Origin of the sequence: Silvibacterium dinghuense (genome assembly GCF_004123295.1) — a bacterium.
In the GTDB taxonomy this organism is placed as follows: Bacteria; Acidobacteriota; Terriglobia; order Terriglobales; family Acidobacteriaceae; genus Silvibacterium; species Silvibacterium dinghuense.
In genome coordinates this window covers 1,958,981-2,074,323 of the sequence record NZ_SDMK01000001.1, presented here as the reverse complement: position 1 = coordinate 2,074,323, position 115,343 = coordinate 1,958,981, and the positions used below count along the sequence as shown (strand labels likewise).

96 protein-coding genes and 1 tRNA gene (1 of these 97 cut by a window edge) are annotated in these 115,343 nt (G+C 62.0%); 42 read left to right on the top strand and 55 right to left on the bottom strand.

Translation table 11 applies throughout. The annotated features are described in order from the left end of the window. Together ESZ00_RS08125 and ESZ00_RS08120 are read right to left on the bottom strand one after the other, a co-directional pair. On the bottom strand, positions 1-1,557 hold the 5' portion of the coding sequence (locus ESZ00_RS08125) for an ABC transporter permease (RefSeq protein ID WP_129207594.1). 1,164 nt of this gene lie to the left of the window's left edge; only the first 1,557 of its 2,721 coding nucleotides appear in the window; the start codon lies at positions 1,555-1,557; its stop codon lies beyond the left edge, outside the window. A gap of 12 nt (positions 1,558-1,569) precedes the next feature. Continuing rightward, positions 1,570-1,914 (bottom strand): PadR family transcriptional regulator, encoded by a 345-nt coding sequence (locus ESZ00_RS08120; RefSeq protein WP_129207593.1) that lies wholly within the window; start codon positions 1,912-1,914, stop codon positions 1,570-1,572. Positions 1,915-2,080: 166 nt separating this feature from the next. On the opposite strand from ESZ00_RS08120, the gene ESZ00_RS08115 reads away from it, so the two are divergent. Next, positions 2,081-3,748 carry a M1 family metallopeptidase gene (locus tag ESZ00_RS08115; protein WP_129207592.1) on the top strand — a complete coding sequence of 556 codons (1,668 nt, stop codon included), beginning with the start codon at positions 2,081-2,083 and terminating at the stop codon, positions 3,746-3,748. A gap of 44 nt (positions 3,749-3,792) precedes the next feature. Here the strand turns inward: ESZ00_RS08115 and ESZ00_RS08110 are convergent, their stop codons facing one another. From ESZ00_RS08110 to ESZ00_RS08100, 3 genes are all read right to left on the bottom strand, one after another. After that, the gene (locus tag ESZ00_RS08110) at positions 3,793-4,794 is read right to left on the bottom strand and encodes an aldo/keto reductase (protein WP_129207591.1); all 1,002 of its coding nucleotides are present in this window, start codon (positions 4,792-4,794) and stop codon (positions 3,793-3,795) included. Next, on the bottom strand, positions 4,791-5,576 hold the full coding sequence (locus ESZ00_RS08105) for an SDR family NAD(P)-dependent oxidoreductase (RefSeq protein WP_129207590.1): 786 nt from the start codon (positions 5,574-5,576) through the stop codon (positions 4,791-4,793). The genes ESZ00_RS08110 and ESZ00_RS08105 overlap by 4 nt, the downstream gene beginning before the upstream one ends. Positions 5,577-5,725: 149 nt before the next feature. Next, complete coding sequence (locus ESZ00_RS08100) at positions 5,726-8,185, bottom strand: ABC transporter permease (protein WP_229741039.1); 2,460 nt, start codon at positions 8,183-8,185, stop codon at positions 5,726-5,728. A 243-nt stretch (positions 8,186-8,428) separates the two neighbouring features. Between ESZ00_RS08100 and ESZ00_RS08095 the strand changes: the two genes are divergently transcribed. Together ESZ00_RS08095 and ESZ00_RS08090 are read left to right on the top strand one after the other, a co-directional pair. Continuing rightward, on the top strand, positions 8,429-8,884 hold the full coding sequence (locus tag ESZ00_RS08095; protein WP_129207589.1) for an antitoxin Xre/MbcA/ParS toxin-binding domain-containing protein: 456 nt from the start codon (positions 8,429-8,431) through the stop codon (positions 8,882-8,884). Beyond that, positions 8,884-9,618 (top strand): RES family NAD+ phosphorylase, encoded by a 735-nt coding sequence (locus tag ESZ00_RS08090; protein WP_129207588.1) that lies wholly within the window; start codon positions 8,884-8,886, stop codon positions 9,616-9,618. The genes ESZ00_RS08095 and ESZ00_RS08090 overlap by 1 nt, the downstream gene beginning before the upstream one ends. A gap of 3 nt (positions 9,619-9,621) precedes the next feature. Here the strand turns inward: ESZ00_RS08090 and ESZ00_RS08085 are convergent, their stop codons facing one another. After that, on the bottom strand, positions 9,622-10,056 hold the full coding sequence (locus ESZ00_RS08085) for a DUF3455 domain-containing protein (protein WP_229741038.1): 435 nt from the start codon (positions 10,054-10,056) through the stop codon (positions 9,622-9,624). A 155-nt stretch (positions 10,057-10,211) separates the two neighbouring features. Here ESZ00_RS08085 and ESZ00_RS08080 point away from each other — a divergent pair, with 155 nt between their 5' ends. Then, the gene (locus ESZ00_RS08080; RefSeq protein ID WP_129207586.1) at positions 10,212-10,991 is read left to right on the top strand and encodes a DUF2461 domain-containing protein; all 780 of its coding nucleotides are present in this window, start codon (positions 10,212-10,214) and stop codon (positions 10,989-10,991) included. Between the two features lie 357 nt (positions 10,992-11,348). Then, complete coding sequence (locus ESZ00_RS08075) at positions 11,349-11,645, top strand: HU family DNA-binding protein (RefSeq protein ID WP_129207585.1); 297 nt, start codon at positions 11,349-11,351, stop codon at positions 11,643-11,645. 97 nt (positions 11,646-11,742) lie between these two features. Here ESZ00_RS08075 and ESZ00_RS08070 read toward each other — a convergent pair whose 3' ends face one another. The 4 genes from ESZ00_RS08070 to ESZ00_RS08055 form a co-directional block, all read right to left on the bottom strand. Further along, positions 11,743-12,462 carry a methyltransferase family protein gene (locus ESZ00_RS08070; protein ID WP_129207584.1) on the bottom strand — a complete coding sequence of 240 codons (720 nt, stop codon included), beginning with the start codon at positions 12,460-12,462 and terminating at the stop codon, positions 11,743-11,745. Continuing rightward, complete coding sequence (locus tag ESZ00_RS08065) at positions 12,459-13,757, bottom strand: metal-dependent hydrolase family protein (RefSeq protein WP_129207583.1); 1,299 nt, start codon at positions 13,755-13,757, stop codon at positions 12,459-12,461. Before ESZ00_RS08065 ends, ESZ00_RS08070 begins: the two co-directional genes overlap by 4 nt. Positions 13,758-13,839: 82 nt before the next feature. After that, the gene (locus ESZ00_RS08060) at positions 13,840-15,504 is read right to left on the bottom strand and encodes a metallopeptidase TldD-related protein (protein ID WP_129207582.1); all 1,665 of its coding nucleotides are present in this window, start codon (positions 15,502-15,504) and stop codon (positions 13,840-13,842) included. Continuing rightward, positions 15,501-17,249 carry a metallopeptidase TldD-related protein gene (locus ESZ00_RS08055; RefSeq protein WP_129207581.1) on the bottom strand — a complete coding sequence of 583 codons (1,749 nt, stop codon included), beginning with the start codon at positions 17,247-17,249 and terminating at the stop codon, positions 15,501-15,503. Before ESZ00_RS08055 ends, ESZ00_RS08060 begins: the two co-directional genes overlap by 4 nt. Before the next feature lie 81 nt (positions 17,250-17,330). Here ESZ00_RS08055 and ESZ00_RS08050 point away from each other — a divergent pair, with 81 nt between their 5' ends. Next, positions 17,331-18,593, top strand: coding sequence for a M48 family metallopeptidase (locus ESZ00_RS08050; protein WP_164981400.1), 1,263 nt, complete (start codon positions 17,331-17,333; stop codon positions 18,591-18,593). A gap of 53 nt (positions 18,594-18,646) precedes the next feature. Beyond that, positions 18,647-18,985 (top strand): histidine triad nucleotide-binding protein, encoded by a 339-nt coding sequence (locus tag ESZ00_RS08045; protein ID WP_129207579.1) that lies wholly within the window; start codon positions 18,647-18,649, stop codon positions 18,983-18,985. Between the two features lie 2 nt (positions 18,986-18,987). Here ESZ00_RS08045 and ESZ00_RS08040 read toward each other — a convergent pair whose 3' ends face one another. Continuing rightward, positions 18,988-20,265: an EAL and HDOD domain-containing protein gene (locus ESZ00_RS08040; protein ID WP_164981399.1), complete on the bottom strand. Its 1,278-nt coding sequence runs from the start codon at positions 20,263-20,265 to the stop codon at positions 18,988-18,990. Positions 20,266-20,527: 262 nt separating this feature from the next. On the opposite strand from ESZ00_RS08040, the gene ESZ00_RS08035 reads away from it, so the two are divergent. Continuing rightward, positions 20,528-21,295 (top strand): ABC transporter ATP-binding protein, encoded by a 768-nt coding sequence (locus tag ESZ00_RS08035; RefSeq protein ID WP_129207577.1) that lies wholly within the window; start codon positions 20,528-20,530, stop codon positions 21,293-21,295. Beyond that, entirely contained in the window at positions 21,285-22,973 is a 1,689-nt protein-coding gene (locus tag ESZ00_RS08030) for a hypothetical protein (protein ID WP_129207576.1), read from the top strand. The genes ESZ00_RS08035 and ESZ00_RS08030 overlap by 11 nt, the downstream gene beginning before the upstream one ends. Positions 22,974-23,023: 50 nt before the next feature. On the opposite strand, the gene ESZ00_RS08025 is transcribed toward ESZ00_RS08030, so the two are convergent. From ESZ00_RS08025 to ESZ00_RS08015, 3 genes are all read right to left on the bottom strand, one after another. After that, positions 23,024-24,847, bottom strand: a complete 1,824-nt coding sequence (locus ESZ00_RS08025) for a coagulation factor 5/8 type domain-containing protein (RefSeq protein ID WP_129207575.1) — start codon at positions 24,845-24,847, stop codon at positions 23,024-23,026. Between the two features lie 82 nt (positions 24,848-24,929). Next, positions 24,930-25,655 carry a polysaccharide deacetylase family protein gene (locus ESZ00_RS08020; protein WP_129207574.1) on the bottom strand — a complete coding sequence of 242 codons (726 nt, stop codon included), beginning with the start codon at positions 25,653-25,655 and terminating at the stop codon, positions 24,930-24,932. After that, positions 25,652-26,200, bottom strand: a complete 549-nt coding sequence (locus tag ESZ00_RS08015) for a GNAT family N-acetyltransferase (RefSeq protein WP_129207573.1) — start codon at positions 26,198-26,200, stop codon at positions 25,652-25,654. The genes ESZ00_RS08020 and ESZ00_RS08015 overlap by 4 nt, the downstream gene beginning before the upstream one ends. A 97-nt stretch (positions 26,201-26,297) precedes the next feature. Between ESZ00_RS08015 and ESZ00_RS08010 the strand changes: the two genes are divergently transcribed. Continuing rightward, a complete protein-coding gene (locus ESZ00_RS08010) occupies positions 26,298-26,987 on the top strand; it encodes a deoxynucleoside kinase (protein WP_229741037.1) in 690 nt (229 codons plus the stop codon). A 178-nt stretch (positions 26,988-27,165) separates the two neighbouring features. Here ESZ00_RS08010 and ESZ00_RS08005 read toward each other — a convergent pair whose 3' ends face one another. Further along, positions 27,166-28,167, bottom strand: a complete 1,002-nt coding sequence (locus tag ESZ00_RS08005) for an energy transducer TonB (RefSeq protein WP_164981398.1) — start codon at positions 28,165-28,167, stop codon at positions 27,166-27,168. Further along, entirely contained in the window at positions 28,164-28,676 is a 513-nt protein-coding gene (locus tag ESZ00_RS08000) for an RNA polymerase sigma factor (protein WP_268235281.1), read from the bottom strand. The genes ESZ00_RS08005 and ESZ00_RS08000 overlap by 4 nt, the downstream gene beginning before the upstream one ends. 168 nt (positions 28,677-28,844) lie before the next feature. Here ESZ00_RS08000 and ESZ00_RS07995 point away from each other — a divergent pair, with 168 nt between their 5' ends. The 3 genes from ESZ00_RS07995 to ESZ00_RS07985 all read left to right on the top strand — a co-directional run bounded on the left by ESZ00_RS07995 (position 28,845) and on the right by ESZ00_RS07985 (position 34,212). Beyond that, entirely contained in the window at positions 28,845-29,174 is a 330-nt protein-coding gene (locus tag ESZ00_RS07995) for a PadR family transcriptional regulator (RefSeq protein ID WP_129207570.1), read from the top strand. A 74-nt stretch (positions 29,175-29,248) separates the two neighbouring features. Then, the gene (locus ESZ00_RS07990; RefSeq protein WP_129207569.1) at positions 29,249-31,864 is read left to right on the top strand and encodes an ABC transporter permease; all 2,616 of its coding nucleotides are present in this window, start codon (positions 29,249-29,251) and stop codon (positions 31,862-31,864) included. Between the two features lie 476 nt (positions 31,865-32,340). Beyond that, on the top strand, positions 32,341-34,212 hold the full coding sequence (locus ESZ00_RS07985) for a 30S ribosomal protein S1 (protein ID WP_129207568.1): 1,872 nt from the start codon (positions 32,341-32,343) through the stop codon (positions 34,210-34,212). 252 nt (positions 34,213-34,464) lie between these two features. Here the strand turns inward: ESZ00_RS07985 and ESZ00_RS07980 are convergent, their stop codons facing one another. Then, positions 34,465-34,815 (bottom strand): carboxypeptidase-like regulatory domain-containing protein, encoded by a 351-nt coding sequence (locus ESZ00_RS07980; protein WP_129207567.1) that lies wholly within the window; start codon positions 34,813-34,815, stop codon positions 34,465-34,467. Next, the gene (locus tag ESZ00_RS07975; RefSeq protein ID WP_129207566.1) at positions 34,815-35,012 is read right to left on the bottom strand and encodes a hypothetical protein; all 198 of its coding nucleotides are present in this window, start codon (positions 35,010-35,012) and stop codon (positions 34,815-34,817) included. The genes ESZ00_RS07980 and ESZ00_RS07975 overlap by 1 nt, the downstream gene beginning before the upstream one ends. 265 nt (positions 35,013-35,277) lie before the next feature. On the opposite strand from ESZ00_RS07975, the gene ESZ00_RS07970 reads away from it, so the two are divergent. The 4 genes from ESZ00_RS07970 to ESZ00_RS07955 all read left to right on the top strand — a co-directional run bounded on the left by ESZ00_RS07970 (position 35,278) and on the right by ESZ00_RS07955 (position 39,796). Next, on the top strand, positions 35,278-36,726 hold the full coding sequence (locus ESZ00_RS07970) for a M20/M25/M40 family metallo-hydrolase (protein ID WP_129207565.1): 1,449 nt from the start codon (positions 35,278-35,280) through the stop codon (positions 36,724-36,726). A 181-nt stretch (positions 36,727-36,907) separates the two neighbouring features. Further along, the gene (locus tag ESZ00_RS07965; RefSeq protein ID WP_129207564.1) at positions 36,908-37,930 is read left to right on the top strand and encodes a VTT domain-containing protein; all 1,023 of its coding nucleotides are present in this window, start codon (positions 36,908-36,910) and stop codon (positions 37,928-37,930) included. Positions 37,931-38,052: 122 nt separating this feature from the next. Next, positions 38,053-38,865, top strand: coding sequence for a rhomboid family intramembrane serine protease (locus tag ESZ00_RS07960; RefSeq protein WP_129207563.1), 813 nt, complete (start codon positions 38,053-38,055; stop codon positions 38,863-38,865). A gap of 271 nt (positions 38,866-39,136) precedes the next feature. Further along, positions 39,137-39,796: a hypothetical protein gene (locus tag ESZ00_RS07955; RefSeq protein ID WP_129207562.1), complete on the top strand. Its 660-nt coding sequence runs from the start codon at positions 39,137-39,139 to the stop codon at positions 39,794-39,796. A 367-nt stretch (positions 39,797-40,163) separates the two neighbouring features. Here the strand turns inward: ESZ00_RS07955 and aspS are convergent, their stop codons facing one another. The 3 genes from aspS to ESZ00_RS07940 all read right to left on the bottom strand — a co-directional run bounded on the left by aspS (position 40,164) and on the right by ESZ00_RS07940 (position 43,426). Continuing rightward, on the bottom strand, positions 40,164-42,035 hold the full coding sequence (gene aspS / locus ESZ00_RS07950) for an aspartate--tRNA ligase (protein WP_229741035.1): 1,872 nt from the start codon (positions 42,033-42,035) through the stop codon (positions 40,164-40,166). A 168-nt stretch (positions 42,036-42,203) separates the two neighbouring features. Continuing rightward, positions 42,204-42,785 carry a thioredoxin family protein gene (locus tag ESZ00_RS07945; RefSeq protein ID WP_129207560.1) on the bottom strand — a complete coding sequence of 194 codons (582 nt, stop codon included), beginning with the start codon at positions 42,783-42,785 and terminating at the stop codon, positions 42,204-42,206. Between the two features lie 110 nt (positions 42,786-42,895). Further along, positions 42,896-43,426 carry a GNAT family N-acetyltransferase gene (locus ESZ00_RS07940; RefSeq protein WP_164981397.1) on the bottom strand — a complete coding sequence of 177 codons (531 nt, stop codon included), beginning with the start codon at positions 43,424-43,426 and terminating at the stop codon, positions 42,896-42,898. A gap of 328 nt (positions 43,427-43,754) precedes the next feature. Here ESZ00_RS07940 and tilS point away from each other — a divergent pair, with 328 nt between their 5' ends. From tilS to ESZ00_RS07915, 5 genes are all read left to right on the top strand, one after another. Beyond that, positions 43,755-44,825: a tRNA lysidine(34) synthetase TilS gene (gene tilS, locus ESZ00_RS07935; RefSeq protein WP_229741034.1), complete on the top strand. Its 1,071-nt coding sequence runs from the start codon at positions 43,755-43,757 to the stop codon at positions 44,823-44,825. Between the two features lie 335 nt (positions 44,826-45,160). Continuing rightward, positions 45,161-45,757, top strand: coding sequence for an RNA polymerase sigma factor (locus ESZ00_RS07930; RefSeq protein WP_229741033.1), 597 nt, complete (start codon positions 45,161-45,163; stop codon positions 45,755-45,757). After that, positions 45,754-46,233, top strand: coding sequence for a hypothetical protein (locus ESZ00_RS07925; RefSeq protein WP_129207557.1), 480 nt, complete (start codon positions 45,754-45,756; stop codon positions 46,231-46,233). The genes ESZ00_RS07930 and ESZ00_RS07925 overlap by 4 nt, the downstream gene beginning before the upstream one ends. Beyond that, a complete protein-coding gene (locus ESZ00_RS07920) occupies positions 46,220-46,852 on the top strand; it encodes a Spy/CpxP family protein refolding chaperone (RefSeq protein ID WP_129207556.1) in 633 nt (210 codons plus the stop codon). The genes ESZ00_RS07925 and ESZ00_RS07920 overlap by 14 nt, the downstream gene beginning before the upstream one ends. Positions 46,853-47,241: 389 nt before the next feature. Next, positions 47,242-49,101 (top strand): beta-L-arabinofuranosidase domain-containing protein, encoded by a 1,860-nt coding sequence (locus ESZ00_RS07915; protein WP_229741032.1) that lies wholly within the window; start codon positions 47,242-47,244, stop codon positions 49,099-49,101. A gap of 146 nt (positions 49,102-49,247) precedes the next feature. Here ESZ00_RS07915 and ruvA read toward each other — a convergent pair whose 3' ends face one another. Continuing rightward, the gene (gene ruvA / locus ESZ00_RS07910) at positions 49,248-49,838 is read right to left on the bottom strand and encodes a Holliday junction branch migration protein RuvA (protein WP_129207554.1); all 591 of its coding nucleotides are present in this window, start codon (positions 49,836-49,838) and stop codon (positions 49,248-49,250) included. A 284-nt stretch (positions 49,839-50,122) separates the two neighbouring features. On the opposite strand from ruvA, the gene ESZ00_RS07905 reads away from it, so the two are divergent. Beyond that, positions 50,123-51,646, top strand: coding sequence for a S10 family peptidase (locus ESZ00_RS07905; protein WP_229741031.1), 1,524 nt, complete (start codon positions 50,123-50,125; stop codon positions 51,644-51,646). Between the two features lie 391 nt (positions 51,647-52,037). On the opposite strand, the gene ESZ00_RS07900 is transcribed toward ESZ00_RS07905, so the two are convergent. Continuing rightward, complete coding sequence (locus ESZ00_RS07900; RefSeq protein WP_129207552.1) at positions 52,038-52,787, bottom strand: hypothetical protein; 750 nt, start codon at positions 52,785-52,787, stop codon at positions 52,038-52,040. Positions 52,788-52,897: 110 nt separating this feature from the next. Here ESZ00_RS07900 and ESZ00_RS07895 point away from each other — a divergent pair, with 110 nt between their 5' ends. From ESZ00_RS07895 to ESZ00_RS07875, 5 genes are all read left to right on the top strand, one after another. Next, on the top strand, positions 52,898-53,206 hold the full coding sequence (locus ESZ00_RS07895) for a hypothetical protein (RefSeq protein ID WP_129207551.1): 309 nt from the start codon (positions 52,898-52,900) through the stop codon (positions 53,204-53,206). Between the two features lie 5 nt (positions 53,207-53,211). Then, on the top strand, positions 53,212-54,135 hold the full coding sequence (locus ESZ00_RS07890; protein ID WP_129207550.1) for a Kdo hydroxylase family protein: 924 nt from the start codon (positions 53,212-53,214) through the stop codon (positions 54,133-54,135). 265 nt (positions 54,136-54,400) lie between these two features. Further along, complete coding sequence (locus ESZ00_RS07885) at positions 54,401-56,062, top strand: phospholipase C (RefSeq protein ID WP_129207549.1); 1,662 nt, start codon at positions 54,401-54,403, stop codon at positions 56,060-56,062. 467 nt (positions 56,063-56,529) lie between these two features. Beyond that, complete coding sequence (locus ESZ00_RS07880; RefSeq protein WP_229741030.1) at positions 56,530-58,131, top strand: multicopper oxidase family protein; 1,602 nt, start codon at positions 56,530-56,532, stop codon at positions 58,129-58,131. Positions 58,132-58,481: 350 nt separating this feature from the next. After that, on the top strand, positions 58,482-60,260 hold the full coding sequence (locus ESZ00_RS07875) for a M20/M25/M40 family metallo-hydrolase (RefSeq protein WP_129207548.1): 1,779 nt from the start codon (positions 58,482-58,484) through the stop codon (positions 60,258-60,260). 290 nt (positions 60,261-60,550) lie between these two features. On the opposite strand, the gene ESZ00_RS07870 is transcribed toward ESZ00_RS07875, so the two are convergent. Beyond that, the gene (locus ESZ00_RS07870) at positions 60,551-61,063 is read right to left on the bottom strand and encodes a TspO/MBR family protein (RefSeq protein WP_164981396.1); all 513 of its coding nucleotides are present in this window, start codon (positions 61,061-61,063) and stop codon (positions 60,551-60,553) included. Between the two features lie 236 nt (positions 61,064-61,299). Between ESZ00_RS07870 and thrS the strand changes: the two genes are divergently transcribed. From thrS to ESZ00_RS07855, 3 genes are all read left to right on the top strand, one after another. Further along, a complete protein-coding gene (gene thrS / locus ESZ00_RS07865; protein WP_129207546.1) occupies positions 61,300-63,357 on the top strand; it encodes a threonine--tRNA ligase in 2,058 nt (685 codons plus the stop codon). Positions 63,358-63,654: 297 nt separating this feature from the next. Further along, positions 63,655-63,936: a hypothetical protein gene (locus ESZ00_RS07860; RefSeq protein WP_129207545.1), complete on the top strand. Its 282-nt coding sequence runs from the start codon at positions 63,655-63,657 to the stop codon at positions 63,934-63,936. Positions 63,937-63,985: 49 nt separating this feature from the next. Further along, complete coding sequence (locus tag ESZ00_RS07855; RefSeq protein ID WP_129207544.1) at positions 63,986-65,674, top strand: trehalase family glycosidase; 1,689 nt, start codon at positions 63,986-63,988, stop codon at positions 65,672-65,674. 27 nt (positions 65,675-65,701) lie between these two features. Here the strand turns inward: ESZ00_RS07855 and ESZ00_RS07850 are convergent, their stop codons facing one another. After that, complete coding sequence (locus ESZ00_RS07850; RefSeq protein ID WP_164981395.1) at positions 65,702-67,366, bottom strand: tetratricopeptide repeat protein; 1,665 nt, start codon at positions 67,364-67,366, stop codon at positions 65,702-65,704. A gap of 191 nt (positions 67,367-67,557) precedes the next feature. Here ESZ00_RS07850 and ESZ00_RS07845 point away from each other — a divergent pair, with 191 nt between their 5' ends. After that, positions 67,558-68,541: a glycosyltransferase family 2 protein gene (locus ESZ00_RS07845; protein ID WP_129207542.1), complete on the top strand. Its 984-nt coding sequence runs from the start codon at positions 67,558-67,560 to the stop codon at positions 68,539-68,541. A gap of 31 nt (positions 68,542-68,572) precedes the next feature. Here ESZ00_RS07845 and mnmE read toward each other — a convergent pair whose 3' ends face one another. The 6 genes from mnmE to rpmH form a co-directional block, all read right to left on the bottom strand. After that, complete coding sequence (gene mnmE, locus ESZ00_RS07840; RefSeq protein WP_229741029.1) at positions 68,573-69,961, bottom strand: tRNA uridine-5-carboxymethylaminomethyl(34) synthesis GTPase MnmE; 1,389 nt, start codon at positions 69,959-69,961, stop codon at positions 68,573-68,575. Positions 69,962-69,982: 21 nt separating this feature from the next. Further along, positions 69,983-70,564, bottom strand: a complete 582-nt coding sequence (locus ESZ00_RS07835) for a Jag family protein (protein WP_129207541.1) — start codon at positions 70,562-70,564, stop codon at positions 69,983-69,985. A 94-nt stretch (positions 70,565-70,658) separates the two neighbouring features. Further along, a complete protein-coding gene (yidC, locus tag ESZ00_RS07830; protein WP_129207540.1) occupies positions 70,659-72,437 on the bottom strand; it encodes a membrane protein insertase YidC in 1,779 nt (592 codons plus the stop codon). Between the two features lie 47 nt (positions 72,438-72,484). Beyond that, positions 72,485-72,838 carry a membrane protein insertion efficiency factor YidD gene (gene yidD, locus ESZ00_RS07825; RefSeq protein ID WP_129207539.1) on the bottom strand — a complete coding sequence of 118 codons (354 nt, stop codon included), beginning with the start codon at positions 72,836-72,838 and terminating at the stop codon, positions 72,485-72,487. After that, positions 72,835-73,245 (bottom strand): ribonuclease P protein component, encoded by a 411-nt coding sequence (rnpA, locus tag ESZ00_RS07820; RefSeq protein WP_129207538.1) that lies wholly within the window; start codon positions 73,243-73,245, stop codon positions 72,835-72,837. The genes yidD and rnpA overlap by 4 nt, the downstream gene beginning before the upstream one ends. Before the next feature lie 132 nt (positions 73,246-73,377). Continuing rightward, positions 73,378-73,533: a 50S ribosomal protein L34 gene (gene rpmH / locus ESZ00_RS07815; protein ID WP_129207537.1), complete on the bottom strand. Its 156-nt coding sequence runs from the start codon at positions 73,531-73,533 to the stop codon at positions 73,378-73,380. A 250-nt stretch (positions 73,534-73,783) separates the two neighbouring features. On the opposite strand from rpmH, the gene ESZ00_RS07810 reads away from it, so the two are divergent. Next, on the top strand, positions 73,784-74,656 hold the full coding sequence (locus ESZ00_RS07810; RefSeq protein ID WP_164981394.1) for a tetratricopeptide repeat protein: 873 nt from the start codon (positions 73,784-73,786) through the stop codon (positions 74,654-74,656). Between the two features lie 145 nt (positions 74,657-74,801). Here the strand turns inward: ESZ00_RS07810 and ESZ00_RS07805 are convergent, their stop codons facing one another. From ESZ00_RS07805 to ESZ00_RS07730, 16 genes are all read right to left on the bottom strand, one after another. After that, positions 74,802-75,821, bottom strand: a complete 1,020-nt coding sequence (locus ESZ00_RS07805) for an LLM class flavin-dependent oxidoreductase (protein WP_129207535.1) — start codon at positions 75,819-75,821, stop codon at positions 74,802-74,804. After that, complete coding sequence (locus ESZ00_RS07800; protein WP_129207534.1) at positions 75,821-76,822, bottom strand: ATP-grasp domain-containing protein; 1,002 nt, start codon at positions 76,820-76,822, stop codon at positions 75,821-75,823. The genes ESZ00_RS07805 and ESZ00_RS07800 overlap by 1 nt, the downstream gene beginning before the upstream one ends. A 60-nt stretch (positions 76,823-76,882) precedes the next feature. Then, positions 76,883-79,201: a hypothetical protein gene (locus ESZ00_RS07795; RefSeq protein WP_129207533.1), complete on the bottom strand. Its 2,319-nt coding sequence runs from the start codon at positions 79,199-79,201 to the stop codon at positions 76,883-76,885. Between the two features lie 12 nt (positions 79,202-79,213). After that, on the bottom strand, positions 79,214-80,188 hold the full coding sequence (locus tag ESZ00_RS07790) for a hypothetical protein (RefSeq protein WP_129207532.1): 975 nt from the start codon (positions 80,186-80,188) through the stop codon (positions 79,214-79,216). Next, positions 80,185-80,673: a hypothetical protein gene (locus tag ESZ00_RS07785; RefSeq protein WP_129207531.1), complete on the bottom strand. Its 489-nt coding sequence runs from the start codon at positions 80,671-80,673 to the stop codon at positions 80,185-80,187. The genes ESZ00_RS07790 and ESZ00_RS07785 overlap by 4 nt, the downstream gene beginning before the upstream one ends. A gap of 14 nt (positions 80,674-80,687) precedes the next feature. Further along, positions 80,688-81,137 (bottom strand): hypothetical protein, encoded by a 450-nt coding sequence (locus tag ESZ00_RS07780; protein ID WP_129207530.1) that lies wholly within the window; start codon positions 81,135-81,137, stop codon positions 80,688-80,690. Positions 81,138-81,151: 14 nt separating this feature from the next. After that, positions 81,152-81,775 (bottom strand): hypothetical protein, encoded by a 624-nt coding sequence (locus tag ESZ00_RS07775; protein WP_129207529.1) that lies wholly within the window; start codon positions 81,773-81,775, stop codon positions 81,152-81,154. Positions 81,776-81,878: 103 nt separating this feature from the next. Further along, positions 81,879-82,847, bottom strand: a complete 969-nt coding sequence (locus ESZ00_RS07770) for a hypothetical protein (RefSeq protein ID WP_129207528.1) — start codon at positions 82,845-82,847, stop codon at positions 81,879-81,881. 89 nt (positions 82,848-82,936) lie between these two features. After that, positions 82,937-83,329, bottom strand: a complete 393-nt coding sequence (locus tag ESZ00_RS07765) for a hypothetical protein (protein ID WP_229741028.1) — start codon at positions 83,327-83,329, stop codon at positions 82,937-82,939. A gap of 23 nt (positions 83,330-83,352) precedes the next feature. Beyond that, positions 83,353-83,949 carry a hypothetical protein gene (locus ESZ00_RS07760; protein ID WP_188590838.1) on the bottom strand — a complete coding sequence of 199 codons (597 nt, stop codon included), beginning with the start codon at positions 83,947-83,949 and terminating at the stop codon, positions 83,353-83,355. 39 nt (positions 83,950-83,988) lie between these two features. Continuing rightward, positions 83,989-85,302: a phage portal protein gene (locus tag ESZ00_RS07755; protein WP_229741027.1), complete on the bottom strand. Its 1,314-nt coding sequence runs from the start codon at positions 85,300-85,302 to the stop codon at positions 83,989-83,991. A 290-nt stretch (positions 85,303-85,592) separates the two neighbouring features. After that, positions 85,593-86,408: a DUF3037 domain-containing protein gene (locus ESZ00_RS07750; RefSeq protein ID WP_129207526.1), complete on the bottom strand. Its 816-nt coding sequence runs from the start codon at positions 86,406-86,408 to the stop codon at positions 85,593-85,595. A gap of 52 nt (positions 86,409-86,460) precedes the next feature. Then, complete coding sequence (locus ESZ00_RS07745; protein ID WP_164981393.1) at positions 86,461-87,336, bottom strand: HipA domain-containing protein; 876 nt, start codon at positions 87,334-87,336, stop codon at positions 86,461-86,463. A 174-nt stretch (positions 87,337-87,510) separates the two neighbouring features. Beyond that, entirely contained in the window at positions 87,511-89,025 is a 1,515-nt protein-coding gene (locus ESZ00_RS07740) for a terminase large subunit (protein WP_129207525.1), read from the bottom strand. Between the two features lie 314 nt (positions 89,026-89,339). After that, entirely contained in the window at positions 89,340-93,863 is a 4,524-nt protein-coding gene (locus ESZ00_RS07735) for a glycosyl hydrolase family 28-related protein (RefSeq protein ID WP_164981392.1), read from the bottom strand. 167 nt (positions 93,864-94,030) lie between these two features. Then, positions 94,031-94,555 carry a hypothetical protein gene (locus ESZ00_RS07730; protein ID WP_129207523.1) on the bottom strand — a complete coding sequence of 175 codons (525 nt, stop codon included), beginning with the start codon at positions 94,553-94,555 and terminating at the stop codon, positions 94,031-94,033. 672 nt (positions 94,556-95,227) lie between these two features. Between ESZ00_RS07730 and ESZ00_RS07725 the strand changes: the two genes are divergently transcribed. From ESZ00_RS07725 to ESZ00_RS07715, 3 genes are all read left to right on the top strand, one after another. After that, the gene (locus ESZ00_RS07725) at positions 95,228-95,926 is read left to right on the top strand and encodes a hypothetical protein (RefSeq protein ID WP_129207522.1); all 699 of its coding nucleotides are present in this window, start codon (positions 95,228-95,230) and stop codon (positions 95,924-95,926) included. 400 nt (positions 95,927-96,326) lie between these two features. Then, positions 96,327-96,548, top strand: a complete 222-nt coding sequence (locus ESZ00_RS07720; RefSeq protein ID WP_129207521.1) for a hypothetical protein — start codon at positions 96,327-96,329, stop codon at positions 96,546-96,548. A gap of 5 nt (positions 96,549-96,553) precedes the next feature. Further along, complete coding sequence (locus ESZ00_RS07715) at positions 96,554-97,636, top strand: Gfo/Idh/MocA family protein (protein WP_229741026.1); 1,083 nt, start codon at positions 96,554-96,556, stop codon at positions 97,634-97,636. A 171-nt stretch (positions 97,637-97,807) separates the two neighbouring features. Here the strand turns inward: ESZ00_RS07715 and ESZ00_RS07710 are convergent, their stop codons facing one another. After that, positions 97,808-98,695 carry a LolA family protein gene (locus ESZ00_RS07710; RefSeq protein ID WP_129207520.1) on the bottom strand — a complete coding sequence of 296 codons (888 nt, stop codon included), beginning with the start codon at positions 98,693-98,695 and terminating at the stop codon, positions 97,808-97,810. Then, entirely contained in the window at positions 98,695-99,690 is a 996-nt protein-coding gene (mltG, locus tag ESZ00_RS07705; protein ID WP_129207519.1) for an endolytic transglycosylase MltG, read from the bottom strand. The genes ESZ00_RS07710 and mltG overlap by 1 nt, the downstream gene beginning before the upstream one ends. Positions 99,691-99,930: 240 nt before the next feature. Here mltG and ESZ00_RS07700 point away from each other — a divergent pair, with 240 nt between their 5' ends. The 4 genes from ESZ00_RS07700 (at position 99,931) to ESZ00_RS07685 (ending at position 101,843) form a co-directional block, all read left to right on the top strand. Beyond that, complete coding sequence (locus ESZ00_RS07700) at positions 99,931-100,404, top strand: GreA/GreB family elongation factor (protein ID WP_129207518.1); 474 nt, start codon at positions 99,931-99,933, stop codon at positions 100,402-100,404. Positions 100,405-100,517: 113 nt separating this feature from the next. Beyond that, positions 100,518-101,177 carry a CDP-alcohol phosphatidyltransferase family protein gene (locus ESZ00_RS07695; protein WP_129208000.1) on the top strand — a complete coding sequence of 220 codons (660 nt, stop codon included), beginning with the start codon at positions 100,518-100,520 and terminating at the stop codon, positions 101,175-101,177. A 273-nt stretch (positions 101,178-101,450) separates the two neighbouring features. Next, complete coding sequence (locus tag ESZ00_RS07690) at positions 101,451-101,723, top strand: oxidative damage protection protein (RefSeq protein WP_129207517.1); 273 nt, start codon at positions 101,451-101,453, stop codon at positions 101,721-101,723. A gap of 43 nt (positions 101,724-101,766) precedes the next feature. Continuing rightward, positions 101,767-101,843: transfer RNA gene (locus ESZ00_RS07685), tRNA-Pro, on the top strand. Positions 101,844-102,238: 395 nt separating this feature from the next. Here the strand turns inward: ESZ00_RS07685 and ESZ00_RS07680 are convergent. Together ESZ00_RS07680 and ESZ00_RS20050 are read right to left on the bottom strand one after the other, a co-directional pair. Next, the gene (locus ESZ00_RS07680; protein WP_129207516.1) at positions 102,239-103,747 is read right to left on the bottom strand and encodes a glycoside hydrolase family 27 protein; all 1,509 of its coding nucleotides are present in this window, start codon (positions 103,745-103,747) and stop codon (positions 102,239-102,241) included. 52 nt (positions 103,748-103,799) lie between these two features. Continuing rightward, positions 103,800-105,365 carry a tetratricopeptide repeat protein gene (locus ESZ00_RS20050; protein WP_164981391.1) on the bottom strand — a complete coding sequence of 522 codons (1,566 nt, stop codon included), beginning with the start codon at positions 105,363-105,365 and terminating at the stop codon, positions 103,800-103,802. Positions 105,366-105,458: 93 nt separating this feature from the next. Between ESZ00_RS20050 and ESZ00_RS20045 the strand changes: the two genes are divergently transcribed. Continuing rightward, a complete protein-coding gene (locus ESZ00_RS20045; protein ID WP_164981390.1) occupies positions 105,459-106,451 on the top strand; it encodes a tetratricopeptide repeat protein in 993 nt (330 codons plus the stop codon). Positions 106,452-106,532: 81 nt separating this feature from the next. On the opposite strand, the gene ESZ00_RS07670 is transcribed toward ESZ00_RS20045, so the two are convergent. The 3 genes from ESZ00_RS07670 to ESZ00_RS07660 all read right to left on the bottom strand — a co-directional run bounded on the left by ESZ00_RS07670 (position 106,533) and on the right by ESZ00_RS07660 (position 112,703). Beyond that, complete coding sequence (locus ESZ00_RS07670) at positions 106,533-110,156, bottom strand: carboxypeptidase-like regulatory domain-containing protein (RefSeq protein WP_129207514.1); 3,624 nt, start codon at positions 110,154-110,156, stop codon at positions 106,533-106,535. 439 nt (positions 110,157-110,595) lie between these two features. Then, positions 110,596-112,074 (bottom strand): YXWGXW repeat-containing protein, encoded by a 1,479-nt coding sequence (locus tag ESZ00_RS07665; protein WP_229741024.1) that lies wholly within the window; start codon positions 112,072-112,074, stop codon positions 110,596-110,598. A 407-nt stretch (positions 112,075-112,481) separates the two neighbouring features. Further along, entirely contained in the window at positions 112,482-112,703 is a 222-nt protein-coding gene (locus ESZ00_RS07660; protein WP_129207512.1) for a hypothetical protein, read from the bottom strand. Between the two features lie 227 nt (positions 112,704-112,930). Here ESZ00_RS07660 and ada point away from each other — a divergent pair, with 227 nt between their 5' ends. Further along, a complete protein-coding gene (gene ada, locus ESZ00_RS07655) occupies positions 112,931-114,088 on the top strand; it encodes a bifunctional DNA-binding transcriptional regulator/O6-methylguanine-DNA methyltransferase Ada (RefSeq protein WP_229741023.1) in 1,158 nt (385 codons plus the stop codon). An 85-nt stretch (positions 114,089-114,173) separates the two neighbouring features. Here ada and ESZ00_RS07650 read toward each other — a convergent pair whose 3' ends face one another. After that, entirely contained in the window at positions 114,174-115,088 is a 915-nt protein-coding gene (locus tag ESZ00_RS07650; RefSeq protein ID WP_129207511.1) for an alpha/beta hydrolase family protein, read from the bottom strand. Positions 115,089-115,343: the final 255 nt, after the last annotated feature.

The following is a 115,343-nucleotide window of genomic DNA, read 5'->3' as shown; positions in this document are numbered from 1 at the left end:
CATCAGCAGCCGCGGCAGCAAAGCGCGCCGCGTATAGCTGCGCGAAGCATGCTGGCCTTCCTTCAGGTGCTCGCTCACGCTTCCGCCGGTAGCCATTAGTGCGGGCAGTAACCCGATTAGCAGGGTTAACACCGCCACTAACAGCACGGCGAAGCCGAAGACCCGCACATCGAGCGACGTATCGAGGTGCGGGGCGGCGATGGAGTTGTTTGCTAACAGAACGGCAGACAGCGACTGACTGACCAGTGGCGCAAAGACAAGGCCGATTGCCGCGCCCGCCGCACCCAACATGAAACTCTCGAGCAGCATCTGCTGCACCAGCCTGGCCCGCGCTGCGCCCAGAGCCAGCCGCGTCGCCAGTTCCCGCTCCCGGGAAGCTCCCCGCGCCAGCAGCAGACTGGTCAGGTTCAGACAGGCCAGCAGCAGGATGCCGCCGCACATCGCAAAGACCACGTAAAGCGGCTTCGAGAATGTCAGCCGCATATACGTAAAGCCGCGTCCGCCCGCCTCCGCGTCGAAGCGGAAATGATCCTTTAGCGAATGCGCGATCCAATTCGCGTCCGGTACACCCTCGCGCAGAATCGGTTCGGTTGCCGTTGCCAGTGCGGCGCTGGCCTGCGGCAGGGTCACACCCGCCTGGCGGCGACCCATCACGGAAAGCCACCAGCCGTGGTAGCCCGCCTTGGTGATGCTGTTTTCCGGATTGATCAGCGGCTCGGTCGCCAGCGGAATGAAAAAGTCCGGACGTTCTGTCGGGTCAGCGCCGTAAAAACCCTTCGGCATTACGCCCACAATGGTGAACATCACCTTGCTGACTTCGAGTGTCTGGCCCAGTACGGCGGGATTGCTGTCGAAACGATGCTTCCATGTGTCGTAGCTCAGCACCAGCGACTGTACCGGTGCGCCCGGCCGGTCATCCTGCGGCGTGAGTGTGCGGCCCAGGATCGGCCAGATTTGGAGTCCGGAAAAATAATCCCCACTCACCATCTCGCCCGGCATCGCTTCGATGCCGCCACGCATGCGCACGTTGAACGGGTAGCGACTGAAGGCAAAGACCTGCGAGAAGACGTCATGCCGCCGCTCTAGGCTGCGGAAGAATGGCGATGCCATGCTGTATTGGATCTGCGGACCGTAATTGATGCGGATCACCGCCAGCTCATCGCTGTGCGGTACCGGCAGCGGACGCAGGAGCAGCGCGTTGATCATGGAGAAGATGGCCATGTTCGCGCCGATGCCGAGTGCCAGTGTCAGAACGGCCACGGAGGTAAAGACAGGCGACTTCTTCAGCAGTCGCATCGAGAAGACCACATCGCGCTTGAGCTGCTCGAGGCTCCGGAACTGCCACAGCTCGCGGAGCCGCTCATGCCAGCGCGCCTCGCTGCCGAAGTCACGCCGCATCGCGGTTTCAGCCTCGCCCGGGGATGCGCCCTCGCGCAGCATTTTCTCGCGCATCATCGCCTGGTGAAAGGCCAGCTCTTCAGCCATATCCCGATCCATACGCCGTTTATGGAAGAGTGCCTTGATCCGTAGCCGGAATCCGTGTGTGCCGTAAGACATGGAGAGATCTCCTTAAGAAGCCTGCATCACAAATGCGACAGCTGCGGAAAGCCTTGCCCAGCGCTGCGATTCCGCTTCCAGCCGCTTTTTCCCCTCGGCAGTCAGCTGGTAGAACTTGGCCCGCCGGTTGTTCTCGGACATACCCCATTTCGCCGCGAGCAGCCCACGCAGCTCCAGCCGATGCAAGGCCGGATACAGCGCGCCTTCTTCCACCCGCAGCACCTGCTGGGAAGTGTTATGAATCCACTCCGCAACGGCATAGCCATGCTGCGGACCGCGTGTCAGCGCTCGCAAAATCAGCATCTCGAGCGTTCCCTGGATGAGTTGGCCTGCGTCGGCGTCTTTTTCCCTAAACATATTAGGGGTGAGAGTAGGGCGGAAATCGCTCCTTGTCAATACACTTCCGGAGAGCCGTCAGCATGGGCTTGCAGGACGGTTGCAGCCAGGCTCGTTTACGCTTAATGGCATGTTCTCGTCTGTCCTGCCTTCGCGTGTCCTGCTTGCCTCACTCCTTGCGTTTGGAATGCCCGCTTTCGCTGCGGTTCAACCACTGGGCCAGAACGCCGCTCCGCCGACGGGCGCTGCCGCGCCGGCTCCCATGCCGCCGGCAAAGCCCCGCAAGAGCGAAGGCCCGGCAGCTCCGGTGACCCGCGCCGACATTCTGCGGGGCATGTATGGTCCTTACCGCGCAAACAACGATCTGATCGGCTATCACCTCGATATCCGCGTCGATCCGGACAAGGAGACCATCAGCGGCAAGAACACCATCACCTTCCGCATGCTTTCGGATGGCAACCGCATCCAGCTCGATCTGCACCAGGCGCTGAACATCGACAAGATCCTGCTCGGCACCACCGAGCTCAAATACGAGCGCGACTCCGGTGCCGTCTTCATCGATTTCCCCGAGACGCTTCATCAGGGCGCAACCTACTCCATCGATTTCTACTACTCGGGCCATCCGCTCAAGACCGGCCGCTTCGGCGGCTTCGTCTTCGACAAGGACCCTACCGGCAAGCCGTGGATCTATACCTCCTGTGAAGACGAAGGCGCCAGCCTTTGGTGGCCAAATAAGGACCAGTGGCGTGATGAAGTCGAGAACATGGAGATCAGCGTCGCGATCCCCAATAACCTCGTCGATATCTCAAACGGACGCCTGCTCGGCCACAAGGATCTCGGCGATGGCTATACCCGCTGGGACTGGCTCGTCCACTATCCGATCAACAACTACGATGTGGCCCTGAACATCGGAAACTACCAGCACTTCGGTGAGCGCATCGGCGGCCTCACGCTCGACTTCTACGCGCTCACGGGCGATGTCGACAAGGCGCAGAAGCAGTTCGCGCAGGCGGGTGAGATGATCAACGCCTTTCAGCACTACTTCGGCCCCTATCCGTTTATCGAAGATGGGTACAAGCTCATTGAGGTGCCTTACGCGGGCATGGAGCATCAGAGTGCTGTGGCCTACGGCAATCACTTCGAGAACGGTTATCTCGGGAAAGACTGGACCGGTGTTGGCATCAGTCCGAAATTCGACTTCATCATCATTCACGAGAGCGGCCACGAGTGGTTCGGCAACGCGGTGTCAGCAGCCGATCGCTCCGATATGTGGATTCACGAGGGCTGGACGACGTATCTTGAAGCGCTCTACGTCGAGTATCGCTGGGGCCACGACGATGCTATCCGCTACATCAACGGCATGAAGCCGAAGATTTTCAACGAGCGTCCCATCATCACCGAGCGCGGCGTCAACGGCAATCCTACCGAAGACCAGTACTTCAAGGGCGCGCTCATGCTGAACACGCTGCGCTCCGTCATCAACAATGACGACAAGTGGTGGCCACTGCTCTACAACTTCTTCCAGGAGTTCAAGTACCACAACATCATGACCGAAGACGTGATGACCTACTTCAATCACGAGACCGGCATGAACCTCACGCCTATCTTCAACCAGTATCTGCGTCACGCCGACATTCCCACGCTGGAGCTGTTCTTTGACCCGTTGCAGGGCACAGTCAGCTACAAGTGGCGTGTCGATGAGCCCGACTTCGCCATGCCTATCCTCGTCGGTGAAAAGGACCACTGGCAGCGCATCACGCCTACCGAGCAGTGGCAGACGATGAAAACCTCGCTGACGAAGGATCAGTTCGATGTCGCAACCGATCTCTTCTATGTAAATGTGGCCAAGTATTAAGCCGATACGCACCAAGGGCCGTCTTTGCGACGGCCCTTTTGTCTTTACCAGCTGCGAGCCCAGCTATGGCGTTCGAGGATCGCCAGCTGCTCCTTCGTCAGTGGCGGCAGGCTGCCGATTGCGCAGTTGCGCTCGGCATGGCGCGGCGAGCGCATGCCCGGAATTGTTGCCGTGACTGCCGGATGCGCGAGTACATACTGCAGCGCTATGCGCGGAAGATCGGCGAGTGTGATGCTTTCATCGGTCTCGCGCAGATCGGCCACGACCGCCGCGCATCGCTCGGCGACCTCGCGTTTGCGCTCGCCCTGGAAGTAGCCCGCGCGGAAATCGCCTTCCGGAAAGACGGTCTCAGCCGTAATCGTTCCGGTCAGTCCGCCCTCATCGAGCGGCACCCGCGCCAGCACGCCGATGTTGCGCTCGATGCACAGCGGGAAGAGTCGCGCCGCCGCCCGCTGGTCGAAGAGGTTATAGATCACCTGCACCGCGTCCACCAGTCCGCTCTCGATCAGCGCTACGCCATTCTCCGGATTGCTCCGCAGGATGGAGATACCGAAGGCGCGGACCTTTCCCTGCTTGCGCAGCCGCGCTATCGCCTCGAAGAGCGCATCGCGCTCTGTTGTGCTTGCAAGCCAGCTGTCATGCCACAGGTGCAGCTGTTGCAGTTCCAATGTCTCGCGGCGCAGATTGCGCAGGCTCTCCTCGGTCATCGCAATCACGTGCTCCGGTGGAAAGGCATCGGACAGCGGTGTCTCCGGCGAGCGCGCATTCTGAAAGCCGTTCTTCGGAGGAATCTTCGAGGCGACCATCACCTCGGTATCCGGCCGCTCCGCCAGCGCCGCGCCGATCAGCCGCTCGCTATGCCCTTCACCGTAAGAGAGCGCCGTGTCGATGAAGTTCAGTCCCAGGTCCAGTGCACGATGGATGGCCGCCGTGCTCGTTGCATCGTCCGTGCCATGCCAGCCAGTCACCGCGCCGCCCATGCCCCACGTGCCCAGCCCGATTTCAGAGATGCGCATGCCCGTGTGCCCCAGTGTGCGCAGCTTCATCGCGAGCCTTCCGCAGCAGTGTCGCCGCGTTTGCTCAGCCGCAGACGCTCCCAGCTCGCATCGGCTGTCCAGCCGCCGTCTACCACCAACGTGTGCCCATTCACGAAGCCGCTTCTGCGGCCATCGGCCAGGAACGCAATCGCCTGCGCAATATCTTCGGGGATAGCGAAGCGGCCCATCGGCACGCGCCGGGTGATGTCTTCGTCCGCATAGCTGCCGCCGGCCTGATCGGCCTCGTCCATTTCTGTCTTTACCCAGCCAGGACACACTGCGTTTACGCGTACCCCGCGCCCGCCCCACTCGGCGGCGAGCGTGCGTGTCAGCCCGATCAGTCCATGCTTCGAGGCGTTATAGGCGGCGCGGTCTCCCACACCGGCGGTGCCGGCAATCGAGGCCACGTTCACGATCGATCCGCTGCCCGCATCGAGCATCTGCCGACCGAATACCTTCGCCAGCAGAAACGGCGCTACAAGGTTCACTTCGAGCACACGCCGATAGTCTGCTGCAGAGATCGTCTCCGCGGGCGCGATGTGGCTGATGCCGGCATTGTTTACCAGAACGTCGACTTGTCCATAGCGGGCGAAGACCGCGTCCGCAAACTCTGCGACCGAGGTCTCCTGCGTAATGTCGCCGAGGTGCAGAAACACGTTGTCGGCAAAGGCGTGCGCGGGCTCATGCAGGTCGATGACCGCCATACGATAGCCCTCGGAAGCCAGCAGGTCGGCAGTGCGGCGGCCAATGCCCTGCGCAGCCCCGGTGATCACAGCAACAGGTTCGCTCATGCCACGATGCTAGAGCATTTCCCCTGATACGGTGCGGTCACCAAGGGGCGTGCCATGCCATTTTCCTTGAGAAAAAACGGCTCTGGCGATCTCTCCTCACTCTACCCTTTCGGGGGAAATGCTCTATCGCGGCCACATGACATTGCGTCTCACTCCACCCGCAGGGCCTGCATCGGGTCCAGCCGGGAAGCGCGCGTCGCCGGCATCCACACAGCGGCCAGCGCTACCAGCGTCAGGATCACCGGCACCGCGACAAAGACCGTCGGATCGTAGACCTTGACTCCGAAGAGAAAGCTGGCCAGCAGCCGCGTAAGGCCGAAGGCCGCGCCTACGCCGATCACCACACCGGCCAGCGCCAGCCGCATGCCGTGCCACACCACCAGGTTGCGGATGCGCGCGCGGTCCGCACCCAGTGCCATGCGGATGCCCATCTCCTGCGTGCGCTGCTGCACCGAGTACGCCATCAGTCCATAGATGCCGATCGCCGCCAGCAGCAGCGCCGAAGCCCCGAAGATGGTCAGCAGCAGCATGTTGAAGTCCTCGCGCGCCGTCGACCGCACCACCACCTCATCCATCGTCCTCACGCGTGCTACCGGGAAGCCGCCGCTTGCCTGGCGAAGCTGCTCGACAATGGCCGAGGAGAGCTGGTGCGGATCGGCATGCGTGCGCACCACCCACACCACCGGTCCAATCGTGGCATTCAGCGCCGTGATGCCATCGGTCACCTGCGCCTGCGGAATGATCATCAGCGGGCGCGGATTGCGATTCAGGCCGCCATCATGAATATCGCCGACGATGCCGATGATCTGCCGTGCCGGCTCGTCGAACTGCGGCCCCACGCCCTTGCCGATGATGATCTGCTGGCCGACCGGGTTGTCTTTCGGCCAGAACTGCTTCGCCATCGTCTGGTTGATGAGCACGACGCCTGGAGCTCCCGCCGTGTCCTGATCGGTAAAGTCGCGTCCTCGCAGAATCGGGATCTTGAAGGTTGAGAAATAGCCGGGCGAGGCATTCATCCAGCCGGCTCCGCCGGTCTGCTGCTCCTTGCCGAGTGGCCGCCCCACCACGATGAATGGCAGCCCGAAGCCGCCTTCAAGCGGCAGGCAGCAGGTCGAGGCCGATTCCTCCACGCCCGGGATCGCATTCACCCGCTCGCGTCCATTGCGCACCAGCTGTGCGACTGCCGCGGTCTTCGAAAAGTGGTCTCCCACCACGGACATCTCCATGGTCAGCACATGGTGCGTGTCGAAGCCGGGCTGTACCGCGCGCAACGCCATGTAGGTTCGGATCAGCAGCGCAGCGCCGATCAGCAGCACCAGCGCCAGCGAGACCTCGCTCACCACCAGCAGCGAACGAGCCATGCCCTGCCGAAAGCCTGTCCCCGAGCGGTTGCTGCTCTCCTTGAGCGTGGTGTTCAGGTCCGGCCGCGCTGCGCCAAGCGCCGGAAACAGTCCGAAGAGAATGCCGGTCAGCAGCGAAACGCCCAGCGTGAACAGCAGTACCCGCCAGTCCAGACCGAGATCCGCGCCGCCTTCGCCCACACGAGGAATATCCGCAGGACTGACTGCCAGCAGCGCCCGCACGCCTACGTAGCCAAGAATCAGTCCCAGCACGCCGCCGGTTACCGAGAGCAGCACGCTTTCGGTCAGCAGCTGTCGCACAATCCGCGCTCGTCCTGCACCCATGGCCGCGCGGATCGCGAACTCCCGCCTGCGTCCCGTTGCCCGCACCAGCAGCAGATTGGCGACATTCGCGCAGGCAATCAGCAGCACAAAGCCCACCGCGCCCAGCAGCACGAACAGCGAGGAGCGGATATCGCTCACGATCAGATCGCGCAGCGGCTCGGCGCTGAAACCCTCGTGAACATCCATGCCACCCGGATAGCGGCGGCGGAACTGGTCGGCGACGATCTTCAACTGGGCGTTTGCCTGAGCCAGCGTCACGCCCGGCTTCAGCCGCGCCGAGGCCTGGAAGTAGTGGCCCTGGTTGGTGCTCTCCGGATCGAGCTGGAAGGGCACAAAGAGCTCCGCCTCCGGGTCAGAGCGGAAGCTCTGACCGAGCACGCCTACCACGGTGTAAGGTTCGTTGCTGAGCGAGATGGACCGGCCCACCATGTGCGGGTCGCCGCCATAGCGCCGCTGCCAGAGCCCGTAGCTCAGCACCACCACGTTGCCGCCGTTCGGGGAGTCCTCCTGCGGCGTGAACGTCCGCCCCAGCATCACCGGCGCGCCAAAGAGCCGGAAAAAAGCCTCGCTTGCATGGATACCGTGCACCTGCTCCGGATGGTCGCCCGTAAGGTTGAAGCCTGGGCCGCCAAAATCGTAAGCCGTGACATCCTGCAGCACGGAGCCGGTCTCGGTGCGCCACAGGTTGTATTTCGTCGGCGAAGTCACCGGCCCGCTGCCGTCCGGATAGGTGAGCATCAGGTGGACGATGCGGTCCGGGTCCGGATAGGTGAGCGGCTTGAGCAGAACCGCATTCACCACGCTGAAGATGGCCGTATTCGCCCCGATGCCGAGGGCCAGCGCGCCGACTGCGGCCAGCGTAAACCCCGGGTTTTTCAGGAACATACGAAGAGCGTGGCGGAGATCGCTCCAGAAAGTGCCCACAGGATTCACCTCGTCGAAGACGATACAAGCAGATTGGCCGGGGTCGCAGGATGACCTTTGTCCATGCGCCAGAGAAGAATACGCCGCGCGAGCCACCCGCGTTCCGTCAGACGGAGATACCTTGGAGACGGTGAGCACCGTGTCTGGAAAAGAACCAAAAACGGGCGGCGTTCATAAAAAACGTGCATTGTATGAACTCATCAAATATGATGCACATGTAACTCATTTTTGGAGAGTGACGGTATGGCAGCATCCCTGGCTCTGCCGAATGTTCCCGGTTATCGCAGTGAAGTGGCGGCGGATTTGTCCGATCCGGCCGTGCGCCGCAGGCTCAGCCCTGCAGCTGTAAAAGGCTTCCTGACGATCGTCGACAAGTGGGGTCTTAAAGATCCCGAGTCCCGCGCCCTGCTCGGCGGCATCTCGTCGGGCTCTTACTATGCGTGGAAGAAGGACGCCCGGGGCCGCACGCTCGACCGCGCTCTCGATCAGGACATGCTCACGCGCATCTCGATTCTGCTCGGTATCTTCAAGGCGCTCAATATCCTCTACAGCCGCAAGCTGGCCGATGCGTGGATCACGCTGCCGAACACGAACCCCATGTTCCGCGGCGCGCCGCCGCTGGCTTACATCATCCAGCGCGGCCAGCCCGGCATGCTCCACGTGCGGCAGCTCCTCGATGCGCGGCGCGGCGGCCAATAATGGCAGAGCCCTTTCCCCCACCTCTGCCTCCGGTAAGCACGGTACGACTGCGCAACGCCCATCGCCTCATCCCCGCGAAGTTCAGCGAGAGCGGTTCCGTTCTCTCGCGCCTCAGCGACAACGAATCGGAGGTCGCCGATCTCCTCGAGCTCGACAGCGCGACCAATGACCGCCTGCTCGGCGAGGAAGGCCTGCTGCCCGGCATCAGCGTGCTCGAGCTGGTCTACGGCGTCGATTACGCGCACATCGTCAACGCTGCCTTTACCCACGCTTCGCCCGATGGCGGCCGCTTCAACGGTCCGGATCGCGGCGCCTGGTATGCCGGCCTGACGCGCGAGACCTCCCTTGCCGAAGTCGCTTTCCATAAGCTCCGCCAGCTCGAAGAAGTGAACTGGCCCGAGCCTGAAGTCTCCACCTTCGACGACTATCTCGCAGACTTCTCCATGCCCGTGCATGACCTCACCGGCGGCGAGCCTGAGATGGAAAAGTATCTCGAGAAGGAGCCGATCCCGGAGTGCTATCGCGAGCCGCAGCGGCTGGCGGACACGCTGCTCGCGCAGGGCAGCAATGGCATCCTCTATCCCAGTGCGCGTCTCGCACGCGGGACATGCCTTGTCTGCTTCCGTCCGGCGCTGGTGTACCACGTGCGCCGCGGAGCGCGTCTCGAGCTTACCCTGCGGGCCGGAGAACGCTTCTCACTCCGGCAGGCGCGGGAGATCGAGCTCGAAGAGTAAGCTCTACCGCGTGTAGAAGCTGTACGTGGCGGTGTAGGCAACGGGCAGCTTCGCCCCGGGGCCGGGACAGACCACGGCCGGAGCCTTGCCGCCCTGCGTATTGGTGCGGGTAATCCATGCCACGGAGGCGAACTGCCCGCTGCCCGAATTCGGCACCGCTTCGAGCAGCAGCCACGGCACCGCTTTGGAATCCGGAGAAGCCTGCGTAGCCAGGACCTTGCCTTTTACCTGGCTGCCGTCGTTGAGGAGCCATGTAGGCCCGGCAAAGTGCGTGCCGATCTGTGTCCCCTGCGCGTTGAACAGCTTGGCATCCGGAGCCTGCAGAACCCACTGCCGGTCCGTGCAGATGTATATCTGCAAGCCCTGGCCCTGCGCGGTCATCAGCAGATGCGCGCCTGCTGGTGGGTCGACCGGAGAAGCTCCGGAAGACTGGGCCATGCCTGCGCTCGCGCATAACAGCGAAGAGCATGCGAGCAAAAGCCAATGCAAAGTACGAGGTGCGGTCATCGATGAGCTCCTGAATGGAAATGCCGGCAGACAGGCCCGCAGGCCTGAGGAAATTCCCATCTCATTCTCAGCATAGAATGACCGGCATGCAGGCTAAAGCAGCAAAAAAAGCTGTAGCGAAGAAGAAGACTTCAACTGCGAAGAGCCATCCGACCGCAGTCCCTTACTTCCGCGAAGCAGGATTGAAGTTTCTCCGCGACCTCAAGCGCAACAACCGGCGCGAATGGTTCGAAGCGCGTCGCGAGGTCTATGAGCAGGAGCTGAAGCAGCCCATGCTGGCCCTCATCGAACGCCTGACCGCCGGCATGATGGATTACGCTCCCGGCCACATTCGTCCCGCGCACAAGAGCCTCTTCCGCATCTATCGCGACACGCGTTTCTCCGCCGACAAGACGCCGTATAAGACGCATATCGCCGCATGGTGGACACATGCCGGCCTGGAGAAGACCTCGGGAAGCGGCTACTATCTGCAGATCGCACCCGAAGGCGTGCTCATTGCTGCCGGCGTCTACATGCCGCCCAAGGAGCAGCTCTTCGCCATCCGCACGCATCTGCTCGCGCATCACGAACGCTTCCGCGCGCTCGTGGAGGACAAGAAGCTTCGCCGGGTCATGAATCTGCATGAGCCGATGGCGCTCACGCGCCCGCCGAAGGGCTTTCCGGCCGAGCATCCGGCGCTGGAGTGGGTTCGCTGGCGACAGTGGGGAGTGCTGGCTGAGCTGCCTGCCGCAACCGCTCTCAGGCCCGATCTTTCTATCACGATCGAGAAATATTTTCGTCTGTCCACGCCGCTGGTCGGCTTTCTGAATGAGCCGCTGCTCGCCGCTGCACAGCCGAAACGCAAGCCGCTTTTCGGGCTCTCTTAAGCGATCGCGTCGCTGTGGCGCGGCGTGAAATCGCTGCATGCGCCGCAACCTCCACAGGGAGGCGCGTGTCCGTATGGAAAGCTGTTTTTCTCAATTACGAGGACAAAAAGTGCCCGATTTCGGGCAAAAGCAGCCAAAAAACACAGAAATACCGATAAAAACCTGTGGAAACCGGGGTTTTGCTGTTGACAACGCCACCGGAAAAGCCGCAAGGTAAACGGCGGTAGGTCTCTCAGACCCGCATAAACAAAGGACGAAAGCAGTTCCGGCGAGCGGCGAAGAAGACTGGCAAGGCGGTTGGAGAGGTTGCGCAGAATTTCTCCATTCGCGAACAAACGAAATCTGAGGAGGAAACACATGGCAGCAGCTCTTACCAAAACCGCACTGGTCCGCCTTCTGGCGGAGAAGCTCGAACTGACCAACAAGCAGGCCGCGGCCTTCCTTGACCTGCTCGCGGAAACCGCGATCAAGGAAACCAAGAAGAACGGCGTATTCGTGATCCCTGGCCTGGGCCGTCTGGTCAAGGCAGAGCGCAAGGCGCGCATCGGCCGCAACCCGCAGACCGGTGAGCAGATCAAGATCAAGGCCAAGACCGTGGTCAAGTTCCGCGTGGCCAAGGCCGCGAAGGATACCATCGCTCCGCCGAAGAAGTAGTCATGGCATTGCAGGCAGCCGCCGCCTGAAAAGAACCATAACGCGGCAATCACTTATTAGGGAGAGGGAGACGGATCTGAGGCCCGTCTCCCTTTTTTCATGCCTTGCGCACGAACAGCGCTCGCACCACCAGTGACAGCCCGAAGCACACCAGCAGTGCCTGCGTCAGCAGCTGCGCGTTATAGCGCCACGCCAGCACGGCAAATGCGATCAGCATGGTCAGGTAGAAGCTCTCTGCCACCATGGCCTGTGCCCACGCGGGATGCAGAGAGGATGCTGCCAGCTTCGGTTTTGCGCTGGGCACAAATCGCGGTACTCGCGCGCAGTAGTCGAGATACGCCTGCCCTTGCTGCCCGGTGAGATATGGCTCTTCTCGCAGGATCAGCCGCAGGACCTGCACAAAGCTCAGCACGATGAACACCAGGGCTCCCGTCACCGGCATCAGGATCGAGATACCCACGCCGAACAGCCATGCGCCGAAGTAGAGTGGGTTGCGTACGTGCCGATACGGCCCGGCTGCGACCACTCCCTGTGCATGCATCGTCGCCGACTGCACGATCGAGCCGCCGAGATAGGCTGTGCCCCACACGCGAAATGCAGCGCCGGCTGCGATGCATGCCAGCGCTGCCAGCGTGATCGTGAGAGAAGCCGTCTCGAGCGGCATGACGCGTCCCAGCTCGCCCGAAAGCTCGAGCCATGTCGTTGTTACCCGAGCCGCGCCAGCGCCATAGCGTAGCCATGGCGTCCAGAAGCCCAGCACATAAATCAGGAACCCGATCCAGATGCGAAAGCGAAACTCAAAGCCCGTTGCCTTCATGCGTGTGGTATCTCGCTCTTATAGACGGTGCCAGACTTCATCACGAACGGCACATGCTGAAGAATGCGCACATCCTTCAGCGGATCGCCCTCGACCGCGATGATGTCGGCCCATTTGCCCGCGTCGAGGGAACCGATCTTGTCGCTCCATCCCATCAGGTCCGCTGCGTTGAGCGTTCCCGTCTGGATCGCGGCCAGCGGCGTCATGCCGAACTGATTCACATACACATCCAGCTCATGCGCGTTCAGTCCATGCGGATAGACTGCTGCATCCGTGCCTAGCGCAACCTTCAGCCCCGCGGCAATGGCTCGCTTGGCATTCGCTTTCTCCACCGCGCTCACATCCTTCATCTTTTGGGCATAGAACGGAGGAAGCTTTCCGCTCTGCTGCATCCAGTCGATGAGGTACGCCGTTGGCACAAAGTAGGTACCGTGCGCCTTCATCGCCGCAATATCCTCGTCGTTCATGTATGAGCCGTGCTCGATGGAGTCAACCCCGGCCTCTGTCGCCCACAGGATGCCCTGCGATCCATGCGCATGCGCTGCCACCTTGCGCCCCAGCCGGTGCGCATCGGCGACGATGGCCTTCATCTCCTCGAGCGTGTACTGCGATGCCTGCGGGTCGTCGCCCTTTGAGAGCACGCCGCCCGTCGCGCAGATCTTGATTACATCCGCGCCGTATTTGATCGTCTCGCGAACCTTGTGCTGCACCGCTTCCACGCCGTCGGCCACACCGCCTGCCTGCACGTGGTAGCCGATCGGCAGCAGGTTCTCATCGCAGTGGCCGCCGGTGATGCCCAGCGGTGGCCCGCTCACCTGCATGTGTGGCCCCTCCACCAATCCTTCGTTGATGGCATCCCGCAGATCCACATCCGCATAACCCTCGGCGCCTACGTTGCGTACCGTCGTGAATCCGGCTTCGAGCGTTACCTTCGCATTGCGTGCGCCGATCAGCGCGCTCTTCGCGACCGAGGTTGCCAGTTCTGTGTAGGGATCGAAGTCGGTGGCGCTTGTGAGATGCGTGTGCACGTCGATCAGCCCCGGCATGACGGTCATTCCGCGCAGGTCGATCTCCGTGTCTCCGGCCTGCTTCGGCGTGGAGGCTGTGGGCGCGATCGCCGTGATGCGGTCGCCGGTTACGATGATCGTCTGGTCGGAGGGCTCCGAGCCGTCATGCACGTTCAGCACGTGTCCGGCGCGGATCAGTGTGCGTGCGGGTGTCTGCGCGAAGACTGGCAGCGCAATAAGGGCGGCGGTGAGAGCGGCGGGAACCACAAGACAGCGAAGCACGTGCATCGACGAACCTCAAGCTCTGGTATGGAAGTCCCGCCAGTGTAGCAGGGCCGCCGCAGGCATGACTGCGACGGTGCAATCACCGCTATTGTGGCGGAGGATAGTAGGGCAGCTTGTCGTTCCTCTGCTCTGCCTTCTTCACCGTCACATCGTCAAAGAGCAGCGGCGGCGCAATCACGGTGCTCGGAATGTCGCCGAAGGTATTGGCGACATATGGATTGTTGCCCACCGCCAGGATTCCCGAGCGCAGCAGCCGAAGGTCGACATCGCCCAGCTGTGCTCCGCGCACCATCTCGCGCGAGCCATCCGACACCTTGATGCGGAACAGCGTGCGTGGACGCTCCGTCCCGCTCAGCGTATCCACCAGGTACACCGAGTCGAGGCCCTGGTCCTTGCCCATGGCCACCAGTTTCTTCTCAAGCTCGTCAGGCGAGATGGTCTCCGAAGACTCGATGTGCAGTACGCCCACGCGCGGTGTTGCCGCGCCAGCTGTTGCCGCTCGCGCGTGGCCGTTCGATGCAGGAAAATCGCGGATCGGTTCTCGTCCGGTGAGATAGCTCAGCAGTCGCCCATTGTCGACCGCTGTAACCGCCTGCGCCGGCACCCCTTCGTCATCGATCGTGTACGCGCCCAGCACCGGCTTGCCGTCGAAGGTAGTGAGCGAAGGATCGTCGATCACTTTCATGAAGTCCGGCAGCACACGCGTGTGATAGCTCGAAGCGAACGGCCCAACCGTGCGTGCCGACGATCCCAGCTCCGGCCGGTGTGCCGCCAGCGCCCGTGCGAACAGCTCGTCGAAGACGTGTGCCGATGCGCCGCCCGAAAACAATACCGGTCCGTGATATTCGTCGGCCATCACAGGAGCCAGCCGCAGATTGTTTAACCCGGTAAGCATCCGGAGAATGCCATTGTGGAAGTGTTCTGCGCTGCCCAGGTCTGCATTGGTTACGCCGCTCACGCTGTAGGAGCGTTCAAGGCGCATGCCGTCTGCTGCCTGCGCTTCGGCCTGCACCTCGGCGCGATAGGTTACACCGCTCTTGCGCACGATAGTTCCCTCGGTGTTCACCAGGTATTCGGTGCGCAACCGCGACTCGAGCGTGCCTTCGCTTGTCTGAATCTCTGCGGCAAAGTCTTTCGTGGCCGCATCGCTGCGGTAGGTTCCCGTCGCCTCTACCAGGCGTTGCATCCACGCCGCGCGGTCAAGATCGGGGTGCGCCACCGGCGCAATCGACACCACCGCCTTCTCGTGCGAAAAATCATCGGCCTGTGGCGGAGTCTGCACCGACTTGAGCGCTGCCTGCTTCGCCGTCAGGTTGTTGAGTGCATTCTTGTAGGCTGCGTCCGTCGCCGCCCACAGCGCGTAGCGCAACGCCATCGCGTCATTGTCGATGGACGTGACTTCAAGCGAAGCATCGCCGCGCTCGCCCGAGGAGTCGAGCTTGTAATCTCCCACCCGCACCACTACGCGTGCAATGCGCCGATGCGTCTCGTGCTCGCCAACCAGAGCGCCATACCCTGCTGATGCTTCGTACTGCGTCACATCGTCGATGCGGTACTCGATGTAATATGGCTTCTCGAAATTTTGTAACTGTAGCTGGGACTGATTCCGATGCAGCTCCGTCAACATCGCCGTCAGAACCGGATCTTTCTCCGCGTCTGCTGTATTGGAAGAAGCTTGCGTCTGTGCTGCGGCGGAAATCGGCAGTACCAGCGCAGCGCCCAGCAGCCCGTATGTCAGTGTACGGATCATTCATGCACCTCCGGAGCTGCCGTGGAGACGGCCGTCGGCGGTGGCAGAATCGGCGGCCGCGCCGTACCCTGCTCCTGGCGTTGCGTCTCGATCTCGCTGACCAGCATCGCCGGCGCAATGGCCGAGACTGGAATGCTCCCCGACTCGGCCCCGCATTCTCCGTTGAATATCTCCGGATGATTGCCCGTCGCTACGATGCGCGTCAGCGCCGCCTGAGGCGTGCCTACGATGCTCACCCCGCGCACCAGCTCATCCGGCCGGCCGTCGGTATAGACGCGATAGACCACCAGAGGAATCACCTGGAAAGCCTGCGGTGCCGCGCGATTCGTCACCGCGAAGCCCGACGAGATGTCGTCGAAGTAGAGCCCGTAGGGCTTGTTCTGCTTCTTGGCCTCGTCGATCAGCATCTGCCGCAGCTCCTTATCCGGCACTGTTTTCGTTGAGCTCACGATCAGGTTCCCTTGCCGGCCCGTCGGCATCAGCCCGATCTGCGCGCGTCCATGCCCATTCGAGCTGGCGAAGCTCGCGATGGGCAGCCGCGACATGAGAAACGTCTTCAGCACGCCATCCTGGATCAGCGCCACCCGTTCCGCACGCTGCCCTTCATCGTCATAGCTGTAATAGCCGCTCAGGTATGTGCCGTCGAAGGTCGCCATCGTCGGATCGTCGGCCACCGAGAGGAACGGCGGCAGAATCGCCTTGCCGATGTCCTTTGTAAAGGTCTGCCCTTCCTGGTCGCCACGCTGCCGCTGGCCTTCCAGCCGATGTCCCAGCACTTCGTGGAAGAACACCGCTGCTGCGCGGCCCGAGAGCAGCGCCGGTCCATCGTAGGGCTGTGTCACAGGCGCCTTGCGCAGGTCCTCGAGGCTCGCGCCCAGCTTGTGCATTGCTGCTTCCATCTCTTTTTGCGAAGGCAGCTCGGCCGCAGTTCTGGCTTCGAAGGTCTGCGCGCGGAAGAGGTCCATCCCGTCATCGGCGCGCGTGCTCGCAAATACCACGACGCGCGCCAGCTGGTGTGGCGTCACCACCTTCGCGCCTTCAGAGGAGACGAAGTATCCGGTCTCACTCTGTGCCGTCATCATCACGAAGTTCGTGTACACGTGCGGATACTCACGAAAGACTGCCGACAGCGCTCGCAGCCGCTCGCCCCATGCCGCGCGGTTCACGGAGAGGGAAGGTGCTGGAGCCTGCAATGCCGTCTGCGCCGTGTCTTTCGAGAAGTCCGGCGATTTATCTTCCTCGTCTGCGCGCACGCCCGTCTCGGTCTTTACCTGCAGATAGGTTTGCAGCGCCTTGCCGTAGCCCGCATTCGTCGCATACCACAGCGACCGCGCCAACGCCTCCTGGTCATCGGCCAGCGGCAGCGGCACAGTCGTAATCGCGGAGGCGCGATGCTGCCCATGCGTGTTGTCCAGCGCCGGGCTGCCTACGCGGATCACGACATCCACCACGCGGTTGTTCGCCGCGTCATCTCCCAGCAGCGCGCCCTGCTGCGCGGTGATGGACACCGTCGAGAGGTCGTGCGCGTCGTAGCTCACAAAGTAGGGAGCCGGCTGCGAGTCGTCATCCGCTTTGCCTGCGGATGGCGCGCCCAGGCTCGTTACCGCACGATGCAGTTCTGTGCTCATTGCGTTGAGAAGTGGCGAATCGGGCTGGGAGCCAGGCGCAGCCAGCAGCGGCAGTGCAAAAAAAGTCGTGGAGGCGAGAACGACAGAGGAAAGAAGACGGCGCGAACGATGCAACATGCGGAAAGACGCTCGGTACAGGCCGGGTCAGAGGTAGGCCTGAGTGTCGCCAGTGTACTTGCCTGCCCGTTACGAGGCAATGTGAATCGCGCCTGCCCAAACATCCGCGTCCGGCTCTATGCTGGCTCTATGACGAGCTTCCCCACCGTCTACACGCTGCCACCGGACAAGCTGCTCAAGGCGCAGGCACTCAGCCACGCCCGCACCCTCGCGCATTTTGGCGGTACTGCCTGGACGCTGCTTGTTCTCTGGCTCCTCGTGCAATCCGGTCTCGGTGCCCGCATCGCCGGCTGGGCTGCGCGATGCACCCCGCGCAAATGGCTTCAGGGCCTCCTCGTTGCGCCGCCGTGGCTGCTGCTGCTCACTGCGATCGATCTGCCTGCCTCGCTCTATCTCCATCATCAGTACCGTCTCTATGGCATCTCGGTGGAAAGCTGGCAGCTCTGGCTCAGTGACTTCGCCAAGTCTGTGGTGCTGACGCTTCTCTTCGGCTCTATCGCGTTCGGTGTGCTCTATGCACTGCTGCGCAAATCGCCGCGCCGCTGGTGGCTCTGGTTCTGGATCCTCGCCATTCCCTGCGAAGTCGCTGCTGTCTTCATCGTTCCCATCGTGATCGATCCGCTCTTCGATCATTTCTCCCCGCTCGCACAGCGTGACCCCGCGCTCGTCCAGTCCCTCGAGCGTGTCGTGCAGCGTGGCGGCCTCGCCATCCCGCCCTCGCGCATGTTCGTCATGGACGCGAGTCGCAAGGTGGCTGCTCCCAACGCCTATGTCACCGGCTTCGGCGCCTCCAAGCGCATCGTCGTCTGGGATACTTCGCTCACCATGGAATCCTCCGACGAAATTCTTGCCATGTACGCGCATGAGCAGGGCCACTACGTGCTGCACCATATCTATCTCGGCATGCTCTACTCCTTTGTTGTCATGCTTGTCTTCTTCTGGATCGCCGCACGCCTCCTTGTCTGGGCCGTCGCCTGCCGTGGCCAGCGCTGGCGTATTCCTTCGCTCGACGATTGGTCTTCGCTCGGTCTGCTGCTGCTCGCCATGTCGCTGCTCGGATTTGTAGCCGATCCGGTTGCAAATGTCTTCAGCCGCTGGGAAGAGCACGCGGCCGATGTCTATGGCCAGGAAGCACTGCATGGCATAGTCGCCAATCCCCAGGCTCTTTGCGCCGGAAACTTCCAGCATCTCGGCGAGCTGTGGCTCGAAGACCCTGCCCCCAATGCCTTGGTCGAGTGGTGGACCAGTAGCCATCCTTCGATTGCTGAGCGGGTGCGCTTTGCCGCGCAGTACGATCCCTGGGGCCCAGGCAAGCGCCCGCGCTACTTCCCGCCTGCGCCCTGATTTTGCCGGCGCATGTTCGCCTCGGAATGCATCCCCGTGGCATGCTGGAGGGCATGGACTGCATCTTCTGCAAAATTGCGGCGGGAGAGATTCCGTCGAAGCAGCTCTACTCCGATGAAACGGTGTACGCCTTCGCGGATATTGACCCCAAGGCGCCCTTCCATGCGCTCATTATTCCGCGTGAGCACATCGGCTCGTTGGCCGAGGCCGCCGGGCATCACAAGGCTGTCCTCGGGCACATGCACGTCACAGCTGCCGGGCTGGCCCGTGAGCATGGCCTCGACAATGGCTATCGCGTCGTCATCAATACTGGCCCGGACGGTGGCCAGACCGTCTCGCACCTGCACCTGCACCTGCTCGGCGGCCGGCCTATGGCCTGGCCTCCGGGGTAACCTCAACTCGCTGCGTATGCCGGAGGAGGCTCAAGCGAAGCAGCCTTCTCCGCCCACAGCAGCGACTGGCGATAAAGGTCGGAGAGCTTATCTTCCGTGATGTGCAGATTTGCGCATGCATGCAGGCAATAGAACCAGTCGGCGTCGCGATAGTGCTCGTAGAGCTTCAGCGCTGTACCCGCGTTGCCGGTGTCGCCGCATAGCGCGGTGCGAATCTCCCGCCGCAGCGGCAGCTCCAGCAGCAGGTCTTCCACGGGTTGATCCAACAGCACATCCATCAGCGAGAGCAGGCCCAGCAGGTACTGCTCACTGGCGTCCTCGTGCGTCCATCCGGACATCAGCTCGAGGAAGCGGGCGCGGTGCAGCACCTGAACCAGCAGCTCGGAACAACGGTTGCGGCAGGTCTCCGTGGCAATGGCGTTGATCAGCAGCTTGCGGAACTGGTCTTCGCCGGCCAGCATCAGCGCATCTTCGAGCGAGCGCACCTCGTGGTTGACTCCATAGCCTGCGGAGTTCACCAGCCGCAGCAATTGATAGCTCAGTGCTGCCTCTGAACGCAGCAGTAATGCAACGCGCGAAATGTGAAAATCACCCTGGCACAGCGCGGACAGCAGGTAGAGATAGTTCGCACCGTTCGCCGGCATCCGCCGCTTGGAAAAGACCGTTGGATGGCAGAAGAAATATCCCTGAAAGAGCGTGAAGCCTTCGTCGATTGCGGCCGCCAGCTCCGCTTCGGTCTCGATCTTCTCCGCCAGCAGGATCACGTCGCGTCCGCGCAACGCATCGCGGATCTGCCGCCGCTCACGCGCATCGGAGAGGGTGAAGTCGATTTTGATGTAGTCCGCCAGCGGGATCAGGTCGCGCGTGCCCTCATGCATGCGGAAGTCGTCGAGGGCCAGCTTGTAGCCCATCGCCTTATAGCGCATGCAGGCTTCGAGTACCTCGCTGTTGCCCTCTACTGTCTCGAGAATCTCGAGCACGGTCGAACGGGGCAGCAGTGTCACCAATCCATTCACCAGTGACTCATGCGTGCAGTTCACGAACGCCGGCGCGCCATGTGTCAGGTCGTGGAAGCCATAGAGTGCGCCATCGGCGATCATCTTTCGTGTCGCGTCGTTCAAGTCGCCGGAGAAGGAGTTTTCCCACCCGGAGCGGAATAGCAACTCGTAGCCAAAGACTTTTCGCTGCCGGTCGAAGATCGCCTGGCGTGCTACAAAGCGTCGGGCGACGGACTCAGCCAGGGCAAGTGTGGAGCGCGCAGGCAATACTTCTGTCGCCATTTCCTCCCGGTCATGATGCCTGCGCCAGATCGAGCTGAGGATCCCTAGTTGCATATCACTCTGCGTTTCCAAGCCTGCGACTCCTGCAGCAGAACTGCTCAGTGGGTGTATCGGCAGAGGAAAACAATGTCTTCGTGTGCGCCATGACTCCCGGTGTCGTGAATAAAGGCAGCAGAACTGCGGAGTGCAGCGGGGAGTGTGCGGAATCAAGACAGAAATCGGACTTGACAATGCTGATAGCAGTAAACTACATAGGGTAGCCATGCTCGAATTGCGCCATCTCGCGAAGCGCTATGGTGGGATCACCGCGGTCGAAGATGCGACCTTCTGCGCTCGTGCCGGGGAGGTGACCGGCTACCTCGGTGCCAATGGCTCCGGCAAGTCGACCACCATGAAGATCATCACCGGCCTGTTGCCGGCGAGTGGCGGCCAGGTACTCTTTGCCGGCGAGCCTGTCGATAAAGATTTCCGCGCCTGGCGCTCACGCTTTGGCTACGTGCCGGAGGAGCCGCACCTCTACACGCATCTGAGCGGGCTCGAATATCTGGTGATGGTGGCGCAGCTTCGCGGTCTCTTTGGCCGCACGGGAGCCAAGCGCATCGATGGCCTGCTGCATCTGCTCAACCTGCACGGCGACCGCCACGTCACCCTCTCTTCCTATTCGAAGGGCATGCGCCAGAAGATCCTGCTCGCCGCCGCGCTCCTGCACAACCCAGAGTTGGTTCTGCTCGATGAGCCATTTTCCGGCCTCGATATCGGCTCCGCATTGATCCTCCGGCATCTCATTGCCGAGCTCGCCGCGCGCGGCAAAACTGTGCTCTTCAGCTCGCATGAGCTCGACACCGTCGAGCGCCTCGCTACGCAGGTCGTCATCCTGCACCGCGGACGTATCGTTGCCGACGACTCCATCGCAAATCTGCGCTCGCTCATGCAGCGCTCGTCGTTGGAGGAGATCTTTTCCCAGCTTGCCGTCGAGCAGGATACCGTCGCAGTCGCGCGGCAGATCGTGGAGCTCATCGATGCCCGATAAACCGGTCCACGCATCACCGTTCCGCGTGCTCTACCGCGTCTTCTATGAGCGCTCGATCGCCGTCGAATCGCTCTCCGCCTCCGGCGATCCGCAGCGGCTAATGGGCCAGCTCGCCGGCATCCTGCTCACGCTCAGCATGCTGCTCACTGTCGAGATCATGTTCGTGCCTCGCGCCCCGGCGCCACTCTTTCTTTGGAAGACCCAGCACATGCTGCTCTCGCTCAACCTTCTCGTTGCCGGGCTGCTCGCTGTCTTCCAGTGGGAAGCGGCTCTGCCCGATCGCCGCGACCTGCTTGTCCTCATGCCTTTGCCTGTTTCCATGCGCATCCTCTACGAAGCGCGGCTGGCCTCGCTCGCCACCATTGCCGGCGTCGCCTGCTTCATGCTGAACATGCTCACCGGCCTCAGCTGGCCTTTTCTCTTCGCGCCGTCTGGCCTTATCGATATTCCTCGCGCCTTCGCCGCCTATTGGATCAGCATGGTTGCCGTCGCGCTCTTTCCTCTCTGCGCGGTCATCGCGGTGCAAGGGCTCGCTTCACTGCTGCTGCCGTGGCAGCTCTTCCTGCGTGCCTCTTCGCTGTTGCAGAGCGCTGCTTTCATGCTCGTGGTTGGCTCATTCCTCTTTGAGCCTTCGCTCTCCGACCCCGCACACCAGCCTTCGCTTCTCTGGCTTCCGTCCTACTGGTTCCTCGGCTTCTATCAGGAGCTCAACGGGAGCGCGCAGCCCTGGTCAGGCGCATTGGCGCTTCGCGCTGTTCTTGCGCTTGCCCTCGCTATTCTGCTCGCCGTCCTGGCGTTGGTGATGTCGTATCTCCGAACGTCGCGTCGCACCCTCGAGCAGCCCGATCTGCTCCCGCTGCGCTGGATCGCGTGGTTCAACGCAGGTCCGCGCCCTGTCGCCAGTGCTTTGCTGCGCGGTGGACTTGCGGCTGCACTCACACGCTTTACCCTTCGCAGCTTGTTACGCAGCCGGCAGCGTCGCATCCTACTCAGCGCCTGCGTCGGGATCGGCCTTGCTGCGATGGCAGGCATGGTCTTCAATCCCTTTGCGCCTCACGGACTCTCGCTGCTCCAGGCCGCATCCAGTCTGGCTCTGCCAATTCTTGCCGTCGGTATCCTGTTTGTTGCGCTCGTTGCCGTCGGTGTGCGCGTCGTCTCATCGCTGCCCATCAGCCTGCGCGCCAACTGGCTCTTCCGTGTCGCGGAAACACAGCGCAACGGTGCCTACCGCCGGGCTCTGCGCGTAGCCATGCTCTTCGTAGGAGTGCTCCCACCCTTGCTGCTGCTGGCTGCGCTCTTCCTTGCACGCACGCCATCCTGGAAGGCCGCGGGCTATCTACTGTTGCTCGCCGCCGAAGGTGCGCTGGTTGTCGAGTTGAGCCTCGCCGCACGGCTCAAGATTCCCTTTACCTGTGCATGGCGTCCGGGCAAGGCGCAGGTCGCCTTCACGGCCTGGGCCGTCATCATGTTTTCTTTGGTTCTTGCCATGTGGATGGCGACGTGGATAGTGCAGGCGCTCCAGACTATTCCGCGCTTCCTCGCGGCCGTCGGCTTCGCCACGCTCGCATGGATCGTCATCAACCGCATATCCGCTCTGGTCCGCCCATCCGCGGAAGAGCTTGCCTTCACGGACGAAGAGCCTGAGTGGATGGTTTCCCTTCGCCTTAGCGGCTCTTAGGCGTTATCGCAAAATTCGCTGGCAGCAAGGCAGCGCCGCAGGCGCAGCAGCTATGGATAGTCGGTCACCTTCGGCGTCACCCGCGGATGAATCGACGTCGCGCCGCCTTTGTCGTTGATCACATCTTCGATCTTCCCCTGGTCGCCAAGCGCCACCGTGATCATGTGGTGAAACCGCACACCCGGCTTCTGCGGCACCTCGATCGCGCGCGCCAGGTTCACGTCTGGACGGCGGAAGACACTATAGATACCCAGTCCCCAGGCCTCATGCGTCGTGACGCCGCTCGCGACTTTGTAGGAAGCCCATCCCGCAACGCCATCCGCGCTCTCCCACAGGTACTGGTGTGGCGGATCGTAGGGAATCTCCGACTGGTAGAAGTAAGTGCGTCCGCGATCCCCGTTCCATAGCACCTGGTATTCCTGGTGGTGCTCGACAAACAGCCCGTAGGCCGTTACGTCGTCGCCATTCACCACCAGGCCGTTCGCGCTCACGTTGCTCATCCAGCCTACGTTCTTGCCGTGATCCGCGCGCCAGATCCAGGTGTGGTCGATGATCGTGTCGTTGCTGTTGATCTCCAGGTTGCCGTCCGTGCGGCCCACGCCCGCGCCGCCGTCACGGAAAAAGACATCCGATACTTCGATCGGATTCTGCACATGGCGCGCCAGAATTCTCTTCGGCTCGGGCTTCTTCTGCGCAGGTGGCGTATTCAGCGGTCCAAACAGAGGCTGTTTGGCATGCTCTCCAGCCGGTGCCGGGCCAATTTGTAACAGATCCGGTGACTTATCTGGCCCGGCGTCGAAGAGAATCCCCGCAATGCTGATCCCGTCCACGTCCGACGTAGTCATCGCTGCGGTACCTTTCACCGGCTGCAGCGTGGCAAAGCCCAGCCCCAGAACCACGGTGTCCGGCCGCATGATGTTGATCGGCGCATCCAGTGCGTAACTTCCCGGCGTCAGCAGCAGGTTCTTGCCAGCTTTCAACGCCGCGTTGATCGTCTCTGCACTGTCTTTGCCGGCATGCGCAATGTAGAAGCGGCTCAGCGGAATCAGCCGTCCCGCCTCACCCGCGTGTTTCCAGCTGATGCCCGTGCTGTTCCGGCGCAGCGATGGCACGCGCACTGCCCATGCGCCCGTGCGCTCCACTTCGAGATAAGGCTTCTCCCGCACCACCGGCGTCGTCGCGACTTTCGTATAAGGAGGCTCGGGCCACTCGCCTGCCGGAGCCTGCGGCACGCCTACAAACACCATGTTCCAGTTCGAGCCCGTCCACTGGTGCCACTCGCTGTTGCGCGCGATCCACTGCTGTTGTGTCCCCGAGGCCACCGTACCGTCCACCAGCGTGTCTGACATCCATCCGCCCGAGGCCCAGCCGTTGTGCTGGTTCAGCACCATGTTGCCGCACACGTGCATGCGCCGGAAGGGCACGGCCTGCGACACTGCCCACTGCATCGTGCCCCCCGTCGGCGTTACCGAGAAGTTTTCCGCCGCGCGCCAGAAGGTCGTCGTTGCGTTATTGTTCGGCGCGCTCGCATCGGCGTGCACGTTGCCCGTGATCGAAACATCATCGGGCGACCCGCCCAGCCCCTCGACCTCGGTGTAGAAGCCCACCGGCACATCCACGTGATAGTTGCCGGGCAGAAAGAGCAGTGCATAGCGGCCCTCACCGAACTCGCTCAGCTGCTGCTGGCGATAGATCGCGTCGATCTGCGCCTGAATCTCCGCCGCGGGCATCGCGGGCGAAAACACCTTCACATTCGGCCCCAGATCGGGGGCATGGTTCGCAATCTGCGCCGGTTTATGCGATTGGGCAAGGCCGCCCAACGGGCAGAGGGAGGCAAGCAGTGCGGAGAGAAGCAGTCGGGAACGGTGCGTCATCGGGATCCTTCAAGAACTCCGCCAATCATCCTACCGGCGAAGGCAATCACTAGACAAACGATGGTCTTAAGCCATGGCAGGGCTACGCCTGCCAGGCATCCACGGTCACAAAGCGAACCCGTCCCCGCTCGCGCTCGAGCAGCATCTCGGTCGCACGCACCGTCGCCATGCGATCCTGCCCGATCGAAGCCTGTCCGCCGTCATGCAGCAGCAGGTTCGATCCGCGTCCACGCCGCCGGTTGCGCACAATGCTGCGGTCTAAATTCGCCAGGATCGTTTCGCCCGTGGTGGGCTTCCAGTCGTAGCCCATCGCATTCCACAGCACCGGCGTCAGTCCCAGCTCGCGCGCTGCGCGCAGCACGTCGGGCCGTCGCGCCCCATGCGGTGGACGGAAGTGCGTTACCCGCTCGCCCAGCGCATCCTCGAGCGCCGCATTCGTCCGGGCGAGCTCTTCGCGCACCTTCGCCGGCTTCTCAAAGAGCAGCACCGGATGCGTGAAGGTGTGGTTTGCCACCAGGTGGCCGGCCTCTCGCACTCGCCGTACCAGAGCCCCACGCTCGCGCACAAAACGCCCGATCATGAAGAAGGTCGCCCGCGTTTGATACCGCGCCAGGATCTCCAGCAACGCTTCGGTGCAGCGATCGTTCGGCCCGTCGTCGTAGGTCAGCGCATACTCCGCCGGATCGCGGCCCGCCAGCACCGCGCGCCCGAAGAGCTGCGAGGTCGGCCACATGCCGGCATAAAAATATCCGCCCACGCCGAGGCCGGCGGCGGCCAGGGCAGAGCCCGCAATCAGGGGAAGACTCATAGCTCCAGTGTATGGGGCGAGCCGCCGTAGCTGCTCTCCTCGATCGGATCCACGCCTTCCAGCGTGTGATACATCACCAGCGCATCCACGTAACCGTGCCGGGGGTGATGGAATGCTCCGGGCAGTCGCGCGATCATGGAGAACCCCAGGCTGCTCCACAGATGCACTGCGGCCTCGTTCGTGCTCACCACAAAGTTGAACTGCATTGCGCGGTATCCGCGCTGCCGGGCCAGCCCAAGCGAGTATCGGCACATGGCACGGGCCACGCCGCGCCCGCCTGCCCATGGCGCCGTCACGTATCCGCAATTTGCAATGTGCGAACCCGGCCCGGGTTGAATCGGGCGGAGATAGAACGTTCCCGCAATACGGCCATCGATTTCAGCCGCAAAGACCGAGTGCGAGGCGGAAAACCAATATGCCAGTGCTTCGTCGCGGGTCATATCGCGCGGCAGGGCATAGGTTTCTCCTCCGCGCAGCATCGGTTCAAGGATCGCCCATACAGCATCGCTGTCGTTCGGAGTAGCAGGCCGGATCGATAGGTCCATAGTTTTATCGGGGTTTCTATCTGGCAGTGTACGGGGTATCGGATGTGGTTCCTTTATTCGTTTTTTATTCGCCCTAGAGCCTGCTCTCCGGGATAGCATGGGCGACATGACGGGTAACGGCTCATTGGCGTCCTCCATGGGTTTGTGGACGGACTGGCGGTTTCTCGCAGTGGAAGGCCCGCTGCGGGTTGGCAAGTCAACACTGGCGCATATGCTCGCGGCAGTGTTCGGTGCCCGGCATGTCGCCGAGCCGGAGAACAATCCCTTTCTCGACCGCTTCTATCGCGCCCAGCCGGGTACGGCCTTCGCTGCGCAGATGTGGTTCCTCCGCGCTCGCCAGGAGCAGATGCGCAGCGTTCTGACCAGCGAGGATCGGGTCATCGCCGACTACGTCTTCGAGAAGGACAAGCTCTTCGCCTATGTGAACCTCGGCGACGCCGAGCTGGAACTCTACAACCGCTACTACCAGGAGGCGCGCGCCGAAGCCCCGTCGCCGCAGCTCGTCATCTACCTCCAGGCCACGCCCGAAGTTCTCAAGCAGCGTCTCAAGCGCAAGGGTCTGCCTGGTGAACGCGACATCAGCGATGCCTATATCGAGCAGATCGCCGCCGCCTACGAGCATTTCTTTTTTCACTACACCGCCAGCAACCTGCTGGTCGTCGATACCACCGAAATCGACTTCGTCCGCAATCCCGAGGATTTTGCATTGCTGCGCAAGCGCCTCGAAGAGCCCGTGCAGGGCACCGAATACTTCCATCCGGTCAGCTGCTACGCGCAGGGCGGTTAGCCTTCGGGGACTGGCCGTCCCGGCCTTACGCCTTCGGCCTCCGCTCCCGTTGGTCACGAGCTGGAGTGTTGCGGGGCGAAACAGAACCGCAGGTCCCTCCGCTGCGCGAGACAAAACCGTCCTGCTCCGGTCGACATGACACTTTGCGTAATGGCTACAGGTGGATACGACCTCGCTGCTACATAATCCGGAAGTTCACCACCACGCGCATCATGACCGCCACCGGGTGCCCGTGATACAGCGCAGGCTTCCAGCGATATTGCTCCACGGCCTCGATCGCCTTCTCTTCGAGGCCCATGCCCAGGTGTTGTTCCACCGTGATGTGCGTCGGCATGCCGTTGGCGTCGACGATCACATCCACGATGCAGATGCCCGGGAACTTTTCCTTCCGCGCCTCGTCGGAGAATTCGGGATCGACGGAATGGATCAGCTGCGGTGCGATCACGCCCGGTCCCGGTCCCATGACCGTACCCCCTCCGTAGCCGCCATTCTCGCCCGGTCCCACGCCTGGGCCGGAGCCCGGCCCCATGCCTCCATGGCTTCCTGAGCCGAAGCCCGAGCCGCTGCCCGGCCCCTGCGAGGCCAGCGCCACCTGCGGCGACTGCGGCATGCCCACATTCGGCAGGTTTGCATCGGGCAGCTGGATGGGCGGCATCACCACGGTTGCCTCTACAGGCAATTTCGGTGTCTCGTTGCGGATGATCTGCGGAGGCACCTTCTGCGTGTCGGAGAACTTCGGCAGGTGCCCGCGTGAGGCTTCCACGGCATCGTGGGCGCCTCCTCCACCACCACCGCCTGCCGTGCCGCTGTTCCGTGCTACGAGCGGGAGAAATGGCCGTACCTCCACCGGCGTCACGGCGAGTTTTGTCTGCTTCACCACCGTTCTGCCTCCGGCAAAGACCACCAGTGCCACCAGGGCAATCGCTGCCGCATGCGCTCCCGCCGACCAGAATGTCGTCCAGCCGCTGCGAACCCCGGTAGCCAGCGACTCAAAGCTCGGTACAGAGGTGGTTGTCTTTGCTGCCTGCTTCTCCCATAGCCGGCGTTCCACGTCCGCCATCAGCCCAGCCGGAGCGGCCTCCCGGACCAGTGCTGTTCTCAGCATCCGTTCCAGTTCGGCCTCGCATGGTGTCACGTCCTGCTTGTTCATCTTCGGCCTCGCATGGTGCGGATTCGTCATTGGGCCTGCCTTTCCAGTGGCCCGACCCATGGTTTTTGCCGCGGGGCGCTCCGCGCTGCTTTCTCGCGAAGCAGTCGCAGGCTGCGCTGCAAATGGCTTTTTACCGTGGCGACCGGCATCTGGAGCGCCGCGGCAATCTGCTCGGGGCTCATCTCTTCCTGATAGCGAAGCACCACCACGCTTCGCGGTATCGCCGGCAGGGAAGCGACCAGCTGCTGCAGCCGGCTGCTGAGACCCTCATCGTCTTCTGCCGCAGAGGTGTCCGGAATCTCCGGCAGCTCGTTCCAGTCCATCGGTGTCTCCGGCCGGCTCTTCCGCCGCCGCAGTGCATCGATCGACCGATGCGTGGTCACCCGCCGCAGCCAGAACAGCACGTGCTCCGGCGATTCCAGCTCCGGCAGCTGCGCATGCAGCTCGAGGAAGACGTCCTGCGCCACCTCTTCGGCCACTCCGCGATCCGTTACCACCCGGAGCGCAATGCTGAACACCATCGACTGGTGCTCCAGCATCATGAGACGAAACGACTGCGGATCCACTCTCAAACGGTGCGCATGGGAAGCGGTTGGCTTGCCCCTCCATTCGCTTATACGGAGCGAAATCCAAAAGGAATGCAGAATGTTTGGCCGCCGCCCGGAATACCTTGACTATCTACAATACGAAGTGTAGATAGTCATAGTATGGGTAAACCAAGCGACCTCGTGCAGGGCACGCTCGACCTGCTGATTCTGCGCACGCTGGCCATCGAGGCGCGCCACGGCTGGGCCATCGCCAAACGCATCCAGCAGATTTCGGGCGAAGTGCTGCAGGTGCAGCAGGGCTCGCTCTATCCTGCGCTCCATCGCCTCGAGCAGCAGGGCTGGATCACGGCCAACTGGGCCGAGAGCGAGACCGGCCGTCGGGCCAAGTTCTACGAGCTGACGGCGGCCGGCCGGGAGCAGCTCGAAAAAGAGACAGAAATCTGGAAGCGGCTCTCCGGGGCCATCAACCTGGTGGTGCAAGAAGGCTGAGGAGGGGCGGTACGATGCCGGAAACGCCGATGTCTGGAGCGCGCATTTTAGGTCTTCTGAAGTTGCGGTGGCAGATGCTGTGGCGGAGAAAGCAGGCTGGTGAAGAGCTCGACGCAGAGCTGGCCTTCCACCTCGAGCAGCAGATCGCGGAGAACCGTGCCGCCGGCATGGATGAGCGCGAAGCCCGCGAGGCTGCTCTGCGTCTCTTCGGCAATCCTGCCGCTTTGCGCGATCAGGTGCGCGACACGTGGACCTGGAGTGCATGGGAGGAGTTCTGGCGCGATGTGCGGCAGAGCCTGCGGGCACTGCGGCGGACGCCGGGCTTTGCGGTGGTCTCCATCCTGGTGCTGGCGCTCGGTATCGGGGCAAACGTGGCGCTGTTTGCGCTGGTGCGCGGCGTGCTGCTCAAGCCGTATCCCTTTCCCGAGGCCAACCGGCTGGTGCGTATCTACGAGGCAGATGCGCAGGGGCGCTTTCAGGACAACGTGGTGGCCGGCGGCGACTTCGCCGACTGGAAGGCGCAGGCAAAGAGCTTCAGCGGGCTGGCCGCGAAGAAGCCCGTGCGCTATGGGCTTTCGGGGACCCAGGGGCAGCTGCCGGAGGTGGTCGACGCGCAGCAGGCCTCGTGGAATCTCTTCCCGCTGCTTGGCGTGAAGCCCGCGGTCGGACGGCTCTTCACCGCCTCCGACGACCGTCGCGACGCCGAGGCGACCGTGATTCTGACCTGGGGCCTATGGAAGCGGCGGTTCGGTGGAAACCCGGCGGTGATCGGTTCGACGGTGCTGCTGGAGGCGCGGCCTTACACGGTCATCGGCGTGCTGCCGGCATGGTTCACCTACCCGAATCCTCAGACACAGCTCTGGACAGCCATCTATCACGAGCGCTCCCCCGAGGTGATGAGCCTGCACGATGCTCATAACCTGAACGTCGTGGGACGCTTGTTTCCGAGTGCGACTCTGGGGCAGGCGCAGAGTGAAATTGCCGGCATTCAGGCCGGTATCCGGCGGCAATATCCGGCCGGGGCGGTGATGGACTCTGCGAATATCCGTCCTCTCGTCGACTCGGAAACACACACCGTGAAAGTCGGCCTTTACACGCTCTTCGCCGCTACGGGCTGTCTGCTGCTGATCGCCTGCCTGAACATTGCGAATTTGCTGGTCGCGCGCGCGGCCACCCGGCAGAAGGAGGCGGCGATCCGCGCAGCGCTGGGCGGCTCGCGCTGGCGGCTGGTGCGTGGACAGCTGATCGAAAGCCTGCTGCTGGCGGTGGCCGGCGGCGCGCTGGGTTTGATTCTGGCCTGGGCCGCACTCAAGTGGCTCGCTATGGCGAGGCCCGATGTGCCCCGGCTCGAAACGGTGCATCTGGACGCCTGGGCGTGGCTCTTCGCGCTGGGAGCGGTGGCTGTCTGCGGCGGAATGGCCGGATTGATAGCCGCTTCCTCGTCTGGCGACGCGAGAATTCTCGAGACGCTGCAGGAGTCCGCACGGTCGCAGGGCGGTTCGCGCGGCAAGGTGCGCCTGCGCCGCGTGCTGCTGGCACTCGAGGTCGGCCTGACGGTGGTGCTGCTCATCGGCGCGGGCCTGCTGCTCGAAACTTACCAGCACCTGCGCTCGATCCCTCTCGGATACGACGCAAACAGGCTGCTCACCATGACCATCCGGCTGCCCAGGGGCAGCTATCATGATGCGTCGAGCATTGTGAACTTCGATGATGCCCTTCTCATGCGGGTGAGGCAGTTGCCTGGCGTCCGCGGCGCCGGCCTGACCAATACGCTGCCCGGCCACGGACGCGACGAAGACGATGACTACGTCGTCAAGGAGCATCCGCCGCTGCCCCAGGGACAGACGCTTGATTCCTCCACCATCTTTGTCGATCCCGGCTATTTCGCGGCCATGAAGATCCCCCTTCTGCAGGGCGAGATCTTCAGCGACGCAAATCGTCTCGATCACGCCAACGACATCCTGATCTCGCAGCAACTGGCGCGAGATGTCTTCCCGAATGAAGACCCGATCGGCAAGCATATCGTCACGCCATACGTGTTCGGTGCGGACCGTCCGATGCGAATCGTCGGCGTGGTCGGCGATATTTACCTTTCTCCGATCGAGCCGCTCTATCCCGCGATCTACTATCCGCTGCTCAGCGGCGATCAGCGCGACGCGAGTCTGGTGGTGCGCACCGCGGGCGATCCGGCGATGCTCGCGACCAGCGTCGAAAAGGCCGTCTCCGGCATCGATCGCAGCCTTCCCGTCGCCGACGTGCTGACCATGGACCAGGTGCTGGACGGCGCGCTGTCCGAGCAGAGCCTGAATACGCTGCTGCTCTCGGGCTTCGGGGCGCTTTCGCTGCTGCTGGCCGCGGTGGGACTCTTTGGCGTCCTGAGCTACGTGGTGGCGCAGCGGACCACCGAGATCGGCATCCGCATGGCGCTGGGCGCGCAGCGTGGGCAGCTGGTGCGCCAGTTTCTGGCCGACGGCCTGCGTCCGGCCATCTGGGGCCTGATCCTGGGATTGGCGGCGAGCGCGGGCGTGACGCAACTGATGAGCACCATGCTCTACGGCACCCGTCCGCTCGAGCCGGGAGTTTATCTGCTGGTGGCGCTGGGGCTGATCGCGGTAGCGGCCGGGGCCTGCCTGGCGCCCGCATGGCGGGCGTCGCAGCTGGACCCGATCGAGGCTCTGCGCCGCGAATAGAAAGAGCATCGTGCTCCGGGGCTGGAACTAATTTCCGGCCCCTGGGACGGGGCGGATCCTTGTAAAAGTTCGTTAACAGATGGTGGAGATTGGCCTTATCCCCTATGGGTGCGATTGACATCATGAAACTGCGAGTCCTATAGTGAAAGCGTAGGTTCCTGCCCTGGATTCATGCGGGGACCAACGATCGCCGCTCCTCAATCCTTCCAGTCCGACGGCAGCTCCATCTGGGAGATCGACGCTTACCGGCCATGTTGCTCGGCCGCATACAGCGCCTCCCGGACAGACCTCCGCCGAAAAGCGGGAAGACAGGACTACGATCCCCGAATCTTCGCGGATCAGCCGGGAATCTAAGCTACCAGCGAAGAAATCTGCAGCGTTCTGATGCTGACCGGACCCCATCCAGCCAGTCGACAGCGCCTCCTGCAGGACGGTCAGTCGGGAACCGTCGACCAAGAATCCCGGAGCTGGCAGTGATGGCAGACGTCCTTAATTCTGAACAAATCGAGAGCACTCCTCTGAACACCGAATTAGAAACCCCAACGCTAGAAGCCGCGGCGGATCACACCGATTCGTCGATCGAAACCACCCCTAACCCGGAAACTCCCTCCTCGGTGCATGTTGAAGCCGCTGCCGAGCCGGCTGAGTCGAACGAAGATCTCGACTTTGCCAGCATGGAAGATTTTGCGGCCGCGCTCGAGTCCTTTGACCGCGAGCAGGCTGCCGAGGCCGCAGCGCAGGCCTTCGACGACACGAACATCGTGACCGGTACCGTCATCAAGCTCACCGACAAGCACGTGGTCGTCGACGTAGGCATGAAGTCCGAAGGACTCATCGCCATCGAGCAGGTGCTGGACCACACGGGTCAGCCGAAGCTCAAGGCCGGCGATACCGTCGAGGTGGTGATCGAGCGGGAAGAGGCAGAAGGCGGTTACGTCCTCAGCTATGAGAAGGCGCTCCGTCACCGCGTGTGGGATTCGATCGAAAAGGCTGCCAACGAGAAGACCCCGGTCACCGGCACGGTCCTCGGCCGCGTCAAGGGTGGTCTTACCGTCGACATCGGCATCAAGGCGTTCCTGCCCGGCTCGCAGCTGGAGATTCGTCCGGTCCGCAACCTGGATGCCTACATCGGTCAGCCGATCGAAGTCCGTGTCATCAAGCTGAACAAGAAGCGCGGCAACGTGGTCGTCTCCCGCAAGGAGATCCTTGAGGAAGAGCAGACCGCCCGCCGCTCGACCACGCTTGAGCACCTGGAAGAGGGCAGCATCCTCACCGGCACTGTCAAGAACCTGACCGACTACGGCGCATTCGTCGACCTCGGCGGCATCGACGGCCTGCTGCACATCACCGACATGTCGTGGGGCCGCCTGACGCACCCCCGCGATCTGGTCAACGTCGGCGACGAGATCCAGGTCAAGGTCCTCAAGTTCGACAAAGACAAGCAGCGCGTATCGCTCGGCTTCAAGCAGCTCACGCCTGACCCGTGGCTCGATGCCGTCGAGCGTTACCCCATCGGCGCCCGCGTCCGTGGCCGCGTTCTCTCGGTCACCGACTACGGTTCCTTCGTCGAGCTCGAGCAGGGCATCGAAGGCCTGGTGCACGTCTCCGAAATGACCTGGTCGAAGCGGATGAAGCATCCGTCGAAGCTGGTCAAGCCGGGTGACGAAGTCGAGACGGTTGTCCTCAGCGTCAACCCCTCCGACCGCCGCATCTCGCTGGGCATGAAGCAGCTGCAGGAGAACCCCTGGGAGCACCTCTCGGCCCGTTATCCGATGGGCACCAATGTCGAAGGTCGCGTTCGCAACCTCACCGACTTCGGCGCCTTCATCGAGATCGAGGACGGCATCGACGGCCTGGTCCACGTTTCGAACCTGAGCTGGACCAAGCGCGTGAAGCATCCTTCGGAAGTCCTGAAGAAGGGCGAGAAGGTCAAGGCTGTCGTTCTGGGTGTTGAGCCCGAAAACCGCCGCCTGTCGCTCGGCATCAAGCAGCTGCAGCCCGATGTGTGGGATACCTTCTTCGAGCAGCATCGCGTTGGCGATGTGGTGCACGGCAAGGTTCTGCGCACCGCCCAGTTCGGCGCTTTCGTTGAGATCGCCGAGGGTGTCGAGGGTCTTTGCCACATCTCCGAAGCCGCTGACGGCGACGGCCAGGCAATGAAGCTCGAGCAGGGTCAGGAGCACGACTTCAAGATCATCAAGATGAGCCCCGAGGAGAAGAAGGTCGGCCTCAGCATCCGCGCCGTAGGCGAGGAAGCCAGCCGTGCCGACGTCGAAGCCTACAAGGCTCCGGTCTCCAGCTCGACGACCACCCTGGGCGACCTGATGAACTGGAAGCGCGAGCAGTAAGGCTCTTCAAGCAGACAGTAGTCAGCAGTCAGTCACAAGAACGGCCAGCAGAGGCACTCCCTCTGCTGGCCGTTCTCTTTTGGAAAGCGATTCCCCGGCCCATACAAGCCCGCTGTTGGCTTGTGCGGGGAAGCACCGTGCCGCAACCAGTGCTTGCCCGCAAAAGAAAAACAGCCAGCAGGAGCAAAGCTCCCACCGGCCGTTTTTCTATTAACCGTTTTATGACTGACTGCTCGCCGCGAAGCGGCTCGCCTACTTATCCGCCTTGATGTGGAAGTCGTAGTTCAGCGTCTTCTTGGAGTCGAACGAGCTGATATTCCGCGTATTGCTCTTCACGCCCTTGTACTGTGCCCACGCGGTGTAGTCGATATCCGTCGAAATCTGGCCAAAGCGATAGCTGCCATCCGTCGTAGCGATGAAGGTGCGGATGCTGTTGTCCTTCGAAGACTGCAGATACACGATAGCGCCGGACAACGGCTGGCTCGAGCTGCCATACACCTTGCCCTCAAGAACCTTGGTCGCAGTACCCTGGGCCCATGCCGGGGCAGCCAGGAGGAATACCAGCAGCGCGGCCAGTCCGGCAGCGGCAAAGAGTTTCTTCATTACTCTTCTTCCTCTTCTTCTTCGACTTCTTCTTCGTCGTCCTCGTCGTAGTCTTCCTCGACCTTGGTCAGCTCCAGCGGTTCCGTGCCGACCACTTCGAATTCCGTACCGCACTCGTCGCAAACGATGACGTCGCCTTCGTCCACATCTTCTTCTTCGAAGTCGAGCGCGCTCTCACATTCCGGGCAAATCGCCATATTTCATCTCCAGGGAGTGGTGTTTCAGGATAGCGTTCCTGCGTTGACTTGGTTAGTTTTGAGTAGAACCGTTCAGCGCGTCAAGCGGACCAGCCGCAAATTCGCATACTTCTTGCAAACCGGAGCTACTGCCCTGAGCTACAGCAAAAACAGCCGCTTTCGCACCGTCCCAGCCCGCTGCGCCGTGGACATCGCCTTGTTCGGCTGCATCTTCGCGCTGCACACAGCAGCTGCAGCTCGCCATGTTTTCTCTGACGATGGAAACATGCTTTCGGATGCAAAGGATGATGCAGGTGCCCCGCTTGTGGTGCACCCCCCGGTCTCCACGCCTCCTCCTGCCCCACAAGACGCGAAGATTGCAGCCGCGCTCGGTCACATTACCCCCGCTGAGATCGAAGCCAACATCGCGAAGCTGGTCACCTTCCGCAATCGCAACACCCTTTCCAGCATGGAGACCGATCTGCCGCCCGGCACCGGCGTCACCGCCGCGGCCGCCTGGATCGAGTCTCAGCTTCAGGCTTATTCGGCCGAATGCGGTGGCTGTCTCGAAGTGAAGCACGACACCTTCACCGAGCCTGCCCAATCCGGTGCCCGCGCCCGTATCACCCGGCCCACGACGATCACCAACGTTTACGCCATCCTGCCCGGCAGCGATCCCGCCCAGGCCGCGCGCAGGATTCTCGTCACCGGTCACTATGACTCGCGCGCCACCGACGTGATGGATACCCATGGCCTCGCTCCGGGTGCCAACGATGACGCCAGCGGCGTCGCCGTCAGCCTCGCCTGCGCCCATGCCTTGTCCCATGCCTATGCTTCCGGGCTGAAGCTGCCGGCCACGCTGGTCTTTGCCGCCGTCGCCGGTGAGGAGCAGGGCCTCAACGGCAGCGCGCACCTGGCCAGGCTCGCAAAGAGCGAGGGTTGGCAGCTCGAGGCCGTCCTCAACAACGACATTGTCGGCGGTAACACCACTCCCGGTGACACTCTGCAGGACAAATCCGCCGTCCGCGTCTTCTCCGAAAGCATTCCGCTTAACGCCACGCCCGAAGAGACCAAGACGCTGCTGCGTCTCGGCTACGAAAGCGATTCCCCCTCGCGCGAGCTCTCCCGCGCCATCGCCGATATTGCCCGGACCTACCAGCACGCCTTCGGCCCGGTGAGGGAGACGGCGAAGCCCGACTTCCATCCCGTGCAGGAGTTCCGCCTCGACCGCTTCCTGCGCGGTGGCGATCACTCGTCGTTCAATCTTGAAGGCTTCCCCGCCGTCCGCTTTACCGAGTGGCGTGAGGATTTCAATCACCAGCACCAGAACGTCCGCACGGAGAATGGTGTCGAGTATGGCGACCTGCTCAAGTTCGTCGATCTCGCCTATGTCGCGCGCGTCGCGCGGCTGAACGCGGCAACCATGGCCACACTGGCCGCGGCCCCGCCGGCTCCGGTCTCCGCGCAGGTCGTCGTCAAGGACCTCGACAACAACAGCACCCTCCAGTGGAAGCCGGGTGACGGCGCCCCCGCAGGCACGCAGTACGAGATTGTCTGGCGCCCCCTCGCCGCTCCGGATTGGACAAACGCCCAGCCCGTCCCCCCGGCGGACGATCACGATGGCCAGTGGTCGATCACCCTGCCCATCTCGAAGGACAACGTCCTCTTCGGCATCCGCGCCGTCGACGCCGCCGGTCACCGCAGCCCAGCCGTGGTGCCGTTTCCCGCGCGCTGAGCGGGTTCAGAAGCGAAAGCTGACTCATTCAAGCCTGTTGTGGGCTTGCATGGGGAAGCAAGGCCGGGTATATCCCGGGTGCCCCACGTCTCGCATTGGAGGCGTGGGATGAATCTGCAGCGAGGGCAGTGAAAAATCTGCGTCAAACAAAACGCATGGCCGATCATAGGGAAAGCCGGCCATGAATTATTACCTGCTCCACACCACCTATCCGATGGTGCTTCTTTCGGTCTTCGCCCGGCAGCTGAGCCTGCCCGTGCCGGCTATTCTCTTCCTGCTCTCCGGAGGAGCCCTCGCCGGAGCCGGCCGTCTCAGTCTGCCTGGCCTGCTGCTGGTCTCTGTGCTCGGCTGCGTGCTCGGCGACCTGGCCTGGTTCGAGGCCGGCCGTCTGCGCGGCAAACGCATCCTGCGCCTGCTCTGCGCGCTGGCTTCCGATCCCAGCCTCTGCATCCGCCGTTCCCGGACCACCTTTGCCGCCCGCGGCCTGCCTATCCTGCTGGTGGCCAAGTTCATCCCCGGCCTGGACGGTATTACTCCTCCGCTGGCCGGTATTGCCGGTACCCCGCGCTACCGCTTCATCCTCTTTGACGCCGGAGGCTCCGCGCTCTGGTCCCTGGCCTACATCGGCACCGGATTCCTCTTTGCCGCCAGCCTCGACCGCGCCGCTCACCTCATTTCTGTTGTCGCCGATACGCTGGTCATCGTCTTCGGCATCCCGCTGGTTGTCTTCTTTCTGTGGAAGCTTCTGCGTCTCATCCGCATGTTCCAGCTTTTGCAGCCACTGAGCATCACCCCGGAAGAGCTGCGCCGCCGCATCGACTCCGGCGCCCGCACCGGCATCCTCGACCTCCTCCGTTTCGAGGACGATCCGGAAAACATCCCCGGCATTCCCGGCGCCATCCGCGTGCGCCCTGCCGAGCTGCGCCGCCGGCGCCAGTTTCTCATCCCCGACGACGTCCTGCTTGTCCTCTACTGCAACCGCAAGAACCGTTTCGTCAGCACCCGGGTGGCAGCGGTCATGTGGAAGCGCAGGATCAGAAACATCCGCGTGCTCTCCGGCGGCCTGCAGGCCTGGGAAGCGAGCGGCTATCCGGTCAGTCACGACTTTGCCTCCCCGGATGAGGAAATGGCGCGCCTCGGCGTGTCTCTCTATCCGCCCATCAGCCCTTCCGCTGTTTCCCCACCGCGCCCGTCTGTGCGTTGAATCCGTCCCGCACCGGAATTTTCGCTGCCCGAAGAGGTCACGAAAGAGACCCCGCCTGATGAGGCCGTGCGCTCCGTTCGTGGTGAATCCACACCGGACCTGCGACAATATGCGCAGTGACTATGCGACGTTCGGCTGGAATGCTCGCCTTTCCTGACTTCCGCGGGTTCACGCGCAGTCTTGTGCTCTGGAACCTCGGTGTCTACTTCGCGCTGCTGGTTCTTGGCGTGGCCTCGGCTCCCTTTGCCGGCCGGCTCATGGGCTGGTTGGCGCTTTCGCCGCCCGCTGTGCTCCACGGAGCCATCTGGCAGCTGGTCACCTACAGCTTTGTCCACATCGGGCTGCTCAATACGCTCTTTGAGCTGATGTCGCTCTGGTTCCTGGGCAGCTTCCTTGAGAGCAATCACGGCTCCCGCTGGCTGGCCGAGATCTACTTCGTCTCTGTTCTGGGAGCGGGACTTGCCGCCATCGGGCTGTATTTCGCCATGCCCGCCAGCGCCGTCCCGCTCGTCGGCGCCTACGGGGGACTCTTCGGCCTGCTCATCGCCTTCGGCGTTCTTTACGCCGACATGCAGTTCATGATGTTCCCGCTCCCGATCGGGATCAAGGCCAAGTACCTGGTCGCGGTCTACATGCTGATTTCCATCGCCATGCTCTTCTCGAGCGAGCGCGCTTTCGCCTTTTCGCAGCTGGGCGGAGCGCTGGCCGGCTTTCTGTATATCCGCCTGGCCCCGCGCCGCGGCTTTGCCCAGGCCTCGAGCGAGCGCTATTTCGGCCTCCGCAATTCCTGGTACCGCTGGAAACGCCGCCGCGCCGCCCGCAAGTTCGAGGTCTACATGCGCAAGCAGAACCGCGAGGTCCGCTTCGACAAGGACGGCCGCTACATCGACCCCGACGAAAATCGCGATCCTAACGACCGCCGCTGGATGAACTGAGCGGAAACGGGGAAGAAGCCGTCAGTCCCGCGCTCTGCGCCGATAGCAGCCAGTCACAAAACCGGCCAGTGGGTAACCCCACTGGCCGGTTTTCTACTGGCCGTATTTTGACTGGCCGCTGGCATCGGCGCGCAGTGCCGTGCCTACGCACGCGGCAAAGCCGCACGGGTTGCGCTCTCCACTGCTGCCCCGGCGCGTCCAATCATGTATCGTTGATCTTTGGTGGTCTCTTTGCCGCCGACCGCTTCATTGTGTGAGGTATAGGATTCGCGTGAAAGCCGTTGTCCGTTCGATCTTGGCCGTTCTTCCGCTGCTTGCCATAGTGTCTTTTTCTTCTTCCGCGCGCGGGCAGGTGACGGCCACGGCGCCGGTCGGTGAGAACCCCGCGTATATGAACCGCTGGGATGTCGACGGCGGCTTCCAGTATTCGCACTTCAACCCCAGCCCGGGGCGGAATATCTCGGCGAATAACCTGGTGGGCTGGAATGTGGGCACGACCGCATGGATGCGGCCAGTGTGGGGTATCGAGGCCAATATGCGTGGCCTCTACGGCGATATGGACCTGCCGAGCAACTCCTACGGTGTGCCGACGAACGCGAAGATGTCCGAGTATCTGTGGCTCTTCGGACCCACCTTCCGCCTGATTCGGCGTGACAGCTATGCCGCCGGCATGCACGTCCTCATCGGCGCCGCCTATGGCTCCTTTGACAGCGACTTCCCCGCGGGCATTCAGCCGAACGCGCTGAATATCTACAACAACAAGCTGGCCTTCGGTTCGGCGGTGGGCGCCTGGTACGATCACAACCTCTCGCCAAGGCTCGCCGCACGCATCACCGCCGACTGGCAGCCGACCCGGTATGGATACACCATGCAGAACGAGTTCGCCGGTTCGGTCGGCATCGTCTACAAGCTCGGCAGCCTGAGCAAGTAAGTCAGCCGTCAGTCACAAAGACGGCCAGTAGAAAAGCGGCCAGCAGGCATCGTCCCTGCTGGCCGTTTCGTTTTTTTTGAGCCTACGGTGGCCCATACACAAGCCCGAAGTTGGCTTGGGCGGGGGAGAAACGCACAACACGAAACCGGGTGCCCCACGTCTCGCGTTTGAGACGTGGGAAGATGCCCCGTCCAGGCTCCGCTTGGGCGGGAGGCAAGAACTCAAAACCGCACGCCCAAAGCAAAAACGGCCAGCAGGAGCAAAACTCCCACTGGCCGCTCTTGTGGCTGACTGATGGCATCGCAGCGATCCTCAATCGCGACCAACGGGAGCGGAGGCCGAAGGCAAAACGCCTGGACGGCCAGTCCTACTGTTTCGTCGGCCGGATGTGCAGCTCGCGGAGCTGCTGCTCGCTGACCGGCGTGGGTGCGTCCACCATCAGGTCGATGGCCTTGGCCGTCTTCGGGAAGGCGATCACCTCGCGCAGGCTCGAAGCCCCGGCGAGGATCATCACAATACGGTCGAGCCCCAGCGCGATGCCGCCGTGCGGCGGCGTGCCATACTGCAGCGCCTCCAGGAAGAACCCGAAGCGCGCCTTCGCTTCCTCGTCCGTCATGCCGATCGAGCGGAAGATCTCCGCCTGCACGTCCTGACGATGGATACGGATCGAGCCCGAGCCGAGCTCGAGACCGTTCATGGCCACGTCGTAGTAGCGGGCGCGGACCGAAGCCGGGTCGGAGACGAGGCGGTCCATGTCCTCTTCGTGCGGCGAGGTGAAGGGGTGGTGCGAAGGCATCCACTTCTTCGTCTCCTCGTCGAACTCGAACATCGGAAAGTCGGTGACCCAGATCGGCCGGAAGGCCTGCGAGCCATCCGCCAGTCCTGTTTCGCGCTCGGGTGAGTTGACGACCGCGTCGGTCACGGCAAAGATGCCATGGCGATCGGCATACTTCTTCGCCAGCTCCACGCGGAAGTTGCCCGCGGTCGAGTAGATGGCAATCTCGCGCTCCGACAGCCGGCCTTCGCTCTTGGTGTCCGAAGCGTGAATGTGCACCGCAGCGTCTCCGGCGACGATCACCAGCAGGTCATCCGTCTCGCCGCCAGCCAGTTCACGCACCTTCGCAGCGGCTTCGGGGAAGCCCTTTTCGAGGCGCTTGAGATCGTCGATATACTTCGCGCCCTTGCGAGAATCGAAGAGCGGCTTGTTGTCGTCGCGCTCCTTGCGCGAGAGCTCGCCGACCTTGGGAATGCGCAGCGCCACGACTGGCAGATTCGGATCGATCTGGAGCGCGGCCAGGTTCTCCTCGGTGAAGGCAGCCTTCACGTCGGTCAGGCCGGGCAGACGAAGGTCCGGCTTGTCGATGCCGTAGTTGCGCATCGCCTCGTCGTAGGTGATCTGTGGGAAGGGCGTGGGCAGATGAATGCCGACGGCCTTGAACGCCTCCGACAGGAAGCCTTCAACCACGCGGAAGATGGTTTCCTGCTGCGGGAAGGTCATCTCGAGATCGATCTGCGTGAACTCGGGCTGGCGGTCGGCGCGCAGGTCTTCGTCGCGGAAGCAGCGCGCGATCTGGAAGTAGCGGTCCATGCCGCTGACCATCAGGATCTGCTTGAAGAGCTGCGGCGACTGCGGCAGCGCATAGAAGTTGCCGGGATGCACGCGGCTGGGCACCAGGTAATCGCGCGCGCCTTCGGGCGTTGAGCGCGTCATGAACGGCGTTTCGATCTCGTAGAAGCCCTGTCCCGAGAGATACTGGCGCACGGCGAGGGCGACCTTGTGGCGCACCAGGAAGTTGTGCTGCATCTCCGGGCGGCGCAGGTCGAGATAGCGGTACTTGAGGCGCACTTCCTCGTTCGCGATCGCGTCTTCGGCGGGCGAGAACGGCGGCACCTTGGCGTCATTCAGAATGCGCAGCTCGTCGGCGACGATCTCGATCTCGCCGGTCTCCATCTTGGGATTGATCACGCTCGCATCGCGCAGGCGAACCTTGCCGACGGCGGCGATGACGTACTCTGAGCGCGCCTGCTCGGCCTTCGCATGGGCTTCCACGCCCAGATCCTTATCGAGCACCACCTGCGAAATGCCATAACGGTCGCGCAGATCGAGGAAAATCAGGTTGCCATGGTCGCGGCGGCGGTTCACCCAGCCAAGAATAACGACGGACTTGCCCGCGTCCGAGGCGCGGAGCTCTCCACAGGTATGCGTGCGTTGAAGACTGCCAAGAAAATCGAGTGTCACGGTACACCTATTGTAGACAAGAGCCGTCATCCCGACCGAAGCGGAGGGACCTGCAGTTCTCGAAACAAGCGAGAATTCGTATGCCCCACTCAAGCTCTGCTTGATTGGGAAGGCAGGAACCATTCACGCTCTATTCGTGATCGACGGGAGCGGAGGCGCGAAGCAGTTCTAATGCCGCAGCAGGGGAGCGGCACGCGCGGTAAGCCACGCATGGACACTGGTCAGGTCCTGCTGGTTGAGTTGCGGCGCCGCGCGGCGAAGCATCTCGACAAACCAGTCGACTTCTTCCGGCGCAACCGGATAGCCGATGTTATTTTTCCCACCTTCCGACTTCGGATCGGGGCGGTCGGAAGTCACGATGGGCTTTCCGCCCGCATCGAGCATCACCAGCCACGGAAACCCCGCGCCCTTGCCGCCAATGGAGCTCTCAAAGTCCACGGCTCCAGGCGTATTGGCATGCTTCGCATCGCCCGTCCGCTCGCCGCTGTCCATGGTTACAAAAACAAACGCCCGGCTGAGGATGGCGTGCATCTGCGGGTCGGCAAGAAAGCGGTCATAGAGACGGCAGTTGCCGCACCACGACGCGCCGAAGTCGAGCAGGATGTTCTTGTGCTCCGCGCGGGCCTGGCTCTGGGCCTTGCTCATGATCTCTGCCGCCGATGGGCCGGTGTTGGAGCCGAGATCGGCACTCGCGGCAAAGAGCGAGAGTGGCGAAGCCGCCATCATCAAGGCAACCGCGATCGTACCCATGCGTAGGGACTGCGAAAGGTTTCGAGAAAACACGGCATACTCCAGGCACGCAGGATGGAATGTGTAGATAGTATCCTCGAACTTCGGCGCGGGAGAGGGTGAACTATCCCCTACACCCCAGCCCCTGCACCCTGCTTCAGCTCCTGCCGCAAAAACACCATCCCTTCCATGAAATCCGGGTGGTACGGCTCGCACGCCACAAAACCCAGCCGCAGATACATCCGGTACGCCGAACCCATGGAAGCCGGAATGGTGTCGCAGTACACTGCCTCATATCCGGCATCGGCGGCGCTTTCCATCAGAGCCTGCACCAGTCGCTCGCCCAAACCCAGGCCGCGAAACTCATCCCGCACCCACAGCCGCTTCATCTCGCAGCCTCCGGCGATATCCGGCAGCGCACGATACGTCACACATCCCGCTGCCAAGCCATCCACACGCGCCACCAGCATCGCTCCGCCGTGTCCGGCAAAGAATTCAGGCAGCCCTCGCGCTTCGCCCTCAAGCTTCGCGAACCAGTGCTCCGAAAGTCCCTCCGCCGCCATCACAAACCGGCCGTACTCCAGCAGCATCTCCCGAGCCTCGGTAATCGAGTCTGAGGAGGATTGAGCGGAGATGCTCTCGATGGCGAAAGCTGGTGACATCACGCTCAGGGTAACGCGCATTGGCACGAAAAAGGGTGCCCCACCCAAGCTCTGCTTGGGTGGGAAGTACGAACCTCGCGCAGCGCATATCCTGCGAACCCACATCTCGAACCGAACGAGATGTGGGGCACCCATCTTTGCTTTTTCCTGAACTATCTTCGCGAGCTTTGCGGAACTTGGCGTTCTTGGCGCGAACCCGGGATGTCGGCGGGGTGCGGAATTCCCGGTCGTGGCTTATTTTAAGGTTCGAGTGAGACCCACCCATGACCAACTGCCCGTCATGGGTGGGGCACCCGGCAGGTACCGAAGGTGGGTCGCGTCCCGCGCAGTGGCTAACATAGAAGCGATGCCCGCCGTTCCCGCTCCCATCCTCGACCGCCGCAACCTGCGCCCTGGCCTGCGCCTCGCCGTAGCCGTCTCCGGAGGAGCCGACTCCGTCGCCCTGCTGCGTGCACTTCTGCTGGTCGCGCCCGAGATCGGCCTGGTGCTCTCCGTCGTCCACGTCCACCATGGCATTCGCGGCGAAGAAGCGGACACAGACGCCGCCTTCGTCGCGTCGCTCGCCGCAACGCATGGCCTTGCGCTCCACAGCCGTGACGTCGATACGCCGACCGCAGCAACCGAGAATCGCGAGACCATCGAGGAGGCCGCCCGCAACCTCCGCTACGGGTTCTTCCGCGAGCTGCTCGCTGCTGGCACGGTCGATGCCGTCGCCACGGCCCACACCCTCGACGACCAGGCCGAGACCGTCCTGCATAAGCTGCTACGCGGCGGATGGACCGAAGGCCTCTCCGGCATCCATCCCCAGCTTGCTGAGGCGCGGGGCGCGATCCTCCGCCCGTTTCTCAACGTCCGCCGCAGCGAGATCGAAGCCTGGCTCCGCGCGCTCGACCAGCCCTGGCGCGAGGACTCGACCAACGCCGACACCGTCTACACCCGCAACCGCCTGCGCCACGAGCTGCTGCCCGCGCTCGCCGCGTACAACCCGCAGATCCACACCCAGCTCGCCGCCGTGGCCACCATCGCTCGCGACGAAGAGGCTTACTGGCAGGCCGAGCTGGCCCGTATCCTGCCTCAGCTTCTGCTCCCCGGCAAACCGGTCCGCGGCGGAGGCCGCTCCGCCTCCACGCATCCGGACGAGGCCTCGCTGGCCATTGAAATCGAGCGCCTGCCCGCCGCGCCCGCGCTGCGCCGCCGGATTCTGCGCACTGCTGCCCGCCAGCTTGGCGTGAGCCTCAACTACGAGCAGACCGAGCGGCTGCTCGCCATGTGCGCGCCGAGCACGGGGCTGAACGCCGCCGCAGCGAAGCCGCCTGCCAAACGGCAGGAGCTGGGCAGCGGTCTCATCGCCGAGCGCTCCCCGCGCGAGCTGCGCCTCAGCCGCTCGGCGAGGGAATAGGGGATCGGGTACAGGGGATAGAGAACCCCGGGTGCCCCACGTCTCGATTTTGAGACGTGGGAAGGTACGAACTCCGGCAGCGGGCATCCTGCGAACCCACATCTCGAACAACACGAGATGTGGGGCACCCGCTGCTTCGCGCAGCGGCGACTCGCCTTCGGCCTCCGCTCCCTTTGGTCGCGATTCAGGTCTTACGCGCTCATCTGAGCCCTGAGCCCTGACCGCTGTCCCAAATCGCGACCAAAGGGAGAGCACCACGCGAAGCGGATCGCCCTGCGCGCAGCAGGATGTAAACTCGTGGCGACAGATCCCGTCTATTCCAGTGCATGGGACACTTGGCAACCACGGATCTTGCTCCACTCGCCGCCGTCGCGCCGGCCGGGCTGTCACAGGAGCAGTACGTGTCAGAACTCGCCGATTTTGATGAGGTGGTCCGGCTTTATCGGCCACGCATCTTCCGCTTCCTCATGTCTTCGCTCGGCGACCGCGACACCGCCGAGTCGCTCACCCAGGACTGCTTTCTCAAGGCCTATAACGCACGCCATCAGTTCCGCGGCGAATCGAGCCTGAGCACCTGGCTGACGCGCATCGCCCTCAACCTGGTCCGCGATCACCTGCGCAGCCGCCGCATCCGCTTCTGGCAGAAGACCCGCGACACCGCTCTTGATCTGGTCGATATCAGCGACTGGCTCCCGGACGGCAACGCCACCCCCGAGGCGCGCTGCCTGCAGCAGGAGCAGGTGAAAACCCTCTGGGCTGCTGTCGAACAGCTTTCGAAGCAGCAGAAAACCGTCTTTCTCCTCCGCTTTGTCGAGGAGATGGAGCTGGCCGAGATTGCCGACACTACCGGCATGAACGCCAGCACCGTGAAATCCCACCTCTACCGCGCTCTTCGCATCGTTCGCGAACGCATGGGAGGAAATCCGCAATGACCGAACTACGCCGCACCCCTGAGACCGCAGAATTGGAAATCGGCGCGATCGAGCCCGAGATGGCCGAGTCCATTCGCCTGCTCCGTGCCTCGCTGACAAATTACGCCGAGAACCAGCCCAACCGGCCGTTCTCGCCCGAATGGCTTGCCCCGGCGCGCCGCCGCGAGCGCTCCGCGCATCGCCGCATGGCCTTCGGCTGGAGCCTGGCCGGAAGCCTCGCTGCCGGTGCTCTCTGCTTCGCCATGCTGCCGCTCAGCCACCATGCCGCGCCGCAGCCTGTCATGCAGGCCCACACCACGATTCCGGCCGCCACGCAGCCTTCGGATACCGCTTTACTTGAACAAGTGGACGACGCGATCGATCAGTCAGTCCCCTCTCCCCTTGCACCATTGACCGAACTTGACAGCTGGAACTCAACAACATCGCAGGAACAAAATACGCTCGCTCGCACGGAGAACTCCCATGTTTCGCAATAACTTCAAGAGCACCGCGATGCTCACGCTCGCCGCAGCTCTCTGCTTTGCACCCGCCGCCCTGCATGCCCAGGGCCCTGATATGCGCGGAGGCCAGGACTGGCGTGATCGCGGTCCCGGTGGCCCGCCCATGGAGCGCTTTCACGAGGCCGGCCCGCACTTCTGGTCGAACCCCCGTATCGCAACCGCCATCGGCCTGACCGATGACCAGAAGAAGAAGATGGATGACATTGCCCAGCAGCATCGGCTGAAGCTCATCGATCTGAACGCGGCGCTTGAAAAGCAGGAAGCCATCATGCACCCGCTTATCGAGGCCGAACAGCCCGATGAGAGCAAGATCCTCGCCCAGATCGACGCCGTGGCCCAGGCCCGCGCCGAGCTCGAGAAGGATCGCGCCCGCATGCTCTTCAGCATCCGCCAGGTGCTTACGCCCGATCAGTGGAAGAAGCTGAAGACCGTGGCGCACGATGGTCCCGGTCGCTTCGGTGGTCCCGGCGGCCCTGACGGCAAGGGATGGCGCCGCGGTGGTCCCAACGGCCAGGGCAAGGCTCCGAACGGGCAGCCTCCAGCTCCCGGCGGCGATCAGTCCGGCGCGCCTCAACAGCAGCCGCCGTCCGAATAACCCGCTTCCATCTCTCACTCACCCGCCCGCGGATCACCTCCGCGGGCGTTTTCTTTGTTTCGAAAACGCAATGGTGGCCCGCTCAAACCGGTGTTGCTTGGATGGGGGACAAGATAAGCCTCGTACTTCCCCACACAAGCCAAAAGAAGGCTTGTATGGGCCACCCAGGCACCCAAAAATAAGCGTGGCGTGCGAAGGATGTTGGCCCCCGGAAGCGAGACGTGGGGGACCCGTGTTTTTGCTTTTACTGGCCGTTTTTGTGACTGGCCGCTGACTCGCTGACCGCCTTTGTGACGGGCTGCCTGGACGCGCACGGCGCGTCCCACTCCGCGCTGATTTGCTGGCCTTCTCATCCTCCGCATAGCATGGCTCCCCGGAGGTTTTTTCCCATGCTTTCCCGCCGTGAATTCCTTGAAGCTGCCGCCCTCACTGCCGCTGCTGCCTGCTGCTCTACTCCAGCCTCGGCCAAGGATTCCGCAGCCCCGCCTCCGCGCACGGTACTCGAGCCTGTCCCCTACGGCGCTGTCCAGCTCGCACCCGGCCTCGCCCGCGCACAGTTCGAGCACACGCAGAGCCTTCTGCTCGGCCTCAATGAGGACAGCCTGCTCAAGCCCTGGCGCCTGCGTGCCGGTCTGCCCGCGCCTGGACCGGATATGGGCGGCTGGTATGACGAGGTTCCTCCCGGCGAGCAGCCTCTGGGACGCGGCTTCTGCCCTGGCCATGCCTTTGGCCAGTGGATCTCGGCTCTCTCTCGCGGTTACGCCATCGACAAAGACCCCGCGACCAAAGCTCGCATCGATCGTCTGCTCGCCCTCTATCAGCCGGCCATTTCCGGCCGCTTCTATACGAAGTTCCGCTTTCCGTCCTACGTCTACGACAAAGCCATCTGCGGCCTCATCGACGCTCACCAGTTCGCCGGCAACAAGCAGGCGTTTGCACTTTTAGATCAGACCACCGATGCCGCCGCGCCCCACCTGCCGCCCCGCGCGCTCGCCCGCGAAGACCAGCGAGCCTGGCGTCTCTCGGTGGGCGACCCCGCGCCCGATGACTTCTGCTGGGATGAGCCCTACACGCTGCCGGAGAATCTCTACCTCGCCTGGCAGCGCGGCGCCGGTGACCGTTACCGAGCCATGGCTGCCCGCTATCTCCTCGACAAGGGCTGGTTCACGCCCCTCGCAGCCAACCAGAACGTGCTGCCCAATCACCACGCCTACAGCCACTGCAACTCGCTCAGCTCGGCTATGCAGGCGTATCTCTCCGATGGCAGCGAGCCTCACCTTCAGGCTGCAACCAATGGCTTCGAGATGATCCTCGCCACGCAGAGCTTCGCCACCGGAGGCTGGGGGCCGAATGAGAGCTTCGTGGTGCCCGGCACCGGCGCGCTGTTTGCCAGCCTCACCGGCACCCATCACAGCTTCGAGACCCCGTGCGGCTCCTATGGCCACTTCAAGATCACCCGCTACCTGCTCTCCGTCACCGGAGACGGCCGCTACGGCGACAGCATGGAGCGCGTTCTCTACAACACCGTCTTTGGGGCAAAGCATCTCCAGCCCGACGGCACGGCCTTCTACTATTCCGACTACAATTTCTCCGGCTCGCGCTTCTATTTCCCTGACAAATGGCCCTGCTGCTCCGGCACGCTGCCGCAGGTGGCCGCGGATTATCATCTCCTGGGCTACTTCCAGGGCCGCGATGGCAGCCTTGCCGTCAATCTCTACCTGCCCTCGACGCTCAAGTGGACCACTCGGGACGGCGCAGCGCTCACCCTCACGCAGTCGGGCGATTACCCGTTTGAAACAACCGGCGACCGCGGCCACATTGCTCTCCGCCTCGAGCTCAACCGCTCTTCCACCTTCCCGCTGCGCCTGCGCATTCCCGCCTGGGCGCATGCCGATGGCGGCCCGCACATCACCGTCAATGGCGATCCCACTCCCATCTCTGTCGACAAGGGCTTCGCAACGCTCCGCCGCACCTGGCATCACGGCGATCAGGTCGAACTCTCATTCCCCATGCCGCTTCGCGCCGAGGCCATAGACCCACAGCATCCGGAGACCATCGCGGTTCTTCGCGGACCACTGGTGCTTTTCGCGGTTACCGACAAACCGGTGAAAGCGACCCGCTCCCAGCTCCTCGCAGCAGCCAATCGCGAAGGCCATTGGCAGGCTCGAACAGACTCCGGCCTCATCGAGCTGGCGCCGTTTACCCAGCTCGAAGACCGCGCGTACTCGACGTATGTCACGGTGGGGTAAGAGATGAAGCGCGCCGGGTTCTTCTCCATTTGAGAAGGCGGATCAGACTCACGACCAACGGGAGCGCCACGCGAAGCAATTCGCCCCACGTGAAGTGGCGACCAGCGGGAGCGGAGGCCGAAGGCGGACCGCCCTGCGCGCAGTAGCTAGCGGATCACCTTCAACGCCGCCCGGAACAACCCGTCGAAGTCTTCGCCCAGGGCCTTGTCCTTCGCCACCGCCGTTTCAATCGCCTTCTGTGCCGCAGGCCGCTGGTAGCCGAGATTCACCAGCGCCGAGAGCACATCCTCACCAGCTGGCCCCGCCGAGACGACCGCCGTCGGAGCTGCGGCCATGTCTTCGAGCTTGTCCTTGAGCTCGACCACCAGCCGCTCGGCCAGCTTCTTGCCCACGCCCGGAATGCGCGTCAGCGTGGCGTGATCCTGTCCGCGAATCGCGCCCACCAGCATCTCCGCGTTCAGCCCGCTCAGAATCGTCACCGCCAGCTTTGGTCCCACGCCGCTCACCGTGATCAGCCGCTCGAAGAGCCGCTTTTCATCCCGGTCGAGGAAACCGAAGAGCGCCAGCAGGTCCTCGCGCACCTGGGTGTGGATGTAGAGCGCGACCTCTGCCCCCTCGGCGGGCAGTGAAGTGAAGGTGGGAATGGTGATGGTCACGTCGTAACCCACGCCCCCGGCCTCGACAATCGCCTGGCCCGGCTGCTTCGAAAAAAGGCGTCCCCGCAGATGCGCAATCATGCACTGATTCTAGCGAGTCGGCGGTCAGGCGCGCGCTTTGCGCGCGGAGCAGCCAGTCACAAAGACGGCCAGTGGCGGGAGCCCCACCCATGACAAGCCGTTTCGTCATGGGTGGGGCTCCGAGGATCTCACTGGTCGTTCCACAACCGACCGCATCCCCACTGACCACTGGCCGTCTCATCCCTGACCGCTTTTTTGCCTGACCGCTGTTCTTGCCGGTGTATGGTAGCGCTATGAATCCGTTCGACTCTTCTGCTTGTTCCTCGAAAACTGTATCTGTCACGGTGACGAATCGTCGCCGCCTTGCGCTCGGCCTTGTAGCTGCGCTCGCGCTTGCCGCGCCCGCCTTCGCCCAGCATCCTGACGGTCCTCCGCCGGCCGATAAAGCCGCCGCCGACAAGCCGGACGCGAAATCGTCCGACCTGAAGCCTGCGCCGCCGCTCCCCGCCGATGCGCATGTCGAGCAGTCCATCGAGCTGAACGGCAAGACCCTGCACTACACCGTCACCGTCGGCACCATCCCGGTCTACGACAAGGACGGCAAGGCCTCCGGACAGGTCGTCTTTACCTCTTACACCGTGCCCGGCGCCAACCGTCCCGTTACCTTCGCCTTCAACGGCGGCCCCGGCGCTTCGAGCGTCTATCTCAACTTCGGCGCCATCGGTCCCAAGCACCTCAACGCCGGCAATGACGGCGACAGCCCGTCCGATCCCGCAACGCTCTCCGACAACCAGGGCACCTGGCTCGGCTTTACGGATCTGGTCTTCATCGACCCCATCGGCACCGGCTTCAGCCGCTCCCTGGTCAACGAGGCCGAGACCAAGAAGCAGTTCTACTCGACCGAAGCCGATATCGAGTACCTCTCGCGCGTGATCTACGACTGGCTGGTGAAGAACGGCCGCATGGATTCGCGCAAATACCTCGTCGGTGAAAGCTACGGCGGCTTCCGCGGACCCCGTGTTCTCTACTACCTGCAATCGCAGCTTGGCGTGGGTCTCAACGGCGCGGTGCTGGTCTCGCCCTACCTCAACCCGACCATCGACGAAAACGGGGACCTCTCGCCCATTCCGTGGATGGTGACGCTGCCTTCGATCACCGCCGCCAACCTCGAGCGCCAGCACAAGCTCACGCCCGAGGCTATGCAGCAGGTCATCAGCTACGACCTCGGCGACTACGCCACCACGCTCATCAAGGGCTATACCGACCCCACCGCCACGCAGGCCATGATCCAGAAGGTCACCGAGATGACCGGTCTCGATCCTGAATTTGTGAAGTATTCCGGCGGCCGTCTCGACACCGGCGCCTACCTCCGCGAGGTGCATCGCGAAGAGGGCAAGCTGGCCTCCGTCTACGACTCGAACGTGACCTCGTACGATCCCTTCCCGTATGACTTCGACCAGCGCGCCAACGATCCCATCCTGGCCGCAATGATCGCGCCCACCACCACCGCCATGGTTAACTTCGTCACCCAGACCGTCGGCTGGAAGGTTGATGCCCGCTACAACGCGCTCTCCTACGATGTGAACCGCCAGTGGGATCGCGGTGGCGAGATGCGCAAGGGCTCGGTCGAGCAGCTGCGCGATGCCGTAGCCGCCGATCCCAAGGTGCGCATCCTCATCGTCCACGGCTGGAACGATCTCTCCTGCCCATTCATGGGCTCGGTGCTCTCGGTCAACCAGATGCCGGTCATGGGCGATCCCACCCGCGTGGCGGTAAAGGAGTATCCCGGCGGCCACATGTTCTACACCCGCGAATCCGGCCGCATTGCCCTCAGCAAGGACGTCGAGGCGATGTTCGAGAAGCACTAAAAGCAGCGAGTCAGCGCGGCTGCGCCGCAAGCAAGTCGGCCGCGCGCGGAGCGCTCGTAGCCAGTTAGCCGCGCTTACGCGCGGAGCAGTCAGTCACAAGAACGGCCAGCGGAGGCATCGCCTCCGCTGGCCGTTTCTATTTTTCTAAAAAGATTGTCATTCCGAGCGAGCGCAGCGAGTCGAGGCACCTGCGGTTCTCTTCGCGCAACGAGGATCGGGTGCCCCATGTCTCTCAGAGACATGGGAAGGCACGAACCCCTGCCATCGAAGAGCCGCGTGTCGTCCACACAAGCCAACTACGGGCTTGGACGGGTCGCATTCGAATACAGAACACAGACCCCACTGGCCGTCTTTGTGACTGGCTGCTGACCGCTGGCGCGGCGAAGCCGCGCTAGCCCCGGCGCCGGTACCGGATCTCGAACTCGTACCCCGCATTCGGCGGAAACAGCTTCGCCGCCATCCGCAGCCGCTCGGCCAGCGCCGGGGCCGCAATCAGCGGATACTCCCGCTCGCGCAGCTCCGAGTAATCGAAGTCCAGCGTGAGCGACAACATGTAGATCGCCACCGTGTCTGAAAATGCCGATTCGAAATAGCTCGACTTGGCCTTCTCATCCGGTGCCCGGTCGCCGTCCACGCGCTCGGTCGCCTTGCGGCGGCTTTCCCACGCATCCTGGCTGGTCTCGCCGCGCACGTCGGCCTTGGCCTGCGACCAGACTAGCTCCGAGAAGGCTTCCGGCACGCCGACGGAATCGACGAAGTGGTGGCCAACGTTGATGAAGTATTCAAAGGCCAGCGCGAAGCGGTCCTGCATCAGCCGCGTCGAGATGAAAACGCACTCCGAGTTGCCGAAGTGAAAATTCCGGTGGCAGATCGCCCGGTCGCCCAGGTCCACCGTGTACTTCGGAGCCACGGTCGTCTCGTCCTGTTCGCCCAGCGTCAGCGGTACGAAGTAGTACGCACGCTTGGTCAGCGCTCTGGCCACCGAGGCCGGCACCGCGTTTACGATCCGCTCCAGCTCCTCGGCGGAGATCTGTGTATCGCCATAGCTCGCGTAGCAGACGCCATTCTGTGCCTGCTGCACGCGCGCCTCCTGCGCCACTTGTGCTGCGGGAAGAAGAGACACCTGCGCTACCTCGGCCATAAACCTGTATTCTACCTTTTGCTATTTAGAGTCTGATATGCCCTTTGTCGTGGTTGGCGTTGCTGGGGAAAATCGGCTCAGACTCTAGGCGCGTATGGAGGACATCCACCATGCCTGCAGCTTCCATCCCGGCCCCGAATGCGTCCACTCGCATCCTCGGTATCCCGCTCGGCGATCTCGGACTTTTCTCCAGCCTGCTCATGGCCGTGGCGTTCGGCTTCCTGGTTTTCTTCGCCACCTGTTTTATCGCCATCCTTGCTTTGTTCTTCTGGAACTACGCCGGCCATCATAGCGTCAATATGGCAGACAGCTATCGCTACTTCGCGCTGCCGGCGGGCGTGGCCGCCATGGCCCTGGCGCTGGTGGTGCTGCTTTCACTCTGGGCGCGCCGCAGGCTCGCCGGCACGGTAAGGGGATAACACACTTGGGTCTCATCACCATCGAAGACGGCGCCTGGGCGCAGCACACCTCCGCAAAGGACGCGCAGCTGCGCGCCTGGTGCGAGCATCTCGAAGCCGGGGACATTCTTTTCTTTCCGCAGACGCCCATCGCCATTCCGCCTTCGGACCTCGAGTTCCTGCTCGGCCAGCAGCAGACCGACAGCTCGCTGCACAAGAACATCGCCTACAAGCCCAATATCGACAAGCTCAGCGGCGTCGACACCAAGACCGCCGATGCCCGCGCCGTCGAGCGCCTGCAGGGCATCATGCGCAACTACTCGCAGTCTGTGGTGCGCTTCCTCACCGGCTTTCTTGCGCCGTACCAATCCAACTGGCAGCTCGACTACGCCAGCTTCCGCCCGCAGGAGGAGCAGGGCCGCGATCTCTCCCTGCGCAAGCGCAACGACCTCCTGCACACCGATGCTTTTCCCACCCGCCCCACGCATGGCGCGCGCATTCTGCGCTTCTTCAACAACATTCATCCCACGCGCACCCGCGACTGGATCGTCGGCGATCCCTTCGCGCAGATCGTCAAGGAATTCGTTCCCGGCCAGATCGGCCTGCGTCCGGATACCATCGTCTCCAAGCTCGGCAAAGGGCTGGGTCAGGCCATCGGCCTCGGCGCGGCCATCCCCTCCATCAAGCGCACGCCCTACGACGATTTCATGATGCGTTTCCACAATTTCCTCAAGGAGAATGTGGGTTTCCAGGCCGATTGCGCCCGTTATCCCCATCAGTTCCCCTCGGGCTCCAGCTGGATGGTCTATACCGATACCGTCCCGCACGCGGTGCTTGCGGGGCAGTATGCCCTTGAGCAGACCTTCCTCGTCCGCCCCGAGGCGCTCGTTGCACCGCAGCATGCACCCCTGCGCGTCCTAGAACAGATCGCCGGCACCTCACTGGTCTAAGAGCCTGTTCGATCCTCAGGGGATTCCTGGTCGCGACCAGCGGGAGCGGAGGCCGAAGGCGGATCACTCAGCGCGTTTTTACACCCAGCGCGTAAGAACGTTACGCAAGGTCTGCACGTTGTTCGCGTATGGACGCATCCGTCAGGCCACTGCTCGAAAGTAACCAGCTTTTCGCGGAGCGTTTATATGCCAGTCACCCCGTATTCACACTCCCCGCTTATCCCTTGATAGGCCGCCGGCATTACGCCGGCGACGGAGGACTGTGATGCACAAGCATGTGGCGACTTCCCTGGCCGCGCTCCTGGTAGCCGGACAGCTTGCTTCCCCCAACGTGTCTCGCGCGCAGGATGATGCGCAGACGACGACTCCTATCAAGCACGTGGTTGTGATCTTCGGTGAGAACATTTCCTTCGATCACTACTTCGGCACCTATCCCTACGCCACCAATCCCAAGGGCGAGCCGGCCTTCTATCCCGCTGCCGGGACCCCGACCGTGAACGGCCTCACCGGTGGCCTGCTCACCAGCAATCCCAACTCCCTGAACACCGCCAACGGCAGCGCCGCGTCCAATCCCTTTCGCCTCGATCGCACGCAGGCCGCGACTGCCGATCAGGATCACGGCTACACGCCCGAGCAGGAAGCCTTCCACAAGGGCCTCATGGACTCCTTCCCCGAGTACACCGGCACGGCCGGTCCGCCGCCAACCGGCGTGAGCACCAAGGGTCTGGTCATGGGTTACTTTGACGGCAACACCGTCACCGCTCTCTGGAACTACGCCCAGAACTTTGCCCTCAGTGACAATGCCTATGACACCAACTTCGGTCCCTCGACGCCGGGTGCCATCAACCTCGTCTCCGGCCAGACCAACGGTGTCATCGATCAGTCGAACGCCAGCGGCGATATCGTTGCCGACGGCAACGGCGGCTACACGCTGATGAGCGATGCTGACCCGATCGGCGATATCTGCTCGACGACCACCGGCGCGCTGGTGCAGCTCGGCGGCCAGAACATCGGCGACCTGCTCAATGCCAAGGGCATCAGCTGGGGCTGGTTCGAAGGCGGCTTCAACACCTCGCTGACCAACTCCAACAAGACCACCGGCTGCTCGCGCTCCACGACCTCTTCGGTCACCGGTGTCACGGAGACCGACTACATCCCGCACCACGAGCCGTTCCAGTACTACACCTCGACCGCAAACCCGAAGCACCTGCGTCCCAGCTCCACCGGCATGATCGGCAAGCAGGGTGACCAGGCCAATCACCAGTACGACATCAACGACTTCTACACCGCGCTGAATGCCGGCAACCTGCCCGCCGTCAGCTTCCTCAAGGCTCCGGGCTACGAGGATGCGCATGCCGGCTACTCTGATCCGCTCGACGAGCAGACCTTCGTCGTCACGGTCATCAACGCGCTGATGCGGAGCTCCGAGTGGTCTTCGACCGCGGTCATCATCAACTACGATGACTCGGACGGCTGGTACGACCATCAGATGAGCCCCATCGTCAACCAGTCGGCTACCGCGGCGGACATGCTTACCGGTACCGGAACCTGCGGCAGTGACACGGCAACCACGCTGCCCGGCATCAGCGGCACCGCGCATGCCCAGGGCCGCTGCGGCTATGGTCCGCGCCTGCCCCTGCTGGTCATCTCTCCCTATGCCAAGCGCAACTTCGTCGATCACGGCACCCTCGACCAGAGCTCGATCATTCACTTCATCGAGGACAACTGGCTCGGCGGCGAGCGCATCGGCGGCGGTTCGTTTGACGCCATCTCCGGCTCCATCGACAGCATGTTCGACTTCCACCATCGCCGCGGCGATGCCACCCTCATCCTGAATCCTTCCACCGGTCAGGTCACCGCAGGCGGTGCCTGGGGCGGCAATGGTGGCTGGGGTGACGGAGACGGCGGCAACGGCGGCCGCTGGTAGATCGCGTCATCCTGCACAGCCTCCGGCGCCTTTCAAGGCGCCGGAGGCTGTTTCAATTAAAAAAAGTCAGAGTCTATGGATGCTGGGTGCAGGTGCACTTCCGATCTTAAGATCAACTTGAGGCACCTCAAGTTGGTGGATTTGGATTGAGACCGGTCCCATCAGGTGCAAGGCCACGCCAAGCGAGATAAACAAAACAGCGAGTCCGAGCAAGCTTGCCCAGGGTTTTGCAGCAACTAGTTCCATTAAAGAGTTCATCGGCTTTTGCTAACGGTGCGACTTATGAGAGCCGCACGACCTTTCTAGGTAAACGCCAGATGGACAAAGCATTGAAAATCACTTTGTTTTCTGGGACGACAGGTCTTGCAATACTCTTCCAAGTCTCATCGCGAAATTGGCTAGTATAGGGTTCTCGTCTTACGGGAGTGCCTTTCACTGAGAGTTTGTTTCTGAAACGGAATATTTCTGTGTCTTCTCACACCCGCCGCGCCTTCCTGCAGACCTCTTCGCTCGCTCTTGCTGGTCTCAGCATCCGTCGCCTGAGCGCGATGCCCATGCACCACATGCCGGCCACGCCGCAGCTCGATCCCTCGACGCTCGCGCCCTTCGTCGATTCGCTCCCCATTCCGCCCGTCGCGAAGCCCATCGGCATGCACCCGCACCCCGAGCAGCATGGCCGCACGCTGCCCCACTACCGCATCGTCCAGCGTGAAGTCCGCATCAAGGTGCACCGCGACCTGCCGCCCGCGCGCATGTGGGTTTACGGCGATTCATTCCCCGGTCCCACGCTCGAAATCGAGAGCGGCCACGGTGCCACCGTCGATTGGGTGAACCAGCTCCCCGCCCGGCATTTCCTGCCCATCGATCACACCCTGATGGGCGCGGACAAGTCGCTGCCCGAGGTTCGCTCGGTCACCCACCTGCACGGCGGCCGCACGCCGGCCAAAAGCGACGGCTATCCCGAGGAGTGGATCACGCCCGGCCAAACGCAGAGCTGCTTCTATCCCTCGAATCAGGAATCGGCGCTGCTCTTCTACCACGACCACACCATGGGCATTAACCGGCTCAACATCTACGCCGGCATGACCGGCTTCGCCATCGTCCGCGACGCGCACGAGGCCAGCCTCGCTCTGCCCGGCGGCCCATATGAGATTCCGCTGCTCTTCGCCGACCGCCTCCTCGGTAAGGATGGCCAGCTCGTCTATCCGGTCGCGCCCGATGGCGATAATCCCTGGGTGCCCGAGGTCTTCGGCAACTCCATCCTGGTCAACGGCAAGCTCCTGCCCTATCACGAGGTCGAGCCGCGCCTCTACCGCCTGCGCCTCTTCAACGGCTCGAACGGCCGCTTCTACCGCATCGCGCTCGAAGGCAAGCCAACCCTGCACGTCATCGGCAACGACCAGGGGCTGCTCGCCGCGCCTGTCGAAACGAAGCGCATTCCGCTCGCTCCGGCCGAGCGCGCCGATGTGCTCGTAGACTTCAGCGACTTCGCTGGAAAAAACGTGAAACTGGTCAGCGATTCCTTCGACCTCATGCAGTTCCGTGTCGGGGCCAAAGCCTCCACGCCCTCACACGCGATCCCGAAGACCCTCCGCGACCGGCCGCTCCCGCTGGATGAGAAGACGGCCATCCGCACGCGCCGCCTTACCCTCGACGAGACCCTCGACGACATCCAGAACTCCATGGGCATGCTCCTCAACAAAACCCCCTGGCACGCGCCCATCACCGAGAAGCCGGTCCTCAACACCACCGAGATCTGGGAGCTGGTGAATCTCACCGAGGACTCGCACCCCATCCACCTGCATCTCGTCCGCTTCCGTGTCCTCGATCGCCGTCCGCTCGATACCTACGGCTTCCAGATGACCGGCGAAGCCCGCTTCACTGGCCCGGCTATGCCGCCCGAGCCGCTCGAATCCGGATGGAAGGACACCGTTCGCACCGATCCCGGCACCATCACCCGCATCCTCGTTCCCTTCGAGGGCTACGCGGGCCGCTATGTCTGGCACTGCCACATCCTCGAGCACGAGGACAACGAGATGATGCGTCCCTACGAGGTGCTGCCTGGATAGGGTGTAGGGAATAGGGTTTAGGGTGTAGCGAAGCCCGGCAGGGGAACGAAAACGGGTGCCCCACGTCTCGACTTTGAGACGTGGGAGGAACGAACCCCGACAAGCAGACCCGACGGTGGCCCATTCCAGCCCTGTTTTGGCTTGAGTGGGGAAACAGGATTCTCCACTCAAGCCGCAGGGCTCCCATCTCCCTACCCTGTTTCAGAAGAGCAAATGCGACTCGCGACCAGCGGGAGCGGGTGCCGCAGGCGAAGGGCCTGGACGGCCAGTCCAAAATCCTTTTCGTCTCTGTTCTTCGAGGTGCTATGCTGCGCAGAATCCCACGTACCCTGCTCGAGGAGCTGCCCGTAATGCCCCTGCGTTCTTTTTCCGTCTCCGCGCTCGCGCTTGCTCTCTGTACTGCTTCGCTGCCGCTCCACGCAGCAGACAAGGCTGCCAGGCCGGCGAAGCCCGAGTCCGATGTCCCCGCCTGGGAGCAGCCTCAGCCTGCCGTCGAAAAGCTCGATCTCAACATGTATGCCCGCATCCGCGAGGAAGGCCTCGAGCACTCCCACATCATGGAATACGCCTCGGCCCTCAGCGATGACATCGGTCCGCGCCTCACCGGCTCGCCCAACATGGCCAAGGCCAATGCCTGGACCCGCGATCAGCTCACGGCCATGGGCTGCGTGAACGCGCACCTCGATGACTGGGGCGAGTTCGGCCTCGGCTGGCAGCAGCTCAACACCTGGGTGCGCATGACCGCGCCCGATACGGCCGTCTTCATCGCGCAGGCCACGCCCTGGTCGCCTTCGACCAACGGCCCCGTCACGGGCGATGTCGTCTACGTCAACATCCAGGACGACAAGGACTTCGATCAGTACAAAGGCAAGCTCGAAGGCAAGATCATCCTCCTCGGCGAGATGCGCGATGTTCCGCCCGTCGATAAGGCTCTCTTCGAGCGCTACACCAGGGAGCAGCTCGAAGAAATCGCCGAGACCCCGACCGACGAGCGCCGCCCCGGTCCCGGCGGTGATATGCAGGCTCGCATCCGCGCCGCCATGGCCCGCTACCGCATGGCCGACAAGATCGCCCAGTTCCTTTATGAGGAGAAGGCCGCAGCCGTCATCCGTCCCAGCCGTGACGCTGCCAACGGCGGCGGCGAGGGCGGCATCATTTTCGACGACAACGGAGCCGCGCTCGGCCGCACGCCCTACAAGGCCGAATCCGCCGTCAAGATCCCCGTCGTCGTCATGGCCATCGAGAGCTATGGCCGCATGTATCGCCTGCTGCAGGCGCATGTGCCTGTCACGGTGCAGCTCGACGTCGAGACCAAGATCACCGGCGAACACGAGCACGGCTATGACACCATCGCCGAGATCCCCGGCACCGATCCCGAGCTGAAGGATCAGGTCGTCATGGTCGGAGGCCATCTCGACAGCTGGATCGCCGGCACCGGCGCCACCGACAACGGCGCGGGCACGATCGTTGCCATGGAGGTCATGCGCATCCTCAAGGCGCTCGACGTTCATCCCCGCCGCACTATCCGCATCGCTCTCTGGAGCGGCGAAGAAGAGGGCCTCTTCGGCTCGCGCGGCTATGTCAAGGAGCACTTCGGCTTTGCGCAGCCCCTCGACACCCCTGACCAGAAGCAGCTGCCCGAGTTCCTGCGTGCCACCGGTCCGCTCGAGCTCAAGCCCGAGCAGAAGCTCATCTCCGGCTACTTCAACCTCGACAACGGCTCGGGCAAAATTCGCGGCATCTATCTGCAGCAAAACGCCGCCATCGAGCCGATCTTCAAGCAGTGGATGGAGCCGCTCAAGGACCTCGGCGTGACCACCATCACCATGCGCAACACCGGTGGCACCGATCACCTCTCGTTCGACGCCGTGGGTATCCCTGGCTTTCAGTTCATCCAGGACCCGCTCGACTACGAAACCCGCACCCACCACTCCAACCAGGACGTCTTCGAGCGCCTGCAGCCCGGCGACTTGAAGCAGGCTGCGGTGGTCGAGGCCATCTTCGTCTACAACGCCGCTCAGCGCGACCAGATGCTGCCCCGCAAGCCGCTGCCCCATCCCGAGCTGCGCCAGCAGCAGATGAAGCCGCTCCCCGGCGTCTTCCCCGGAGCAGTCGAACCGGCTAAGTAGCAGCCAGCCCGGCGCTCTGCGCACCGGTAGCAGTCCGTCACAAAAACGGCCAGCAGAAGCATCGCTTCTGCTGGCCGTTTTCTTTAGTCACAACAAAAAAACTGTCATCCCGAGCGAAGTCGAGGGAGCTGCGGTTCTTTCAAGAAGCGAGGGTCTGGGTGCCCCACGTCTCGCTTCTGAGACGTGGGAGGAACGAAGCCGGGTGGGAGGTACAAACCCCACTGGCTGTCCTTGTGCCTGACCGCTACCGGCGCGAAGCGCCGCACTGGCTGCCGCGCGGCTGCGCCGCGCTACGGATTCAACCGCCAGAACCCCAGGTTCAGATACGTCACAAACCCCACCCACGCCAGGTACGGAACCAGCAGCCACGCCGCGGTCACGCTCATCTTGCGGAAGGTCCAGATAGTCATCGTGATCGTCACCAGCAAGATCACGATATCCGCCAGTGCGGTCAGCATTTGGTGCCGCCCGAAAAAGGTCCAGTTCCACAGAAAGGCAAACGCCAGCTGGATCAGGAACAGCCGCAGCCCGCGCACCCGGCAGACGCTGGGCCGTGTCTTCCACACCATCCACGCCGAAATCCCCATCAGCACGAAAAGCACCGTCCACGTCGGTCCGAAGACCGCGTTCAGAGGCGTCAGCGACGGCTTGATGAGCCCCGCGTACCAGGTGGGAAGGCTGTGCACCGGAAAGATCGACGACACTCCGCTCACCGCCAGGCAAAGCAACAGCCATCCTGCCAGCGCCAGCGCCGCCATGGGGCGCGGCTCAAATGTCGATTGTTCCTGCGTTCCGGTGGTCATCCGTCCTCCCTGCATGAAACTTCAGTATGGGATGCTATCAGGATCGCGCCCCGCTCGCTCGAGGCGAGTCCATCATCGCTTCGTCTCAGGGCCCTGGCTTCAGCCCTGCCGTACCGATCGGAAATGGGCGGCCTTTAGCCCCTGCCTGCCTTCCGCTCCCTCGACGCGACCCGCCGCCAGCACATATCCTTGAAGGACAAGACTCACGCGCCACGGCGCAGGATCGACACATCTTCATGAGCGCACTACAGGATCAGATTCAGGTTCATCTCCCCGACGGCTCCGTTAAGGACTTCGCCGCCGGCGTCACGCCCTTCCAGGTCGCCGAAAGCATCTCGCCGCGCCTCGCCGCGGCCTCGGTCGTCGCCCGCATCCAGCCCCTCGACAGCAACACGACCGAGACCGGGCCGAAGGAAACGCCAGGCGCCGCGGCTACTTCCGACGACGCGGCCATGTATGCCGCAGAAGACGCAAACGCACCGCGCCTCGTCGATCTCGCCACGCCGCTCACCACCAGCGTGAAGCTCCAGCTCCTCACCGAGAAGGACCCTGACGCCCTCAAGGTCGTTCGCCACTCGGCTGCGCACGTGCTCGCCACCGCCGTCCTCGAGCTCTTCCCCGAGACCAAGCTCGGCCACGGCCCCGCAACCGACTCCGGCTTCTTCTACGACTTCTATCGTCCCACGCCCTTCACGCCCGAAGACCTCGAGAAGATCGAGAAGAAGATGGCCGAGGTCGTTGCGCGTGACGAGAAATTCACCCGTGAGTATGAGCCGCGCGAGAAAGGCCTGCATCGCTTCAAGGCCGACAACGACTTCATGAAGATCCACTTCATCGAGCGCTTCACGAAGGAGGGCGATGACATCTCCCTCTATCGCAACGGCGCGTTTGTGGACTTCTGCCGTGGGCCGCATGTGCCTTCGACCGGCCGCGTGAAGGCCTTCAAGGTCACCAATCTCGCCGGCGCCTACTGGCTCGGCGATGAGAAAAATCCGCAGCTCCAGCGCGTCTACGGCACGGCCTTCTTCTCCAAGAAGGAGATGGACGAGCACTTCGCCCGCCTCGAAGAGGCGGCGCGCCGCGATCATCGCGCGCTCGGCAAGCAGCTTGACCTGTTCTCGATCCAGGACCTCGCCGGTCCCGGCCTCATCTTCTGGCATCCGAAGGGCGCCATGATCCGCAAGATCATGGAAGACTGGATGCGCGAAGAATGTATCCGTCGCGGTTACGATCTGGTCTACACGCCGCACACCATGCGCGTGAACCTCTGGCAGACCAGCGGTCACGAGGGCTTCTACTCGGCCAACTTCTTCACCAAGATGGAGCTCGACGACGCGGATTATCGCCTGAAGCCGATGAACTGCCCGGGCCACATCCTCATCTACAAGAATTCACCCAAGAGCTACCGCGACCTGCCCGTCCGTTATGCCGAGCTCGGCAATGTCTATCGCTATGAGCGCTCCGGCACCATGCATGGACTGCTGCGCGTGCGCGGCTTTACCCAGGACGATGCTCACATCTTCTGCCGCCGCGATCAGGTCGAGAGCGAAATCGCTGCCTGCATCGACTTTGCGCAGTCGGTTCTCGAAACCTTCGGCTTCAAGGAGTTCAAGGTCGAGCTCTCCTCGTGGGACCCGAAGGATCGCCAGAGCTATGCGGGCTCCGACGCGGACTGGGAGCTGGCCATCGGCTCGCTTGAGCGCGTGCTGCAGGAGAAGGGCATCCCCTACAAGGAGATCCCCGGCGAGGCCGCCTTCTACGGTCCGAAGATCGACATGAAGCTGGTCGACGCCATCGGCCGCCTCTGGCAGCTCTCGACGGTGCAGTTCGACTTCAACCTGCCCGCGCGCTTCGAGCTTGAATATGTCGGCGAAGACGGCGAACGCCACCAGCCCGTCATGGTCCACCGCGCTCTCTTCGGCAGCGTGGAGCGCTTCTTCGGCGTGCTCATTGAGCACTACGCCGGAGCCTTTCCGCTATGGCTCGCGCCCATCCAGATCGGCCTCGTGCCCATCAGCGAGCGCCATCTGCCTTACGCACAACAGGTCGAGGCGGAGCTGAAGAAGGCCGGCTTCCGCGTGGAGCTCGACGCCCGCAACGAGAAGATGAACGCCAAGATCCGCGACCTCACCATGCAGAAGGTGCCCTACGTGCTCGTCATGGGCGACAAGGAAGCCGAGGCGAATGCCGTCAGCGTGCGCGCTCGCGGCAAGGGCGACCAGGGCTCGCAGCCGCTCGCCGACTTCATCGCTCACGCAGCGAAGCTGGCAGCGGAGAAGTCGCTCGAACTGTAATTCCTTATCATCGCAACCAAAAGCGGCGCGACCTCAGGTCACGCCGCTTTTGCTTTTCTGAACAAACGAAGACAAGGGTGCCCCGTCCAAGCTCTGCTTGGGCGGGAGGGCACGAATCCCACTGGCCGTAGTTGTGACTGACAACCGGCCACTGTCCTGTTTCTGTACAGGTTTACACCAAAGAATCGGCCAAAAGTGCCCGCAGGCATCTCCCAGAGGCATGAATTGCGCTTCTAACATCGGCATAGAAGCAGGAGACATGAGGACTCCTGTCACATTTTCTTGTGAGGATTCCCTATGTCGAACTCCCGGCCTGCAGAACCACTCCACGTCAGCTCCCGATTCCGCGATGCCGTTCTTTCGGCCGCCCTCAAGCTCGAGCAGCAGGCCTCGCTCGATGAGCGGCACGTACACACGCTCACTGACCCCGATCACCGCCGCCGTCATCGCCGCCTCGTCGACGAGCAGCTCATCAAGGCCTTCCGCCTGCGCGAGATGATCAAGCTGATGCGTGTCCGCGAACCGCAGCCCATGCCTCCGCTGCGCAATGTGCACTTCGTGCCCACTCCCTCGCGCTAGACACAGGGCGGCCTGCATCCGATAAGATACTCGCGTCAGGTCGCTGGATATGCTCAAAAGTAAACGTCTCGCATTGTCGCTGCTCGCTCTTCTGCTTTTTCCTCTCAGTCTCGCTGTCGCGCAGCAGCCGGCACAGCCGCCGATCGATGACTACATTCATCACGCATGGGATACGCTCACACGCTCCATGAGCGACTGCAAGTCCGTTGCGGACACCAAGCTCGCCCGCGCCTCCGTGCTGTATCTTCCCGCCGGTTATCCCGAGCGCCCGGAGGTCAAGGCACTCGAGACGCAGTGCCATGTGCAGGTGCGCTACCTGCCGCATGCTATTCAGCACATCGGCGACATCAAGCCGCACGAGATTCCCGATGCCGGCTTGCTCTACCTGCCGAATAAGTATGTCGTGCCCGGCGGCCGCTTCAATGAGATGTACGGATGGGACAGCTATTTCATCATCCTCGGCCTGCTCGAAGACCATCGTCTCGACCTCGCCCGTGGCATGGTCGAAAACTTCTTCTTTGAGATCCAGTACTACGGCGCGATCCTCAACGCCAACCGGACCTATTACTTCACACGTTCACAACCACCGTTCCTCTCCTCCATGATCCGCGCCGTCTACGACGCATACATCGCTGCGGGCAGAACGAAGGACGCCGCGGACTGGCTCAACTATGCCTATCCCTATGCCGTGCGCGACCACACACTCTGGATGAGCCGCGAGCACCAGGCCGGATCGACCGGCCTCGCCCGCTACTATGATTTCGGCGATGGTCCGGTCGAAGAGATGGCCGACGACTCGACCTACTATCCCGATGTGATCCGCTGGCTGCTCAAGCACCCCAAAGAAGGCCGCGAGTATCTCGTCGCCGGTCCCGACAATCCTAATGCCGCACAGCAGGCAGAACTGGCCCAAACCAGCTGCGATCCGCGCATCTCGCCCGTCTGCGCGCATGCGCATGTCGACGGCCACTGGCTCAGCCGCGACTTCTACAAGGGTGACCGCGCCATGCGCGAGTCCGGCTTCGACCCTGAATTCCGCTTTGGCGCCTTTGCTGGTTCGACTCACCATTACGCGCCTGTCTGCCTGAACGCCCTGCTCTACCAATACGAAGAAGATCTCGCCTGGATGGCCGAGACGCGTCATCAGCAGCAGGAAGCCGCACACTGGCGCGCGGACGCGGATGCCCGCAAGGCTGCGATCGATAAGTATCTGTGGAATGCACAAAAGGGCATGTACTTCGACTACGACTTCATTACGCACCACCAGTCGAGCTACCACTACATCAGCACGTTCTATCCGCTCTGGTCGGGAGCCGCGAGTGCCGCGCAGGCCAAAGCGATCGAATCTCACCTGTCTCTCTTTGAGCATCCTGGCGGACTCGCCATGAGCGACGTTGAATCCGGCGTGCAGTGGGATCTGCCTTATGGCTGGGCGCCCACCAACTGGATCGCTGTCGATGGATTGGTCAGGGCGGGCGACCTCAACGATGCTGTTCGCATCGCGCGCCGCTTCACCACCATGGTGCGCAACAACTACCAATGCGACCACACCCTTCACGAGAAGTACAACGTGGTCACCGCCTCGAGCGAGGTGGATGTGGCCAGCGGCTACAAGATGAATGTGGTTGGCTTTGGCTGGACCAACGGCACGTATCTGAAGATGCAGTCCCTCATCCGCAGCGCGCATCAGCCTGAGACCACGGTCGACGTTCCGGCCCGCGTCTGCGCAGCGCAGTAAAAATCCGCGTGCGCGGTGCACCTTCTATTACGGCAGGCAGTGGATCGCGCCCGACCGCATGCCTGCCGCCATCTCCTTCGCCCGCTGGTCGTCGGGCGAAAACAGAAGCACCCGGTCCAGTGTCTTCAGTGCCAGGTCGATCTGTCCCATTCCGCATGCCACCTGCGCCAGGTTCCTGCCTGCGGCAATCTGCGTCGGATCGTGCTCGAAGGCGCGCTGCCACAGCGCTTCGGCCTCATCATAGTGCCGTTGCTCGGCGAGGATCAGCGCCAGGTCCCCCTCGGCCACGGCGTCAAAGGGATTGGCCTTGAGCGCCGCTCCGTACTCCTGCTGCGCCGCATCGGCATGTCCCATCACCTGCTCCAGAAAGCCAAGCTCCGTGTGCACCTGTGCATCGTCGGCCACTCCACCGCCTGCCTGTTCCGCCTTCCGCAGCAGTGGATACGCCTTCATCACCGCCTCGCGATCGCCCTTTGAGGCCAGCTGCGCATAAGCAAGCCCAAGGTCTCGGTCCGAGGGATGCGCTTCGTGCACGGCCACCAGTGTTTCGCTTTGCGAAGTCACTGCCGGTGTTGGCGAAGGAATCTGAATGCGATGATCCGTCACCTGCTCGTGCGCAATATCGTTGGTCGCCGAACGTGGCATGTGGCAGGAAGCGCAATCAGGCTGCTCGGGATGATGCTTTACCGCATACTTTACGCCGGTATGGCATGCAAGGCAGCTCTTGCGATAGAAGGCCACCCGCTCCTCCGCCGTGGGCTCGCTGTGCGGATCGTGACACGTGGTGCAGGTCAGCTTATCGCCCGAAGCCCGCTTGCAGGCGCTTTGCTCCAGGGCCTCCCACTGGCTCGTCGCGCGGCCGCCGGCGCCCTGCTCCTGCGCCCGCACGAAGAATACCGCGTAATCGAAGAGGTCGTCCCCCGGCTTGAAGTCGCCCAGCGATTTGCCCTTGCGTGTCACCACCACCTTGCCTTCGAGATGGCAGCGCAGACACACCGAGTCCCGCCGCTCCGCCGGAAGTTTCGCCGGGTCGAGCATCGCTCCCGCTCCACTTGAATCGATGTGCTTCGCTCCGTCGCCATGGCATGATTCGCAGGTGATTCCGCCATGCAGAAAAGGCTGGGCAGCGTAATGATTGCGCGCATCCGCAAGCACCTGCTGTGCGCCCGAGGTATGGCAGCGCATGCAGCTGTAGTCGATGGGGAGGGTCATCGGCATTTCCTTGACATCAAGGTATCCCGGAGCCATATCCCATAGCGCTTTCTTCGCGTACCAGTTCACCGGGAGCTCGAACCAGTAGCCCTGCTGCTCGAAGAGATAGGTCCGTCCGCGCTTGCCCGAGCCGATATAGGAGATTAGCTCCTGCTGCCCATGCAGCACCTTTGCCGGATGCTGCGAGTCGCGGTCGTAGGAGAGAAAGACGCGTCCATCCTTCTCGAAAACACGATAGTGAATGCCCGAATCCTGGTGCACAAAATCCCCAGGCGTAAATCCGTCTGCCGCCGCGCCACTCGCATTGGCCATCGGTGTCCGCTCATAGTTCTCGTAGATGTCGCGATGGCACCGAGCACAAGCCGCATTCGGATTTCCGGTTGGAGTGTTTGAAGTTGGCGCTCCCTGAAGCCGCGTCATACCCCCCGCAAGCAGACCGAGTACCAGCAGAAGAACCTTGCGGAAATACGAACCTCTCATGGGCGTGATTCTAGCGTTGAGAGCAATACACATGCGAACTGCGTCGGATCATGCAGGGCAGATGGAACCGCTGCTGCGCGAAAAAGCGCATAGGCCCGCTGGAGTCTCTGTTGTCAGCCTGAAATGGACTTTTTTCCGAGTGAACCGTGCAGCAATCCTTTCTTCTCCCGATCGCTGTACCCTGAATAAGAATGTCCACGGAATCGCAATCCACGGCTGAAGCAGTATCGCGACCACAGGCGGCTGCCAGACCCTTCCAGAATCTCGGCATCATCATTCCTACCTGGAAGGCGGAGCGGCACTGGGCTGATCTTGAGCGCGCCCTGGCGATGCAGGGGCTGTCTCCGGAGCAGGTTCTGATCATCGACTCCAGTTCGCCCGATCGCACCTGCGAGCTCGCGCGTGCCAGTGGCTATCGCGTGGTGGTGATTCCGCAAAAAGAGTTCGGCCACGGCCGAACCCGGCAGGCTGCGATCGCCTCTATGCCGCCTGAAGCCGAACTGCTGCTCTATATGACTCAGGATGCCGTGCTCGACTCTCCGGACAGCGTTTGCAATCTATGCGCAGCGATGAACGATCCTGAGGTCGGCGCTGCCTACGGGCGTCAGCTCCCGCGTGCAGAAGCCGATGCCATCGAGCGTCATGCCCGCCTGTTCAGCTATCCCGATGTCTCCCAGGTGCGCAGCTTTGAGAGCCGCCATGCCGTGGGCATTCGCGCGGCATTTCTTTCCAACAGCTTTGCCATCTATCGCCGGACTGCGCTCGAAGCTGTAGGCGGTTTTCCCAGCGATGTGATTTTTGGCGAAGATTCCTATGTTGCCGCAAAGCTGCTGATGGCCGGATGGAAGGTGGTTTATCAGGCGGACGCCACGGCGGTTCATTCGCATGCCTTCACCGTGCGCCAGGAGTTCGCCCGTTATTTCGATATTGGCGTGCACCATGACCGCGAAGCATGGATGCTCGAAGCTTTCGGCAGCGCAGGCGGCGAAGGGCAGAAGTTTGTTCGTTCTGAGCTGGCGTACCTGAATCGGCATGATCGCAGCCTGATTCCGCTCGCCCTGGTGCGAACGGCGACCAAGCTGCTGGCCTATCGCTTAGGACGGCACTGGCGACGCCTGCCCAATGCGTGGAACTGCCGGCTCTCGAGCAATCCCGTTTTCTGGCAGGCCAGCTAGTCTGGCAAGAGACGCAGGCTTCTGAAGATTTTTACTTCCCGATGCAGAAGGTGGAAAAGATCCGGTTCAGGATGTCGTCCGCCGTGGTTTCGCCGGTCAGGCTGTCGAGCTGGCGCAGGGCGCTGTAGAGGTCGAGCAGGATCATTTCATGCGGGGTGCCGTTTGCTGTGGCGGCTCGCGCGTCACCCAGCGCATCCAGCGCGCTCTTCACTGCTTCGTGCTGACGCAGATTGGTCAGCATGCCGCTTTCGCTCTCGCCGCCCGGCGTGCGCACCATGTTGAGCAGCGCTTCGCGCAGCGCTTCGATGCCCGCTCCGGTCGCTGCCGAGGTGCGGATACTCTGCTCCTCCGCATGACCCTGTCCGCTGCTGCTGTCTTCCAGATCGATCTTGTTATAGACCGCCAGAAAGCGGCGTCCGTGGAGCGATGCGAGCAACTCAGCCTCTTCCTCGCTCGGAGGAATACCCGCTTCGAGCACGACAAGCACGATGTCCGCATCGGCGAGCGCCTCGCGTGACTTTGCGATGCCCATGGCCTCGGCTTCGTCGGCGGTGGTGCGCAGTCCGGCTGTGTCTACCAGTTCGAGAGGTATGCCGCCGAGCGAAACGCGCTCGGTCACCAAGTCGCGCGTGGTGCCGGGTATCGCCGTCACGATGGCGCGTTCGCGCTCGACCAGCCGGTTAAAGAGTGAGGACTTGCCCACATTCGGGCGGCCCACAATGGCCAGCGTCAGACCGGAGTGCACGATGCGCCCGCGCTCGAAGCTGCGGGCCAGGCCAGCCAATTCGGCGCCGACTGCGTCGATGCGCGTGCCGATCTCCTCATCCGGCGTCAGATCCACATCGTCTTCGGCGAAATCGATGCCGGCCTCGAGCAGCGAGATCAGCTCGACGAGCTTTTCCTTGGCCGGCTGGATGCGCCGCGAGATGGCGCCGCCCATCTGCTCGGCTGCGGTGCGCGCCTGGTAGAGCGTTTGCGCGTCGATGAGGTCACGCACGGCTTCGGCCTGCGTGAGGTCAAGGCGTCCGGAGAGAAAGGCCCGCTCGGTGAACTCGCCCGGACGCGCCAGCCGCGCTCCCTGTTGCAATGCCCAGCGCAGCAGCAGATCGAGCACCACGGGTGAGCCGTGCGCTGCGATCTCGACTAAATCTTCCCCTGTGTAGGAGCGGGGCTTTGCGAAGTAGGTCGCGATGGCCTCGTCGAGCTTGCCGCCTGTTTCCGGATCACGAATCTCGGCGAAGCGCGCCATGGCGTGCTCCAGCGGATTGCGCAGGGCCAGCAGCGCGTTGCTGATGGCCAGCGCATGCGGCCCGGAGAGGCGCACGATGCCGATGCCGCCGCGTCCGGGCGGCGTAGAAACAGCGGCGATGGTCTCGCCGGCGATGTCTTCCTGTTCCGCGATCTGGGGATGTGGCTGCACGGCTTGGGCTTGAAAGCGGCTCTAGCGGCGGCCGCGTCCGCCGGATCGTTCGGGCCTGCCTGTGGCGGGACGTGCGGCGCTCAACGATGCGAGCTTGCTGGTGTCGTAGCCCTTGGGATAGGCAACGACAAAGCGGAAATTTCCCTCGCCGGTCGACGACGTTTCGAGATCGTCATAGCCGCGGAAGGCCAGGTGCAGCATCCGCCGTTCGCGCGAGCTTGCAGGCGCGAAGCTGAAGGGTTGGCCTGTCTTTCTCACGCGTTCCGCAGCGGTTTCTGCCGCCAGGCGCAGCTCGCGCGCGCGGATGGCCTTGAACTGGTTGGCATCGAAGGAGACCTTGTCGTGCTCCTCGTTTTCGAGCCGGATGATCTTTGCCGCCACGTGCTCGAGCGCGCGCAGCAGCTCGCCGCCGCGCTGGGTCAGCAGACCTGCGTCAGGGCCTGCCAGCTCCACGTAGATCTCTCTCGCTTCCAGCTTGTCCGGATCGGCGGCGCCAGAGCCTGCAGTGATGCGATACTTCAGCCGAAGGCCGCCGGTGGTCGTCAGAATCTTGAGAAACGCAGCGATCTTCTGCGCCGCAGCAGAGTAATCTTCAATCGGCATCGTTTTAGTATCTCACTCCGGGAAAGATTTCGTCCCGGTCATGCAAAAACGAAAAGGCGCCCCGGAAAGGGCGCCTTCGTGCCTGGTTTTGGTTCTATCTTCGCGCGTTGATTACTTTTCCGCGCTGCTTCTGCGCCCGTTTCAACTGGATCTCGCGGATCTCCCGTCCCATGCCGGTCCGGTTCATGATCATCTGCTGGGCTACGCCGATGAAGTTGCTGCATGCCCAGTAGAGCGAGAGGCCGGAGCCGAAATTCCACATCATGAAGCCGAAGACCGCGGGCATGGTGAAAGCCATCATCTTCTGCTGCGCCGGATCGACGCCCGGTGAGGGCGTGAAGTACTGCGTCAGGAACATCGAGACGATCACGAAGATCGGCAGGATGTGCCATGGATCGGGCGAGGCCAGATCCGGCAGCCAGAGCCAGTGCGCGTGGCGCAGCTCGATTACGTTGCCGAGCATGCGATAGAAGCCGAAGAGCAGCGGCCACTGGATGAGCATGGGAACGCAGCCGCCGAACATGTTCACGCCCTCGCGCTTCTGCAGCGCGAAGATTTCCTGCTGCATCTCCTGCTTGCGCGGATCGGTGGCCTTGAACTTGGCGTACTTGGCCTTGATCTGGTCCATCTCCGGCTGAATGCGCTGCATCTTCAGCGACGACTGCATCATCTTGATGCGCGTCGGCAGCATGGCGATATTCAGGATCACCGTGAGCAGCAGGATGGCCCAGCCCCAGTTGGCGATCACGTGGTCATGGAAGAAGCGCAGCAGGTAGAAGAGCGGCTTCGAGATGATGCCCCACCAGCCGAAGCTGACCACCTTCTGCAGATTGGTGCCGTCCGCCGCATGGACTGAGCCAAGCACGTCGAGCGACTTCGGACCAGCAAAGAGCCGCGTCTCGACAGTGCCCGCGCCGCTGCCGATGGCCGCGCCCAGCACGGAGGCCGACTCGGTCTGGTTCGGTTCCGGCTTCTTCGGGTTCTTGGGAATTTGCAGGGTGTTGCTCAGGCTCACGAGCGTGGCATCGGAGGGGCTGTCCGGCAGGAAGATGGCCGTGAAGTAAAGGTCGCTTACGCCAGCCCAGTCAAAGGGCCCACGCAGGGTGTCGCCGCCGACCACTTTCTTGAAGGCGATCTGATCGTCCTTGCCGCTCTGCGAGTAATCGAGCATGCCGCCGGCATACTGCGGCAGCGTGCTCTGGTCGCCGAAGCCCGAAGGCCAGGCCAGCATCGCCGATACCGGCGCGCCGTTCTGGGTTACCTTCACGCTGGCGTGGATCACGTAGGACGAATCGAAGCTGAAGCTCTTGTGGACGAGGAGGCCGCCGGCCGAGTAGTCGAAGCTCAGCGTATTCGGCGCCGAAAGATTGCCGGTCGCCGAGGCGACGTAGAGAGCGCTGGCCAGCCTGCTGCGCAGTCCTGCGTCGTAGGTAAAGAGCGAGAGCGGATAGCCGAACTTCGCCGCGGCGGTCTGATGGATCAGGTCCAGCGGCTTGCCGTCTTCATCGGTGTACTTCTTCAGAATCCAGCTCTTCACCTGCGCACCGCGGTTGGTGAAGGTGATTTTGTAGAGCTCATTCTCGATGACAGTCGTGCTCTCGCCGGCAGCGGCCACGGCAGCGACTGCGCTGCCTGCATCCGGAGCAGGGCTGGCCGCAGCCGGCGGTGCCGCGGCGCTCTGCTGCTGTGCGGACTGGCTCTGGCTTTGGGACTGGGTTTGAGCCGGGGCCGGTTCGGGTGCCTTCTTGGAGCGGTAATACTGCAGGCCGAAGAAGACCAGCAGAAAAAGGCCAAAAAAGGCGAGCGTGGTGCGCATGTCCTGACCGCCACCACCGGTGCCGCCCTGTTGATTCGGATTCTGTATCTCTGGCAAACGACTATCCTGTTCCGGCCGGCAGTATTGTCCGGCCCTCATTCATCTTACCGGGCGCGCCGCAGTGGGCTTTCACCCGCTGCCCATCGGGGGCAGCAATCTTTGTGGTCGGGATGTTCGGATTTCGCGGGGACGGGGTCGAAGCCGCCTCTGGAAAAGGGATGGCAGCGCGCCAGGCGGCGCAGGGCCATCCAGCCGCCGCGCACGAGTCCGTGCTCGCTGACGGCGATGGCCGCGTACTCCGAGCAGGTGGGCTGGAAGCGGCAGGCGCCTGCCTGGCTTCCGGCGCGTCCGCTGACGGCGTGCAGCAGGGGCGAAACCGCCAGCTTGTAACCGGCCAGAGCCCATTCCACCGCTGTCCGGCGCCAAATCGCGGACCGCTTTATGCCTTTTCCTTTCATGCCGTTTCCCGGGGGTGAGCAGTGGTTTTCGCGCCACGCTTCTCAATCAGCGCGCGGACATTGCCGAAGACGTGCGCAACTTCGCCCGAAAGCCGGGCAAAGTCCATATCTTTTACGGATTTACGGGGATGGAGAACGACGTCTACCCGGTTGGGCAGCTGAGGCAGGTGGGCGCGCACGGCCTCGCGCATCCGCCGCTTGATGCGGTTGCGGTCGACAGCTTTGCCCAGCACGCGACCGGCAGTCAGGCCCACGCGTGCGACCTCGACCGGCATATCGTCTTCGCGCAGCCGGAAAAAATAGGTCATCGAGGGCGAAAAATGCTTCCGGCTCTGCTGATACACGTGCTGATAGTCGGCGTGCTTCCGCAGGCGGGCATCGCGCAGCTGTGGCGTATCGTCCGGCATAGACCTATTTTCCCTCTAAATCGGAGCGGACTCCTTGGCAGGAGTGCAGATCGGCAGCCGATTGACTGGCTGCCGGGAATCGCATCGCTCGATTTCGTTCGGGGAAAGAAATCAGGAAAGGGAAGACGCGAACTAGTCGCGGTAGCTGGCGCTCACGGAGACGCGCTTGCGGCCCTTCGCGCGGCGGCGCGAGAGCACGGCGGCTCCGCTCTTGGTCTTCATACGGCTACGGAAGCCGTGAACCTTCGAACGGCGGCGGCGATTGGGTTGAAATGTGCGCTTCGGCATGGAACTGCGCTCCTCAAATAATCTTGGTCGTCAAAATTTCTTGACTGGAAGTTTCGCCGGCAGGCACAGAGAAAAATGCCACTTCCGGACAAAGTATGAGTATATCCGAAGGGCGGCCGATCTCCAAACCGAATCGTCAGAACATGTTGGCGTCGCCAAACCCCGCCTCTCCCTGAGCACTTGGCAAAATGCCCTCCAGAGGCGCACAATGCCTTCCACGTTCGGCTGCTCTATGCCAAAGGAGGTCGTTATGATTCCTCCGGCAACGCGGCGCGCACACTCCCTGGTTCTCGTCACCGCTCTCGTGCTCCCGCTTCTCTTTCCGGGCCGGCTGATTGCCCAGCTCCCGGTTTCGCTTTCCCACCCGGTCGCTGGCGCGCTTCCCGCTGCTTTCGACCTTTCCCATGTCTCCCGGCTTGCGGAAGGCCGATCTCCCCAGCTCGAAGTTCCGGAAACGTCGGGCGATGGCTTTGCCGCTCTTCCTCCCGAGACCCAGGGCGATCTGCTCATGGTCCGTCACCAGTACCTGGCTGCGATCGATGCGTACCGCAGGGGTCCGCACGACTCAGCGGTGATCTGGAACAAGCTGGGTATTGCCTATCAGCATATGTACGCGCTCGACTTCGCCCGCATGCAATATGAGAAGGCGCTGTCGCTCGAGCCGAACTATGCCGAGGCTCTCAATAATCTCGGCACCGTGTACTACGGTCAGAAAAGCTATCACAAGGCCGAGAGTTACTACCGCCGCGCTCTCCGCTCCAAACCGAACACGGCGGCGTTTTACTGCAACCTCGGTACGGCCTATTTTGCCGACCACAAGTACCGCCAGGGGCTGGCCGCATATCAGCAGGCGCTGGTGCTCGATCCGGAGATTTTTATCCGCGAATCACTGGCACGCATCGCCGAGATGGGAACGCCGGAGGCTGAAGCGCAGCTGAACTATGCTCTCGCCAAGCTCTACGCGCAGTCGGGAAACTTCGACGCTGCCATGCGCTGCCTGCGCGCCGCCTTCAGCGATGGCTTCGACGACCGCAAGCACCTGATGGAGGACAAAGAGCTAGCCGGCCTGCGCGGAACACCGCAATTCCATCTCTTCCTGACCGAAGAGCACTGGCAGAATTGATCGCGCTTACGGAGGGCAAAGGCGCGCCGCTTTAAAGCAGAATCAGGACAACCGTGCCGATGCTGAGTGGATGCAGGTGGCCTTTTCTTGAGGAAAAGGCCACGGAGAGCATGTGCCAGCCGGGTATATCTGTCCTGATTCTGCTCTAGCCGTTCATGACCTGCTGGGCGAAGCGCTCCATCTCTTCCATCTGCGGGCTTGACTGCAAGAGCACCAGGTCGACGCCGACGGCCTCGAAGTCTGCGATGCGCTGCCGCACCTGCTCCGGTGTGCCAGCCAGGCCGCTGCGCAGGCCGCGATTCGAAACGGAGTAGTCCTCGAGCGAGATTTTCTGTTCCAATTTCGAGCCGGAGATCCACTGCTGATAATTTGCGTACCCGCGCGCCGACTGCTGCACGTCGGTGATGCGCTCGATCTCGCGCTTTGTCTCGGCTTCGGAATCGCGCACGATGGCGTAGCCGGCTACGCCGAAGACCATCGGCGGCAGCCCCAGCGCTTCGCGCCGGCGGCGCATGTCGGCAATCTTCTTGCCTACTGTTTCCGGATCATCGCCATGCATGAGGTAGGCATCGCACTTCTGCGCGATCAGGTTCTTTGCGGTTTCCGATTCGCCGCCCGCGTAGAGACGCGGTCTCGGCTGCGCTACCGGTTTGGGCGAGAGGATATTTTCCTTCACTTGATAAAAGCGCCCTTCATGACTGAAGCCCTGCTCGCGCCAGCAGCCATCGACCACGTCGAGCCACTCCGAGGTGCGCGCATAGCGATCGTCGTGCTCGTCGAAGGCGATGCCGTACTTCGTGGCCTCGTCCTTCCACCAGCTCGAGACAACATTCAGCGTCAGCCGGCCGTTCGAGATGCGGTCAATGTTCGCAGCCTGCTTGGCCAGCAGCGCCGGGTTATGGAAGGTGGGGCGCACAGCGACCATCAGCTCGAGCTTCCTGGTGATTGCGGCCAGCGCCGCTGCGGTCGACCAGGCATCGAGCGAAGGCGCTTCGACGCCTTTGATGTCATTCAGATTCAGCTCGGCGATCAGCGTGAGCGCGTAGCCCAGCTCTTCGGCGCGGAGGGTGAGACGGCGGACGTAATCCCAGCTCGCTTCCATGCCTTCGTCGTCGACATTGCGCAGCCATCCGCCAAAGACCGGCAACCAGAATCCATAGCGCATCAGTTGGCCTCGCTTTCTACACGAGACGCTTCAGCTTCGAGCCAGTCGGCCAGCTTCACAAAAGGATCGAAGCCGACGAGATGCAGACCATCGGAGACGAAATTCGAGAGGGCATTGATGTCGTAGTAGAGCCGCTGTCCGTCGCGATCGTCCCCGTCTCTACCATCGACGATGTACTCGATGCCGCCGAGCTCGATGCCGCTGGCGGCCATGATGCGCTCCACGTCCGCAATGACTTCGGCTGGTGGCTCGTAGCTTTCGATGCGCAGGCCGGCCTTCGGTGCCTCGAGCGGGCAGGCTGCGAGACTGGCATCCAGCGTCGCGCCGTCCGCAGTGCGGCAGATGTCCGCCGGGCACAGGTCAAATGTCTCGCCAGTGATGTGGACCTTGATGGCATAGAGGAACTTGCCGTTGAGCACCTCCACGCGCACGATGTGGCCGCCGCGCGCCGGGATAAACTCTTGCACCAGCGCTGTCGCATCGAGACCGAAGGCGAGCTCACCCGCATCGGCAGCGGCGGTCAGCGCCTCCGGCGTGTCGAATCGCTTCACGCCCGCACCCGAGCCGCCGATATTCGGCTTGACCACCACCGGCCAGCGCAGGCCTTCCGTTGCGGCGACGGCCTGTGAGGCGCGATGAATCACACGTGCCTTGGGATAAGGCAGCCCAAGCTCGTCGAGCAGTGAGAGCTGCGCGGCCTTGGACAGCTCATTGCGGAATGCCGTAAGCCCGTTGATGACGCGCACGCCGCGCTGCTTGAGATGATCGAGAAAGCCGAGCGTGTAGAAGATGCAGTCACCGTGCTCGCGATTCCATGCGGAAGGGCTCATGCGATTCACCACGAGCGAGTATTTCTGCTCGGGGTGATCTTCGATCGCGTAGGCATGTTCCGTCGCATTCAGCTTGACGTACGGGGTTCCACGGCGATCCAACTCGGCAAAGAGCGGCAGAAACCAGCGCGGCTGTTCGTAATAAATGGCAATCGGGCGTGACAACGACATCGGGCAAAATCCTCAACTTCTGTTGTACCCGATTCCCCGTGCCTTCGCCTGTCTCAGCCATCAAAGCGCCACATTCACGAAGACCGCGCTCGAAAAGCGCGAGTAATTCGGCGGTGTCGAGCCGTCATACATGCGAATGTAATACTGCTCCATGACCGCCTCGCGTGGAATCGTGAAGTTGGCCACCGGACTACGCAGCACCAGGTCCGAATTCGTCACCGGACCGAAGGACCAGTCGCGCCTCCGCACCTCGAAGCCTCCGCCCGCAGGTGGTGTAGTATTCGTGCTCACCGCAATGGCGCTGCCTGTCACCGATGTCACCGTCAGCCCGGAAAGATTTGCCAGTGGCTCCACGGTCTGCGGCTGCTGCGGCAACCACACTGTAGTTGGCACCGTAGCCGAGCTCTTGATCGCCAGCGCATCGGCCCAGTCATTGGCAAATGAGATCGCGTACTTCACCAATTCCGGCACGCTGTTCTCGATATCGAGCACAACCGATCGCACCACCACATTCGCAGTCAGATCTGCTGCGGCCACCGTGAGCGCCAGCAGATCACCCGGCCAGATATCGCCCTGCGTCTCGAAGTTCCAGCCTGTGTATGTGCCCTTCCACGCTGCGCCTCGGCTGGTGCCAAGATCGAGGATTGCCGTCGCAGCATTCTCGCAGTCCACCGAGCTGCGCGGCGCAGGGCTGGTCACTGTGCCGATCCACACCGCCGTACCTGGCAGCAGCCCACCTGCGCTTTCCGTGGCGATGCTCGTCGCACTTGCCAATCGCGCTACCGAGCGATGCGTCGTGCGATAGGAAATGCCAATCAGTTCACCGGCAGCGGGCACACTTGTTGCGTAGAAATGCAATCTTCCCGTGCGTTCGATCGTGCAGTCCGCGCCCTGCGCCGTTGTGCCGATCCGCCGTACGATTGCACTGCCGCCCGGCGGCGTACTCTCCACCCATACCGGCCCCTGCAGCGTGATGTTCATGCTGGCCACGCTGCACTCCAGGCTCGCGCTGTTCAGCACCGCCATCGAGCATGTCGAAGGCGCGGCGGTCAACGCTCCTTCATAGAGCACAACCGGTGTTTGTGCCACGCCGCCCGTCGTATCCTGCACTTCGAAGAGCAGGGATGCAGCGGCCGTTATATAAGTGCCGCCATAGGTGTGCGTGCCGCTGTCATCCGCCGAGATGTAGGACTGCAATAGGCGTTGTTGCTCGTTCGAATAAATACGTAACCGCAAGGTGTACATATGTCCAGCGGTCGTTGTGAAGCTGCTGCCCGAAGCCGTACCGTATACCACCGGCGCGATCGACGTGCCCCCCCCGCTTTGGCTGATCTGGAATCCCGCCACGCAATCGGCCAGCGTGAACGATCCGCCATAGATCCCATTCAGAATCCCGCTGGTGATGACTCCGAATTGCACCCCGCCCGCTTCGAGCACCAGGGATCCGCCAATCTCCAGTTGGTTCACGAGGGAGAGCACCGTGTCGCCCAGGAATCCGTCGCCGCCGGTGCACGTCAATCCATCCGCAGTGAGTGATAGGCGCGAGCCGGAATCGTTGATGGCCCACACCTGGGTGTCAATGGAAGGCTCCTGGAAGAGCTCCACCAGAGGCTTCGTCTTCGAGGCGGGAGGAATATAGGGCAGCTCTGTCAGGTTGAAGAGCACGGTTGTGCCGTCGCCTTCGAAGAGCTCGGTCACATACGCGCATGGCTCGCTCGGGCCGCACACGGTCACGTCATTTGCTACGCCCTTTACCATCGAGGACTCGAGCATGGCGGGATTCAATGTGCCATCCGCATCGCTTAACGTGTGAACTGTACTGCCCACCGGTAGCAGGGAAATCTCGCCGTCCAGCACGCGGTACACGCTTCGCATCATCGATGCCAGCGTTCCGGCATTCTGCGCCCAGCTCTGTCCCGGATCAGCCTGAAACTCGTTTACCAGGGTCGAGCCGGCGAGGCCGGTAAAACTCAGCCCGCTGGTGGCGGAGCTGGCCAGCATCGCACGCAGCAGCTCGTTCGCTTCCTGCGCATAACCGGGCAAAGATTGCGGTATGGGCTGCCGGTCGAGCAGAATTTCGTCGCTCACCGCCAATACGGTTGTCTGGTACACTGCGCCTGCGCTCGCCTGTCCCGCCAGCGTGAACATCGGCTCTGTCGCCACATATCCGGTGAAGAGCAAAGCGCCGCTATCGTCGCTTACGATCACGCGGCCGTTTCTCGTCGGCACCGGCAGACCCATCGCTGCAGGTGCCAGTGTGAAGCCGCACAGGCAGGGCGCGTTCCATGGCCGCTCAATACGAAATTTCGCATCTGTCACTACCGTGGAGGAGTAATCCACCGAGCCGTTGCCATCGTGGTTATCGATCGTCAGCTTCACAAAAGCTCCTGCTTATACCAGCGTCATCGCGCTGGGTAGATAGCTGCGGAAGCAGACCACGGTCTGCCCATCGTTTGTATCGGTCACCGGCAGCGCGCGGAATGACGCACTCAATGCAATGCGTTCGAGTGGCGCAACCAGCGTGGTGGTCGTCTCGGCCGCGCCGATCATTGCCTGCAGACGCGGATAGTAGAAAACAATCCGCTCGCCCTGTTCGCCCGGCATGACGAAGAGTCCGGACCACTCCTGAAAGAAGTTGCCACCTTCGCGATCGACGAATCCCAGCACTTGCTGGACCTTCATCGTGCCGGCCGGTGCGCCTCCGATCAGCGCCGATGCCAATTGCAGCCCGCTCGTCGTCACTTGTGTCACTCGTGCTACGTTGAAGGTCACGCGCCGGATATAGTCCGGGTCATCATTGACCGCCGCCGCGCTCGACACATAAGCCGCCGAGACACCCGTGCCCACAAAGCCCGTCTGTCCTGCATAATCCGCATCGACTGCAACGATGTCGCCTGCTGCAAATCCTGCTGTGCTGCTCGGGTAGAGAAATGTTGCCGTTGATCCTGTTGTTGCCAGTGCAATCGCTGCTGCAGCCTTTGATCCCGAGGCATTCTGCGTCGCGCCCGTTGCCGGAGCCAGCAGGTTCATGTGCTGCGATCCCGCCGAAAGCGCCATCGTAAGCTTGCTCCATGTCTTGAAGCGAAAGCTCACGCTGGCATCCACGCTCTCGCGCACCTGGTACTGCGTCGTGCCCGGTGATCCGGTCACCAGCGTGCCTGTCTTGCTCAGCGACTTGCGCGAGAAGTCCTCGATCCATCCAAGATCGACCCATGGCGCAGGCGGCGATGAGAGCGAAAACAGTCCATTCACGGAAGGGTCGAAGACCGTCGGTGTTTGCGTGCTACGCGTCACCGGCGCAAAGTAGGCGCGTACGCGTCGCGTTGCAGGAGGCATCGGGTTTAACGCCGTGAGAGTTGTGCTCATGCTTCCCCCTGCTCCTGAAACGCAAACACGTTCACGGTTGCCACGCGCTCCAGCCGCTCACGGGTTATGGTCGTAGTACTGAAGAGCGCCTGCGACCAGAAGATCATCGTGCCCATCTGCGTGGCCGGTGTGGTGGTGTAGTTATATTTCGGTGTCGAGCTCGGGCAGAGGATCTGTAGCAGCTCGTCATCCATCTCTTCGAGCGCGCGCCCGCGATCGAGCTCCATATTTCCTTGCGTGCCCGCTGTTGCGTAGTGAATCTCGCAGGCTATCTGTGCCAGGATCGACGGCAGTTGCGTGTCCGTTTCGAGCTTTGTCCACCGCAGCGTGAAGGCGTCCAGCAGCATCTGAGGCATCGGAGCTTCGGCGTCCTCTACCAGAATGCCCGGCCGCGTGATGCCGCGCAGTGTCATGGTGCGATTCGGATTCACCGTCGCCAGCCGGTTGCGCAGCGTGATATAAAAACTGTCCTTTGCGTTCTGCATCGCCGCCTCTCTTCTTATGTGCCGCTCTGCATCGGCCACTCTGCCGTGGATTCGCGCAGCAGCAGCCGGTAGAGATAGGCTTCGCCGAGGTTCTCGGAGACGCCTGTTGCCTCGATGAGGTAGAGCTTGCCGTCTACTACGACGCCTGCCGCCATCGCGAAGAGTGTGTCCGTCGATGCCAGCTGGAGGGTGTTTGTTGCGTTTGCGATCGCGGCCGCTGCGATCAACAGCTCATATTTCGCAGGCTGTCCCTCGCTCATCGTCGCGCGTATCTTGCGGAAGACTGATGGCGTGAGAACCAGCGATTGAAAGTTCGGCGCGTCGATCCCCAGTTGTCCCGCATCCGTGGTGTCGCCCGTTGCCGGAGGCATCAGCAGCGTGGCCGCAGCACCTCCGCAGGCACGCAGCAGCGTTGTCGCCACTTGCAGCGAGTAGCTATTCGGCAGTTGTGTACTCAGGTCCATATTTGGTTTCTCCCTCAGCCCAGCCTGGTGGAAACCCACGGTGCGAGCATCGCTTCGACGTTGGCATCGATGAGTGAGTTCGAGAAGTACTGCATCGTCATCGTGTCCATCTTGCTTTGCTTCACATTGCCGCCAGTGGTCGCTTCGGCGTTCTTCACGATCTGTGCACAGGCGCATAGGATCGGATCAGGAATGGTTGCCAGTCCCGCCGTATAGACCACTTCGACTTCGTTGTAGGGCAGTCCGAGAATATTCAGCGGAAAAACCAGCTCGCCGGTTTCCGCCACAAAGTCCACTGTGGTCGGATCGACCGTTGTCCACGCCCCTGGCAGCGAGAAAGCCCACAGCACTTCCTCTTGCAGCGGAAACACCAACTCACCACGCCGGGGCTTCGCATAGCGAGCCTGGATGCTCACGAACGGCAACGTCGCCGGCGCAACCACTGTCAGCGGCAGATGCGACAGTCGCACCGTCTGCGATCCGGCTACCATGCGCAGCCGCTCCGTATACTGCGTCGGATTCAGACTCACTCGCCGGCAATGCGCATCTATTAGCGCCGAGGCCATCGTGATCATGTCGTCGGTCACGTCCGCTGCCAGTCCATAGCTCGCATACTGCGTCGGTTGCAGATAGCCCATGCTCATCTCCTCACGAAAAGAAAACCGGGCAGACTAGGTATGGCCCGCCCGGTTCGTTACATCGCTTCGCAGTTGCGCGAAGCCTCACGCATGACCGGTCTGCCTATCGATCGACAAGGACCTGGTAGTGCGCGTAGTTTGCGCCCTTCACCACCGGCGCGCCGAACTTCACCACTACATACTGCGAAGCCAGCGTGCTCGGCGTACCCAGCTGGAAGACACGCGGATTCGGATCGCTCAGCCAGTGATACTCGATCATGTCCTCGGTCACGATGTACGCCGGCAATACGGCTGTGCCCGAGCCCGGCGTGCCTGTGTACGAGAGCGACCAGTCTGGGATCAGCGGCAGGTCCCCGGCCTGCGTCGAGAGCATCTTCACTGTGAAGCCCGAAGTGATCTCCTTGGTTCCCAGCACCACGTTGAACTCCGACTTCATCTCGCGATCGATCAGGTCCAGCAACACCGGGTTCGCGTAGATTGCCGTCGGCCGCACCGCGAAGCTCGAGCTCGCCACCATCAGCGCAATCGTCGACTTCAGCCCATCCACGATGCTGTCCGCCGTGCCGATCGTCGTCGTATTGCCGCCGGCTGCGATCTGTGCCGCGCATCCGTAGTACTGCGTCGTGGTTGGAGTGGTCAGCGAAGTGTCATTGCCGTTCCACAGCGCTACATCGTGGCTGATCATCACGCCGTCGATCGTGTCCACCAGGTCCTTCGCCTGCAGATAGGCAAACTGTTTCTGCTGTGTGCCCAACTCCATGTCGAAGAGGTTGTAGTTCAGCTGCGCCACCACCGCCTTCAGCGGCACGCTGCGTTCCACGCGCGTCGGGCTCACCACCGGGGCCGCAATGTTGCGCGGATCCACGAAGCCCGCAGTGCCCGGCACCGGGATCGCCGTCTCCTCGAAAAAGCGCGAAGGATGGCCCGTCGCCGGCACCTGCTTGATGCGCTGCCCGAAGAGGCTGCGCCGGCGGACTATGTCGGTGATCTCCGTCTGATAAAACGGAACTTCGATCGCGCCAGGCCCGATGTAATCAGCCGCCGCGTGGATGTCATAGAAATTTGCTCGCATGCTCTCGTCGCTCCTCTGCAGGCCGTGCCTGCTGCTCAAATGAAAAAGGCCCGCCGCAGCGGACCGTTCCTGCCTCTCTCCTTGCTGCTCTAGGAAAGAGCCCCGGCGCGCAGTAGCTGCGATTTGACGGCAATGCGCTGCTCCAGGCTCAGCCCGGCCAGCGCCGCATCGAGTGCTCCGCCCTCGAGCCCTTCGAACGATGCAATACCCTGCTTGGCCAGCAGTTGCACCGTTGTTGCAGGCAATGTCTTGCGCACGGAAGTGGACTTCGCTTCCTGCGCGCTCAGCTCCGCAATGCGCTGTTCCGCTGCCGCCAGCCGCTGCTCCAGCTCGCGCTCGCGTGCGGTCGGCTCGCTCTGCTCCACGGTTGCCACCATGCGGCTCAGCTCGCCGGCAGCCGCGGTCGAGCGCTCTCCCATCGCGGCGGCGGCGCGCTCAAGCGTGCTGGCCGCGCTGTTCAGGCGCTCCATCGATTCAGTCATCGCGTTTAGAAGATCTCCCGCTTCTAGTTCCATCGTTTCTCCCTCGCTTTCTCCCGCTGTAGCCCTGTTGCCGTTCTTGTCGTCCGCGCTCGTGCGTGCAGCGGAGCGCCTCGACAGGACTGGTTCTTCAGCTCGAATGACGTATTGCGATAGGCGGCCTTCTCGCGCAGCAGGATCGCCGCGCCGGTAAAGGTTGCCCGCGTCAGCGTCCAGATCTCTGCGCTCATGTCGGCCACATGCGCGTCGGAGATTTCATACGACATCCCCATCGTGCCCGGTGCCGTGCGCAGCATCTGCTGCCGCACTTCGGGGAAGTCCTTCCCGAAGAGATAGCCGCTCACCACCAGCCGCTTTCCTTCCAGCTCAGCCTCGGTGATGATGCCGCACTTCCGCCGTGCATCGTGCCCGTCCCACTCCGGCGAAAAATCCACTGCCATGCCGATCAGCGAGGGCAGAGCCGCCATCGCTGCCATGCGCGCAAAGATCACCCGGTGTCCTCGTGCGCCTGAGGGCGGCCGGTTGCTCGGCTCATCGACCATCGTCAACACGCCTTCAAAGTCCACGCGGTTCGGATGGTCGGCAAATTCCGGCAGCGCCAGTGCCAGTGCCTCCAGTCTCATGTTTTCCCCCTGGTCTTTCGTTCTGTGCGAACTGCCACTTCACTCCGTCGACTGCATCAGCACCGCCTTTCCCACCTCTACCAGCTCTGCGGCATTCGGCAACGCCACCGATCCTCCCGGCAGCGCAGCCAGCCCGCGCATGGCGCGCACTTCGTTCACCGTCAGCACTCCAGCCGCGAGCAATGCCGTCTGAATCTGGATCTCCGACATCTCGTCCCGTGCATCCAGCTCGTTGAAGACGAACTCGAACTCGCGCCAGCCCAGCTTCTTCGCGAAAAGATCCCGCGTGATGTGCTCGGCCACCAGGCGCGCCAGCGGCGTAATCGCGCTGTGGAAGGCCTCATCGACCAGCTCTCCCGCCGTCGAGCGGTTTACATCGTTTTCGAGGCCCAGCAGCAGCGGAGGCAAATTGAAGGCATTCGCCACCATGCGGATCAGGAACTGCTGCCAGTTCAGCCGCAGATCGGCATCCGTGCCCTGCGCAAAGCGCAGCACCTCGGGCTTCTGCACCGAGCTCAGAATCGGCACCCGTCCCGTACCCTCGATCTCGTCCTGCCACCAGCGGATCAGCCGCTCATGCTGCGCCGGCGTCGTCTCGTCGATCCACAGCGCATACTGCACCACCGCGTTGCTCGCCAGTTTGCCAGCGAATCGGTGCGCGCTGAGCAGCGTGTTCACCGTCTCGAAGGCTACCTCCAGCGACCCCAGCCCGAACGGCGTATGCGTGCGCGGATTCAGCCGCAAATAGATCAGCTCATCGTCTTTCAGAGGAATCAATCCCGTCGTTCCCGCCAGGCCTGTTGCCTGTGCATAGCGCGGGGAACTCGCCGAGCCATCCCACTTCGGATTGATCTGGATTGTCCCCCCATCCACCGGCCACAGCGAGAAAGGCCGTTCCGGATCACCGGTCCCCTCCATCTCAATCGCTCCGAATCCGCCTACCAGTGTGTCCTCGAGCACCTGCTCCAGCAGTGTGCGAAAACTGTCCGTATTGTTCGGCTCCTCCAGCGCTCGTCGCAACGCCCTCTGCTTGCGCGCCGCATAGCCCACCCTGTCCGGCGTGAAGTCGCGTTTCAACCGCACCTGCCAGTCCATGCTGGCCACGCGATCCTTGATGATGTTGATTGCCCGCCGTACTACCGGCGTCTCGGCAAAGCGCCGCAGATTCGCTGGTGTCGGCTTGGGCAGCGCATGATTCGCCACCGGATACGGGCCGAATATTGAGGGCAGCGCCATCGTCCGCCGCTTCGCTACCTCTTCTGCTGCAGCCAGATCCGCGCTGCTACCTGCCTCTTTGTGGCGTGCACCGCCCAGCTGCTTCCATGCCTTATCCATCGCATTCTTCCAGCTCACACGCCCTCGCTCTCTTCACTCACGCCCAAAAGAAAAGGGCATGGCCTCAAGCCATGCCCGCCTCACCAATCCTGCTCCAAGATCGTACCCACATAGAGCAGTAAAGAGTTGTCATTTCGACCGGAGCAGGATAGCTTCACCGTCCTGCGAAGTGGAGAAACCTGCAGTTCTGCCCGTGTCGGCGAAAACCTCAGGCATATCTGCTGCGCGTGCCTACAGCTCGCTTCGGTCGAGAGGACAATTGCAAATGTAAGTCAGTGCTTTCCTACCTACCCCTATGTCGATACGTCCTAAACCCGCAACTCCCGCCGGGCTGTTTCTGCGATCAGAGGCAGCCTCTCTGTCGTCAGCACGCGGATTCCCTTCGACTCCATCGTCTCGAGCGAAAACCGGTACTGCTCCTCCCGGTCCGGATCGCCAGCGAGTGCCGTCAGAGGCTGCACGATGGCGGCAAAGTCGAGCGCCGCGCCTTCCTTCTCTGCAAACCCCTTGGTCAGGCCTTCCATGCTGAAAGCCAGCACCTTCGCTAGCTCCGTATCCGTGTCTGGCGCCACCGCGTGAAACACCTTGATTACCCCGTTCGGCCGGTACCCGCAATCGATCTTCAACGGATCGCCCGCTCGCGTGTAGCTCGACACCGGAATTCGTTTGCGCATCAGCTCCCACACCCCGGCCCGTTCGAACTCTGAGCGCATTCGCCCATGGATCATCATCCGCCCGCTCTTGCGCGCGGCGGATTCCCGCTTGCGGTTCTCCACATGCAGCCGCAACAGCAGCTCCATCTCCGCTACCATCGATTCCGCCAGCGAAGGTTTCGCCGTGGTCACTTGCACCATCTGCGAGAACGATTCGGCCATGGTCTTCATCACCGGCTGGCCCTCTTCCGTGAGCCGCTGCCGCAGCTCGCCTTCGAGGGCCTCCAGCATCTCCGTATCCGCCTCCGGATCGATGCATCGCACCCGGCTCCAGTCACGCGTGAAGCGCACCGTCGCCGATTCCGGTCGCCCCGCTTCGCGCAGCAGCACGCCGATATTCACGAACTCGCCGCGTATCGGGTCCGGCACGTACCGCACCAGGAAGAACTCACATGGAATGCGCGCGTTCAAGCTCTCTCAGGCCTCTCCTCACGATACCCCGCCTCTTTGTTTTATTCGTCACCTACATCACCCGCCCACCAGAAAACTTATCGCTCCACGCAGGCTCCACAAACAGCGACTTTCGCAACTCCCCAGGCCTCTTCCCCCAGTTTGGAAAGGGCGCCCGATTCGATTCCCGAAAGCTCTCCACCAGCTCCCGCACCCGGCTGCGCCTTAACATCAGATGTTCTACCAGCTCTTCGATCGCCGCAGCATCCCCGCCGTACCACTCCGGTGGCACCGTTTCGGCAATCTCCCACACCGTCTGCGCCGCCATCGACTCAATCCGGCTCAGCCACGGCTCGAAACTCTCCCACCCTGTCACCGCTTCATACACCAAGTTGCGCTGAAACACCCCGCGCAGCGGCGAATCGCGAAACACCCACTCTCCGGCGTTGAAGCAATATCCATAATCGATAAACGTCGCCGTGTAGTGCTTTTCCCGGCGGCCCTTTGTATAGACAGCCTGCCGCCCATTCACATTGCACGTCCACTTATCCAGCGCCAGGATCCCGGCAAACTCCGCCAGGTTCTTCACCCCGGTCAGTTGCTCCTCGGGCAGATAATCCAGCAGATTGCCGGGCATCAACCCGCCCACCAGCTTCGATCCAAAGCACAGCCCCGGTCGGCATGGCTCTTGCCGAGGGCCCAGGTCCATGTACATCTCCGGAGTGTTCGCCGCCAGCCACTCCGTCACCTCGATTACATCGCAGTCCGGCACGGTCAGCCCGGCTGCCGCGGCCAGCTTCGTTGCCATCAGTTCGTTCACCAGTACCCGCAAGTGCTGCGGGTTGTTCTGGAACTTCACCACCCAGGCCTCGCCGTCGTCCCCCAGCATCAGCTGCCCCTGCGCTCCGCCGCGCATCCGCCGGATATGCTGCACCGCCAGGATTGCCAATCATTCCCTCCACGACCCACCAGCCTGTCATCCCGACCGAAGCGGAGGGACCTGCGGTTTCCAGCACAACGAGGAAGCAGGGTGCCCCATCCAAGCTTCGCTTGGTGGGAAGGCACAGCTTCCCAGGCGTGTGCAGTGCCGGAATCCTAACAAGCGCTCCTCACTTTCCCCAAGTTACTTCTTGAGCATCAGTTCCCCGCGCACCGCCAGCGCGATCGCCATGGCCATCAGGCAGTCATCATGCTCCCCATACTGGGCCGCAATCTTCCCGTTCCGATGCCGTACAAATGTCCTGCATTCCCGGATCAACCGCCGGCTCAGAAATGCCTGCGGAGATGCCATCAGCGCCACACCCATCCCTGCAATCATCTGTGGCCGCGATACCGCCGACGTCAGCCATCCCGCCATCCCATCCTGCTCGTAGAGCTTTGCGTACTGGCACACCGTCGTCAGAAAAGCCAGGATGGCAGCGCCATGATTGTTCCGCTCCACCACCACCAAGGCCTCGTTATACTCCCGCGCCAGCTTCTCCACCTCCCGCGCCAATTCAAGGCCGCCCATCTTCGCCGCCAGCTCCGCGCACTGGATGCCCTGCTCTACCTCCACCACCTGCACCGCCGACCAGTCGCCCTCCGCGCCGCCGCCAGCCGGATCCACCGCCACCACATACCGTCGCCCAGCTGCCGCCGGATACCAGACCCGCAGCTGCCCATGGCACTGGACCTCGCGCGGCTCCCGTGCCTCGCGCTCCAGCTTGGCCAGTGCGTCATGCTCGAAGACGCACATCCCGCTGCTCAGGAAGCAATCTTCCGCGCTCTCGGCATACTCCTGCTTCGCCAGGCCGCGAAAGTTCGCCTTCAACTGTCTCCGGAAGCTGATCTGCGCGCAGCTCAATCCCTCTACCTCCATCAGCTGCCGCTCTTCGGCTGTCAGCATCGTCTCGCACACCGCCTGGCTCACATAACTCGGCTCCAGCCACCAGGGAAAGAAGTGCCGAACCGTGCCACCCGGCTCCGCCTCTTGCCACTCGTTCCAGAAGCACCCACCCGCACCCATCGGTGTCGACTCCAGCGCCAACTCTCCACTCGGCGCCAGAGCCGCCCGCAATCCCTGCAGCGTCTCCCCCGCATCGCCCGGCCACCGCGCCACCTCCGAGGCATGCAGATTCGTCATCGTCAGTCCGCGCCCTGCATTCCCGTCCGAGGCACTCTCCACCCGGTACTCGCTGTCCAGCAACGCAAAGCCGATCTGCCGCACATTCGACTTCGACGTCCGCATCGTCGCCCGCAGCTCCTTCGGCAGCGATTCGACAAACCGGTGCACCATCCGGAACAGCGCCTCCGCCGCCTCCTGCGTGTGCGCCACCTGCACCGTCAGCGTCCCTGGCACCAGGATCGTCTTCAGAAAGAAGCGCCCCGTGATCCAGGTGCTTACTCCCATCTGCCGTGCCTTCAGCACAATGTTCCGCTGCCCGCGCCGCTCTTCATATAGCTGCTGCGCCCGGTTCGGCACCAGCGGAATCCGCTGCCCCTCGCGGTCACGAATCCTCAGCCACGACCGAGCCAGCAATACCGCCAGCCTTTCGCTCCCGTCGTTCCACTCCAGCCTCTGGCCCAAAAGCAGGATCGAATCCAGTTCCTGCCTTTCCGCTCCCGCAATCGCCGCAGCAATCTCGCATTCAGAATGCATACCCGTCCAAAACAACCGCGTTTGTCCGTGACGCTTACTCAAGTCCCCGGGAGGCCCATACAGGTCCGAAGTTAGCTTGCGTGAGGAAGTAAAACAGCGGGTGCCCCACCCATGACAGGCCGTTGGTCATGGGTGGATCTCACACAAACCTCAAAGGAAGCCGAAGAAACAACCACATCCAATCAACGATGGCCAGGAAGAACCGGGTGCCCCACGTCTCGATTTTGAGACGTGGGAATCTAAACTCTCATCCGATCCCCAGATCGCGACCAAAGGGAGCGGAGGCCGAAGGCGAGTCGCTCTGCGCGCAACAGCTAGAAGGCGTACCAGTTGTAATCCGGCCCGCAGATCAGCGTCCGCTTTCCCGCCGCAGAGATCGCCAGCGTCGTCGCTGAAGTTCCGGCATAGTTGATGTTCTGCGAACTCACCGTCGCTAGGGTCACCGCATTTGCTGAAGTATCCGACTTGATGATTGTGAACTCCAGCCCCGTCGGCGATGCCTTGTCCGGCCACGCCGTGTAGCAGCTCGGCAGCGTGATCGTCTGTGCCCCGCTCACCGCATTCGCAATCACATTCTTGTTCGCATTCGTCAGGGTCAGCGTCGATGCGGTATTCAGCACTGTGCCCAGCGCAATGCCGCCATTCGATTTGATCGTGCCCTGGTATGTCACGTTGAAAAACGGACTCACCCCGGAAAAGTGTCCCTGGATCACATCGCCTTCGTAGCCCGTATAAAGCTGAGCCACATAGGCCGGATAACTCGAAGCCGCCGCAATCGGCGTCGACCAGACCCGCGGTACCGCTCCCGAGGGATCGTTGATATTCGCGCCGCCGCTCGAGAACCCCGTCACCTCTTCCGGATTCAGTGCCTGTACATAATTGCCGCAGCCCGTCAGCCCATGCACCGTGCTGAAGGTCGGAGGATTGCCCGACGTGCCCGCATACGTGATCCAGTTCACCGCCGTGTTCATCTCCAGGCAGTCGATATTTCCCAGCATCAGATTATTTGTAACTCCGTCTGCTACATATGCCAGGTTGGCCGCCGGAAAGCTCGTCAGATCCGGCCATTGGATGTGCCCGCCATGCGCCGTAACCCCATCCGCGCCAATATAAAACCCGGCAATCGCCGGGCTATCTAGGTACGTATCTGTCCAGATACTTCCCCCGCCGCCTATATCTTCGATCACATAGTTCGTCGCATACGAGGCATTCGCAGCCGAGCTCGATGTCGCCGTATTCGAGCACGGCGCCGTCGTACACGTATAGGGATAGCCGAAGCCGTGAATCAGATACCCCGTGTTGCCTGTGCCTTCGTTGTAGACGCTCGCCGTCAGCGCATTGCGCACCGTAATGTCATCCAGGTGGCTGTCTATCGCAGTCTTCTGGATATGCACCCCATACGCAGGCCGGCTCGCCGGCGTGAACAGCGAAGCGTTGTAGCTCACCGTCACATTCCGCAGCAGGAAGTTCGCCTGGTGCCCAGCGGTCGTCGACTCCTCGCCCAGCAGCACACCCTCGGCGGTCGTATCGTTCACCGTCACGTTATCGATCAACAGCCCGCGGAACCACTGCATCTCGAAGCCGTGTGTCGCATTGGTTGCGGCCAGAATCACAAAATCCTTGAAGCTGCAGCCCTGCGCCTGGGCTGTGTTGCCGAGATAGAAGACATCTCCGCCCAGGCTCGCAGGTACCGTCAGCGTGGTTGCCGCCGAGCTGCCTGCGTTCACCGTCGTTCCGCCCGAGCCGATCAGGTTTACGCACGCCCCGTTCGTTGGCTCATTCAGCGTTGCCGATACAGCAAAGCTTCCTGCTCCCAGCCGCACTGTCTGGTTCTGTCCGCTCGCCGTCGCTGCGCTCACCGCCGCGCTCCATGCTGCGTTCAAGCTGGCATAGGTCACACCGTCGACCGTGATCTCTCCATTGATCGTCGCTGCATTCAGCGCGCCCTGCACCTCTTCCGCACCGCTTACGGTTGCATTCGCTGTCGAACCCTGCGCCGCCAGGCTAAAGGCTCCCACCCATGCTGAGCCGCTCCACACGTCGTACTCCCAGCCCGCCGCCGATCCCGTAAGCCCCGGACCACCCTTCATGCAGAAGCGGTTCTCCGCATGTGTCGAGCTCGCGGACGGTCCGACGTCATACCAGCAGCTCGAGGTCGCAAACTGATGACCAAGCGCAGAGCTTCCGCCCGGATTCGCTCCCAGGTTCACAGCCTGTCCCGAGGACCCATTCACCATGCTCTCGAAGAACGGTCCGGTGTTGGAGTTCGCCATAATGCCTGCGGCCGGATTTATATAGGAGACCCATGCCGATTTCCCTGTCGGATACGCTACGGCCATCACCACCGGCAAGCCCGCGCCGTTCAGAAACTGACCGTTCGCTACCTCGCTTGTTTCGCCTGTTGTCGAAGCCGCTGCTCCCGCACCGAGCACCGTCACCTGCGCGCTGCTGTGGACCTTCAGATAGCCCTGCCCATACATCTCCGCGGACCCCGAATAGAGCGAATCGTTGAGGAGTGAAAGCTGTGCCGTGCGTCCGCTCGCTCCCGTATTTCCTGGGATGGCGACTCCCACGCTATCGGGAATCACGCCTGCAATCAGGTCGGCACATGTCAGCGCCCCGCTGTCATTGCAGTCCGCCGCCCAGTTCGTGCCCGGCGCATCGATGGCATTGATGTGCGTCGCGCTCACCAGCAGTCCGTTGCCATAGCTCGTGGAGCTGCTGATCATCTCCACCAGCGAGCCCGCAGGCCACACAATGGCCGCCGGGGCGGTCGTCGTATACAAACCGTACGCGCTTACCTGGCGTGTCGCGAGATAGAGATTCCCGTCTCCGGCAAAGCCCTTCACGCACGCAATCTCGTATTGCCCCTGCGTAATGCCGCTCACATAGGTTGAGGCCGTGGTGCTGCCCCATGTGAAATCCTCTGGCGCAATCATCACGTAGCTGATGCAGCTGGCCGCCTGTGCATCTGCCGGATCGTTATAGTAGTCAGGAAACCATGCGCCGTTGGCTGCTACCGCCAGAGCTCCTGTAGCGAGAGAGCCTCCCAGCGTTGTCTGCGGCAGCAGACCACCCACCGTAATGCCTGCATTCATGTGCGGCTGCCCATTCTCCGGAAAGCCTTCGAGATAAAAGTTCGTGATCTGGCTTGCCTCACTGTTGAAGACCTGAAAGCCTCCTTCGGCATACAGTGGCTTGATCGATCCGCCATAGAAGCCCACATTCACGCCCGCCATCCACACCGCCGCATGGTTCTCCGGTAGGATTGCCGGCAGGAAGCTCGCGCCTGTCACCGTCGCCGTCCCGCTTGCTGTCGATGTTGCTGTCAGCGTGTATTCGCCGCTGGCCGGAGAATTGTTCGTCACTCCTGTGATCTGCCAGAAGCCGTTCATCGCCGTGACGTTGGCAATTCCCGTTAGTTCGAACCAATGTCCCACTCCCAGCGGCGATGCTCCATTCGTGTTGCCACTGTCCGTTCCGCCCTGCGCTACTACCGTCAGCGTCGTCCCATTCCCGCTTGCCGATACCAGCGTCTGCGCTGTCGCCCACGCATAGCCGGGAAACACACCATTTGGGCAGTTATTGCCCCAGCAGTAGTTGTCTGCGGCAAAACCAGGGGCATCGATATTCGTCTTGAAGAAGTGATCCTCATTTGTATTGGTCGTCAGGATCAGAGGCCAGCGCACTGCATCGATCTGCAGATCGTTCGACTCGATGCGTTCGCTCGTGCCATTTAATTGCAGCCCGCGGCCGCCGGAGTTGTACAGCCGCAGCCGGTTCAGTTTGAACCCCGGTGCGCTGTCGAGCTCCACCAGGTCAGCCGTATGCTGATGCGATCCGCTCGTCGTAATCTGCATATCCTGCAGGCTGCCCGCGCAAAGATATCCATCCAGCAGCGCGCCGCCGTTGTAGACCGTGATCGCGTTGGCTGCATCGCCTGTCTGCTCGAGTGTCGTGGCGCTCGGTCCGTCGCCGGTGTAGTGCAGAGCGCATGGCAGACGCAGCGCGCTGCTGATCTTGTACGTGCCCTCCGGAAAATACACCGTCGGCGTCTGCCCGTTCGCCGAGACGCTTTGCGCATAGGCCACCGCCGCCGTAATGGCGCATGTTGAATCCTCTGTCCCCGTCGGATCGGCCGCATTCGCACATCCCGATCCGAAATCCGGATGCCGTATATCTACCCTCGGCAGCTTGGCGATCGCATTTGGCAGGCTCAGCGTGCCGCTCATCGTCGCGCCCGCCAGCGGCACCATGGCCGCAGCCAGGGTATCTGCATAGTGCTTCGTCGCCGCCTGTGTTCCCGAGAACGGATCGCCGTTCAGCAGCAGCGCGCCTGTCATCGTGCCGCCGCTCAACGGCAGATACTCATCCGTGATCGCCGCAATCGACGTATCCACATAATCTTTCGTGACAGCCTGCACGGCGACGGTGGCCGGCGCCAGCTCTGCGCGGATCGAGGAGATCGCCGCAGTCGTTGCTGCTGGCACCACCCAATACTCCTTGCTGACCGTCCCATCATCCAGGTGGTAGATCGCCGTGTAGTAAGTCCCTGCCGGATACGCTCCGGCATTTGCTGCCAGACTCAGTGTCAGGAATCCATCCACGCCGATCGTTGCTGTGGTACTGCCCGCGGCCACAGCCTGGTTGGCTGCTGTTGAGAATGCCGGCCAGTTCACAATGACCGTACCCTGCGCCGCTGTGCCGTCTGCGCGATAGATCGTGCCCTGCACCGTCGTCGTGGTCACCTGCGCCTTTGCCGCCGTTGCTATGGCCAGAACCATGCAGATTCCCAGCCACAGTCCTTTCTGTCGCAACGCTTCTCTGGTCACGTTCATCGTCTCTTCCTCTGGTCTTGTCCGCTGCGCCGTCTCACGCCGTTTGCCTTTCGCGCAAACAAAAAGGGAGAAGCCTCGCGGCCTCTCCCTTGGTTTTCCTTCTCTCTTATTTTCAGAATAACAAGCAGCGGCATAATTCCATGCCAGGACTGTTTGTCGGCTAACTCTCAGTATTTCCGCATACTTATTGCATTTCTCGGCCGGTCTTCCGCTTGACATCTCTCCCACGGCTCGATCTTCAGCAGTTCGGCATCCAGCAGCAAGGCCGTTACCCGGTCTACGGCTTCGCCATAGTGCCGTGCAATGGACCGCAGGCTCTGTCCCGTCAGCTCCGCGGCTTCCGCATAGGTGTATTCCTGCAGCGTGATCCTTGCCACCAGCTCCTGCGCAGAGGAGTCCAGCTTTCCCAGGCAGCGCTCCACGTCGATGACAAAGACCACGGCATCCTCGAAGTTGCGAATGCGGCAGTGCGTTGCCCGTCCGCGCAGCACGCCGCGATTCAGTAGCGACGGCAGCCGCCCTATGTCCATGGAGATGCGGAGGTACTTCCGCAACAGGTCTTCCGTGTGTTTGCGATAGAACGCCAGCCCTGAGGTCTGGGGTTGACTGGCCTGCGTCCGCGTGCGGAAATCCTCTGCCGCGGAGAAGCTGCGTCCTGTTGTGACGTATGCCAGTACGGGTGCTGCGCTCATTGTGCACCTCCTTCACGCACGGTCTGCCGCTGTTCCCCTTTGCACGGTCTGCCTCGCCGTCGCGTGCGTAGTTTCGGAAAAGCTTTCAGCCGTTGCGCGCAGCCATGGCAGTAAATTTCCTGCTGTTGTTCTGCGCGAAACCACAATCCTCCGCATCCTTCACAAACCTTCAGGTGCAAACGTAGGTAATTCATCGGGCTCCAGGGAAAACTGAGGTGTGGGTGACAGCTTCATTCCCATCTCCTCGTTGTGACCGCATCGCCTGCCTGCACATGGGAGCGAAACTCATGTTGTGCGGCGGGTCGTATGCCGGATTCCTTGTCTCGGAAGAAAAATCGCAGATCATAAGAGAGTCTCCAAATCCGGAAAATGGGCGCGGTCTCTCGCTTGCGCGGCGGAAGGCCTGCGCAGAGGCAAAAGAGCCGCTCCTTGTGCGATGCAGAGAGAAAGGATCGCTCCTCTGCGCCGTGCAAAGTCATCGGCCGGATTTCTGGCAAAGTGTTTCCGAATGTATCGGGCAGCGTTTTCCTCGTCAACGCGCATGTCGTGTGGCGCGCACGCGGCCTCACATCAACCTTCCGTAACCCCGCAATCTGCTGTGAAATCTGCCCTGAAGGTTTTCTCTGAGCAAATGTCCCGGCCGCGGTGTATAGCTCAAAGACAACTCGTCGAATGAACTTCTCCCAGCTTCACGAGCGCCTTCGCCTGCATCTTGCCAACCGCATCCAGAGAGGACTGCTTACCGGAGCGCAGCTTGCCGCACAGGCCGGTCTGCAGCCCGCGCACATCTCAAATTTTCTGCGCCGTCGCCGTCGCCTGAGTCTGGCGGCTCTCGATCGTGTGCTCGCCTCCCAGTCGCTTACGGTTGCCGATTTTCTTCCGTCGCTCGAGGAGCCGCTTGCGCACCACGTCTCTCTCTTTCACCATGTGCCGCTGGTGCGGGACGAGCCGGCCATGCGCTCGCCTGTCATTACCCGTTCCATGACCCTCGAGATCGTGGAGATTCCCGCCGGGCTGCTCGAAAGCCTCCGGCCGCGTCGTACTGTAAGCCGCCGCGACTGGCATCGTTTCGTCGCTGTCCGCGTCAGCCCGGATCAGGCCTCACCCATGTCTCCGGTGTTGCTGCCAAATGCCATCGTGATTCTGGACCGGCACTACAACTCCCTTGCTCCGCATCGCCCGCCGCAGCCCAATCTCTACGGCATCCGTCTCGATCAGTCTCTTGCCTTCCGCTACATCAGCACCGATCCCCGCCGCATGATCCTGCGCCCCTACTCGCTGGCCTGGCCTGTAGAAGTTCTCGAGCAGGACGATCTCGCCTCCCGCGCTCTCATCGCCGGCCGCGTCTGCCTCTGCATCTCTCAGCTGTAAGACCTTAGGCCTGTCGACATATAGGCCCATAGCTGATGCAGGAAGAACAGAGAAGTCATCATCCCGGCCGGAGCGAGATGTTTTCGTCTCTCCCGCGTCTAGACTCTGAAACGTGGGCACCTGACGGGTGGCCCATACACGCCTGAAGTTGGCTTGTGTGGGGGGTGTTAAGCATGACGGCTGCTGTCCTACTCGCTCCATCGTTCGTCTTCAGCAGATCACCGGCTGCTCTTGGTGAGCGAAGTATCTTGGAACCCGATTCCGAGACATGGATTCGCAGGGCTGCCGGAGCGCGACCAGCGGGAGCGGAGGCCGAAGGCGGATCGCCCTGCGCGAAGCAGCCGAAGGCGATTCGCCCTGCGCGAAGCAGTTTTGATAGCATCGCCTTCGGAGGATCTTCATGGATCAGGCAGTAACTACGCCCACCGGGGCGCGCCGCGACGAAGACATCGCTCTCGATCTCTTCAAGTTCGTGGCTTCCACCGCAGGCATCGGTCGCACCGCTGCGCCGTCCGCCGGCTTTGCCGCTCCCAGCGCCGCCAAGGCTGAGGATCACGTCGAGAATCTTCTCGATCTATACACTCGCTGCCTCAAGGCCGTCGCCGGCAACCAGGGCAAGTAGCTGCGGTGAGCCGCTCGCTGCTTCACGTCGCCGTCTGCGGAGCCGGCGCCTTCGGCCGCAACCATATCCGCATCTATCGCGATCTCGAGCAGCAGGGCGCAGCTGCGAGCCTTGCTGTTCCGGTTCGCCTGGCCGCGATCGTCGAGTCTGATCCTTCGCGCTCCCAGGCGCTTCATCAGGAGCTCAACGTTCCGGTCTTCACCTCGATAGAAGACCTGCTCGAGGCCCGCGCGCAGGGGCAGATCATCGTCGATGCCGTTTCCGTCTGCGTGCCCACTTCGCAGCATGCCGCCGTGGCTGCGCCGCTGCTGGAAGCCGGCATCGATGTGCTCATCGAAAAGCCTATCGCGGCTACGCGCGAAGAAGCCGCGGCCCTCGTAGCCTTGGCTGCAAAGAACCAGCGCATCGTCCAGGTCGGCCATCTCGAGCGCTTCAATCCTGCCGTCGCCGCCATGCAGGATTGCCTCAACGGCCCCATGTTCTTCGAGGCGCACCGCCTCAGCGTCTTCACGCCCCGCGCTCTGGATGTCGATGTGGTCCTCGATCTCATGATCCACGATCTCGACATCGTGCTCAGCCTGGCAAAATCGCCTGTGCGCGATCTCCATGCCGTCGGCCTGCCTATCCTTTCCGGCAAGGTCGATATTGCGAATGTTCGCGTCGAATTCGAATCCGGCTGCGTTGCCAACTTCACCGCCAGCCGCGTCAGTACCGAGCGGGTGCGTAAGCTGCGCTTCTTCCAGCCGCACCAGTATGTTTCGATCGACTACGCTCGCCAGGACCTGCTGGTCATCGATGTCAGTGCAGCCGCCACAGGCGCGGCCGCGGGAGCGCCATCCACACCGGCCATCCCCGGCTTGCCCGCAGGTCTTGCCCTGCAGAAGCCCAAGGTGGAACCTGGCGAGCCGCTGCGTCTCGAAATCATCTCGTTCCTTGAATCGGTCAGCACCCGTCAAACACCTCGCGTCTCGGCAGAAGACGGACAGGCCGCGCTCGATCTTGCGCTGACCATCAACGAGGCCATAGCCGAGCACGCCCGCCGCGCCGGCCTCGATCGCTTCGCCAGCCCGGCAATCTTCAGGAATTAGTAAAAACGGTGCCCCACATCTCGTTCCGTTCGAGATGTGGGTTCGCAGAATGCCAGCTCGCGACCAGCGGGAGCGTCACGCGAAGCTCAAGGCCCGTGACGGTCAAGTCACCGCAATCACCAAAAAGAAAAGGGGCATTAGCCCCTGGAATGCTTCGCGTAAGCGAAGCATTTAGTGCAGTTCTTGCACCGTCGCGCCCGTCGGCACCTCAAGCTCAAACTGATTGTCCTTAAGTTCAAGGTTCGTTGTGACCTTCTGGAAGGTCGTCAGAATCTCCAGCTCCTCGAGCGGCCGCTTGATGGTGATCGTCCCCGGAAACTTTATCGGTCCGAAGGTTTGTGTCGGTCCATAAATCGCCTGTGTCTGGATCGCGCCCTTGCTGTCGTAGATATCCACCTGGTACGGCTGCAGGTCCAGCCGGTTGAAATGGATCACCCGCTCCGGTGTCAGTTCCTGGCTGTTTTCCTTGCGCTTGACCACCGTCAGGTCATACTCCGGCTTGATCATCAGCTGCTTCGTCTTCGGATCGGAAACAGTATCTGTATCCGAAGTCAGAGTCACCAGCTCGTCCGGTCCGATGCAATGGATCAGCAGCGAATCCGAGAAAACATTCGGGCGGAAGTTCTCGAGTGCATTCGGTGATTCTTTCGTTACCGTGTTTGGCCCCTCGATCACCTTGTTCGAATGTGGCAGCCAAAGTTTGAAGGTATCGCCATTCGTCGCCATGTCGAAGGCGCGGGTATGCACCACCGGCAATAGCCCGATCACGCGCAGGGCCTCCGGTTTCCGCAGCAGGATATAACCGCTGAACCCGGTAATGGTCTTGATTTTGCCCTTCTTCGCTCCACCTTCGGCGGCCGTGAACTCCACCGTCGCCGACAGGGACTGAATATCCTGGCAGTGCTGGTTGATCGCCTGCACCAGATCATCTGCGGTCGCCGTCTTGACCCCCGTTGGCATCTTTGCCTGCTGCACCGAGCGCGTGTGCACCAGGCACCCGCTCAGCCAGGGCAGCAGCAGCAAGGCCCCCCAGGTTTTTCGTATCCGGCGCTTCATCATCAACGGGAGCCCGCCTCGCGCACCGATTTACGGTATGCCTGCACATTCCGCTCATGCTCTTCGAGTGTCTTGGCGAACTTCGACACTCCGGAGGGATTCGCGCTTGCTGCTACGAAATACAGGTAGTCCGTCTGTGCCGGATGCATCGCCGCCTTCAGGCTCGCCGCTCCCGGGTTGCAGATCGGTCCCGGTGGCAGTCCTGTGTGCTTATATGTGTTGTAAGGGGAATCTGCCGCCAGATCCGAAGCATAAATCGTTCCCCGATACCGCCCGTCGAGCAGTGCCGCATAGATCACCGAGGGGTCCGTCATCAACGGCATCCCCTTGGCCAGCCGGTTTTCGAAAACGCTTGCGACCAGTGGCCGTTCTGCCGGAATTGGAGTCTCCCGTTCAATCAGCGAAGCCATCGTCACCACCCGGAGATCGTCTCCCGTCAACCCCAGAGCCATCGCCGTCAGCCGAAACTGGTGCACCATCGCCGCCAGCATCTTCTGGCTGGTGGTCTTCCGCGTAAAACGGTAAGTATCTGGAAACAGATACCCTTCGAGCGATGTTGCCCCGGGATCGATATCCGCAATCAGGCTCACATTGTTCCGTGCCGCCGCCAGAAACTCTTCCTTCGTTCCCAGGTGGGCTGCCTCGACGCGGCTGGCGATATCGAACAGGTTTGCCCCCTCGGGAATCGTCACGCTGATCGTATAGACGTCACCCCGCCGCAGCCTGTCGAGGACCTCCGTCATCGGCGCCGGGTGGTCGAAGCGGTATTCGCCCGCCTTCAGCGTCCCCCCATCCTTCAGATGCAGCGCTTCGAAGGCATACCGGTTCCGGATCACGCCTTGCTGCGCCAGCTCAGTTGCAATTTCCATGGATGGTGTTCCGGGGGCAATCTCCACAAAGGTCTCCGACGCAGGTCCGGCCGGCGCCTTTATCGCGAATATCATCCATCCCGCCACCGCGATCAGGAGCAGAACCAGCAGAAAAAAAAGTCGCTTCACTCAGTCGAACCTTGCAGTTAGATTCCCTCCCTCCATTCTAAGATGCTGAGCCTTTGCTATCTTCTGGAATCGCTTCCCACGGCACCTCACCCTGTATCTATCCTGCCTGCCCTGTCATCCCGGCCAGTCCCCGAAGGCGGGTCGCCCTGCGCGCAGCAGTTATAATGGATATTTACAGTCGACCACGCGCGATTAACCTCTCGGTAGCTCCAGGCGGAGCCGCCCCATGGATCCTACGGAATGCCTGAACACATCAAAAAGAAGCTCGAAGAAGAGATTCGCCGGCTGGAGCACGAACTGGCCCATGAACTTCCTCAGGAGATCAAGAAGGCAGCCGCCCTCGGCGATCTCAGCGAAAACGCCGAGTACCACATGGCCAAGCAGCGGCAGGAGTTCGTCAATGCCCGCCTGGGGCAGGTGAAAAAGCGCATGGCCGAGCTCTCGCTGGTCAACCTGGCCAATATTCCGCACGACCGCGTGGCTTTCGGCTCGACCGTCCTCGTCTATGACACCTCCAAGGACGAAAAGATCGAGTACAAGCTCGTCACCAGCGAGGAGTCGGACGTCAACAAGGGTCTCATCTCCACCACCTCGCCCATCGGCCGTGCTCTCATCGGGAAGCAGGTCGGCGATATGGCCGTTGTGGTTACCCCCAGCGGAAAGCGCGAGCTCGAAGTCCTCAAGCTGACCACCATTCACGACACGGAAGAATAGCAGTGGCTCGTAAGGACCAGACCTCCCTCCAGGCCGGCGATTCGCGCCGTGCTGAGTATCATTCGGATCACCACACGTGGACGAGTGCCTTCGGCAACGCCTGTGGTGTTCTCCTGCAGGCCATCGTGAATGGCCTGGCCCTTACCCGCATCTCGCCGAACGTTCTCACCTTCATCGGCCTCATCATTAATACCGGGGCCGCTGTCCTCTTCGGCTTCGCCAATGAGAACAACTACGTTCGCATGTTCGTTTATGCCGGCCTCGTCATCATCGGCGCCGGTATCTTTGACATGGTCGACGGCCGCGTCGCCCGCAAGACCGACCAGGTCACCATCTTCGGAGCCTTCTTTGACTCGGTCATCGATCGCTATTCCGATGTGGTGCTTTTCTTTGGCCTGCTGGTTTTCTACGCCCGCGGCAACCGCCTCTTCTATGTCTTCCTCGCGGCTTTCGTCATGATCACCTCGCTGATGGTCAGCTATACGCGCGCCCGCGCCGAAGCCCTCATCGGCAAGTGCAAGGTCGGCTTCATGGAACGCCCCGAGCGCATCGTGCTCATCATTCTCGGCGCTCTCTTCGACCGCTGGGGAGCCATGGCCCCTGTTCTCTGGGTTCTCGCCGTGCTCTCGACCATCACCGTGATCCACCGCATCCGCTACACCTATGTGCAGACCAGCCACATGGCGCCGGTCCAGACCACCGATCCCCTCGCTTTGGCCGCCGAACGGGAAGCCACCGGCAATGTACAGCCTCACCCCACCTCTGCTCTCTAGCCAAATACTGTCATCCCGACCGGAGCATACCGGGGTTCCAGGTGCGCCCGCAGTTAGCGCGTCGGGATGGGGGGAGCGCCGTGGAGCGACCTGCAGTTTCCCCTCCACGGCAGTACAAATCCGGGTGCTCCAGCCAGGCTCCGCCTGGGGGAAAGTAGGAACCTCCCGGAGAGCCCTCCGCGTACTTGGCGCTGAAAAGCAAAGCCGGCAGAGGTTACATCCCCTCTGTAGCGAGAAAGAAATCCCGATACAATAGACCGGAGAGAATGATTCATGGCTCACACCGTATTTTGCGCCCGCTATAAGCAGGAATTGGAAGGTCTCGAAGAACCTCCCTTCGACAGCGACTTCGGTCAGAAGATCTACAAGAGCGTCTCGAAGAGGGCCTGGGGCGAGTGGATCGAGCACCAGAAGATGCTTCTGAACGAATACCGTCTCCAGCCCTGGACCCCGCAGGCCCAGGAGTTTCTCGTCGAGCAGATGAACCAGTATTTCTTCGGGGATGGCGCTGCGCTGCCCAAGGAATACGTGCCGCCGTCCAGCTAAAATCCAGCGCCTGATGTACACTACATCAGGAACTTGCCGTAGTCGGGACGTGGCTCAGCCTGGTAGAGCACTCGCTTGGGGTGCGAGGGGTCGGCAGTTCAAATCTGCCCGTCCCGACCATTGAATTCCATCAAAATTGAGCAGCTTCGCACCGGCACAGCCTTTATGCTGCCGACCGCGAAGCACCCCAATCCGCCCTGCGAAAGCAGGGCGACGCTTTTTGTGTTGCGAGGGGCGCTGCACAGCAGCGGAATTCGGCAGCTCAAATTTGCCCGTCCCGACCATTGAATTCCATCAAAATTGAGCAGCTTCGTACCGGCACAGCCTTTATGCTGCCGACCGCGAAGCACCCCAATCCGCCCTGCAAAAGCAGGGCGACGATTTTGCCCCAAAATCAACCCGCCGCGGCACAAACATGGGGGACCGCAGTTCATCGAGGCACCGTCGCGGTCGCATCTTCACAAAAATAGGGCCTGAATCTGCTCATGCAGGTTCAGGCCCATCATTATTATCTATTATCTAGTGCTGACCTTCAGCAGAAGTGTGGCGTGAGAAGGAATCTCGGCGGAATAGCTGCCATTCGCAAATTTTACGTCCGCATGTGTCCACAGGTTGCGAGCTTTCTTTACGGTTCCATGCAGCGGCAGGTCGGTCTGTGCAATCGTCGCCGTCGCCGCAGCTCCTCCGAGGTTTACAACGCCGACCGCCACACCGCCATCTGCAAGAGGCTTCACCCAGGTTTCCATCGTGCCGTTCTTCACCGGCGATGCCTGCTTGCCAAGCGTGTCCTGATCCACCGCAAGTACCTCGTGGTTCATCAGGATCGACTTCGTCGCCTCTGACATGCTGCGAAGATCGTTGCCGGCCAGCAGAGGAGCCGCGGTGAGCGCCCACAGGCTCATATGCGTGCGGTATTCGTCATCCGTCATGTGGCCGTTGCCGATCTCCAGCATGTCAGGATCGTTCCAATGACCCGGTCCTGCATACTGCGCCGTCGGCACCTGCTCCTCAATGTTGCCGATCATGCTCGACCACGCATCGCGGATATCGCCGGTCGTTCTCCACAGGTTTCCGGACACCTGTGGTCCCCAGCTTCCGACATTCCCCAGGCCGTATTCGCAAAGGCTGAAGACGATCGGGCGTCCGGTCGCGCGCAGTGCTGCGCCCATCTTTTGATATACCGCCTGCAGATCCTTCTCTTGGTATACCGTCGATGCGCTGCACCAGTCGTATTTCAGGTAGTCGATACCCCATGCGGCCAAGGTCTTCGCATCCTGCTCTTCATGCCCATAGCTGCCCGGATAGCCGGCGCAGGTACGAGGCCCGGGCGAGGAATAAATGCCCAGCTTCAGTCCCTTGGAGTGCACGTAATCGGCAAGCGCCTTCATGTCCGGGAACTTATGATTCGACTGGATGTTCCCCTGCGCATCCCGCACGCCTTCCCAGGTGTCGTCGATATTGATGTAGACATAGCCCGCGTCACGCATGCCGCTGCTGACCATGGCATCGGCCATAGTGCGGACAGTCGCATCGTCCACCTTGTCCGCGAAGAGATTCCAGCTGTTCCATCCCATCGGCGGTGTCTTGGCCAGTCCATTCCACGGTACTGGCTGAATGGCAGGCGGTGCGATATAGGCAACCGTTGGCAGATCGTCATTCGGGCCGGCCGGCGTTGCGTTGAAGGTATGGCGCCCACGCATGCCCTGCAGGTTGCCGTTGACAAGATCGGCTTGCAGGAATGGGCGATCAGGATGTTTTGCGACAAACAGGGTGACATGGGTGCCCTGGGCTGTTCCATTTACGGGCAGGGAAAAACCTGGTGACTTGAACGTGCCGGAGAGCTCCGATCCATTCTGCTTCAACTCCAGAAGCATCTTTAACTGCTCGCCGTTCGCGAGTGTATCGCCGGACGCTATCCACCTGCCGTTGAAGTCATCGTGCCTGCACGCGGTAGCAAATAATCCGCAGACCACAACGGAAAGCAGGGACAGCAATAAGCCTTTCCTGGTCAGGAATCTATGCATCGTTTCTCTCCTTTTTGTTGGTGATGTCTTTCTGTCAATCTGCGGGCCCTGCTTATGGGCCCGCGCCCGATAGCGGTTGCGGGCGTGCCTCGATCACCCGCATCGCATCGCGATACCGGTCTTCCCGTTGTGTCCGCAGCGCGGTGAATCGCTTGGCCTGTTCTTCCCGCTGCGGATCGCCTGTCTGGCTATAAAGGCGCAGCAGGGCATAGTTGGCTACGTAGTTATCCGGCTCAAGTTCCAGTGCATGTTTGAGCGGACCCACCGCATCGCCGTATTGCTTCAGCCAGAAGTAGTCGGCGCCGATTTCCGCCAGAACCTCCGGCTGGTTCGGACGAAGAACATCGGCCTGGTGGAGTTCCGTGAGGGCCTCTTTGTATTTCGCCTGTTCTCTGAGTGTGCGCCCCAGGTAATAGTGCGCAGAGAATGCGGTCTTCGGGCTTGCCACGGCCTTTCTCAGCCAGCTCAAAGCCTCGTCAAAGTGATTGTTGTCGAGATAGGCGATGCCCGAGGCGAGGTATCCAGCCGGATCGTCCGGCCGCATGGCGCGATAGCGTTCCAGGTAGGGCAGCGCGTCGGCACCGGTCGCAACCGTTCCCATGGTCAGCAGATAATCCGGATTATCCGGAGCCAGCTGCACCGCTTGCGCCATCGCAGACTGGGCCTCGCGCAGCAATTCCATCTGCAGACACACAAAGCCGTACTGATAAGCGAGAGCCGCATCCTTCGGTGCTATCGCCCGCGCATGGGCGAGATAGCCCAGCGCTCCCTGCTTGTCGTTCTGCGCGAGAGCAATGCGGGCAAGATCCACCAGGGGCGCCGTATTTGTGGGTTCCAGCTCATACACGTGCTCAAGCGTCGCCTTGGCCTGTTGTGGCTTGCCTTCCGCCTCTTGCGCCAGCCCCAGCATGCGCAATCCCGCTGGAGAAAGCGGCTCGTGCGCATGGGCGCTCGAGAGCAGCGTGTCGAGAATATCCGCTCGATGCGCCGCACGCAGCGCAGGAAGCGCCAGCATCACATCGCTTTCCAGCAGGTCGAGACTTGCAGCCATGCGTGCCGCCGCCTGCTCCGCTGCGGCCGTGTGTCCTGCTCCCAGCTCATCGGCGCAGAGAACGGCCTGCACGCGTGCCTTCGCGCGGCTCTCTCCATCCAGTTTCTGCAGATAGGCCAGCGATGTCGCATATGCATGTCGCCACATCGCTGCGGTGGCCGCTCCATAGATGGACTCCGCATCGGAAGGATCGAGCGCCAGCGCATGCGTATAAGACCGAAGAGCGTCCTCGGCGCTCTTCGGATCATGGTCGGCATCCTCCATCTCGATGCGCGCTAGGTTCTGCCACGCGCTCAGCAGCTTCGGATCGAGCACGACCGCCTGCGAAAATGCATGCTTTGCCGCATCGCGATGCTGGCTTTGCGCCTCCACCACGCCGAGGAGGTTTTCCAGTCCGCCGTCGTTCGGATAATGCTTCATGGCGGAAGCAAGCAGCACGCGCGCGCCATCGAGATCATGGCTTTCGATCTGCCCCTGTATCTTCAGGACCGTATCCTGATAGCCGGCTCGCTGCGCCTGCGCGCATGACGAAGCAAGCATCAGAGTGAGCAGCGCGCAGCCCGCCATCTTCCATCGCGATGCATCGCGGAATGGCTCTTCCCGCCGAGTGCTGCCACGAGAACAACTGGTCGTCTCTCGCGGCCATAATAAACTCAGCCTATGGCGGAGTGGCGTCACACTGCGGCTCTTCTGATCGCGCTCGCCGCGCTGTGTCCGGGTTATCGTGGCCTGGCTCAGGCCGTGGAAGAAGAAGCGCAGCCGGGCATCGCCGGAATCGGTACTTCCGGGCTCTCTCCGGATAAGGCGCAAGCGTTGCAGCGCGCGCTCGATGCGCAGGACTATCGCGGCGCGGAGAGCCTTCTGCTGCCGGAGATTCAGTCGGCGCAACAGCCCTCGTATCGATACAGCCTTCTGCTCACCATCGCCGGCGTTTATTTTCTGGACCACGACGATCGCAACGCCGCCATTGCATGGAAGAAGGCCGAGGCGATCAAGCCGTTGCCGCAGCCCTTGCAGTTCTCGCTTGCCATGGCCTATGTCGGCATGGGACAGCGGGACTGGGCCTCGCGGCAGCTGCAGCAGCTCGTTGCCGTCGATCCGAAGAATGCGCTCTATCCCTACTGGCTTGGCCGTATCGATTACGACAGGCAGGCCTATGCTTCTGCGATCGAACATTTTCAGCATGCGATCCAGCTCGATCCCGGCATGGCGCGAGCCTACGACAACCTCGGGCTCTGCTTCTCTTATCTCAACCAGGATGCCGCCGCCGTGCGGAACTTCGAGACGGCAATCTCGCTGGACAGTCATGCGAAGCATCCTTCCCCCTGGCCTCATATCAACCTCGCCGCCATGCTGCAGGCAGAGGGCGATTTCACGGGAGCTGAAAAGCATCTGCGTGAAGCGATCCGTCTCGATGCGAAGCTGGCCCCCACGCACTTTCAGCTCGGCAACGTTCTCGACGGCATGGGCAAGCCGCAGGCCGCCGTCGACGAATACAAGCAGGCTGCCCTGCTCGATGCTCACTATGCAGAACCGCACTTCGCGCTGGCGCGCCTCTACCACAGGCTGGGACAGGACGATCTCTCCCGGCGCGAAGTCCGGATTTACACGCAACTGCACAATACTCCCAGCCGTACTCCTGCCGCTCCCTGAGCGAATGCTTCCTGTGTTGCAAAAGAGAAGGCCGCCTTGGGCTTGAGCGCGGGCGGCCTTCTGTTCACAATGCATCGATGGTTAGAACTCGATGCGTCCTGCGAATTGAATCGTACGAGGATTGCTGACCGTGCCGTTCCACGTGCCGAAGGAGTTGCCGGTTGCGGCTACATCCGTCACAAACGGAAGCGAAGGACCATTCCCCGTCGAAATAAAGTAGTGGTTGTTGAATGCGTTGAAGAAGTTCGCCATGAATTTGAAGTTCATCCGTTCGGTGATCCTCGTGTTCTTGGTGAAGGCCACGTCCGTATCCTGGAAGGCTGAGCCGTAGATGTTCGATACCGCGCTGCCGAAGCCTGTGTAGCCGAACTGGGTAAAGTTCGATTCGAAGGCCGCAGCATTCAGGTAGTTGCCGTCCGTATGCGGGTTATAGCCGTTGCGCCCGTGGACATAGGGCTTCACGCCGGGCAGATGACCTGGGATGCAGGATTGCCGGAACTCCGGAACAAGGCTGCTCGTGGTGCAGGACGAAGAGGAGAACCACAGCGGTGTCCCGTACTCGTAGTGATAAAGCGGACTGACCTGCCATCCGCCGACAAGCACATTCAACGGGCCGCCGGAGCTGAGGAACCGCTTGTTCTTGCCGAACGGCAGATCGTAGACCAGCGAAATCTGCGCAGTGATCGGCACATTGTCTGGCGCCAGCGAGTAATCGCGCGTGTTCGGGTTGTAGGGGGAGAAATCGCCGTTATTGCCCAGGCCGCTCGCGCTGGCCGACTGCGTCGAGTCGGTCGCGTTCGTCATCAGCTTGGAGTAGGTGAAGGAGCCGAGTACGAACAACCCGTTCTTTGCCTGGTGATCGACCTCGACCTGCAGCGAATGATAGGAAGAGGTCGCATGGCCTTCGTTCAGTCCCTGCAGCGTGCCGCAATACTGCGGGAAGGGCAGAAGAGCCTGCGCCAGCGTCGGTGTGCAGCTCGTCATCTGCGTCTGCCAGTTCTCGTAAGGAACGCTGACGCCATGAGCAGCGAAGACAGCCGGGCCATCGGTAGAGTTATAGCTGGTCGCCAGGTCCGATCCCATGGAGCTGATCGTCGTGTTGTACGGGTTGAGAATATTGAGCGGATTCAGCAGCGAAGGCAGATGCGTGCCCTGTGTTCCCACATACGAGATACGCGTGCTGAAGTTCTTCGGCAGCTGGCGCTCCACCGTCAGGTTCCACTGCGAGGAGTAAGGGCGATGGTTGCCGTCGAGAGGCCGGTAGAGTGAAGGCGTCTGCCCGTTGTCGAAGCTCGAGGAGATGTTCTCCGTCTCCCCCACCTGCGAAGCGCTCACGCCGCTGGTCAGATAAAGCGCCGGGGTCTTCAGGTTGCCGACCGACGATTCATTCAGCGTCACATTCTTGTTGAATCCATCCAGACCCATGCCGCCGCCCCAGTTGGGGTAGAAGGCCTGGCCGAAATAGATACCGTAACCGGCACGAATCACCGTCTTATCGTCCAGCGAGTAGGCGAAGCCAAGGCGTGGGGCAAAGCCCTTCTTGAAGGGGATTTCCGGATACTGCTTGCCGTAACTGGCATCGCCGTACTTATCCCCCGCAAAGGCCAGGCGCCCGGCGAGCTCCGAACCGCTGGAGGTAACGGCGCCCGGATTCGCGCCGGAGGGATCGATGAAAGATAGATGGTTGTATTTCTCGCGGAAGGGCTGAATGTAGTCCCAACGCAGACTGTAATCGAGCGTCAGCTTGGGGATAATGCGCCAGCTGTCGCCCACGTGGATGGCCCAGGCATCCTGGCGGGGATACTCCGCCAGCACGTTGTAATAGTTGACGCTGGCCGCGGAAGCCGCGCCCAGGTAGAACGAAGCCGCGGCATCGCCGGGGCAGGAAGCAGTAGAGGAGCAGCCCTGGTTGCCTGTCGCGTCGGGATCGAAGGTAAAGGTGCCGCCCTGGTTGGTGCCCAGGTGGATCGACGTGCCGGCCAGCCTCCATTCGAAGCCCGCGTTCAGCGTGTGGCTTCCCATGATGCGCGTGAACACATCGTTGAAGGCCCAGGTGCCGCGTGTCGTCTTGGCTTGTCCCGGGTCGGGGAGATCCGAGTTGCCCAGCTGCGTATACCCGCCGCCAAAGCTCATCTCCGGCAGATACGCGGTATTGGCGACTCCGGGAACGGTAGGCAGATCCGCATGACCGTTCAACGCATAGTACGACTCGTTGCGGTTCAGATAGCCGAGCGTCGCATGGTTGGTCATGTTGCCCGAGAAGTTGTGCTCCCAGTTGAAGCGCTGGATGTTCGCATTCTCAGGATCGGCAGGCGAAGCCGTAGAGACGGCTACCGGCAGATTGGTCTGCGTGTTCGTGCCGGTACGCTGCCACCACGTGGTCCAGTAAAAATGATCGTTCGGTCCGACGTTCATATCGACACGACCGAAGTAGACATTCTCGCTCGCGGTAAGCGAGCCCTGGCCGGCTTTCGGAATGAAGTAGTTGTTCAACTCCCCGCTGTTCGTCGGCGTAGGCAGAGCCGCCATCCACGCTGCTGCCACCGGATCCTCATACGCCGGGTTGATCTGGTTGGTGACGCCGCCGTATGCGATCGGCTGTCCCGCGTCCGCGCCATACTTCGTCGCGTCATCGGGATAATAAAGCTGGCTGCCTGCGCCGCTGAAGTTGCCCGAGCGGTCGGCGAGAGAAGGAATCGACAGGGTCGAAGAGTTCGCGCCGCCTGCTTCTTTGAAGCCTTCGTAGTTGAAGTAGAAATAGCCTTTCACCAGCGAAGATGCGCCATGCAGCTTCGGAATCAGAATCGGTCCGCCAATGTTCGCGCCGAAATCGTTCTCTTTATCCTCCGGCTTGGCTGAGCTGATAGGCAGGCCCCACTGCCGCGCATTCAAGGCATCGTTGCGCAGATACTCATACGCCGCGCCGTGGAACTTGTCCCCGCCCGAGCGCGTGGAGATGATCAGCTGTCCCGAGGTTGTATTCCCATACTGTGCGTCGTAGTTGGCCGTCAGCACGTGCACTTCGCTCGTAATATCCGGCGACATGCCAAAGTCGGTTTCGAGGCTGACCATGCCGCTCTGGTTCATGTAGCCTTCCATCGCGGTGGCGCCGTCGACCACGGCCTCGTCGCCGCTGACCAGGCCGCCATTGATGCGGGTGTTATAGGCGTTGCCGCTGGCGCCCGTGCTTACGCCGGGCAGCATGTCCGCAACCGAAACCGAGGACCGCGGCGCGCCGGAAACTGTCAGCGGAAAATCCTGCAGTGTCTCCGGAGCGATGCCGCCGCCGATCGTCGGATCGACAAAGTTGATCTGCGATGCCTCTGCTGTGACCGTCACTTCCTGCTGCACATTGCCGACCGGAAGCTGCACATTCACGCGCCCCTGTTGCGTGGCCGCCAGTTCGATACCGGTCTGCGTCACCGACTTGAAGCCCTTCGCCGAGGCCTGCAGGCTGTAAATGCCCGGCGAGATATTGGCGAAAGTATATTGGCCGTCCTGGCCGCTGGTAATCGTAACTTTGAAGTGCGTACTCGTGTTGGTGAGCGTCAGGCTCACCCCCGGAATCGCCGAGCCGCTGGAGTCCGTAACCGATCCGGTGAGAGAAGCGTTGGTATCCTGCGCCTTTGCCGGCATGACCGCGCCGGCAAGGAAAAATAGAAGGAACAGCAACCATGGAACCGAAGTATGGACTCTGTTTCGCATCAATATCCTCCTGTGAAAACGGATACATCCAGGTCGACAATGCGTGATGATGCTGTGGGCCTCGCGGATATTTCCGTGCGGGCCAAGCTGTAATAAAAAAATCGCGGGGATGCTAAAACGAAGATGGAAACGCTGTCAAACGAAATTGCGAACTCGATTGTTTTCACCACAGTAGCCCTACGCCAGCGCTAAAGCAGGATCCGGGCAGCTGTTCCGGGGCCATGATCCTTCCGTGTCCTTTTCCGCAAGAAAAGGCCATAACAGGTGCAAACCGCAGCTTCCTCCGCTTCGATCGGAATGATCACATTGGACTAACCCCTGTTATGCCAATACGGCTATACGTCGATACACCCTGACTTTGCTTCTCGCCGGGTAGCCATGCTGCAAACAAAAAATGGAGAGCCCGGGGGCTCTCCATTTCCTTGCTGCTCAAGTGCATTTAGCGGTTCGGACGGTGGTCATCCGCCTGCGGATGTTCCTCTGGCCGCTGGCGTTGCTGTTGCTCGCGCTGCTGCTGTTCACGCTGTTGGGCTTGATGCTGCTGTTGCTGCTCGCGTTGCTGAGCCTGCTGCTGTTGGCGTTGCTGCTGCTCACGCTGCTGGGTCTGTTGCTCTTGGCGTTGTTGCTGCTGTTCACGCTGCTGAGCCTGCTGCTGCTGACGTTGCTGTTGCTGCTCGCGCTGTTGAGTCTGCTGCTGTTGGCGTTGTTGCTGTTGTTCACGCTGCTGAGCCTGCTGCTGTTCGCGTTGCTGCAACTGTTGCTGGGCTGGCCGCGCGGCTTCATTCGTCCGAGCTGCCGGTGCGACTGCGCGGTTTTCCGCTGGACGGTTGACCACTGCCGCACGCCGTGCCTGCTCCTGGCTTACCTGTCGTTGCACTGCCACGGGGGTTGCCGCCGGTGTGCGGTAGTTCGTCGCCAGTGGCTGCGCCGAAGCCAGCATCGCAGGCCGCCCGTGGTTGACCGAGGCGAAGTTCTGCCGGTTTGCCGCCGCCTGCTGCACGTGGTTCGTCTGTGCCGCTACAGGCCCCATGTGCTGCTCGCGGAAAGCCATGTTCTCTGCTGCCGATGGCCGCGCCTGCAGGCCGCCATTGCCGCCGTTGTAGCTCACGCGCGAGTTGTTGTTGATGATCGTCACGTTGTGCACATAGGTGTTGCGGATGATCGTCGTATTCACCTGCGTCACCGAGCGGTTGTACAGGAAGTTATTGTTATGCCAGTACCCGCCTTCGTAGCCCATGCCGCCATAGCCGTGCCCGTAGTTCACCCCGCCATAGAAGCCGATGTGCGGACCCCAGTAGCCGCCGTGCCATCCATACCGGCCCTGGTAGAAGCCCCAGTACCCCGGTGTCCACAGCGCTCCAAGATACGGAGCCATCACCCAGACGCCTGGCACCCAGTAGTAGCCGGTCGGGGCGTAGCCCCAGTAGCCAGGCGTCCACATGTAGTTATCGCCCGGGCAGGGAGGCTGTTCGTACACCGGCAGCGCCGGCGGCGGTTCCGGCGCGTAGGCTACCGGCTGGGCCACATCGGTCTGCGGAGCCTCATAGTCATAGGCATCCTCACTCGGCGCGGTGGCGTATGAGCCTGTGCTCGCGCTGGAGCTGGCGGTCTCATCCGCCGGCGGTGGAGGCGCCGTCTCCTGCGTGCTTGATGCCGAAGAACTGGTGCTCGGATAGGATGGGCTGCTGCTTGTCGCCTGTGCCGTATTCACTGCCGGAGCGAGGTTTGCCTGCGCCGCCGGATCGCTGGTATCCGCTGTTGCCTGGCTCGCATCCGGGGTCGTTGCCGTGGTCTGGGCTGTCTGATCGGTGGAAGGGTTGCTCTTGCATCCGGCCGCGCCGAATACCAGCGCCAGCCCCAATCCCATCAGGCATGCTCTCGATGCCGTCTGCCGCAGATCTTTTTCTGTCTTGCTCATGTGGGTTTTCTCCATATCGTGCTTACCGCTTTCTACGATGCAGAATCGTTTGTGTCTGGCCATACTATCTTCTGGCTGCTTGACTCATTTCTGCTGCGCCGCAACAGGCTCCCGGTTTTCCTCTTGGTCTTCGTGCATCTTTCCCGATACAGCCCGCGCCACGCGTAGTTCATGGAAACCGGCCCGTAGCGAGAAGTTTCTGCCTTCGCGATCTGCTCCTCTCTTGCATAAAGGAAAGGCAACGCCTCTACCGGAAGATGGCTTACTTGTCATGCTTGCTTCATTGCCTGTCCATATCGCCCCATACCTGGGGCAGAATCGCAGGCCGATAACAGATACACCCCATGTCCAACATGCAAAAGGGGCTGCATGGCGCAGCCCCTTTTGATCTCTCGTTCCAGACGGCCTCACGCCGTCCGGGTTTCGCCCTCACGGGCCTTCTTGAGCTGGTTGCCCGGTGGTTTACCTGCCTGTGGATCGGCCAGTCCTTCGTTCCGGCTGGCCTGCTGGGCCTGGGTTGGCTGATGCACGTGACCGAATTCCCGTCCGCCCTCGTTCCGGCGCTCGTGCTCTTCCAGAGGGCTTCGAGTCTTAGGAACGGCGGTCGGGGTTTTTCTGGTTTCTGTCATGCGACATATACCTCCTGCCATGGATTGGGATGGACTTCCCGTCCCGGAAGGTTGCCGAAGCGCGAACAGCTCCGCTTGCTTTGACCACAGAAAACAAAAAGCTTACAGCAAGCTACTTCCATAAAAATTCCACGGCAGGATTCGGAGTGTGCGGAAATCGGGCCACTGTCAACATGGAATGGTGACCGGACCAGAGGATTGGACCGAGGCATTTCAGGAGCACTACCATGACAGCATTCGCCCGCGTTTTTCCTAACCTTCCCATGCCGCAGACCGACATGACCCAGGTATCGACACAGGCATCCATGCCAGAAGAATTGATCCCGGAAGAATCGATGGCCGGCACACTCGATCCGGACCAGGCCTGGCAGCTTGTCTCTGCCCGCGATGCCCGTGCCGACGGCCGGCTCTTCTATGCAGTGCGTACCACCGGCATCGTCTGCCGTCCGTCCTGCCCCAGTCGACGGCCTGCACGTGCCAATGTCGAGTTCTTCTCCGATCTCGTCTCTGCCTTTGCCGCCGGATACCGCCCCTGCTACCGCTGTACGCCTGCTGGGGTCCACACGGACGCCCAGCGTGTCGAGACCCTTTGCGCGCATCTGCGCCGCCATCTCGACCGTCCGGTACCGCTCGCCGAGCTGGCTGCTCTCGTCGGTCTTTCACCACTCGCAACGCAGCGGCTCTTTCGCCGTGTCCTGGGCCTTAGCCCTGCGCAGTTCCAGGCTCAAAGCCGTACTGCCGCCCTGCGCCACCAGCTCAATAACCCTGTCTCTCGCATCACCGACGCCATCTATGATGCTGGATACTCCGGCCCTTCCCGCATGTATGAAAATGCCGCCCTCGGCATGAGGCCCGCCGACTATCGCCGCCGCGGCCAGGGCCAGCAGATCGGCTATGCCATAGGCGATTCGCCTCTCGGTCGCCTGCTGATCGCTGCGACCTCGCGTGGTCTCTGTGCCGTGATCCTCGGCACCACGGACGATGAGCTCCTCGTCCGCCTGCACACCCAGTCCTCTGCCGCAGAGATCGCCACCCAGCCCGATCTCGCGCCGATGCTCGCCCAGGTGCTTACCCACCTCACCGAGCACCCCGTTGCCCTTGACCTGCCGCTCGATCTCCGCGCCACGGCCTTCCAGATGCGTGTCTGGACAGCTCTCCGCCGCATCCCTCGCGGCGAAACCCGCACCTACGCCCAGCTTGCCCGCGATCTCGGTCAGCCCACTGCCGCCCGTGCCGTAGCCCGCGCCTGCGCCTCGAACCCGGTCGCTGTCGTCATCCCTTGCCACCGCGTCATCGGCTCAGACGGCAAGCTCACCGGCTATCGCTGGGGTGTCGAACGCAAGCAGAAGCTCCTCGCCCTCGAATCGAACCCCAAAAACCGATAGCGCCCAGCCGGCAGAACTCTCATCGCGACCAAAGGGAGCGGAGGCCGAAGGCGAAAGGCCTGGACGGCCAGTCCCGCAGCAACTATTAGATCGTGGCCAGCCAGTTCAGTACGACCGTCGTCAGCGCCAGCCGCTGATCGGAATAGGAATGGTCTGTCGGAAAATGTGCCTCGGTGACCCGCTCATTGCCGGCTTTTTTCAGGGCAGTGGCAAAGGTGCCGTCCATTGGCGCCAGTCCGTCGTCCGACGTCACGACCAGCACCGGCCGGGAGGCCAGTTGTGGTGCGTAATCATTGAAGTTCCACTCCGCGCGATGTTCGTAGGCCTCTTCGACCAGTCCTTCGACCGTGCAGCCGGCCAGTGGCGCGCCGTCGTTGTCGTCTGTGAACTGGTCGATCAGCTCCTTCTTTGCCGCCTCGTCCGCAGCCCGCTGGGAAGAGTTTTCGCTCGCCGGAGGAAAGCTCGCACCGATATTCCACGCCGAGATCATGCCCATCCCGGCTACTTTCGTATCGTGTGCTGCTGCTGAGGCCACCATGAAGCCGCCCATGCTGTGCCCCAGCAGCACAATCTTCGCAGTGTCCACGCGATACTTTTTCGCATTGGCCGGATCGCGCACAAAGGCGACCTCAGCGTCTGCGTCTTCGATCGCATTCTTGAAGGAGAAAGTTCCCTTCACGCCCCATGACCCGCGATAGTGCACCGCCAATACATTCCATCCTGCCCGCCGGATCGCCTGCGCCAGATCGAGGTTCTGCTCGAAGCCTGGAAAGCCATGCATCAGGATGACGGTCGGATGTGGTCCCTCACCCGCTGCAAGGTAAAAGACGCCCAGCAGCTTTTCTCCATGGCTGGGCAGGTCGGCCAGCGAGATCATTGTTGCGGGATGCTTGGCATCCGCCGCAGGATCGGCAGTCAACGCCGCCGGCACCTGTGCTGAGGCGAGAAGTGGAGTCAGGAGGCAGAAAAAGGCAGCAGCACGCAAGACCAGTCGAGCCATGCACCGATTCTGAGCCTGGACTCTCCATCTGGCAACAGGCGAACCCTCATCCTCTCCTTGTCATCCCGACCGAAGTGAGCCAAAGGCGAGCGCAGCGAAGGGACCTGTGGTTCCCCGCGCACAATGAGGATGGAGGTACGAATCGTGAAAACAGGGTATAGGGAATAGAAAGCCCGGGTGCCCCACGTCTCGATTTTGAGACGTGGGTTCGCAGAATAGTCAGATCGCGACCAGCGATAGCGGGGCCGAAGGCGG

Bases quoted from the DNA above. Each gene is read 5' to 3' on its own strand.
- ESZ00_RS07945 (WP_129207560.1), bottom strand. From the start codon at position 42,785: ATGGGTACGATCGCGGTTGCCTTGATGATGGCGGCTTCGCCACTCTCG.
- ESZ00_RS08090 (WP_129207588.1), top strand. From the start codon at position 8,884: ATGGCAGAGCCCTTTCCCCCACCTCTGCCTCCGGTAAGCACGGTACGA.
- ESZ00_RS08095 (WP_129207589.1), top strand. From the start codon at position 8,429: ATGGCAGCATCCCTGGCTCTGCCGAATGTTCCCGGTTATCGCAGTGAA.
- ESZ00_RS07680 (WP_129207516.1), bottom strand. From the start codon at position 103,747: ATGCATAGATTCCTGACCAGGAAAGGCTTATTGCTGTCCCTGCTTTCC.
- ESZ00_RS07660 (WP_129207512.1), bottom strand. From the start codon at position 112,703: ATGACAGAAACCAGAAAAACCCCGACCGCCGTTCCTAAGACTCGAAGC.
- rpmH (WP_129207537.1), bottom strand. From the start codon at position 73,533: ATGCCGAAGCGCACATTTCAACCCAATCGCCGCCGCCGTTCGAAGGTT.
- ESZ00_RS08065 (WP_129207583.1), bottom strand. From the start codon at position 13,757: ATGCACGTGCTTCGCTGTCTTGTGGTTCCCGCCGCTCTCACCGCCGCC.
- ESZ00_RS07895 (WP_129207551.1), top strand. From the start codon at position 52,898: ATGCCTGCAGCTTCCATCCCGGCCCCGAATGCGTCCACTCGCATCCTC.
- ESZ00_RS07940 (WP_164981397.1), bottom strand. From the start codon at position 43,426: ATGTCACCAGCTTTCGCCATCGAGAGCATCTCCGCTCAATCCTCCTCA.
- ada (WP_229741023.1), top strand. From the start codon at position 112,931: ATGACAGCATTCGCCCGCGTTTTTCCTAACCTTCCCATGCCGCAGACC.
- yidD (WP_129207539.1), bottom strand. From the start codon at position 72,838: ATGAAAGGAAAAGGCATAAAGCGGTCCGCGATTTGGCGCCGGACAGCG.
- ESZ00_RS07690 (WP_129207517.1), top strand. From the start codon at position 101,451: ATGGCTCACACCGTATTTTGCGCCCGCTATAAGCAGGAATTGGAAGGT.
- ESZ00_RS07725 (WP_129207522.1), top strand. From the start codon at position 95,228: ATGAACTTCTCCCAGCTTCACGAGCGCCTTCGCCTGCATCTTGCCAAC.
- ESZ00_RS08025 (WP_129207575.1), bottom strand. From the start codon at position 24,847: ATGACGCACCGTTCCCGACTGCTTCTCTCCGCACTGCTTGCCTCCCTC.
- ESZ00_RS07875 (WP_129207548.1), top strand. From the start codon at position 58,482: ATGCCCCTGCGTTCTTTTTCCGTCTCCGCGCTCGCGCTTGCTCTCTGT.
- ESZ00_RS07870 (WP_164981396.1), bottom strand. From the start codon at position 61,063: ATGACCACCGGAACGCAGGAACAATCGACATTTGAGCCGCGCCCCATG.
- ESZ00_RS08055 (WP_129207581.1), bottom strand. From the start codon at position 17,249: ATGTTGCATCGTTCGCGCCGTCTTCTTTCCTCTGTCGTTCTCGCCTCC.
- ESZ00_RS07800 (WP_129207534.1), bottom strand. From the start codon at position 76,822: ATGTCGTTGTCACGCCCGATTGCCATTTATTACGAACAGCCGCGCTGG.
- ESZ00_RS07650 (WP_129207511.1), bottom strand. From the start codon at position 115,088: ATGGCTCGACTGGTCTTGCGTGCTGCTGCCTTTTTCTGCCTCCTGACT.
- ESZ00_RS08085 (WP_229741038.1), bottom strand. From the start codon at position 10,056: ATGGCCCAGTCTTCCGGAGCTTCTCCGGTCGACCCACCAGCAGGCGCG.
- ESZ00_RS08060 (WP_129207582.1), bottom strand. From the start codon at position 15,504: ATGATCCGTACACTGACATACGGGCTGCTGGGCGCTGCGCTGGTACTG.
- ESZ00_RS07760 (WP_188590838.1), bottom strand. From the start codon at position 83,949: ATGAGACTGGAGGCACTGGCACTGGCGCTGCCGGAATTTGCCGACCAT.
- ESZ00_RS08015 (WP_129207573.1), bottom strand. From the start codon at position 26,200: ATGGACCTATCGATCCGGCCTGCTACTCCGAACGACAGCGATGCTGTA.
- ESZ00_RS07925 (WP_129207557.1), top strand. From the start codon at position 45,754: ATGACCGAACTACGCCGCACCCCTGAGACCGCAGAATTGGAAATCGGC.
- ESZ00_RS07990 (WP_129207569.1), top strand. From the start codon at position 29,249: ATGCTGTGGCGGAGAAAGCAGGCTGGTGAAGAGCTCGACGCAGAGCTG.
- ESZ00_RS07960 (WP_129207563.1), top strand. From the start codon at position 38,053: ATGCGACGTTCGGCTGGAATGCTCGCCTTTCCTGACTTCCGCGGGTTC.
- ESZ00_RS07965 (WP_129207564.1), top strand. From the start codon at position 36,908: ATGAATTATTACCTGCTCCACACCACCTATCCGATGGTGCTTCTTTCG.
- ESZ00_RS07835 (WP_129207541.1), bottom strand. From the start codon at position 70,564: ATGCCGATTGAAGATTACTCTGCTGCGGCGCAGAAGATCGCTGCGTTT.
- ESZ00_RS07805 (WP_129207535.1), bottom strand. From the start codon at position 75,821: ATGCGCTATGGATTCTGGTTGCCGGTCTTTGGCGGATGGCTGCGCAAT.
- ESZ00_RS07845 (WP_129207542.1), top strand. From the start codon at position 67,558: ATGTCCACGGAATCGCAATCCACGGCTGAAGCAGTATCGCGACCACAG.
- ESZ00_RS07790 (WP_129207532.1), bottom strand. From the start codon at position 80,188: ATGAGCACAACTCTCACGGCGTTAAACCCGATGCCTCCTGCAACGCGA.
- ESZ00_RS08120 (WP_129207593.1), bottom strand. From the start codon at position 1,914: ATGTTTAGGGAAAAAGACGCCGACGCAGGCCAACTCATCCAGGGAACG.
- ESZ00_RS07670 (WP_129207514.1), bottom strand. From the start codon at position 110,156: ATGCGAAACAGAGTCCATACTTCGGTTCCATGGTTGCTGTTCCTTCTA.
- ESZ00_RS08000 (WP_268235281.1), bottom strand. From the start codon at position 28,676: ATGCTGGAGCACCAGTCGATGGTGTTCAGCATTGCGCTCCGGGTGGTA.
- ESZ00_RS08040 (WP_164981399.1), bottom strand. From the start codon at position 20,265: ATGGCGACAGAAGTATTGCCTGCGCGCTCCACACTTGCCCTGGCTGAG.
- ESZ00_RS07920 (WP_129207556.1), top strand. From the start codon at position 46,220: ATGTTTCGCAATAACTTCAAGAGCACCGCGATGCTCACGCTCGCCGCA.
- ESZ00_RS07850 (WP_164981395.1), bottom strand. From the start codon at position 67,366: ATGAGAGGTTCGTATTTCCGCAAGGTTCTTCTGCTGGTACTCGGTCTG.
- ruvA (WP_129207554.1), bottom strand. From the start codon at position 49,838: ATGATTGCGCATCTGCGGGGACGCCTTTTTTCGAAGCAGCCGGGCCAG.
- ESZ00_RS07860 (WP_129207545.1), top strand. From the start codon at position 63,655: ATGTCGAACTCCCGGCCTGCAGAACCACTCCACGTCAGCTCCCGATTC.
- ESZ00_RS08070 (WP_129207584.1), bottom strand. From the start codon at position 12,462: ATGAAGGCAACGGGCTTTGAGTTTCGCTTTCGCATCTGGATCGGGTTC.
- ESZ00_RS07970 (WP_129207565.1), top strand. From the start codon at position 35,278: ATGCTTTCGGATGCAAAGGATGATGCAGGTGCCCCGCTTGTGGTGCAC.
- ESZ00_RS08020 (WP_129207574.1), bottom strand. From the start codon at position 25,655: ATGAGTCTTCCCCTGATTGCGGGCTCTGCCCTGGCCGCCGCCGGCCTC.
- ESZ00_RS08010 (WP_229741037.1), top strand. From the start codon at position 26,298: ATGGGCGACATGACGGGTAACGGCTCATTGGCGTCCTCCATGGGTTTG.
- ESZ00_RS08045 (WP_129207579.1), top strand. From the start codon at position 18,647: ATGGACTGCATCTTCTGCAAAATTGCGGCGGGAGAGATTCCGTCGAAG.
- ESZ00_RS20045 (WP_164981390.1), top strand. From the start codon at position 105,459: ATGGCGGAGTGGCGTCACACTGCGGCTCTTCTGATCGCGCTCGCCGCG.
- ESZ00_RS07995 (WP_129207570.1), top strand. From the start codon at position 28,845: ATGGGTAAACCAAGCGACCTCGTGCAGGGCACGCTCGACCTGCTGATT.
- ESZ00_RS07730 (WP_129207523.1), bottom strand. From the start codon at position 94,555: ATGAGCGCAGCACCCGTACTGGCATACGTCACAACAGGACGCAGCTTC.
- ESZ00_RS08005 (WP_164981398.1), bottom strand. From the start codon at position 28,167: ATGACGAATCCGCACCATGCGAGGCCGAAGATGAACAAGCAGGACGTG.
- ESZ00_RS08035 (WP_129207577.1), top strand. From the start codon at position 20,528: ATGCTCGAATTGCGCCATCTCGCGAAGCGCTATGGTGGGATCACCGCG.
- ESZ00_RS07785 (WP_129207531.1), bottom strand. From the start codon at position 80,673: ATGCAGAACGCAAAGGACAGTTTTTATATCACGCTGCGCAACCGGCTG.
- ESZ00_RS08030 (WP_129207576.1), top strand. From the start codon at position 21,285: ATGCCCGATAAACCGGTCCACGCATCACCGTTCCGCGTGCTCTACCGC.
- ESZ00_RS07915 (WP_229741032.1), top strand. From the start codon at position 47,242: ATGCTTTCCCGCCGTGAATTCCTTGAAGCTGCCGCCCTCACTGCCGCT.
- ESZ00_RS08080 (WP_129207586.1), top strand. From the start codon at position 10,212: ATGCAGGCTAAAGCAGCAAAAAAAGCTGTAGCGAAGAAGAAGACTTCA.
- ESZ00_RS07770 (WP_129207528.1), bottom strand. From the start codon at position 82,847: ATGCGAGCAAATTTCTATGACATCCACGCGGCGGCTGATTACATCGGG.
- ESZ00_RS07765 (WP_229741028.1), bottom strand. From the start codon at position 83,329: ATGACTGAATCGATGGAGCGCCTGAACAGCGCGGCCAGCACGCTTGAG.
- ESZ00_RS08105 (WP_129207590.1), bottom strand. From the start codon at position 5,576: ATGAGCGAACCTGTTGCTGTGATCACCGGGGCTGCGCAGGGCATTGGC.
- thrS (WP_129207546.1), top strand. From the start codon at position 61,300: ATGAGCGCACTACAGGATCAGATTCAGGTTCATCTCCCCGACGGCTCC.
- ESZ00_RS07780 (WP_129207530.1), bottom strand. From the start codon at position 81,137: ATGGACCTGAGTACACAACTGCCGAATAGCTACTCGCTGCAAGTGGCG.
- ESZ00_RS07985 (WP_129207568.1), top strand. From the start codon at position 32,341: ATGGCAGACGTCCTTAATTCTGAACAAATCGAGAGCACTCCTCTGAAC.
- ESZ00_RS07810 (WP_164981394.1), top strand. From the start codon at position 73,784: ATGATTCCTCCGGCAACGCGGCGCGCACACTCCCTGGTTCTCGTCACC.
- ESZ00_RS08115 (WP_129207592.1), top strand. From the start codon at position 2,081: ATGCCCGCTTTCGCTGCGGTTCAACCACTGGGCCAGAACGCCGCTCCG.
- ESZ00_RS08110 (WP_129207591.1), bottom strand. From the start codon at position 4,794: ATGAAGCTGCGCACACTGGGGCACACGGGCATGCGCATCTCTGAAATC.
- ESZ00_RS08075 (WP_129207585.1), top strand. From the start codon at position 11,349: ATGGCAGCAGCTCTTACCAAAACCGCACTGGTCCGCCTTCTGGCGGAG.
- ESZ00_RS07720 (WP_129207521.1), top strand. From the start codon at position 96,327: ATGGATCAGGCAGTAACTACGCCCACCGGGGCGCGCCGCGACGAAGAC.
- ESZ00_RS07775 (WP_129207529.1), bottom strand. From the start codon at position 81,775: ATGGGCTATCTGCAACCGACGCAGTATGCGAGCTATGGACTGGCAGCG.
- rnpA (WP_129207538.1), bottom strand. From the start codon at position 73,245: ATGCCGGACGATACGCCACAGCTGCGCGATGCCCGCCTGCGGAAGCAC.
- ESZ00_RS07700 (WP_129207518.1), top strand. From the start codon at position 99,931: ATGCCTGAACACATCAAAAAGAAGCTCGAAGAAGAGATTCGCCGGCTG.
- ESZ00_RS07855 (WP_129207544.1), top strand. From the start codon at position 63,986: ATGCTCAAAAGTAAACGTCTCGCATTGTCGCTGCTCGCTCTTCTGCTT.
- ESZ00_RS07710 (WP_129207520.1), bottom strand. From the start codon at position 98,695: ATGATGAAGCGCCGGATACGAAAAACCTGGGGGGCCTTGCTGCTGCTG.
- ESZ00_RS07980 (WP_129207567.1), bottom strand. From the start codon at position 34,815: ATGAAGAAACTCTTTGCCGCTGCCGGACTGGCCGCGCTGCTGGTATTC.
- ESZ00_RS07900 (WP_129207552.1), bottom strand. From the start codon at position 52,787: ATGGCCGAGGTAGCGCAGGTGTCTCTTCTTCCCGCAGCACAAGTGGCG.
- ESZ00_RS07735 (WP_164981392.1), bottom strand. From the start codon at position 93,863: ATGAACGTGACCAGAGAAGCGTTGCGACAGAAAGGACTGTGGCTGGGA.
- ESZ00_RS07885 (WP_129207549.1), top strand. From the start codon at position 54,401: ATGCACAAGCATGTGGCGACTTCCCTGGCCGCGCTCCTGGTAGCCGGA.
- ESZ00_RS07665 (WP_229741024.1), bottom strand. From the start codon at position 112,074: ATGAGCAAGACAGAAAAAGATCTGCGGCAGACGGCATCGAGAGCATGC.
- ESZ00_RS20050 (WP_164981391.1), bottom strand. From the start codon at position 105,365: ATGGCGGGCTGCGCGCTGCTCACTCTGATGCTTGCTTCGTCATGCGCG.
- ESZ00_RS07740 (WP_129207525.1), bottom strand. From the start codon at position 89,025: ATGCATTCTGAATGCGAGATTGCTGCGGCGATTGCGGGAGCGGAAAGG.
- ESZ00_RS07975 (WP_129207566.1), bottom strand. From the start codon at position 35,012: ATGGCGATTTGCCCGGAATGTGAGAGCGCGCTCGACTTCGAAGAAGAA.